Annotated in this window: 94 protein-coding genes, 1 tRNA gene and 5 pseudogenes (1 of these 100 running past the window's edge); 37 read left to right on the forward strand and 63 right to left on the reverse strand. The window is 70.5% G+C overall.

The genetic code is table 11. The features are described 5' to 3' along the window. Positions 1-63: 63 nt before the first annotated feature. Together ACFVGW_RS03640 and ACFVGW_RS03645 are read right to left on the reverse strand one after the other, a co-directional pair. Positions 64-2283, reverse strand: coding sequence for a SpoIIE family protein phosphatase (locus ACFVGW_RS03640; protein ID WP_385850606.1), 2220 nt, complete (start codon positions 2281-2283; stop codon positions 64-66). A gap of 198 nt (positions 2284-2481) precedes the next feature. Then, positions 2482-2685, reverse strand: a pseudogene (locus ACFVGW_RS03645) (DUF3140 domain-containing protein); the annotation flags it as partial. A 254-nt stretch (positions 2686-2939) separates the two neighbouring features. Here ACFVGW_RS03645 and ACFVGW_RS03650 point away from each other — a divergent pair. The 4 genes from ACFVGW_RS03650 to ACFVGW_RS03665 are packed head-to-tail and all read left to right on the forward strand — an operon-like array spanning position 2940 to position 7642. Continuing rightward, positions 2940-4082 (forward strand): polyprenyl synthetase family protein, encoded by a 1143-nt coding sequence (locus ACFVGW_RS03650; protein WP_385850607.1) that lies wholly within the window; start codon positions 2940-2942, stop codon positions 4080-4082. After that, positions 4079-5650, forward strand: coding sequence for a phytoene desaturase family protein (crtI, locus tag ACFVGW_RS03655; protein ID WP_385850608.1), 1572 nt, complete (start codon positions 4079-4081; stop codon positions 5648-5650). Before ACFVGW_RS03650 ends, crtI begins: the two co-directional genes overlap by 4 nt. Further along, entirely contained in the window at positions 5637-6635 is a 999-nt protein-coding gene (locus ACFVGW_RS03660) for a phytoene/squalene synthase family protein (protein WP_385850609.1), read from the forward strand. The genes crtI and ACFVGW_RS03660 overlap by 14 nt, the downstream gene beginning before the upstream one ends. Continuing rightward, positions 6632-7642, forward strand: a complete 1011-nt coding sequence (locus tag ACFVGW_RS03665; RefSeq protein ID WP_385850610.1) for a DUF5914 domain-containing protein — start codon at positions 6632-6634, stop codon at positions 7640-7642. Before ACFVGW_RS03660 ends, ACFVGW_RS03665 begins: the two co-directional genes overlap by 4 nt. 60 nt (positions 7643-7702) lie before the next feature. Here ACFVGW_RS03665 and ACFVGW_RS03670 read toward each other — a convergent pair whose 3' ends face one another. The 7 genes from ACFVGW_RS03670 to ACFVGW_RS03700 form a co-directional block, all read right to left on the reverse strand. Further along, positions 7703-9214 carry an FAD-dependent oxidoreductase gene (locus tag ACFVGW_RS03670; RefSeq protein ID WP_385851002.1) on the reverse strand — a complete coding sequence of 504 codons (1512 nt, stop codon included), beginning with the start codon at positions 9212-9214 and terminating at the stop codon, positions 7703-7705. 56 nt (positions 9215-9270) lie between these two features. Next, complete coding sequence (locus ACFVGW_RS03675) at positions 9271-10002, reverse strand: class I SAM-dependent methyltransferase (RefSeq protein WP_385850611.1); 732 nt, start codon at positions 10000-10002, stop codon at positions 9271-9273. Then, positions 10002-11213 (reverse strand): FAD-dependent oxidoreductase, encoded by a 1212-nt coding sequence (locus ACFVGW_RS03680; protein ID WP_385850612.1) that lies wholly within the window; start codon positions 11211-11213, stop codon positions 10002-10004. The genes ACFVGW_RS03675 and ACFVGW_RS03680 overlap by 1 nt, the downstream gene beginning before the upstream one ends. Further along, complete coding sequence (locus ACFVGW_RS03685; RefSeq protein ID WP_385850613.1) at positions 11210-11920, reverse strand: SDR family NAD(P)-dependent oxidoreductase; 711 nt, start codon at positions 11918-11920, stop codon at positions 11210-11212. The genes ACFVGW_RS03680 and ACFVGW_RS03685 overlap by 4 nt, the downstream gene beginning before the upstream one ends. A gap of 957 nt (positions 11921-12877) precedes the next feature. Then, entirely contained in the window at positions 12878-13261 is a 384-nt protein-coding gene (locus tag ACFVGW_RS03690) for a DUF6479 family protein (RefSeq protein ID WP_385850614.1), read from the reverse strand. Between the two features lie 432 nt (positions 13262-13693). Further along, positions 13694-13855, reverse strand: a complete 162-nt coding sequence (locus ACFVGW_RS03695; protein WP_385850615.1) for a hypothetical protein — start codon at positions 13853-13855, stop codon at positions 13694-13696. 438 nt (positions 13856-14293) lie between these two features. Further along, on the reverse strand, positions 14294-14785 hold the full coding sequence (locus ACFVGW_RS03700; RefSeq protein ID WP_385850616.1) for a hypothetical protein: 492 nt from the start codon (positions 14783-14785) through the stop codon (positions 14294-14296). Positions 14786-15007: 222 nt separating this feature from the next. Here ACFVGW_RS03700 and ACFVGW_RS03705 point away from each other — a divergent pair, with 222 nt between their 5' ends. Beyond that, a complete protein-coding gene (locus ACFVGW_RS03705) occupies positions 15008-15253 on the forward strand; it encodes a hypothetical protein (protein WP_385850617.1) in 246 nt (81 codons plus the stop codon). 119 nt (positions 15254-15372) lie between these two features. On the opposite strand, the gene ACFVGW_RS03710 is transcribed toward ACFVGW_RS03705, so the two are convergent. Continuing rightward, entirely contained in the window at positions 15373-15708 is a 336-nt protein-coding gene (locus ACFVGW_RS03710; RefSeq protein ID WP_385850618.1) for a hypothetical protein, read from the reverse strand. A 266-nt stretch (positions 15709-15974) separates the two neighbouring features. On the opposite strand from ACFVGW_RS03710, the gene ACFVGW_RS03715 reads away from it, so the two are divergent. After that, complete coding sequence (locus ACFVGW_RS03715; protein ID WP_385850619.1) at positions 15975-16355, forward strand: hypothetical protein; 381 nt, start codon at positions 15975-15977, stop codon at positions 16353-16355. Between the two features lie 279 nt (positions 16356-16634). Here the strand turns inward: ACFVGW_RS03715 and ACFVGW_RS03720 are convergent, their stop codons facing one another. Further along, positions 16635-16808, reverse strand: a complete 174-nt coding sequence (locus ACFVGW_RS03720; RefSeq protein ID WP_385850620.1) for a hypothetical protein — start codon at positions 16806-16808, stop codon at positions 16635-16637. A gap of 435 nt (positions 16809-17243) precedes the next feature. On the opposite strand from ACFVGW_RS03720, the gene ACFVGW_RS03725 reads away from it, so the two are divergent. Further along, positions 17244-19118 (forward strand): protein kinase, encoded by a 1875-nt coding sequence (locus ACFVGW_RS03725; protein ID WP_385850621.1) that lies wholly within the window; start codon positions 17244-17246, stop codon positions 19116-19118. Between the two features lie 446 nt (positions 19119-19564). Here ACFVGW_RS03725 and tpg (ACFVGW_RS03730) read toward each other — a convergent pair. Next, a pseudogene (tpg, locus tag ACFVGW_RS03730) lies at positions 19565-19788 on the reverse strand (telomere-protecting terminal protein Tpg); the annotation flags it as partial. A 1159-nt stretch (positions 19789-20947) separates the two neighbouring features. Here tpg (ACFVGW_RS03730) and ACFVGW_RS03735 point away from each other — a divergent pair. Both ACFVGW_RS03735 and ACFVGW_RS03740 read left to right on the forward strand, forming a co-directional pair. Next, on the forward strand, positions 20948-21157 hold the full coding sequence (locus ACFVGW_RS03735; RefSeq protein WP_385850622.1) for a hypothetical protein: 210 nt from the start codon (positions 20948-20950) through the stop codon (positions 21155-21157). Positions 21158-21393: 236 nt separating this feature from the next. Next, a complete protein-coding gene (locus ACFVGW_RS03740) occupies positions 21394-21756 on the forward strand; it encodes a hypothetical protein (RefSeq protein WP_385850623.1) in 363 nt (120 codons plus the stop codon). 29 nt (positions 21757-21785) lie between these two features. Here ACFVGW_RS03740 and ACFVGW_RS03745 read toward each other — a convergent pair whose 3' ends face one another. Both ACFVGW_RS03745 and ACFVGW_RS03750 read right to left on the reverse strand, forming a co-directional pair. Then, positions 21786-22289 carry an N-acetyltransferase gene (locus ACFVGW_RS03745; RefSeq protein WP_385850624.1) on the reverse strand — a complete coding sequence of 168 codons (504 nt, stop codon included), beginning with the start codon at positions 22287-22289 and terminating at the stop codon, positions 21786-21788. Between the two features lie 855 nt (positions 22290-23144). Next, positions 23145-24410, reverse strand: coding sequence for a PP2C family protein-serine/threonine phosphatase (locus ACFVGW_RS03750; protein WP_385850625.1), 1266 nt, complete (start codon positions 24408-24410; stop codon positions 23145-23147). 661 nt (positions 24411-25071) lie between these two features. Here ACFVGW_RS03750 and ACFVGW_RS03755 point away from each other — a divergent pair. Next, on the forward strand, positions 25072-26664 hold the full coding sequence (locus ACFVGW_RS03755; protein ID WP_385850626.1) for a hypothetical protein: 1593 nt from the start codon (positions 25072-25074) through the stop codon (positions 26662-26664). Between the two features lie 601 nt (positions 26665-27265). Here the strand turns inward: ACFVGW_RS03755 and ACFVGW_RS03760 are convergent. From ACFVGW_RS03760 to ACFVGW_RS03800, 9 genes and pseudogenes are all read right to left on the reverse strand, one after another. Further along, a complete protein-coding gene (locus ACFVGW_RS03760; RefSeq protein ID WP_383312562.1) occupies positions 27266-27703 on the reverse strand; it encodes a peptidoglycan-binding protein in 438 nt (145 codons plus the stop codon). 887 nt (positions 27704-28590) lie between these two features. After that, positions 28591-28713: a hypothetical protein gene (locus ACFVGW_RS03765; RefSeq protein ID WP_385850627.1), complete on the reverse strand. Its 123-nt coding sequence runs from the start codon at positions 28711-28713 to the stop codon at positions 28591-28593. A gap of 219 nt (positions 28714-28932) precedes the next feature. Continuing rightward, complete coding sequence (locus ACFVGW_RS03770; protein ID WP_385850628.1) at positions 28933-29121, reverse strand: hypothetical protein; 189 nt, start codon at positions 29119-29121, stop codon at positions 28933-28935. Positions 29122-29410: 289 nt separating this feature from the next. Beyond that, on the reverse strand, positions 29411-30178 hold the full coding sequence (locus ACFVGW_RS03775) for a transposase (RefSeq protein ID WP_385850629.1): 768 nt from the start codon (positions 30176-30178) through the stop codon (positions 29411-29413). Positions 30179-30231: 53 nt separating this feature from the next. After that, complete coding sequence (locus ACFVGW_RS03780) at positions 30232-30591, reverse strand: hypothetical protein (RefSeq protein ID WP_385850630.1); 360 nt, start codon at positions 30589-30591, stop codon at positions 30232-30234. 450 nt (positions 30592-31041) lie between these two features. Next, positions 31042-31347 (reverse strand): hypothetical protein, encoded by a 306-nt coding sequence (locus tag ACFVGW_RS03785; protein WP_385850631.1) that lies wholly within the window; start codon positions 31345-31347, stop codon positions 31042-31044. 9 nt (positions 31348-31356) lie between these two features. Then, positions 31357-31602, reverse strand: a complete 246-nt coding sequence (locus tag ACFVGW_RS03790) for a hypothetical protein (RefSeq protein WP_385850632.1) — start codon at positions 31600-31602, stop codon at positions 31357-31359. Between the two features lie 63 nt (positions 31603-31665). Beyond that, positions 31666-32458, reverse strand: a pseudogene (locus ACFVGW_RS03795) (SDR family oxidoreductase). 157 nt (positions 32459-32615) lie between these two features. Beyond that, on the reverse strand, positions 32616-34715 hold the full coding sequence (locus ACFVGW_RS03800; RefSeq protein ID WP_385850633.1) for a SpoIIE family protein phosphatase: 2100 nt from the start codon (positions 34713-34715) through the stop codon (positions 32616-32618). 889 nt (positions 34716-35604) lie between these two features. On the opposite strand from ACFVGW_RS03800, the gene ACFVGW_RS03805 reads away from it, so the two are divergent. Then, positions 35605-36795, forward strand: a complete 1191-nt coding sequence (locus ACFVGW_RS03805) for a PP2C family protein-serine/threonine phosphatase (protein ID WP_385850634.1) — start codon at positions 35605-35607, stop codon at positions 36793-36795. A gap of 232 nt (positions 36796-37027) precedes the next feature. Beyond that, complete coding sequence (locus ACFVGW_RS03810) at positions 37028-37612, forward strand: hypothetical protein (protein ID WP_385850635.1); 585 nt, start codon at positions 37028-37030, stop codon at positions 37610-37612. Between the two features lie 226 nt (positions 37613-37838). Here the strand turns inward: ACFVGW_RS03810 and ACFVGW_RS03815 are convergent. Continuing rightward, positions 37839-38124 (reverse strand): annotated as a pseudogene (locus ACFVGW_RS03815) (DUF2267 domain-containing protein). Between the two features lie 268 nt (positions 38125-38392). Beyond that, the gene (locus tag ACFVGW_RS03820) at positions 38393-39586 is read right to left on the reverse strand and encodes an RNA methyltransferase (RefSeq protein WP_385850636.1); all 1194 of its coding nucleotides are present in this window, start codon (positions 39584-39586) and stop codon (positions 38393-38395) included. Between the two features lie 713 nt (positions 39587-40299). Here ACFVGW_RS03820 and ACFVGW_RS03825 point away from each other — a divergent pair. Continuing rightward, positions 40300-41328, forward strand: a complete 1029-nt coding sequence (locus tag ACFVGW_RS03825) for a hypothetical protein (protein WP_385850637.1) — start codon at positions 40300-40302, stop codon at positions 41326-41328. A gap of 299 nt (positions 41329-41627) precedes the next feature. Here the strand turns inward: ACFVGW_RS03825 and ACFVGW_RS03830 are convergent, their stop codons facing one another. Then, the gene (locus tag ACFVGW_RS03830; protein ID WP_385850638.1) at positions 41628-42176 is read right to left on the reverse strand and encodes a hypothetical protein; all 549 of its coding nucleotides are present in this window, start codon (positions 42174-42176) and stop codon (positions 41628-41630) included. A gap of 356 nt (positions 42177-42532) precedes the next feature. Between ACFVGW_RS03830 and ACFVGW_RS03835 the strand changes: the two genes are divergently transcribed. Further along, the gene (locus tag ACFVGW_RS03835; protein WP_385850639.1) at positions 42533-42781 is read left to right on the forward strand and encodes a UBP-type zinc finger domain-containing protein; all 249 of its coding nucleotides are present in this window, start codon (positions 42533-42535) and stop codon (positions 42779-42781) included. Positions 42782-42917: 136 nt separating this feature from the next. Here ACFVGW_RS03835 and ACFVGW_RS03840 read toward each other — a convergent pair whose 3' ends face one another. The 3 genes from ACFVGW_RS03840 to ACFVGW_RS03850 form a co-directional block, all read right to left on the reverse strand. Then, positions 42918-44978, reverse strand: coding sequence for a hypothetical protein (locus tag ACFVGW_RS03840; RefSeq protein ID WP_385850640.1), 2061 nt, complete (start codon positions 44976-44978; stop codon positions 42918-42920). A 247-nt stretch (positions 44979-45225) separates the two neighbouring features. Further along, positions 45226-45897 carry an adenosylcobinamide amidohydrolase gene (locus ACFVGW_RS03845; RefSeq protein WP_385850641.1) on the reverse strand — a complete coding sequence of 224 codons (672 nt, stop codon included), beginning with the start codon at positions 45895-45897 and terminating at the stop codon, positions 45226-45228. Positions 45898-46028: 131 nt separating this feature from the next. Beyond that, positions 46029-46859, reverse strand: a complete 831-nt coding sequence (locus ACFVGW_RS03850) for a glycoside hydrolase domain-containing protein (protein WP_385850642.1) — start codon at positions 46857-46859, stop codon at positions 46029-46031. Between the two features lie 219 nt (positions 46860-47078). Between ACFVGW_RS03850 and ACFVGW_RS03855 the strand changes: the two genes are divergently transcribed. Together ACFVGW_RS03855 and ACFVGW_RS03860 are read left to right on the forward strand one after the other, a co-directional pair. After that, positions 47079-47660, forward strand: a complete 582-nt coding sequence (locus ACFVGW_RS03855) for a hypothetical protein (RefSeq protein WP_385850643.1) — start codon at positions 47079-47081, stop codon at positions 47658-47660. 181 nt (positions 47661-47841) lie between these two features. Continuing rightward, positions 47842-48273, forward strand: a complete 432-nt coding sequence (locus ACFVGW_RS03860) for an SRPBCC family protein (protein ID WP_385850644.1) — start codon at positions 47842-47844, stop codon at positions 48271-48273. A gap of 96 nt (positions 48274-48369) precedes the next feature. On the opposite strand, the gene ACFVGW_RS03865 is transcribed toward ACFVGW_RS03860, so the two are convergent. The 3 genes from ACFVGW_RS03865 to ACFVGW_RS03875 all read right to left on the reverse strand — a co-directional run bounded on the left by ACFVGW_RS03865 (position 48370) and on the right by ACFVGW_RS03875 (position 51472). Next, positions 48370-48837, reverse strand: a complete 468-nt coding sequence (locus tag ACFVGW_RS03865) for a DUF427 domain-containing protein (RefSeq protein WP_385850645.1) — start codon at positions 48835-48837, stop codon at positions 48370-48372. 285 nt (positions 48838-49122) lie between these two features. Then, positions 49123-49947 (reverse strand): class I SAM-dependent methyltransferase, encoded by an 825-nt coding sequence (locus ACFVGW_RS03870; RefSeq protein ID WP_385850646.1) that lies wholly within the window; start codon positions 49945-49947, stop codon positions 49123-49125. A 376-nt stretch (positions 49948-50323) separates the two neighbouring features. Continuing rightward, positions 50324-51472 (reverse strand): serine hydrolase domain-containing protein, encoded by a 1149-nt coding sequence (locus ACFVGW_RS03875; RefSeq protein WP_385851003.1) that lies wholly within the window; start codon positions 51470-51472, stop codon positions 50324-50326. A gap of 627 nt (positions 51473-52099) precedes the next feature. On the opposite strand from ACFVGW_RS03875, the pseudogene ACFVGW_RS03880 reads away from it, so the two are divergent. After that, positions 52100-52978, forward strand: a pseudogene (locus ACFVGW_RS03880) (IS5 family transposase). A gap of 33 nt (positions 52979-53011) precedes the next feature. Here ACFVGW_RS03880 and ACFVGW_RS03885 read toward each other — a convergent pair. Both ACFVGW_RS03885 and ACFVGW_RS03890 read right to left on the reverse strand, forming a co-directional pair. Beyond that, entirely contained in the window at positions 53012-53737 is a 726-nt protein-coding gene (locus ACFVGW_RS03885) for a hypothetical protein (RefSeq protein ID WP_385850647.1), read from the reverse strand. A 66-nt stretch (positions 53738-53803) separates the two neighbouring features. Continuing rightward, positions 53804-54973 (reverse strand): competence protein CoiA family protein, encoded by a 1170-nt coding sequence (locus tag ACFVGW_RS03890; protein ID WP_385850648.1) that lies wholly within the window; start codon positions 54971-54973, stop codon positions 53804-53806. A 98-nt stretch (positions 54974-55071) separates the two neighbouring features. On the opposite strand from ACFVGW_RS03890, the gene ACFVGW_RS03895 reads away from it, so the two are divergent. Continuing rightward, positions 55072-55149, forward strand: a tRNA-Trp gene (locus tag ACFVGW_RS03895). 141 nt (positions 55150-55290) lie between these two features. Here ACFVGW_RS03895 and ACFVGW_RS03900 read toward each other — a convergent pair. After that, positions 55291-56628, reverse strand: a complete 1338-nt coding sequence (locus ACFVGW_RS03900; RefSeq protein ID WP_385850649.1) for an MFS transporter — start codon at positions 56626-56628, stop codon at positions 55291-55293. A gap of 243 nt (positions 56629-56871) precedes the next feature. Between ACFVGW_RS03900 and ACFVGW_RS03905 the strand changes: the two genes are divergently transcribed. Beyond that, positions 56872-57420: a GNAT family N-acetyltransferase gene (locus ACFVGW_RS03905; RefSeq protein WP_385850650.1), complete on the forward strand. Its 549-nt coding sequence runs from the start codon at positions 56872-56874 to the stop codon at positions 57418-57420. Between the two features lie 52 nt (positions 57421-57472). After that, positions 57473-58423: a hypothetical protein gene (locus tag ACFVGW_RS03910; protein WP_385850651.1), complete on the forward strand. Its 951-nt coding sequence runs from the start codon at positions 57473-57475 to the stop codon at positions 58421-58423. A gap of 132 nt (positions 58424-58555) precedes the next feature. Here ACFVGW_RS03910 and tpg (ACFVGW_RS03915) read toward each other — a convergent pair whose 3' ends face one another. Both tpg (ACFVGW_RS03915) and tap read right to left on the reverse strand, forming a co-directional pair. After that, the gene (gene tpg / locus ACFVGW_RS03915; RefSeq protein WP_383220893.1) at positions 58556-59116 is read right to left on the reverse strand and encodes a telomere-protecting terminal protein Tpg; all 561 of its coding nucleotides are present in this window, start codon (positions 59114-59116) and stop codon (positions 58556-58558) included. Between the two features lie 9 nt (positions 59117-59125). Further along, positions 59126-61381 (reverse strand): telomere-associated protein Tap, encoded by a 2256-nt coding sequence (gene tap / locus ACFVGW_RS03920; RefSeq protein WP_385850652.1) that lies wholly within the window; start codon positions 61379-61381, stop codon positions 59126-59128. Positions 61382-61516: 135 nt separating this feature from the next. Between tap and ACFVGW_RS03925 the strand changes: the two genes are divergently transcribed. Continuing rightward, entirely contained in the window at positions 61517-61651 is a 135-nt protein-coding gene (locus ACFVGW_RS03925; protein WP_385851020.1) for a hypothetical protein, read from the forward strand. A gap of 33 nt (positions 61652-61684) precedes the next feature. Here ACFVGW_RS03925 and ACFVGW_RS03930 read toward each other — a convergent pair whose 3' ends face one another. Further along, positions 61685-62863 (reverse strand): low temperature requirement protein A, encoded by a 1179-nt coding sequence (locus ACFVGW_RS03930; RefSeq protein WP_385850653.1) that lies wholly within the window; start codon positions 62861-62863, stop codon positions 61685-61687. A gap of 223 nt (positions 62864-63086) precedes the next feature. On the opposite strand from ACFVGW_RS03930, the gene ACFVGW_RS03935 reads away from it, so the two are divergent. Further along, positions 63087-64391: a phytase gene (locus ACFVGW_RS03935; protein WP_385851004.1), complete on the forward strand. Its 1305-nt coding sequence runs from the start codon at positions 63087-63089 to the stop codon at positions 64389-64391. 315 nt (positions 64392-64706) lie between these two features. Beyond that, on the forward strand, positions 64707-64853 hold the full coding sequence (locus ACFVGW_RS03940) for a hypothetical protein (RefSeq protein ID WP_352192608.1): 147 nt from the start codon (positions 64707-64709) through the stop codon (positions 64851-64853). Positions 64854-64880: 27 nt separating this feature from the next. Here the strand turns inward: ACFVGW_RS03940 and ACFVGW_RS03945 are convergent, their stop codons facing one another. Continuing rightward, a complete protein-coding gene (locus tag ACFVGW_RS03945) occupies positions 64881-65873 on the reverse strand; it encodes a helix-turn-helix domain-containing protein (protein ID WP_385850654.1) in 993 nt (330 codons plus the stop codon). A gap of 137 nt (positions 65874-66010) precedes the next feature. Further along, positions 66011-69739: a S8 family serine peptidase gene (locus ACFVGW_RS03950; RefSeq protein WP_385850655.1), complete on the reverse strand. Its 3729-nt coding sequence runs from the start codon at positions 69737-69739 to the stop codon at positions 66011-66013. 376 nt (positions 69740-70115) lie between these two features. Here ACFVGW_RS03950 and ACFVGW_RS03955 point away from each other — a divergent pair, with 376 nt between their 5' ends. Further along, entirely contained in the window at positions 70116-71138 is a 1023-nt protein-coding gene (locus ACFVGW_RS03955; RefSeq protein ID WP_385850656.1) for a hypothetical protein, read from the forward strand. Between the two features lie 105 nt (positions 71139-71243). Here the strand turns inward: ACFVGW_RS03955 and ACFVGW_RS03960 are convergent, their stop codons facing one another. The 6 genes from ACFVGW_RS03960 to lysA form a co-directional block, all read right to left on the reverse strand. Continuing rightward, entirely contained in the window at positions 71244-72719 is a 1476-nt protein-coding gene (locus ACFVGW_RS03960; RefSeq protein ID WP_385850657.1) for a cytochrome P450, read from the reverse strand. Then, a complete protein-coding gene (locus tag ACFVGW_RS03965) occupies positions 72716-73339 on the reverse strand; it encodes an ATP/GTP-binding protein (protein WP_385850658.1) in 624 nt (207 codons plus the stop codon). The genes ACFVGW_RS03960 and ACFVGW_RS03965 overlap by 4 nt, the downstream gene beginning before the upstream one ends. Beyond that, a complete protein-coding gene (locus ACFVGW_RS03970) occupies positions 73320-73676 on the reverse strand; it encodes a DUF742 domain-containing protein (protein WP_385850659.1) in 357 nt (118 codons plus the stop codon). Before ACFVGW_RS03970 ends, ACFVGW_RS03965 begins: the two co-directional genes overlap by 20 nt. Further along, positions 73673-74080: a roadblock/LC7 domain-containing protein gene (locus tag ACFVGW_RS03975; RefSeq protein ID WP_352192601.1), complete on the reverse strand. Its 408-nt coding sequence runs from the start codon at positions 74078-74080 to the stop codon at positions 73673-73675. Before ACFVGW_RS03975 ends, ACFVGW_RS03970 begins: the two co-directional genes overlap by 4 nt. A gap of 1 nt (position 74081) precedes the next feature. Beyond that, entirely contained in the window at positions 74082-75566 is a 1485-nt protein-coding gene (locus ACFVGW_RS03980) for a sensor histidine kinase (protein WP_385850660.1), read from the reverse strand. Positions 75567-75958: 392 nt separating this feature from the next. After that, positions 75959-77290 (reverse strand): diaminopimelate decarboxylase, encoded by a 1332-nt coding sequence (lysA, locus tag ACFVGW_RS03985; protein ID WP_385850661.1) that lies wholly within the window; start codon positions 77288-77290, stop codon positions 75959-75961. Positions 77291-77393: 103 nt separating this feature from the next. Here lysA and ACFVGW_RS03990 point away from each other — a divergent pair, with 103 nt between their 5' ends. Further along, positions 77394-79046 (forward strand): PucR family transcriptional regulator, encoded by a 1653-nt coding sequence (locus ACFVGW_RS03990; RefSeq protein ID WP_385850662.1) that lies wholly within the window; start codon positions 77394-77396, stop codon positions 79044-79046. On the opposite strand, the gene ACFVGW_RS03995 is transcribed toward ACFVGW_RS03990, so the two are convergent. From ACFVGW_RS03995 to ACFVGW_RS04010, 4 genes are all read right to left on the reverse strand, one after another. Further along, the gene (locus tag ACFVGW_RS03995) at positions 79009-80499 is read right to left on the reverse strand and encodes an APC family permease (protein ID WP_385850663.1); all 1491 of its coding nucleotides are present in this window, start codon (positions 80497-80499) and stop codon (positions 79009-79011) included. The two genes, ACFVGW_RS03990 and ACFVGW_RS03995, sit on opposite strands and share 38 nt — an antisense overlap. A gap of 235 nt (positions 80500-80734) precedes the next feature. Continuing rightward, positions 80735-81901 carry an esterase-like activity of phytase family protein gene (locus tag ACFVGW_RS04000; protein WP_385850664.1) on the reverse strand — a complete coding sequence of 389 codons (1167 nt, stop codon included), beginning with the start codon at positions 81899-81901 and terminating at the stop codon, positions 80735-80737. 105 nt (positions 81902-82006) lie between these two features. Continuing rightward, positions 82007-82666 (reverse strand): HdeD family acid-resistance protein, encoded by a 660-nt coding sequence (locus tag ACFVGW_RS04005; RefSeq protein WP_385850665.1) that lies wholly within the window; start codon positions 82664-82666, stop codon positions 82007-82009. A 133-nt stretch (positions 82667-82799) separates the two neighbouring features. After that, positions 82800-83174: a PRC-barrel domain containing protein gene (locus tag ACFVGW_RS04010; protein ID WP_385850666.1), complete on the reverse strand. Its 375-nt coding sequence runs from the start codon at positions 83172-83174 to the stop codon at positions 82800-82802. A gap of 187 nt (positions 83175-83361) precedes the next feature. Between ACFVGW_RS04010 and ACFVGW_RS04015 the strand changes: the two genes are divergently transcribed. Beyond that, positions 83362-84186 carry a phosphatase PAP2 family protein gene (locus ACFVGW_RS04015; protein WP_385850667.1) on the forward strand — a complete coding sequence of 275 codons (825 nt, stop codon included), beginning with the start codon at positions 83362-83364 and terminating at the stop codon, positions 84184-84186. Positions 84187-84273: 87 nt separating this feature from the next. Next, entirely contained in the window at positions 84274-84696 is a 423-nt protein-coding gene (locus tag ACFVGW_RS04020; protein WP_383220864.1) for an ATP-binding protein, read from the forward strand. 31 nt (positions 84697-84727) lie between these two features. Here the strand turns inward: ACFVGW_RS04020 and ACFVGW_RS04025 are convergent, their stop codons facing one another. After that, positions 84728-87127, reverse strand: coding sequence for a bifunctional serine/threonine-protein kinase/ABC transporter substrate-binding protein (locus ACFVGW_RS04025; protein ID WP_385850668.1), 2400 nt, complete (start codon positions 87125-87127; stop codon positions 84728-84730). Between the two features lie 176 nt (positions 87128-87303). Here ACFVGW_RS04025 and ACFVGW_RS04030 point away from each other — a divergent pair, with 176 nt between their 5' ends. After that, a complete protein-coding gene (locus ACFVGW_RS04030; protein WP_385850669.1) occupies positions 87304-88812 on the forward strand; it encodes a DUF4246 domain-containing protein in 1509 nt (502 codons plus the stop codon). An 88-nt stretch (positions 88813-88900) separates the two neighbouring features. On the opposite strand, the gene ACFVGW_RS04035 is transcribed toward ACFVGW_RS04030, so the two are convergent. From ACFVGW_RS04035 to ACFVGW_RS04045, 3 genes are all read right to left on the reverse strand, one after another. After that, a complete protein-coding gene (locus ACFVGW_RS04035) occupies positions 88901-90466 on the reverse strand; it encodes a M12 family metallo-peptidase (protein ID WP_385850670.1) in 1566 nt (521 codons plus the stop codon). A gap of 337 nt (positions 90467-90803) precedes the next feature. Continuing rightward, positions 90804-91247: an ATP-binding protein gene (locus ACFVGW_RS04040; protein WP_385850671.1), complete on the reverse strand. Its 444-nt coding sequence runs from the start codon at positions 91245-91247 to the stop codon at positions 90804-90806. 138 nt (positions 91248-91385) lie between these two features. Further along, complete coding sequence (locus ACFVGW_RS04045) at positions 91386-92549, reverse strand: PP2C family protein-serine/threonine phosphatase (RefSeq protein ID WP_385850672.1); 1164 nt, start codon at positions 92547-92549, stop codon at positions 91386-91388. A 107-nt stretch (positions 92550-92656) separates the two neighbouring features. Between ACFVGW_RS04045 and ACFVGW_RS04050 the strand changes: the two genes are divergently transcribed. Next, positions 92657-93169, forward strand: a complete 513-nt coding sequence (locus tag ACFVGW_RS04050; RefSeq protein WP_352192660.1) for a MarR family transcriptional regulator — start codon at positions 92657-92659, stop codon at positions 93167-93169. A gap of 231 nt (positions 93170-93400) precedes the next feature. Here the strand turns inward: ACFVGW_RS04050 and ACFVGW_RS04055 are convergent, their stop codons facing one another. The 4 genes from ACFVGW_RS04055 to ACFVGW_RS04070 form a co-directional block, all read right to left on the reverse strand. Beyond that, complete coding sequence (locus tag ACFVGW_RS04055; RefSeq protein WP_385850673.1) at positions 93401-94600, reverse strand: PP2C family protein-serine/threonine phosphatase; 1200 nt, start codon at positions 94598-94600, stop codon at positions 93401-93403. 67 nt (positions 94601-94667) lie between these two features. Further along, positions 94668-95036, reverse strand: coding sequence for an STAS domain-containing protein (locus tag ACFVGW_RS04060; RefSeq protein WP_385850674.1), 369 nt, complete (start codon positions 95034-95036; stop codon positions 94668-94670). Positions 95037-95094: 58 nt separating this feature from the next. Continuing rightward, a complete protein-coding gene (locus tag ACFVGW_RS04065; RefSeq protein ID WP_385850675.1) occupies positions 95095-97563 on the reverse strand; it encodes a GAF domain-containing SpoIIE family protein phosphatase in 2469 nt (822 codons plus the stop codon). Positions 97564-97698: 135 nt separating this feature from the next. Next, complete coding sequence (locus ACFVGW_RS04070; protein ID WP_385850676.1) at positions 97699-101736, reverse strand: HAMP domain-containing protein; 4038 nt, start codon at positions 101734-101736, stop codon at positions 97699-97701. Positions 101737-102010: 274 nt separating this feature from the next. On the opposite strand from ACFVGW_RS04070, the gene ACFVGW_RS04075 reads away from it, so the two are divergent. The 7 genes from ACFVGW_RS04075 to ACFVGW_RS04105 all read left to right on the forward strand — a co-directional run bounded on the left by ACFVGW_RS04075 (position 102011) and on the right by ACFVGW_RS04105 (position 108078). Beyond that, on the forward strand, positions 102011-102238 hold the full coding sequence (locus tag ACFVGW_RS04075; protein ID WP_383292135.1) for a DUF5133 domain-containing protein: 228 nt from the start codon (positions 102011-102013) through the stop codon (positions 102236-102238). Positions 102239-102336: 98 nt separating this feature from the next. After that, positions 102337-102498 carry a putative leader peptide gene (locus ACFVGW_RS04080; RefSeq protein ID WP_385850677.1) on the forward strand — a complete coding sequence of 54 codons (162 nt, stop codon included), beginning with the start codon at positions 102337-102339 and terminating at the stop codon, positions 102496-102498. 283 nt (positions 102499-102781) lie between these two features. After that, positions 102782-103846, forward strand: coding sequence for an ABC transporter substrate-binding protein (locus ACFVGW_RS04085; protein ID WP_385850678.1), 1065 nt, complete (start codon positions 102782-102784; stop codon positions 103844-103846). Positions 103847-103850: 4 nt separating this feature from the next. Beyond that, entirely contained in the window at positions 103851-104702 is an 852-nt protein-coding gene (locus ACFVGW_RS04090; protein WP_385850679.1) for an ABC transporter ATP-binding protein, read from the forward strand. Then, positions 104699-105640: an ABC transporter permease subunit gene (locus ACFVGW_RS04095; protein WP_385850680.1), complete on the forward strand. Its 942-nt coding sequence runs from the start codon at positions 104699-104701 to the stop codon at positions 105638-105640. Before ACFVGW_RS04090 ends, ACFVGW_RS04095 begins: the two co-directional genes overlap by 4 nt. Before the next feature lie 62 nt (positions 105641-105702). Further along, on the forward strand, positions 105703-107067 hold the full coding sequence (locus tag ACFVGW_RS04100; protein ID WP_385850681.1) for an LLM class flavin-dependent oxidoreductase: 1365 nt from the start codon (positions 105703-105705) through the stop codon (positions 107065-107067). Positions 107068-107178: 111 nt separating this feature from the next. Further along, complete coding sequence (locus ACFVGW_RS04105; protein ID WP_383566101.1) at positions 107179-108078, forward strand: TauD/TfdA dioxygenase family protein; 900 nt, start codon at positions 107179-107181, stop codon at positions 108076-108078. A gap of 148 nt (positions 108079-108226) precedes the next feature. Here ACFVGW_RS04105 and ACFVGW_RS04110 read toward each other — a convergent pair whose 3' ends face one another. Together ACFVGW_RS04110 and ACFVGW_RS04115 are read right to left on the reverse strand one after the other, a co-directional pair. Then, positions 108227-109411: an alcohol dehydrogenase catalytic domain-containing protein gene (locus ACFVGW_RS04110; RefSeq protein WP_385850682.1), complete on the reverse strand. Its 1185-nt coding sequence runs from the start codon at positions 109409-109411 to the stop codon at positions 108227-108229. 100 nt (positions 109412-109511) lie between these two features. Then, positions 109512-109667, reverse strand: coding sequence for a DUF6131 family protein (locus tag ACFVGW_RS04115; RefSeq protein ID WP_385850683.1), 156 nt, complete (start codon positions 109665-109667; stop codon positions 109512-109514). Positions 109668-109983: 316 nt separating this feature from the next. On the opposite strand from ACFVGW_RS04115, the gene ACFVGW_RS04120 reads away from it, so the two are divergent. Further along, positions 109984-111189: an AI-2E family transporter gene (locus ACFVGW_RS04120; protein ID WP_385850684.1), complete on the forward strand. Its 1206-nt coding sequence runs from the start codon at positions 109984-109986 to the stop codon at positions 111187-111189. An 18-nt stretch (positions 111190-111207) separates the two neighbouring features. On the opposite strand, the gene ACFVGW_RS04125 is transcribed toward ACFVGW_RS04120, so the two are convergent. The 3 genes from ACFVGW_RS04125 to ACFVGW_RS04135 all read right to left on the reverse strand — a co-directional run. Then, positions 111208-112539, reverse strand: coding sequence for a geranylgeranyl reductase family protein (locus ACFVGW_RS04125; RefSeq protein ID WP_385850685.1), 1332 nt, complete (start codon positions 112537-112539; stop codon positions 111208-111210). A 117-nt stretch (positions 112540-112656) separates the two neighbouring features. Then, on the reverse strand, positions 112657-114426 hold the full coding sequence (locus ACFVGW_RS04130) for a methyltransferase (protein ID WP_385850686.1): 1770 nt from the start codon (positions 114424-114426) through the stop codon (positions 112657-112659). Between the two features lie 175 nt (positions 114427-114601). Further along, positions 114602-115343, reverse strand: the 3' portion of a protein-coding gene (locus ACFVGW_RS04135) for a 4-hydroxybenzoate 3-monooxygenase (RefSeq protein WP_385850687.1). 473 nt of this gene lie beyond the right edge of the window; 742 of the gene's 1215 nt are visible here — the last part of the coding sequence; its start codon lies off the right edge, out of view; its stop codon occupies positions 114602-114604.

Raw genomic sequence — 115343 nt, forward strand, 5'->3', positions numbered from 1 at the left:
GACAGTCAAGGGCACCCCTCGAAGTCAGCCGCTTGGGTGGCGAGCTGTCGTCCGGGAGAGGGATCACTCGCGGGGCTCGTCACGCGTGCCGCCGCTCTGCTGCGCGAAGCGCAGCAGGAGCAGGGCGATGTCGTCGCTACGGGGTGCTCCGCCGCGGGCCTGGCCGATGAGGTCGTCTGCCAGTCTGCTCACCGGGTCGTGCTCCTGAGCCGCGGTGATGCGGGCGGCGACGGCCGCGATGCCGTCCTCCAGGTCCTCACCGGGAACCTCGATCAGGCCGTCGGTGTACAGGGCGAGCAGGGTACCCGGCTCGAACGGGATCTCCACGGACGTGTACGAGGCGTCCGGGTCGATGCCGAGGAGCAGTCCCGGCGGCAGGTGCAGCATCTTCGCTCGGCCGCCGGCGTGGCGCAGTAGCGGGGGTGGGTGGCCGGCCGTGGCGAGGTGGGCGGTCCGGGCCGCGAGGTCGATGTGGGCGTAGACGCAGCTGGTGAACAGTCCCGGTTCGAGGTCGGTCAGAAGCCTGTTGGTGCGTGCGAGGACCTCCGCCGGATGTGCTCCGGCGGAGGCGTGGACGGCTGTGCGGACCTGGCCCATGAGGGCTGCGGCGTTCACGTTGTGGCCCTGGACGTCGCCGACGGCGGCTGCGACGGTGGTGTCGTCGATCCGGATGAGGTCGTAGAAGTCGCCGCCGATGTCGAGCCCGTGCGCGGCCGGCAGGTAGCTGGCGGCGACTTCGAGGTGCGGGACGCCGGGCAGAACGCGCGGGAGCAGGCCGGTCTGCAGACTGTGGGCGAGATGGTGGGTGGAGTCGTAGAGGCGGGCGCGGTCCAATGCTTGGGCGATGAGCCCGGCAAGGGAGGTCAGGATCGCCCGTTCGCCGGGGACGAACGGGCGGGGACGGGCGTAGGCCAGGATGAGAGTGCCGATGGGCCGGCCGGACGCGATGAGGGGCAGGAAGGCCCACGCCGCCATGCCGTCCCCGATCACGACGGCCGGGAAGGCGGCCGCGAGCTCGTCGGCGTCCGCGAAGAACAGCGGCTCGCCCGTGCGCAGGCCGTGGGTGCTGGCCGTGTGGATGTTGAGCGGGATGCCGTCGTAGCGGGCCATGAGCTCGGCCGTGTAGCCACGGAAGCCGACGATGTGCAGGCGCTGCTCCTCGGCCACCAGGAGTGCCAGGGCCTGGGCGCCGAGCGCGGGGACGAGGAGGTCGGCGGCCTGGTCGACGACGTCGCGGGCGTGGACGGCCTCCGTGAGGGCGGCAGCCAGGTGCATGAGCTGGTAGAGGGCGGTGGCCCGGCTGGGTGAGGGCTCTGCGGGGACGGCCGCCGGTGCAGCGGGTGGACGGGCCGACTCGTCGAGGGTGACCGGGGTGATGCGGACGCTGATCCCGGTGTCGTCCGGGTGGAGGTCGAAGCGCAGGTTGCGGCCGCTGGGGGGCGCGGCAGTGAAACTACGCGGCAGCCGGCTGATCGCTGCGGCCCGGTAGTGGTCCTCGATCACGGGGGTGTCCATCCAGGGCAGCGCTTCCCAGGGCATGGCTCCGCGGAGCCGGGAGACGGGTGCCCCCAGCATCTCGGCCGCCTCAGGGGTGATGAAGGTGATCGTGCCGTTCAGATCGAGTGCGCAGTTGCCTCCGGGCAGCCGGCGGATGAAGGCCATGGCGGCGGCCGCCTCGGCCGGCCCGGGCGTGGGCGGGGGAAGCGGCCGCAGCATGACCGGGTACGTCGGCGGACGGACGGGGTGTCCGGCGTCCGCGGCCCGGCGCAGGTGATTCGCGAGAAAGCCGCAGGCCGAATCCACTGCGTCGCGTTCCAGGTCGGTCAAATAGGGCGCATGGGAGCCGGGCCACAGGAGGACGAGACCGGCCCCGGTGGACTCCGCCCCCTCGGGCACCGGGTCGGGGACGAGCGGGGCGGCGGCGAGGGCGAAGTCGTACGGCAGGACGAGGCCGAGGCGCGGGTAGTGCCGGGCCGTCTCCTCCTGGCCGCCCAGCCAGACGAACCGCCCGTCGCGGACCGCGTCGGCCACCGGGATGGAATCGTCCATGACGACCCGGGACCAGGGCAGCGCGAACTCACGGGCCAGGCCGATGGTCATCGCAAGATGGAGGACGCGCCCGGCGGGGTCGGGCAAATAGAGCATGCCCGTGGTCGCCCCTGCGTCCGCGCAGATCCGGACCAGGGTCTCCCCGAGTGCCCTCTGGCCGGCCCCTTCGTCCTCGGCAGGTCCGGCCGGCTCGGGCTGCTCGGCCCCCGGGCCACGCCCTGGAAGATTTCCCACCCATCTATGGTCCCCCCACACCCCCGCCGGTGCGTCGGCACCGGGCCGCCGCGGCGAGCCCACGCCGCTGACCGAGGGGTGGGCCGCGCGACCCGTGGCCGACCTCGCCCAGCCGTCGGGCCCGCGCCTTCTTCATGCAGGTGAGAAGTCCTCCGATGGGCTTGGGGGGACGCGCAGCCTGTGCGTCGGTCTGCGCGGTCATAGCGGGTCGTGTCCCCAGTTCTTCAGCAAGTAGCGCCATGGGGTATCCGTGATGTCGCCGCTGGGGCGCTGCCCGAGATGCCGATGGATGTAGCCGGTGACTTTGCGCACGTGGGCGATGTCGTCGTCGGTGAGGTCAGCCTTCTTGGAGCGCAGCGGTTCGACGATGCGTCGTCCCGAGGCATGTCCCACGGAAGGTCCTCAGCTCGGCCCGGCCCTGTGCCGTGTGCATCGTGATGTCCCGGCGCTCCTGGACCCGGCGGATCCGCAGGGATACGGCAGGTTGCTCCGGGCGCGCGCGAGCCGGCAGACCGCCGTGCGCTCCTCGTCGATGGGCCACCGGAGTGAGTACGCCCCTGGACCGGCCTGTGCCGGGCAGAGATCAGCGCATCCGCATGAAGGTCTTCGACGGAAGCACGGATGTGCAGTTAGCCGGGAGTGAGAAGAGGTCGGGCATGCTTGGACTGCCGCCGACATGGGCCGAGACGGCCGAACGCCATACCGATGCTCCAACCGTGCTCGACGCTGAAGACGCGGCGGCCACCGTCCTCCACAGAGTCCTGAACGCGCGATTGCACCAGTCCCGCGCGGTTGATCCGGTCTTCGCGCGCGACATGGCCGACCGTGTGGCGGCTCTGGTCGCCCGTGGTGGAAAGCGGCTGCGCACCGCGTTCGCCTGCTGTGGCTGGCTCGCCGCGGGCGGCTCGGGCGACGACACGGCGGTCCTCCGCGTGGGAGCCGCCCTCGAACTGCTCCAGGCGTGCGCCCTCGTCCATGACGATGTGATGGACGGATCCCTGCGCCGCAGGGGCGCCCCCGCGATGCATGTCGACATGGCCCGCAGGCACTGGGCCGCCGGTATGCACGGCTCCGCCGAGTCCTTCGGGACCTCTGCCGCCGTGCTTGCCGGTGACCTGGCCCTGGTGTGGGCGGATGATCTGCTGGCGGACACGGCGCTCGGTACGCCGCAGGGCGCACGGCTGGTCGAGGAGTGGCGGGCGGTGCGCACCGAGATGGTGGCCGGTCAGTACCGCGACCTGCGCGCTCAGGCGGCCCGTTCGTCCGGGGTCGAGGAGGCGCTTGCCATCGCGACCCTGAAGAGTGCCCTGTACACGGTGGCCCGTCCGCTCGCGCTGGGCGGGACGCTGGCGGGAGCCGACGAAGACGTGCTGGACGCCTTGCGGGCTGCCGGTCGGTGCGCCGGGCTGGCGTTCCAGCTCCGTGACGACCTCCTCGGCGCCTTCGGTGACCCCGTTCTGACCGGCAAGCCTGCAGGTGACGATCTTCGTTCGCGCAAGCTCACCTACCTCCTGGCGGTCGCGCTCGAACTTGCCGAGTCCGGCGGGGATTCACGGGCCGCGGCAGCCCTCGCTCCGGGCGCCGAAACGAGGTCGGAACGGGCCGTGGAACGTATGCGCACCGCCCTGGAGAGGACGGGGGCCCGGGCAGTGGTGGAGGCGAAGATCGGCGAGCTGGCGGGTGTGAGTCTCCTGCACTTCGAGCGCACCGGCGCCCGCCCCAGCGTGCGGGACGAGTTCGCCGCGCTGGTCGCTCGGGCATCGGGTGTGGTGCCGCGGTGCGCGGAGGAGGTCGCGTGAGAACGGTGTCGGGGCCGACCGATCATGTCGTCGTGGTGGGCGCCGGTCTGTCGGGGCTGGCCTGCGCCCTGCACCTGCTGGGCGCGGGCCGCCGGGTCACCGTCGTGGAACGCGGGTCCGGTCCGGGGGGTCGGGCAGGCCGTCTGGACCTGGGCGGATACCAGTTGGACACGGGTCCGACGGTGCTGACGATGCCGCATCTGGCCGACGAGGCGTTCGCAGCAGTCGGTGACAGCCTCTACCGTCACGTCGAACTGGTGGCCCTCCATCCGGCATACCGGGCGTGCTTCGCCGACGGTTCCTCGCTCGACGTGCACACCGACGGCGAAGCGATGGAGGCGGAGGTACGACGGTTCGCCGGACCGGCGGAGGCGGCCGGCTACCGCGAACTGCGGACATGGCTGGAGCGCCTGTACCAGGCGCAGATGCGCCGCTTCATCGACACCAACTTCGACAGTCCCTTCCAGCTGCTCAGCCCGGACCTGGCACGTCTGGCGTCGCTCGGCGGGTTCGGCCGACTGGACGGCCGGATCTGCCGCTTCCTCTCCGACGACCGTCTGCGTCGGGTCTTCTCCTTCCAGTCGCTGTACGCCGGTGTCGCCCCTGCTCATGCCCTCGCGGCCTACGCCGTGATCGCCTACATGGACACCGTCGCAGGCGTCTGGTTCCCCAAGGGAGGGATGCACGCGATTCCGCGCGCAATGGCCGATGCTGCCGCGAAGGCTGGCGCCGAGCTGCGCTGGACGTCCGAAGTGGGCTCTCTGGAGCGCTCGGCACACCGCGTGCGTGCCGTTCGCCTCACGACGGGCGAACGGATCCCGTGCGACGCGGTGGTGCTCACGTGTGAACTCCCCTCCGCCTACCGGCTGCTGGGGCGTACACCCTGGCGCCCGTCAAGGACTCGGTACTCACCCTCCGCGGTGGTCCTGCACGCCGGGACGGACCGCACATGGCCCCATCTCTCCCACCACACCCTCTCCTTCGGTGCCGCGTGGGAACGCACCTTCGACGAACTGACCCGGTCGGGACGGTTGATGAGCGATCCGTCCCTGCTGATCACCCGCCCGACCTCGCACGATGCCGCCCTCGCACCGCCCGGCCGCCATCTGCATTACGTCCTGGCCCCGTGCCCGAACACCACGGTCGGCCCGTCGGCCGCCGCGTGGCGGGACCTCGGCCCGCTCTACCGCGACCGCCTGGTCGGCGAACTGGAGCGCCGGGGCCTGGACGGGTTCGCGGACAGCGTCCAGGAGGAGCTGCTGGTGACCCCGTTCGACTGGACGGCACAGGGGCACGCGGCGGGCAGTCCCTTCTCGGTCTCCCACACCTTCGTCCAGACCGGACCGTTTCGGCCGCGGAACCTCGTGCGCGGCGTGGAGAACGTGGTGCTGGCCGGTTGCGGAACCACTCCGGGCGTCGGCGTGCCCACCGTACTCATCAGCGGCAAGCTCGCCGCCGCGCGCGTGACAGGCGGTGCCGGCCGTCGGTACGTGACCGTGCGTCCGCCTCCGGCTTCGCCGCCGGTACTCGCCACCCCGACACAGGCAGGTGCTGATGACCCGTCGTGAACTCGAGGCGGCGGGGATCACCGATCCCGCGCTGCGCGCCGCATACGCCAGGTGCCGGCGGCTCAACGCCCGTCACGGCAGGACCTATTTTCTTGCCACCCGGCTGCTGCCGCTGGAACGCCGCTCGGCTGTTCATGCGCTGTACGGCTTCGCCCGCTGGGCCGACGACATCGTCGACGATCTCGACCGGTTCCAGGCACCCGCTGAGCGCGACCGTCTGCTCAGCCGTCTGGAGCACGACTTGGAGCAGGGGCTGCGGACGGGCCAGGGAGACGAACCCGTGGTGCGGGCCGTTGCCGACACCGCCCACCGGTACGACATCGAGCACGCGCTCTTCGCCGACTTCCTGTCGTCGATGCGTGCCGACCTGAGCGTCACCGAGTACCCCACCTATGCCGCGCTGCACGACTATGTGCACGGTTCGGCCGCGGTGATCGGTCTGCAGATGTTGCCGGTACTGGGCACGGTCGTGCCCCGCGAGGAAGCGGCACCGCACGCGGCGGCTCTCGGTGTGGCGTTCCAGCTCACCAACTTCCTGCGGGACGTGGGTGAGGACCTCGACCGCGGGCGCATCTACCTGCCCGGCGATCTGCTCTCCGCCCATGGCGTGGACAGGCCCCTCCTGGAGTGGAGCCGTCGCACCGGGCGCGGCGACCCGCGGATCCGCAGGGCCCTCGTCGCCGCGGAAGCGATGACGAGGGACGAGTACCGGGCGGCGGAACCGGGCATCGCCATGCTCGACCCGCGCGTACGTCCCTGTATCCGCACGGCGTTCACCCTCTACGGCGGCATTCTCGACGCGATCGCGGCGCAGGACTACACCGTGCTGCATCGTCGTGCGGTGGTGTCCCATGGGCGTCGTGCGGCGACTGCGGCGACCGGTGCGCTGCACGTGGTACGCGCCCGATGGCAGGGGCGCTTCGCCGGAGACCCGCGGGCCGCGGCGGCCCCGGCTGCCGTCGAGCGGAAAGGGGCGGTGCGGTGAGCGGGCGAAGGGGCGGGGCACGTTGGACGCCTCCGCTGCGGCGTCGGCGTGGTGGCCCGGCCTGGGCGACGCAGGAACCGACCTGGCGGCAGGCTCGGCCGGCGCTCATCACGGACGCGCTCAAGCGTGCGTCCGCCCGTCCGTCCGGCAACTGGTTCGTGGTCGGTGCCTCGCGGGAGATGGCCGCCGCAGGACGCCCGTACGGCAGGACGGTCGGTGGCGTGGAGGTGGTGCTCTGGCGCTCGGACGCGGGCGCCCTGCACGCGGGTCAGGGAGTGTGTCCGCATCTGGGTGCTCCTCTGCGCGACAGCCGGGTGGTGTGCGGCACGCTGGTCTGCCACTGGCACGGCCTGCCTCTGAACGGTTCGCCGTTCGCGGGCTGGCAGCCGTTTCCCGTCCACGACGACGGCGTTCTTGTGTGGGTACGGATGGACGAGGTGGGGGGCGAGGAGCCCGCTGAGCGCCCGGTCGTGCCGGTGCGGCCCGCTACGGGCCGCGGGGTGGACGCGGTGTTCACCGTGGTCGGGCGGTGCGAGCCGCAGGATGTGGTGGCCAACCGGCTCGATCCGTGGCACGGGTCCTGGTTCCATCCGTATTCGTTCGTGGACCTGGCGGTGGTGCGTGAGCCGCAGGACGACGAGGACGACGCGTTCGTCGTCGATGTCTCCTTCCGGGTGGCGGGGCGTCTGGTGGTTCCGGTGCGGGCCGAGTTCACCGCGCCGGAACCGCGCACGGTCGTCATGCGGATCACCGACGGTGAGGGAGCTTCGTCCGTCGTGGAGACGCACGCGACGCCGCTGACCGGTCCCGACGTCGACGGGCCCCGGACCGCCGTCGTCGAGGCGGTCGTCGCGACGTCGGACCGGCAGGGCTTCGCGCTGGCCCGGAGCGCCGCCCCGGTGCTGCGCCCGCTCATGCGCCGTGCCGCGGCACGTCTGTGGCGCGACGATCTGGCCTATGCCGAGCGCCGCTGGCAGCTGCGCAGCACGGGGAGATTCCCCGGTTGACGGAAGTCCGTCGGCGGACTTTCTGCCGCTGGCGGGCTTCGGGCGTCGATGGGCCGTCGCTCAGCCGGCCCGTCGGCGTCCCGCGACCGCCGCGAGTGCTCTGAGCACAGGTGAACGGCCCGTCCGGGGAACCGTCCACAGGGTCTGGCCCTTCACTCCCCACTCGGCGAGGAGTGCGTTCGCCGCCAGGAAGCCGGTGGTGGCGGCCCGTTCCATGAGGGCGACGGGGAGGTCGCAGCGGATCGCGTCCCCGGCCAGCGTCAGCCACGGGTAGGGGGTCCGTACAGTGGGACGCAGACGGTGTGTGCCGACGAGGAACAGCGGGCAGTCCGAGCGCCATTCGTGCCGGGCGTCGACGACGCGTGCGTCGCGGGTCTCCGGATACACCTGGTGCATCTGGTCGACGAGCATGCGCTGAGCCTTCTCCGGCTCTGCGGCGTCGTCCGCGGCGTAGGCGTGCAGCTCCACCACCGAGCCCCTGTTCCGCGTGGCCCAGCGGGCGGCCTCGCCCTCGTACCTTTCCAGGATGCTGATGTTGTCCAGTCCCGCGAAGCCGCTGGTCCCCAAAAAGGGCGGTCGGTCCGCGTGGACCGGCCGGTCCAGCCAGAGCCGGGAGACGAGGAACGGGGGCGCTGTGCGCAGTCCGGCGATGCCGTCGCGCCAGGCGGAGGTGCCCAGGCCCGGTGATGCGGAGACGACGTGCCGCAGTCCCTCCGTGTCGAGGGCGAGGACAACGGCGTCGTGGTGGTCGGTTCCGGTGTCGGTGCGCACGTCCGCTCCGACGTCGTCGCGACGCGCGAGGACGTCGTGGACGGGGACACCGGTCCGGACGTTCACGCCGAGGCACTGCAGGTAGTCGCCGAGCGGTTCCCAGAGCGCCTGGGGAAAGGGCTCGCTCGGCACGTCGAAGAGCAGGCCCTCCGCCGATCCGAGGAAGTAGATGTGGAACATGAGCAGAAGTTCGGCCGCGGACAGTTCGCGGGGGTCGGCGAAGAAGCTCCGCGTGAACACCTCGAACGCGAGATGGTTCGCGGCTTCCGGGAAGCGCACGGTCCGCAGGAAGTCCGTGGCGGTGATCTCGTCGAAGCGCTCGTACACCTCGGGAACCCGGACGTCGAGGAGCGGCAACGCCGCCCGGGCGTCCATCGCAGCGAGGTCCCGCCAGCCGAAGGTCGGACTCAGGGCGACGAATCCGAGTGCGCTGAACGGTGGCGTCCTGGGAACGCGCGCGAAACTGTCGGTCAGGCCGCCGCTGTGCCGCAGGGGGTAGTCGGACAGCGGGGTGAGGCGTGCCAGGGAAGGATCGGTACGGCGCAGCAGGCCTCGCAGGTTGTAGTACTGGCGGAAGAAGGCGTGGAACCCGCGCGTCATCGTCGCCCGGGAGCCGTCAGCCAGTCTCGTGCTGTATCCGGAGAGCCGGCCGCCCAGTGAGCCGTCCTTCTCGTAGAGCGTCACGCGCGCACCGCGTTCGGCGAGCAGCGTCGCCGCGGCGAGGCCTGCGATTCCGCCGCCCACCACGGCGACGGACGGCTCGTCGCCTTTCGGGAACCTCGCTCTGCCGGGTACGGGCATGAGAATGTCGGCCTTGCGGTCACGCCCCCGCCGCGCGGCTCCGGGCACGGCGCCGGTCACCGGTCGCGCTCCTCGGCCGTCGTCGATCCGTTACGGGCGAGGAAGGTGTGCACGATGCCCGTCTGCCATCCGGCGACGGGGGCGACACGCACTCCGGTGAAGCCGGCACCTGTCAGACGTCCGGCGAACGCGGGGGCGGTGTCGAAGGCGAGGACGCTGCGCCGGAGGTGGCCGTACAGGGCACGGTCGCCGGTGAGCGTGCCCGCCGGGATGATGATCCCCCGGCAGACGGCCGTCCACAGAGCCCGGTGCACCGGCGAGCCGCTGAGGCTGTACTCGTGGACCGCGAGACGTCCCCCGGGCCGCAGCAAGGTCCGGACGGTCTTGAGCACCGCGTCCGGGTCCGTGACATTGCGGAAGAGGTACGCGGCGAACACCGCGTCGAAGGGGCCTTCGGCTTCCGCGGCGACGTCCTCGGCGGTCAGGTGGAGGAAGCGCACGCGGGCGGACCAGGGCTTGGCCAGCGCGCGGCGCAGCATGCCCGCCGATGCGTCCACGGCGGTGACCCGGGCCTGGGGTGCCGCGTCGAGGAGGGCCCGGGTGGAGGCACCGGTTCCGCAGCCGAGATCGAGGATGTGCAGCCCCGCTCCTTCTCGGGGCAGGCGGAGCCGGCGCGCCGAGCGCAGCAGGTCGGCCCGGTATCCGGGGTTGAGGGCCGTCAGACGGTCGTACGTACGGGACGCGTGGTCGAAGGCGCGTGAGAGGTCGTCGTCGCGCAGCAGTGTCATCAGGGGGTGTCTCCAGTCCGTGGGGCGGTGCGGGCACGGCGGGGAAGGAGGGGCACTTCGAGCGCGGTACGGAGCATCGGACCGACCGGTGTGCGCAGTCCGATGCCCCATTCCTCGCGGACCGATGTCGCGCCGTCCAGGAAGCGCAGCAGCCGGGGCGTCGGCGTACGGCGGAAGAGATCGGTGAAGAAGGCGGGGCCGTCGATCCGTCCGGTGTCCAGGGCCCGCAACAGCACGGCGTCCATGGCGAGCGCTCGTCTCCCGTGCGGCGGGGGCAGCGTGTCGCGGCCGTCGCGCAGCGCGGTGGCGATGGCCCTGCTCTGACGCTGGACGGCTGCGAAGGTGTAGCCGGTCGACGGGCGGGTCGCACCGCCCGCCGTCCCGATCCGGTACACGGCTCGACCGATCCGCCCGGGGAAGCGGGCGTCGGTCATGGGGATGACCCCCTGTTCCGCCGTCCCGACGGTGAACGCCCGCAGGCCCAGGATCTCGCGGGTGTAGTGGCCGAGCGCGGCCTCGTACGCCGCGGTGGTCAACGGCGCGCCGGAGAATTCGGTGTACTCCACGAGTGCCCGGTCGGCGGCCAGGGGCAGGACGTAGCCGAAGGCGAGCCCGTGACTCGGCTGCGGCACACGGAAGTCCATCAGGGTGGCGACCGTGGGGTCGAACTGTTCGGTGGCGGTACGGCCGAACCAGCCACGGAAGTGCTGCAGCAACTGCGTCCGGGCAGGCGGCAGGGACGGCAGCGGCCGCGAATCGAAGACCCGGCGAGCGCGCAGTGTCAGGAGGCGGCCTCCGGGCAGCGCGCACCGGACCTCCGCACCCCCGGGCACGTCGCGCACCTCGCCTGCCGTCGCACGCAGTACGCGCCCGGCGGGCGAACGCTCCAGGCAGGAGTGGACCATGCGCTCGAACGGCGTGGAGCGCACCATGCGGTAGGTGAACGGGGTCGGGTCGACGGTCACGTCCCGGCCGTCGGGTCCGTGCACGCGCAGCCGTGACCAGGAGGCGCTGACGGCGTCGACGAGGTCGGTGTCGTCCTGGCTCCAGTAGCACCACGTTCGTTCGGCCGGGCGGAGCGGGCCGTCCGGCTGCTCGACGAGAGTCACGGATCCGGCACCCTTCCGAGCCAGGTGGTACGCCAGGCTGAGTCCGGCCGCGCCGCCGCCCAGGACGGCCACCTCGCAGGTGTCCGTGGAGGCAGGTGTCACCGGGCCCGCCGCTCGATGACGGGCATCCCGGCCGGGTCCGTGCGCAGGAGTTCGGCGTCGGCCGCCAGCGCGTCCGCGACGGCGGTGGCCACCTGTCGCGGGTCGCCGCCCGGGGGCAGCGGCGGGGCGCTACCGGCCACGGGACGGTCCGCGAATCCGGTGTGCAGGTGGCCGGGCCGGATCTCGAGCACCCCGACGCCGGCCGTCCGCGCTTCACGGCGCACGGCGTCGAGCCAGGCGCGCAATGCGGCCTTGGAAGCGCTGTAGTCGGCCATCCCCTTCTGCGGACGCTCCGCCACAACACCGGTGACCGCGGCGATCGCCGAGCCGGGTTCCAGGACGTCGAGGGCGGCACGGAGCAACGCGGCGGGGGCCAGGTGGTTGACGGCCATGAGGTGCTCCGCGACCTCGTCGCCGACCTCCCCGGCCGTGCCGAATGCCACCGTTCCGAAGGCTACGACCACGGCGTCCAGTCCGCCGAGCGCGGCCGACACCTGCTCCACCGCCTTGGCGCACGACCCGGGGTCGTAGGCGTCGAACCGGGCAGTCGGGACGCCTGGGTAGGCGTGTGCGGCAGCGGCCAGCCGACTCGGATCGCGTCCGGCGAGGGCCGCCCGAGCACCGCGGCCGACGATCTCCGCGGTGATGGCCCCGCCCAGGACGCCGGTGGCACCGGCCACCAGGACGCGTGCGCCGCTCAGCTCCACACTTGGCTCCAAAGGTACGGGTCGGCGAGTCACGTACGGTCGATGAGCTCTTCGGGCGGGAGGCCTCCCACGGATGCGGCTGCGCGAAACCGACGTACAGTCAGAGCTTTGCCCGGCGCCGGCGCACCCGGCACCGATCGGGTCGCCGGTGATCCCCGCATACGTATCCGCGTGGACCGAAACGAGTGGTACAGCTCAGGCGATCGCCGCGTCCGTCGCGACGACGATTGCCGCGCTCTGCTGCTTCGGCGGCGCCGCCCAGGACCACTCCGTCGTCGGTGACCTCGGCGACGGGCGTGTACGGCCGCTACACGCTGTCGGACGTGGCCTCGGCTATCCGGCCTGTACAGGTGCGATGCCCTCGACGGGCAGGCGCAGAGCCCCATGGGCCATGCTCCGCCAGACGAAGTGGAAGAAGGCTGCGGGCGTCTCCGGTTGGGTCTTCCCGAACGACTCCGGACAAGAACGGACCAAGGACGTGTTGGTCCCGGCGCCTGACACCCCGGTAGGGCACAGGGCCTGTGCCATGACCGTCGGATCCAGCGGACCACGCCCCCGGGTCGAGGCCAGGCGCCACGACCGAACACCCGGGACGACGTTGCGGGCGCGCCGATGAAGCACGACCGACCACTGTTTTCGGGGGACCAGGATCGGTGGCCCTGTCGAGGGTGAACAGTTCCCCGGCGGGGTCTTCGCGTGTTAGTCGGCGACTGAACCGCCTCTGGCTTGGTGTGGAATCTCTTCGCCACACGTTACGACCACGCGGCTGCGGTCACCCTCGGCACGCCACAGAACTGGCTCTGACGATCCGGTTAGGGACGCGGCCGCCTGGACACCCAGCGCACCAGCAGCTCGGATCGATTGCCCGCGCTCACCGCTGGCGACGGTGCGGCGTTCAGTGATGTCGTGAGCGATCCCGTCTCCCATCGGTGGTGCGACACCCGCTGATGCCGCTGCTCAGTCACCGTGGCCCGGCCCGCCACTCCCGAAGCCGCCACTGGAGATGCCGCGCCACTTACGCCTCTCCTCGCTCGGCGGTTCTGGGTCGGTCTCGCCCGAGCTATTGAGGTTGTAGGGCATCAGTCGATGCTCACCGTCGTTCAGCGGAACCTCCGAGGCTTTTCGGTATTCGCTCACCTCGCCGGGAAGCTGATCCGACGCTGGTCGGTGCGGCTGCGATTCAGGGTCCGGCGGCGGGAGTTCCCTGTTCTTGATCCGGATCCCAAGCATGAAGGCACCGATCAAGACCGCAACAACAACCAGCCCGCCCAGTACTTGGGCCAGCCCTGACTGCCAGACGCCGGCCGCAATGACCTGCTCTCCCAGAAGATGCGGATGCATGGGAATACCTCACTCGTGTTCGCCGGTTCCCCGGAGGCCGATTCGAGATGCCACTACGTCATCCACTCTTTCCCTCGTGCACCAACGGCGGATGCACCCCTCGCGCTGGACGGGAATCCCGGAGAGTCGCAGCCGTTGGGTCAGCACGAGAAGGCAGCATGCGCGACATTGGGGCTCGCCTCTGCGCAACCGTGACGAGCATCGTACGAAGCCAGCAGCCGCGTGTCCTCGGGAGGGTCGAGCCGGTCCAGCGCGCTGCGCTCCACCCAGTGGGACGTGTGCTCGGACGTACGGTGCACAGCGAACGGACGGTCGACGACACCGACGACGATGTGGTCCAGGTGCACATGCCGCCGATCGCAGCGGCTGTCCGCTGCCGCGGGCATCGACACCACATGCCACACCGACGGCGCCGCCGAGTGCGGGCACCCCTCACAGTTGCAGAAGATGGTCTGCGTCCTGCGGAGCCAGTGCGCCCCGCTGACCGAGGAACGCGACCACGCTCGCCTTGAAGCCCGCGGCCCTCACGAGCTTCAGGCCGCTCTGGAGCAGCCAGAGAGGTACCAGGAGCAGGCGGAAGGCCAGTTGCGGCACGCACGCAAGGTCACCGAACGGGCCTTCGAACTGCGTCTGGCCGCCGAGGCGAAGGTTGCACGAATACAGGCCGACGCATGTCGGAGCACGGACGCCGCCCGGGGCACGGGGAGTCTGCTGCCGCAGCTGGCAGGTGTCGGGCTGGACCTCGCCGTGCCGCGACCTCGACGGCGACCCGGGCCGCTGCCTCCTCTGGAGCGAATCGGCGAGGTGCTCCAGGCGCCCAGCCTCCACACTCTTGCGGCCGGCATCGACCGAGACCGCGACGCTGTCATCGCCGGAATGACCCTGCCATGGAACTCCGGGAGTCGTCGAAGGCCACGTCAACCGGATCAAGATGCTCAAGCGTCAGGTGTTCGGCCGCGCCAGCTTCGGTCTCCTGCGCAAGCGCGTCCTGCTCGCGTGACGAAGCCATGCGGCCTTCCACGGCCGAAACGGCTATACCGGCTCCTCAAAAAAGTCGATCCCAGCGGGCCTGCGATCAAGAAACGGTCCGAGACGCTTCTCCATGGCAGCGAACCACCCGTCGAGGTCCGTATCGGTATCGTAAAAGAACCAGGAGTCGAAACTTCCCAAAGCATCCAGGTCCAGTGCTGGCGTGTAGCGGAGTTCGCAGCGAACTTGCACGTAGTGGTCGTGCTCACTGTCGTCACTGACGTTGAGCTGCCTAGTGAGGTCCACAGTGAACATCGGCCGCCCGCTGGAGACGTACGTGCCGTATTGGAAGAGCAAGCCGTCAGAGTCGGCTTGGGGCGCTGTGCGAAAGCGCCTCCGCCCGAAACGCATGAAGGCGAGCCATGCACCCCGAGTCGTCCCCTCGGCCGTCGTCAACTGCTCGGCGGCCAGCTCGGCACGCAGACAGTCGAGAGCGTCCTTCGGCTGCGACCTGTTAGGCATGCCGGCTCCCCTCGTTTTGTTGATCAGCACCATATCTTGGCGTGATCGGATCGAATCCAGCCCTGGTCACCGAGGCGTATGCCTCGGTGACTCGCGACGCTCGGTCACTGCTGCACGGAAGCTGTGCCAGAGCCCGTTCTCGTGAACAGAGCCACGGCGCACGTAACCAGCCGCCGCGGCAGGCGAAGTGAACTCGTCTGAACAACCGCGCTCACCTGCCTGGTCGTCTACGCCACCGCCGCGGCGACCGGGCTCGTGCTGAGCACGACCTACGCCGCCGACCCCGTCCAGCCCCTGTGGGAGCCTTTGACCGTCATCCTCTTCAGCGCCGCTGTAGCGTTCGGGACGCGGACCATTCTTCACCGCCTGCACGACCCCTGGGTTCCCGGTCTGGTGCTCCTCGGACGGCTTCTCATCCTGCTCACCGGTTACGCGCTGCCCCTGCTGACCGACCACGACTACGGCGGCCGTGCCATCGCCGACGCCATCGGATTCGTGTAGAGGCTTGAGCGGCCCGGTGGTACTGCTCCAGCCGGGCACCGGGCCCCATACTTCAGCCGCAGTTGCGCTGTCGGTGCCCGGGCGAGTGCGGTCGCCCTTGGCAGCAGTGCCGAGGTGTGTTAGTCGAGTCCCAGCTCCGCCTTGGCAGACAAATAGAGTCTGTCGAGCTTGCAGAGCAGTCCGTTCCGTGTGTTCCTCGGCAGGAAGCCAGGCCGCCGCCCGCGCTGTTCAGCGGTGAATCCGTCTATCTTCTGCATCGCGAGCTTGTAGGTATGGGTCAGTTCGACCAGAATCGCTGCGCGGGCCGCGGCATCCAACGGCATGCCGTCGCCGTGCTGCTCCACGATGCTCTCGAACTGCCTTTTGGCGTCTGCAAGGTTCATCGCGTTGAGACCTCCAAAGCTGTCGAAGGTGACAAAGGGGAGCACCGGAGCGATGGCAGTGTAGAGGTGCATCCGCGACTATGCGGGGGCTTGGCCGCGGCGGTAGTGGCTGAGGCGGGCTCGGTGCCGGTGTCGGCGGCGCCAGTGTGACCACTGCACCTCATCGACCGTGACGTCCCCGCCTATCCAGCTCAACGAGCACCTCGACCACCGGGCCGGTCCAGCTGTGCCGGTCCGGTCGGCCGTGGCACCCGACCGGCTCCGGACCGCCTCGCCCAGTCCTCCCCGTCCCCGGACCTGTTGGCGTGGACACGCAGGGAAGGCGTCATGATGGGGCCATGACGAACGAGGTGGACAGCGGGACGGCGAACGAGTCAGTGGTGTGTCCCCGGTGCGGAGCGACAGGAACCGTGGCGGTCGCCGACGCGACCGAGACCAGCGGGTGCATGCACTTCGCCGAGGGAACCGTGATCGCACTCATGGCCGGGGCTGCGGGCAAGTACTACGCCGACGACCGGGGCTGGCCCTGGCTCGCGGCGGTCGGGGCCGTCGTCGCGGTGCTCCTCTTCGTCGGCACGATCGCCGTCGTCCGAAGCGAGAACCGGGACGCGCGCAGGGCACGGGCCGCCGTGGACCGAGCCGCCGCGGCGGGCACCGTCGCCAGCCACTACTGCCCCACCTGCGGGGAAGCGTCCTCCCCGGCGATGCCGGGGGCGTAGTGGCAGGACCGCTGACCGAAGTTCAACCTCGTAGGCAGACTTGAGGACGACGTGGTACTGAACGTTTGCCTTTTGGTCACCACGGACGTCGCTGCGTCGCAGCCTCGAGTACGGCAGCGCGCCTGTGTGGAGTTGGGGCGGCCCGGTGGTACTCCCCCCAAGCTTTGGGCACCGGGCCTGACCCGCACACTCCATACCGGCACGGGGTTCCGCGAGGGTAGCGGTCCGGGTCACCCGTAGGGGGCAGCTGCCCAGGCACCTCCGGTACTGCCCGCGGCGTCACAGCGCGACCACGACCGCGAGGGCGCCGGCAAACGCGGCGGCAAAGGCGGCCATGACCATGAGTGGGGTCGCCAACTGCGGGTGCCGGTATGCGAGGTAGCCGAATGCGGTCAGGGTGAGCAGGACGACCGCCACGGTGAGCAGAACGACCAGGAGCAAGAGCGCGGACATGGGTCCCCCGGGGGTTGGTTGTGCCGGTCGGGCACACGGAATTGGGCAAAGCGGTGGCCCCTGCGCCACGGCCGGTGCGAGGGTCGAAGAAGACGCTGGCGCGTCTCGTCGCTCCGGACTGTGCTGGAGGCGGAGTTTGGCCGGTGAAGCCCGATCACGATGGGCAGACGAAAGACCCTATTCAAGGATTTGACCTGCGTCTTTGGTGCGAGGACTGGGCTTCATGCCAGCGAGGATCGTGCCGCCGGCGAGTACGGCTAGGACGACGATGAGGTCCTGGTCCGCCTTGCTGAGCATCTGAAGTCTCTCCGTTCACGAGCGGTACGACATCTGTGACGATGTGCACCACGTTCGCGAACAGCGGGTTGTTGCGTCAGGTTCAACGTGTGGCCGAACAGGCGGCAACACTCACCGCACAAGAGGGGAGAACATCGGGTGCCCGGAAGTCTTGAGCCACGAGGAGACCGTCGCACGCCTGAAGAGGCTGCTCTGGCTGAGCAGCTGACCGCGCTGTTCGACAGCCTCGACATCTCCTACCGTCGATATGCAGCTGGCCGCCCGTATGACCACTCCACCGTCTATCGCTACCTCCGAGGAGAGCGTCCACCTACCTGGGGTTTCATCCACGATCTCCTGTACGCCGTCGCTGAGGCACAGGGGTCTGTGCCGACCGCAGAAGCGATTGGGCTCTTTCGCAAGCTGCACAACGATGTGCTGAGGGCCGGGGGCAACCCGCGGCACAAAGTGTTGTTCCTCGAGCAACAGCTCGCAGAGGCTCACAGAAGAGCCCGTCAGGCAGCGGTGAGAGAGCAGCACCTGACTCAAGCCGTGGAGGAGCACCAGAATCGCATCCGGAGCCTGGAGCTAGGCCACCGTGAGCTCGAAGCCGCTACGGCCGCAACTGCTGCCGAGACCGAGGATGAGCGGGCTCAGCTCTACGCCGAGATTGAGGATCTGAAAGTCAAACTGGTACGGGCTCGCAAGCTGCATCAGCAAGCAGAAGAGCGCTGCGCTCAGTTGGAGCGCCAGCTTGCCGAGTCCGAAGCAGAGGCCCAGCGCGCGTCGCTCGCTCTGTCACCTCGTCCTGACGAGACAGAGGAGGAGCGGAGGAACGCGGCTGAGGAGGCTGCCAGGATCGTCCAGGCTGCCAAAGAGGAAGCTCAGGAGCATCGCGCCAAGGCGCAGGAGGAGTTGCACGAGCTGCAACAAAGGAAGCGTGACCTGGACGAAGAGCTGTCCCGGAATCTGCCGCGTCCTGGTGCACCGCTGCCTCCGCGGCTGCTGATGCCGGCCCAGACCGGCTTCTCCTCTGCGTCAGTCGGTAGTGGGCCGGACGAGAACTTGGAAAACTGGGCCGGCATCGTGGTCGCCGGCAGGTACCGCTTGGAGCGTGAACTCGGGCGCGGTGGGATGGGACGTGTGTGGGAGGCGCTGGATACGGAGACAGACCGCACGGTCGCCCTGAAAGGACTGCGGGAAGTTGCAGACCCCGTGGAGCGGGAGGAGTGGCTGCGGCGGGCACGGCGCGAAGCGCAGGCGCTCAGCCTCGTCAGGCACCAACACGTGGTCGGGTTCCAGAATGTGGTCGAGGAGAGCGGCCAGGTGTGGGTCGTCATGGAGCTGTTCGCGCCTCGCACGCTGGGCGATGTGCTGCGTGAGCACGGACCGCTGACTGTGATGGCGGCGACGGACATCGGGATCCAGATTCTCCAGGCTCTGAGGGCGGTACACGAGGCTGGCGTCGTTCACCGCGACGTGAAGCCGGACAACATCTTGTTTCACGCAGACGGAAGCGCACGATTGATGGACTTCGGGATCGCCACCTACACGAGAGCTCCCCGAGTCACTCAGGTTGGCACGGTCATCGGCGCGCTGGAGTATCTGGCACCGGAACTCGTCCTCACCGATCCAGAGGAACGCAGGTCGGCCTCGCCGGCCTCCGACCTTTGGTCCCTCGGAGTAGCGCTGTACGAGATGGTGGAGGGAAGACGCCCCTTTGAGGGCGTGACCGACTTCGAGATCCTTCAGGCCGTGCGCGAATCTCAGATTCCGCCTATGCGGTTCGCCGGCCGACTCGGGCGCCCAATCACCCTTCTTCTCCGCAAGGATCCGGATCGCCGTCCGACAACCAACCAGGCGGAGAGCCTGCTGGAGTTTTCTCGGCGCGACGGTACTCCGCCGCATGGTTACAACCTGGACGAGCTTGATCGAAATCCGAAGGAGGGTTCGCCTCGGTCGCAGCAGAGAGAGACTCCTGGTTCTACCGGACTCCGTGACTGGCTATCACGGTTGGGACGCCGCTCAAGTTAGGAGTGCAGGCTCAGACCTCGTGCGGCGGGCGGTCGGCGGCGGCCAGCGTGTTGAGCACTGGGACCAGAGCGGCAGCGTGGAGACGACGGTGCCTTTCTGCATTTGCAGACATCAGGGCGCGCGATGACGGGCAGGCCCGCATTCACTGACCTCAGTCAGTTGGTCACCGAGGCCGCTGACAGTGCGGGGGATCGCGGTGGCCGGGTTCGCGATCCGTTCGGCAACATCTGGTGGGTGGTGAGCCGGGTCGAGGATGTCGAACCTGACCGGGCCTGCGAGCGCGTATTCGAGCCGAAGTGTGCCGCGGCGATGCGCATGGCTGAGGAGACGCTGAACGCCGCAATGAGCGGTCGGGACTCGGGTGGCAAGCGCCCCGCCGCGCCTGACCCTTTGAGCCTTTCCGGGACTTCTTCCAGGGATCCGGCATGGCCGCCGCCCTGGACCTAGACGTCTTTGAGTGCGTCGGCGGCGACCGCTTGGAGCTCGCGTTCGCGGGCGCCTCGCTCGCGGGCGGTGAACAGCCGTTCGGCGTAATGCGGGGGCAGGGCCACGGTCAGATGGCGGATGCGGCTTTCGTCGGTGGTGCCGATCGGGCGGTATGGCCGAGACGGGCGCGGGTGTCGATGGCGATGCCGCCCGTAGTGGCGGCGGCCTTGGGGGCGCGTGCCCGTGCGCGGCCGACGGTGGCCGCGTCCACGCCGTCCTTCGGGAGGGCCGGCACGAGGTGGCGGTGCAGGACGTCCTGAGCTCCGTCGACGTACTCGGAGCAGTACCGGGGCTGGGACATCGCCGCGCACTCGGCCCAGCCTTCGATTCCGTCGGAGGTGACGACGCGGACCAGCAGGGCGTCTCGGCTGATCTCGACGCCACAGGAGGTGCGGAAGGGGGCGACGAGCGGCAATACGATGCGGTGCAGTTCGACGCCGGAGATCTTGGTCTTCATGTGCGGGTGGCTCCTGGTGGGTTGTTCAGACGGCGGTGCCGAGGAGGACGTAACTGCGGCGGTCGTGGAAGCCGACGACGCGTGCTCCGTCGGCGAGCAGGCCGCCGAGCACCTGCCGTACGGCCAACCGGCCAGTCGCGGGCGGTGACGGGGTCCGTGCGGCTCGACAGGACCCTGGCAGGGCTGATCGGGCAGGAGAGCAACGATCCGGCGGAGGCCCTCCGGCTGTGGACCGAGCAGTTGGGCCCACCCTGATCGCCGTCGACAGGCCCCACTTCGTGGCCTTCGTCGCCGCCGCCTCTACCCAGGCCGCCGTGCTCTTCGAGAGGCTCGTCTCTTGCTCGTCAATCCGGGGCGTCTTCTGGCTACTCGTCTCCGGCCCGATAGCCGCCGCGAACCAGGTCCTGCTCCTGTTTGGCGGACCTCTCCGGGATGCCGGCCGAAGCCGGCGGCTGCTTCGTCTCGGGTGGCTCCCGCAACAGAGGCAGCCGGCCACCTGGGCGCGCGGCTCGTCCCCGAGCAGCAGGCGCTGCTGACAAGCTCGGCGTACCGCCCCGCCGAGCGGCCCGCCCCGGCGTCGACGGCTTCTGCGCCCGGGTCCCGGCGAATCGTGCCGTTGGCAGAATTTCGAATGAGGAAGCTGGTGACGTAGGAGAGGGCGTTGTTCCACAGGTACTCGCGGGCGATGTATCCGCTGTCGGTGGGGATGTTGTCGCCGCGGGGCAGGGCGGAGGAGCGAGCGGTGCTCATCGCAGCCGCCGAGAGGTGCGAGCGCAGGGCATGTTCGGTGAATGCCTGGTCAGGATCAGGCCGACAGTGAACGGGGCTTGACAGAGGCCGTCCGATGCCGTGTTCTCACAACAGGGGCGACGACGGTGGGGGAACGATGGCGACAGCGTCAGACGACCGGCCCGGTGCCGAGCCCGTGGGCGGCGGGAGCCAGCAGCACAGCGCTCCGAAGCCACCCGACAAGGACAACCACGCCATTCGGAGAGACGTCATCCACGTGCTCATCGTGATCCTCGTCATCCTCATGCTGGGCGCCGTTCTCGCGACAGCCGGCGAGGGCTGCAGCAGTAACTGCGTCGGCCCCTGATACGGGCCGCCGGAAGCCGTGGATCCATGCGTTCGTCCGCTCGACCATCCACGAGGCGTTCCTGAAGCTCGCCTGCTGTGTGATCACCCACAGGCGAGTCCAGGCATTGTGTTGGCTCCTCTGGGAATCTGCTGTCTTTCAAGGTGCGAAGGCCAGGTTTCCGCTGGTCAAGTGTGAAGTTGCCTCCGCTGCCATAGAGATGACACGTCGTGTTCTCTCTCTAGTGGAGGTGCCAGATGCCGTCGGTGACCGAGTCGATCGAGGAGCGGGAGGTCGCTGCCCGGCAGCGGGTGGAGCTGGTGCGAAACGAGCTGGACCGGCTTGTGGCCGAGCTGAAGGCGGCGGAGGCCGCGCGGGATCGCCTGGTGATCGCGAAGGAAACGGTGAGTGAGGTGCTGTCCGAGGCCGGCGAACCCAAGGGCGTGCGAGTTTCCCGTGGCCGGCCGGTTGAGCCGGAACCGCCGGTGGTCCGGGCGGCCCGGCTCGGTGGAGATCGAACAGGTGCGGTCCAAGGCGAAGCGTCTGGCCGCGCCAGGCTGGCTCGTCGAGGACACCCCGGCTTCTTCAGCGTCGCTGTTTCGCAAGGCGGCGGCTCATGACCATGGTCATCGACCACAGCACCGGCTACTTACGCGTCGGAGTGCTCCGGCAGGGTGAGCCAGTCCGACCAGGAGATCTCTCGGCCGAGGAAGCGCGGCTGCTCGAACGGCCAGTCGGCGGCGATCCACTGCGGCACCAGCTCATCGAGGGCCTGCTCGACCTTGCTGCCCACCAGCTCGTCCACCACCCACCAGGAGATCTCGCCGTCCGCGCCGGCCTTCTCCGGCGGGTCGATGTAGACGCAGCCGAGCAGGGCTGTCTCCGCCGCGTCGAACAGCGCGTAGTTGAAGGACTGGTGGGCGGCGATCTCCTTCTCGTGCCGCAACAGGTCGGCCTGGTCGGCCTCGTAGGTCATGGTGGCCGCAGGCCAGCCCCAGGCTGGGCCGAAGATGGTCCACAGCCGCTCGCGCGAACCCATCACCGCGGGATAGTCGAGCGGGGTGTCCGTCTCCCGGATCGGCCGCAGGTGATGACCACTGCTTGGCAGCGGTACCAGGACGGGATGGACGAAGTTGTCGGGGAGCCAGCTCATAGCGCCCGACCGTAGCAGCGCGCGGTCCTCAGCTCCTTTGGATTTCGCCCGTATACCGCCAGGACCGGCTCTCATGCCGGGCAGTGCCCGCGATCACCCGATCGAGACTCCCGTTCGATCGACAGACTCCATGAGCGGTATGGCAATGGCTTCTGAGTAAACCCAGGCCTGGCCAGAGGCAGGGAGACGCTGGAGGGTTGGGAGCGAATCGGTCGGCAGTGGGAGTGGGCGGCTCATCCCGGCCGGGGCCGTCGACCGCCCCAGACTCCCGGCCAGCCGGCTTGAACTCAATCTGTTCGACGTCGGTGAGATGGACTTCTTCCATGGAGCCGACGCAGCGTCTGCCGTCCTGAAAGTAGACGTCCTTGAGTGCGTCGGCGACCGCTTGGAGCTCGCGTTCGCCGGCGCCTCGCTCGCGGGCGGTGAACAGGCGGGCGGCGAGGTCCGGCCGCGGCTTCTTGATCTGCGCAGCTGCGCGCCCACGGGTTTCGGTACGGGACGGGTGCACGCCCCTTCCAGCGCCCTGTCGAGACTGCCGCTGACGGTCATGTCCGGATCTCCGGTGAGGTCAAGGTGCGCCCGGTTCAATGCCGGGGCGCAGTGCCTTGCCGATCTCGTCCTGGGTGAGGGTCGGTTCACCTCCGCTCTTGTGGAGGTGAACCGTTGATCTAGTCCGTTGCATCGCCGAGGGCGGGGGCCTCTCCGCGCGAGCGGGGGTGAGCCGAGCACAGGGTACGTCCCCGGCCTTGCGCCGGACGCGGGCCTCTGCCTCGCGCTCCTCGGCGTCCGCGATCCTCTTCAGGACGGTGCGCTGTGGCCGCGGATGCGGATGCGGGTGCGGGTGCGGGTGCGGGGTCATAGCCGCATGACGATGAGGGCGGTGTCGTCGGTGAGGCCTGCTGGGGGGATCAGGTCTGTCAGCAGGGCGTCGGCGAGGGTGTCAGGGTCGGTGGCGCGGTGTCGGGCGACCGAGTCGGCGAGGCGGGCGAGGCCGGTGTCGATGTCCTCGTGCCGGCGTTCGACGAGCCCGTCGGTGTAAAGGACGAGAAAGCAGCCGTCGGTGAACGTGGTCTGGGCCTGGGGGCGGGGGACGTGTTCGGGGCGGGCACCGAGGGGCGGATCGGTGGCCTGGTCGAGGAAGGCGACCGTACCGTCGGGGCGGCACAGGGCCGGCGGGGGGTGGCCGGCGCTGCTGTAGGTGAGGGTGCGGGGGTTCCAGTCGATGAAGACGGATGCGGCGGTGGTGGATTCGGCGCCGTCGACGGAACGGGCGTACAGACCGAGGACCTCCAGTGCCTGGGCGGGGCCGGCGGCGACGCGGGAGGCTGCGGACAGTGCGCTGCGGAGCTGGCCCATGACGCCGGCGGCGCGTAGGCCGTGGCCGACGACGTCACCGACTGCGACGGCGGTACGGCCGCTGCCGGGCAGGTCGACGAGGTCGTACCAGTCGCCGCACACGTTCAGGGCCCCCATGGCGGGCCGGTAGCGCACCGCTGCACGGTGGTGGCCAAGGGGGCGGAGGGCGGGCAGCATCGCCTCCTGCAGGTGGAGGGCGACCTCGCGCTCGCGGGCGTGGGCCTTGCGCAGGCGTTCGTTGACCTCCTGCAGTTCCCGGGCGCGGGTGTAGAGCTCGGCTTCCAGGACCCGTGCGCGATCGCTGCCGGTCCGGCCGCCGCGGGCGCGGATGAGTTCGGTGACTTCTTCGACCCGGTGCAGCAGCAGGGCCACGCTGCCGTCGGGGGCGAGCACGGGGACGTTGACCGGGCTCCAGTACCGCTCCTGCCACACTCCGGGCCGTTCGGGGTCTTCCACGTCGTAGCGCTGCAGGGCCATCGTGTCGCGCTCCCCGGTGGCCGCCACCCGGCGCAGTGAGGCGTACAGGTTGCGCATGCCGGTGGCGGCGGGATCGCCGGGATTGTCGGGGAAGACATCGAACAGGAAACGCCCGATGAGCTGGCTCCGGATACGCCCGGACAGCGAAAGATACGCCTCGTTGACGTCCGCGTACACCAGGTCCGGCGTCAGCAGCGCCGCACCGGCGGGAAGGGCCTGGAAGACCGCCTGGTAGTCGATGCCGGGTACGTTCACGCTGCCGCCTGCCTGCGGGCTCTCGTCGGTCATGGGCGTCCCCACCATGGCACGCGCGCGGGCAACAGTCCTGTCGTGGTGCGCCGTATGGACCGTCCGGCCCCGACCCGGAAAGGTCGACATGAAGCGGGCAGCAGTACTGCCAGTGGCGGAGCTCGGCAGCATGCAGCTGATTTGCGATCTCTCGGGTTTTCGCCTCCTGGGAGGGGTGGGGAGGGCGTTAGGTGGCTGTGCAGGGGGCGATGCCCTCGCCGGAGGCGTGCATGGAGGCGGCGGTGACCTGGCAGGCGTACAGGCTGTTGCGGTAGGGCAGGGGCTGCAGGCGGATCAGGATGTGCAGGAGCCTGGCGGCGCGGCAGGCCGGATCGGGGCGGCCGTGGTGGGGCGCGGGATGCGGGTTCTGTGGCGGGCTACGACGGCGATGGCAACGGCGGCAGAGTAGTCGGCGCTCGTGACGTCTTCGGGGTCGGCCGTGCCGTTCGCCAGACATGGACGAGTTCATCGAGCGTATGCCGCGGCTCGGCAAGGTGACCCTGTTCGCTCCGTACGCCGCCAGCGGGCTCGGCACGGACCACTGGCCGTCAGAACAGCGCGTCGGCCCGTTCTCGTACGCGGATGAGTCGAGCGACTCGAGAGGGCTCAGGAACGCCCGGGCGGACCTGGCAGACTGTGCGCCGCCTGAGGGGAGATCGTCGTGCCTGAAGAACTGACCGTACGCCGCATACTCGGGGACCAGCCGTTCGCCGAGATCGGTCGGCCGGAGTGGGTGGTGACCGCCACACGTCACGGCTGCGTCATCGCGGCCGGCGACCTCGGCCACGTCCCGTGGCACGGCAAGGGTCACTGGCTCGGCCACCGGATCGGCGTGTACGAAGCCGACACCCTCCGGCCGCGCCACGTCGTCGCCTCGCGCTACTCCATATGTGCCGTCGAGCCTCACCCGGAGCTGCCGATCGTCGCCGTGGGCACCGGCCGCTACGACGGTTCGTGGGACTTCGAGGGGCAGCTGCTCCTGGTGCACCTCGAGACCGGGCTCGTGACGGACCTGCTGAGCAAGAGCCGCCAAGTGCGGCACCTGCGCTGGCTGGAGGACGGCAGGCTCGCAATGCTGCTCTCCCCCGAGGACAAGGACGGCGGTTTCCGCACAGGCTTCGAGCTGGCCGTCGCGGCGGACGACTGGCTGTCCGCCCCGGCCGGTCTGGTCGACCCCGACCGAGTTCGACAGCCGATGGTCGAAAGCGGGCTCCTCTACGACCCCCATGTGGAGGACGCCCTGGCCCGCCTGACGGAGGGCCGGTGGCGGAGGCGGGCGGAAGTACGGGACCTCACGGTGCTGGCCGACGGCAGGGTGCTGGCTACCGGTCGGCACACGGACCTCGAATGCTGGGATCCGTCCGGCGCGCTGACCTGGGCTCTACCAGCCGGCGGGGAGGGAAGCGTCCAGGTCGAAGCAGCCCCTGACGACGAGTCGGCGTGGGTGACGTACCGGGGCTTCCGCCGCGACGGCGGGACGGGGCGGCTGGTCGACCGGGCGACCAGCGTTTGCCGGATTTCGACGGCGGAGGGCGGTGTGGTGGACTGCGTGGACATGCCATCGGCCCCCGCATGGAGCGCCACGGGCGAGGGCTGGCTGGCCCTGCGCCCGCTGGGGCGCGACGCAGAGGCCGCGCTACTGCTCGACCCCGCACACCAGGAGGCGGCACAAGTCCGGCTTGCGCCCGCTCGCTCCAACTCCCCGGCGTCGCTACGCGTCAGACACAGCGCCCGCATGCTGTACGTGGACGGTCCCGGCCCGGACGGCGACGCTCCGTGGATCCATGCGATCGAGCCGCCAAGCGCCGACGGTCCCGCTACCGTACGCGCCCTCTTCCCCCTGCACTGGGACCCGACGTCCGCGCTCCAGCCCTGGTTCGGCCCCGCCGTCGAGCTGGGAGACACCCTCGTCCAAGCAGGCCGGTCGTACGAACGGGGGCCCACCTACGCAGAAGCCCGCAAGGGCACGTACGTCGTGAACCGTCGGCTCCCGGACGGCACGGCACGCTGGGTGTACGAGACCGACCAGCCGATCGCCGGTCTCGACGGCGACGAGCGCAAGGTGTACGTCGTCTACCTCACCGGCGAGGTGGAGACGCTCGACACGGCGACGGGCGAGGTGCGGGACCGGCACACCCTGCACGCGCACGGCCACCCCGTCACGCCGGTGTCCGTCGCGTTCCGGGCGGACCAACGGCGACTGGTCGTGGGGACGGCGGACGGGAGGATCCTGGACTGCACGGTCCCGAGGTGACCGGGCCGTGACCCGCAGCCGCCCGCCGCACTGCTGAAGTGCTCGGCCAGAAGCAACCCGCCGATGAGCGCCCACCGCCGGAGCGGAGCAGCCGCAGGACGGCACACTCGAAGGCGCCGCCCGTGGTACGTCGCCGGTCACGCCGGAGCTGGCCGTCCCATGGTTCGACGAGGTCCGTGTGCCGCCGGAAGACCTTCGCCTTCGTCGGTAGGAGACGCGGCTGCGCGTACGGGAGGAGCAGCAGCGCAGCGGGTCGGCGGCGGCTCCCTGGGTTGGCCGGGTCTGGGCTCGGGTGGCCCTCTGGCACACCACCCGCAGTGCCTGGTGTCGCGCCGCTTTGGTGTTGTGCCTGCCTCCACGCCGTACACGCGCTCGCCCATTTGCCGTGGACGGCGGACTCGCGGCGTGGCAGGTCAAGCGGTGGCGCTCAGGCGTCGTCGGAAGCGAGCACCCCTCCCGGTGGAGGACCGGGTCACAGCGACAGGCTGCAGTGGCCGCGTCGCCCGGACGCGTATCCGAGCGACGTGACCACATCGGAGCAGACATGCCGGGCACACTTCACTGAGCCGTCAGCCTGTCCTGCGGCTGCGTCAGTTCCCGGTCATCCGCAGAGGCTGTCGTCGGAGTAGGAGAGGTAGGCGATGCTGCTGCTGCCGGCGACGTACCACCGGCCCGCGCTGTTCCTGTACATGCTGCCGAGATCGCTGTTGGTGCCGTTGTAGCGGATCTCGGACCCGTTCCAGAAGAGATTGTTGTCGGCCCTACCGAAGGTCTGCGGCCCAACCTCTCCGTCCGCCTTGAGTCCGCGATCGCTCTGCCACTCGATCGTTGCGGCTCTGGTGTTCGGGCCGAAGTCACAGTCGAGGCCGGACTGAGGCAGGTATCCGTCAGCGATCAGGACTCCCTGCCACAGCCCGACCACGCTGTTGTGTCTGTTCTTGGTGGTGGAGAGTGGGCCCTCGTCTCCCCAGTCATCCGTCACCGTCCCGGAGCCGTACACGCTTCCCTGTGCCACGCTCGCGTGCGCTGGTGACTGCACGCCCACTGCTACCACAAGTACCGCAGCAGCGACCGCACTTCTCCATGCCCAGCCATGGACAGAACGATTCAACGGAACCCCCAGCCAATCGTCTTGGACTAGACCGCGGGTACGGTCGCACGCCCGTCAGCGCGTGTACAAGACATCCGGCATCTGACCGGAGTTCCGTCAGCATCTGGGAGCGGACGCCTGCGGATCCGTCTGCATCCAGCCGGCTGGACGTCATGCGCTGATTGACTGTGCGTCGTGACCGAGAGGATCGAGATACCGGATGCGGAGCGCGACTCGGGGGCATCGGGTGATCATCGAGGCGGTGGCATGAGTATCCGGTGCAACAGGGCGTGGCGGGATCAGCCCGATCGGTTGGGCGAGGGACGGCGCCTGGCAACGAATCAGGACCAAGCTCCAGGCCCAGGCCGAGGCAGCCGGAGGCATCGACTGTCGGGTGAGCGTGAACCACACCATCGTACGCGCTCACAAGCACGCCGTCGGCGCCTTCAAAGAGTGGCTCCAGCGGGAGAACCGGACGACCACGTCGTCGGGCGGTCCCGTGACGGGTCTGAGGACGAGAATCCATCTGGCGGCCGATGCCGGTGCTGTCCGCTCCCACTGCTGGTCGCAGCCAGACACCGTCAAGACTGCCTCGCAACTTTTGCTCGGTGAGGAAGTGACACGGATGGCGAGCACCCGCTGCCACCAGGCCTCTCGGGTGTCCGGGTCGGTCTGTCGGACCGGTGCGTCAGCAGGCACAGTGAGCACTGGCGCCTGGTCTTCGCCGCCCCGGATCGGCCACCCATCCGACGTTGGAGGACGGCTCGCGGTCCAGTTGCACCCCGGAGCAGACCCGGAAGCGGCTGAAAGACATCGTGGGGATCCCCTTTCCCCAGCTATGAGGAGCAGGCACTGAAGGAGCTCGCCAGCCGCCGCGGCGTCCTGCAGCGCTGGGGGCTGATCGGCGACCAGGCACGCGCGACCTTGGTGGCCTCGACCACCTCTGCGGTGCTGAACATCCTCGTCTCGTTCGTGGACGACAACCTGCTCCCCGAGCTGCGGGAGCCCGAACGCAGCGCGGCCGAGCCGCAGATGGAATTCGTGCGCGACGGGCTCCACTACAGCCCACGAGTACGACGGCGTACAGCCCGGCGTGGTGCAGGCCATGACGTAGGAGAGCCCTGTCAACGCGGCGCGGTCAGGAACGGGGGCGTGGCCGCGCTCCTCACTCTCACCGTTCAATGCCAGCCGGTATATCCGCCCGGGTTCGCAGGCCCTGTGTCCGCGCCCATGAGACCGACCAGGAAGAGAACCACCACGATCAGCGCAAGCACCACCAGCCAGAAATGGTCCGCGAATCCTGAGGAACTCGGGCCTCGCGGACGATCGTCGCCCCGACCCTCAGCGGCGCTGTCCTCGTCGGCCACCCCGCACCCCCTCCGTCCGTATCCATGGCACTGCGCCACAGGGTCGGCGTCAAGCCTCCCGGCGCCCGGGTTCTTCGAGGCAGCGGAGATCGACATCGGCGATGGGACCGATCAAGCAGTCACGTTCCTGTGGCAACGATGCAAGGTCGCCGGTCAGGGGACGGCTGCGGTGGACAGCGCTGCGTGATGCCTCGCCTCACACTCTCAGCCCCCAGCACGACTAAGGGTTGTCCCGTAAATGATCTTTAGGTCACCTCGGCCGTGCTTGGCCCCAGTGTGGCCCGCTCGTTCATCCGGCGAGGGCGAGGTTATGCATCCGGGCGATGCCGCGCATGGCGTGGTGGACTCCGTCGCCTTTGAGACGGCAGCCGCGGAGGATCTTCCATGTCTTCATGCGGGCGAAGACGTGCTCGACGCGGGCGCGGACCTGCTTGTGGGACTTGTTGTGCGCTTCCTTCCAGTCCGCCAGGTCTTCGCCCTTGCATCGGCGATGGGGCATGACGAGTCCCGTGCCGGGACAGCCGCCGTCGGCGATCGTGAGTGTCCTGCCGACGGCGGCCTTGGCGCCGGATTCCTCCCACGCCTTGCAGTCGTTGCGGTTCCCGGGCAGCGGCCGGCCGACCACGGCGACGAGCCTGGTGTCGGCGTCGATGACGACCTGGTGGTTGGTGGAGTATCGGTAGTTCTTCGACGGCTCGGCGATGGTGTGGTCGCGGGTGGGCACCAAGGTGCCGTCCACGATGAGCACGGTGTCCTTGGAGAACCGCTTGCGGGGCTGGAGCGCTAGCATCGGCCCGAGATGGCCAATCACACGGTCCGCCGCCGACTTCGACACCCCGAACAGTGGCGCCAGCTGGCGCATCGTCAAGTTTGTTCGCCAGTAAGCCGTGACCAGCAGCGCCCGGTCTTCCAGGGACAGGCCCCACGGTCGGCCCTTGCGGGCCGCGTCCGCGCCCTCGCGCCGCAGTACGGTCACCAGCTTCCCGAAGGCACGCGGGCTCAACCCGGTGAAGGGGGCTATCCAGGACGGCTCCGACGCCGTGATCACACCAGCCACGTCGGGATCATCGCGCCGGGCCAACGTGCTCCCGTTAGCAAGCTCTCCCCGCCTCAGTGGAACTCGTGGACCACCTGGATCTCGCCGACAATGTGGGCGTTGAAGTCGTCAAGCTCCTCGGCCGGAACCCAGAGCTCGAGGATCGTCCGCCCGCCCGCCTGCTGGATGGGATACCAGCTCAAGAACTCCGACTCGACCTCAAAACGAGTGACGAAGCCGGCTCCATCGTGCTTCACGTTCCAGTCCCGCGCGATCCTGATCGCGTAGTCCTCGTTGAGGACCGGGTAGAAGATCGGCTGCTCGGGCAGCCGGGGCGGCCACGCGCGCCAGTTCAGCTCCCGAACCAGATCCAGCTCCTTGGGGCCGGTGGGGCGCCACAGGGTCGTCGTTGCTTGCTGGCTGGTCATGTGCATCGCTCTCTGAACGTAGGCCGCTGGTACGGCGGGTCGGGAGACCGGACGATACCGGCACCGCGAACTCGGCAGCTACGCAGTTTCCGCACCTGGCCAGCTCAGTGACCAGCAGTTACGGGACAGCCCTTAGCTGGGAAAGCAGGGTGCGAGGCTCGCCGTCTGCCGCGGAGGCGGACGGCACGTGTGGACCGGATAGCCCAACACCGGAGCATGGGCTGATCGTTGGTCACGGTGTGACGAGTTCCAGGGCTGCCGGACGCAGGCAGTCATTACCTGGCACTCCTAGCGAAGGAACTGCCTCGTGAGCTGCCGCACCACGCGGAAGGCGGCTACGACGGGGCGGGGCCCGGGTGTCGGTCCGATGTCGAGGACGGCCACAGCCGTCCCGCTCACCTACGCAGTCGGTTCCGGCAGAGAGACATTCCGCTCTGGCCGGCCCATGCAGGTCGTTCAGCGTTCCTCGTCCGGGTAACCCCACTCGATGACGCCCTTCGCCGCCGGGGCGGCCTCGGTCACGGCGAACGCGAACGAGCTCTCGAACTCCGGCTGCCAGTGGCCGAAGCGGGTGATGCTGAGCGGGAACTGCGTCTCGCCCGACACGTAGTGGACACCGTTGTCGCAGGCCGTGCCGTAGCTGATCTGGTTCTCGATGCCCTCGTCCCGCAGCAGCTCACCAATCGATTCGGCGACCGCCTCGGCCTGTGCCGCATCTGTGAGCTGTGAGACGGTGAAGTGGATGTTGATGTTGACTGACATGTCCGCAGGCTACCGGCCGCCGAGGTCGGAGGGTGATTCGAACGGTGCGTGATCGGGCTCCGGGTTCCACACGAGTTGTGGGCGCAGCGGCACGACGAGGGCCTGGGCGCCGCCCGCACCCGCGGCGCCCGGCTCGGCCGACCGCCGGCCCTCGACGGTCACCGAGCCCACCCCACGCAGCTGTTCGGCCCGGGCGGCGTCGGCCGGGCCCTGTGGCAGGTCGCGGGCGTCGGCCGTCGTGTGGAAGGCACGCACCCGGTACGGGGACGCCCTGCCATTCCAGGAGGAAGGCGATGCGACGCGGGGCTTCGTCCGGGGTCACGGCAGGGGGTTTCCGCCGGGGGCGTTGACGCTCTCGCCGGTGATGAAGGAGGCCTGGTCGGAGGCGAGGAAGACGTACGACGGTGCCATCCCCGCCGGCTGCGCGGGCCGCCCGAGCGGGACTGCTCCCCGAACTCCGTCGGGTCGGGCATCGTCGCCTGGATCAGCGGGGTCCAGTCCGGGCCGGGCGCCACCGCGTTGACCCGGATACCCCGCTCGGCGAGCATCTGGGCGAGGCCGTGGGTGAAGGAGATGACCGCGGACTTGGTCATGGCGTAGTCGAGGCGGTGCGGGCTGGGCCGGCAGCCCTGAACGGAGGTGGTGTTGATCACCGCTCCGACGCGCGGCACGCAAGCCGGCACGGCCTTGGTGAGCCAGAACATCCCGTACAGGTTGGTCTTCATCACCCGGGTCGAACTGCTCGGTGGTGATCCCCTCGATGCCGTCCGGCTGGGCCATCTGGTAGGCCACGTTGTTGACGAGCAGGTCGACGCCGCCCAGCTCGGACACCGTACGAGCGACGAGAGCGCTGCACTCGTCCTCGTGCCGGATGTCGCAGACGAGGCCAGCGCCGTGTGCGGCCAGCCTCGCGGACAAGGCGGCAGGTCGCCTCGGCCTCCTCCGCTTCCTCGGGCAGACGGGGGAAGTCGACATCGGCGCCTTCACGTGCGAAGGCCAAGCAGACGGCCCGGCCGATCCCGGAGTCCCCTCCGAAGACCAGCGCCCTGCGACCGTGCAGCAGACCGTGGCCCGTGTGGTCGGCCTCGCCGTGGTCGGGGCGGGGATCCATCGCCTCCGTCGAGCCGGGCTGGTCCTGGCCCTGATCCGGGAAAAGGGGCCAGGGGATGCAGCCCCACCGGATCGATGAGGCGGCCGGGGCTCCTGCGAGGCATCACGGTCTCCCTGCGGCTGGGGCGGGGAGCGGTCTCGCGGCGGGTCCTCGGCCGTCATTCCTCCGCGGCTTCCCCGCGGTCCGAGGCAGGAGCCGTCGGGACGACGCGCTCGGCCCACAGCGTCTTGCCGCGTCCCGCAGGCCTCACACCCCATCGCTGCGTGAGCTGAGCGGTGATGAACAGGCCCCGTCCGTTCTCGTCCGTGTCCAGGGCGCGACGCAGGTGGGGACTGGCGCTGCTGCCGTCGGTGACCTCGCACACGAGGGCGCTGTCGCCGTCGCGGATGAGGCGCAGCTGGATCGGGCCCTTCGCATAACGGACGGAGTTGGTGACCAGTTCGCTGACCACGAGTGCGGTGTCGTCGATGACGTCCTGGGCCAGTCCCCATTCCGCCAGTTGGTTCACGACTCGCTTGCGGGCCTGCCCCGCGCTCTCCGGGGTGTTGGGGAAGGCCCAGGCTTTCGTCTGGGAGTCGTCCAGCGTCCGGGTGCGGGCCAGCAACAGGTAGGCGTCTCGTGCAGGCCGGCGTGGCGCGAGGGCGTCGGCACACGCGTCGCACACGGCCTGAAGAGAAGGTCGCGGTTCGGCGAACCGGTCGCTCAGCAGGCTCTGCACCGTTGTCCCGGGAGCGGACCCGGTCAGCAGGGCGGTGTTGTAGACCAGCAGCGTGGTGCCCTCGGGCAGCGCGCGTTCGGTGAGCGCGTAGTGCGCGAGGCCTTGGCCCAGGGGTGGACCTGCCGCGACATCGAGCATTTCGACCTCACCACCCGGATGCACCAGGAACGGTGCGGGGTGTCCCGCGCTCGCCGCGGAGCACAAGCGGGTCACCGGGTCGTAGACCATGCAGAGGCAGGTGGCGGACGGTCCGTCGCCGGCCTCGGATCCGGTCGCGTCCGCGAGGATGGTGGGGCGGCTGGCGAGGTCGTGGAGGCGGTGGAGGATTTCGTCCGGCGGCAGGTCCAGGTCGGACAGCGCTTCGACGGCAGCGCGAACCTCGCTGATCGCCCCTGGACGCGAAGTCCCCGAAGTCGTGTCCCCGGCAACGAGAGCGACCCGGGACCCGGAGAGGGGGATGACATCGAACCAGCCACCACCCGTGCCTGCCGGGAGGTGGGTGCGAGCGAGTTCGACCGCCGCGTCCACGGAAGGCGGCGTATGGGCGAAGCCGCCCGACAGCACGCGGGCGACCGAGCGCTCGCGGCTGTAGAGACGGGCGTTGTCCAGGCACTGGCCGGCGTGCGTGGTGAGCTGCTGCGCGAGCCTCAGGTCCTGGTGGTCGAACGGGGTCGGGTCACGCCACCGGTAGAAGCAGGCCAGTCCGAGCGCCAGACCCCGCGCCCGTATCGGGACCAACATCATCGAATGCGTGCCCGCCCTCATGATCCGGGCGTCCCGTCGACGTTCCGTATCGACCCAGGGGGCGTTCGGGCTCAGGCGTCGGATCAGCTTGGGGGCCAAGGTGTCGAGGACCGTGCGGTGGGGGGTTCCGAGCGGGTACACGTCGACCTCACCGACGCCGGGAACGCCCTGCTGGTCGGGGCCGGCGACCGACCGGAACCCGGTGCGCCGGACCGTCTGGTCGCGGTCGAGAGCATCCGCGGAAGGAGCTCTGCCGCGCAGGACCTCGTCGTAGACGTCGACGGTCACGGTGTCGGCCAACGCCGGGGAGGCGACCTCGCAGAACTCGGCCGCCGTACGGAACACGTCGAGCGTGGTACCGATCCGTGCGGCCGCCTCGTTCAGCAGCTGCATCTCTGCTTCCGCCCGCACACGGGACGTGATGTCCGTCACCGCGGCGGCCAGCCCCAGTACGGTCCCGTCGGCCCGCTGCAGACGGAACACGGACGCCGAGGCGACGGCTTCGACCGGAGGGTCACGCCGGTCACGGACGCGGATGCTCACATCGAGCTCAGGCGTGCCGGTTTCCAGTACCCGGTGAGCCACCCGTTCCAGGGTCTCCGGATCGGAGACGTCGAAGAACCGGAGGATCTCGGGCAGCGTACGGCCGAGCAGCCCGTCCACCGACACCTGCCGCATCAAGCGAGCGGCCGTGTTCGCCCGCATCAGCCGCAGCTCCTTGTCGTAGACGTGGAGGCCCACGGGCGACTGGAAGAACAGCGCGTCCAGTACGGCGGCCCCCATGCCTTCGGGCACGGCCCAGCTGTCCGAACGATCCTCACCGACCACTGCAGACGTCCATTCGACGAAACGGTGAACCCCGCAGTTTTCATGCAACGCCTCCCCTGCCGACCCTGCCACTGCAGTGACAAGGTCGGGTGATGCGCCGGCCCGTGCCTCGCCGAAGGTCGGAGAAGCACAGGGAGCAGCGCATACGGGAGGCGCGAGCACGGCTGAGGACGTGCCCCGGAGTCCTGGAGATCGGTCCGCTGCGGGAGTCCGTGGGGAGGCGAGACACCGCCGTTCGCTTCCGTCGATAGGCCACCGGAGTGAGCGCGTCCCCGGACCGGCCTGTGCCAGGCAGAGATCAGCGCATCCGTACGGACGGCTTCGTCGGAAGCCACGATGTGCAGACAGCCGTGAGTGATGAGGGGGCGCACATGCTTGCACTGACGTCGGCGCCGGTCACGACGGCTGAAATCGACGCCGATCCTCCCGTGGCCACGTCAGACGCCCCAGAGGCCGCGGCTTCCGTCCTCGAGAGGCCTGGGGGCGCGACTACGCCATTCTCGTGCGGTCGACCCCCTCTTCGCCCGCGACGTGGCCGACAGCGTGGCGGCGCTGGTCGCCCGCGGCGGGAAGCGCCGCCGCACCGCGATGGCGTCCTGTGGCTGGCGGGCCGCGGGCGGCTCGGGGTCCCCCAGAATGCGGTTCGCGCGGCGGACGCCCACGCCCCCGGGCCGCCTGCGGTCGGCTACGGCTACGGCGACGACGGTGCGGCTGGGCGTGCGTCGTAAGGCCTGGTCAGCGGGCCGAAGGTTTAGGCTGGAGGTACAGCCTTACTGGCTTCTCGTGCGTCAGCCGTGTGGCAGCTTCGCCCCACAGGCGGACGCGATCGTCCCCTTCAGGGCGGAGTGTGCCGGTCATGACGAAAGCCGACGGCTCCTCCGTCGTGGAGCGGCTTCTGCAAGCCAGCCAACTGGCTGCCTTCGACGAATTGCCGACCCTTGTGCGTGCGCACGCGCGAGCCGCCGGGCTGGTCGATGCCCGCATCTACGTGGCCGACGTTCGCGAGGACGTGCTGCGCGAGGTCACCGGTGCAGACCTGGCGGCGGTCGACGACGGGGAGGAGTTGCGGATCGACACCACGCTGGCCGGGCGGGCCTTCCAGAACATCCATACCCAGCACCACACCACCGACGGACGTCGTAGGCATTGGCTGCCGCTGCTGGACGGGACGGAACGGCTGGGGGTGCTCGCCTGCACCGCGGAGAGCGACGCAGACGAAGACACGCTGGCCGGGATTCAAGGTCTCGCGTCCGCGGTGGGGCTTCTGATGGCCTCGAAGCGAGGCCACAGCGACACGTACGCGCGGTTGATCCGCACGCAGCTGATGACGGTGTCCGCCGAGATGCAATGGGCGTTGATGCCTCCGCGCACCATGGCCAACGGGGCGGTGACCATCGCGGCCGTGATGGAACCGGCGTACGAGACCGCGGGCGATGCCTACGACTACGCCCTGGCGGGTCAGGTGGCCCATCTGGCCGTGTTCGACGCGATGGGCCACGACACCACCGCAGGGCTGACGGCCAATCTCGCCATGGCCACGTGTCGCAACCGGCGACGGCAGGTGGCCGATCTGAACGAGGTACGTGACGCCATCGAGTCCACACTCATCGAGCAGTTCGCACGGGACAACTACGTCACCGCCATTCTGGCCGACCTCGACCTGCGCACCGGCCGGCTGAACTGGCTCAACTGCGGCCACCCGCCTCCTCTGCTCATCCGTGAGGGCCGGTGGGTCACGGCCCTGGACGGCCACCCCACCCACCCACTGGGTACTGATCTCGGGCTGCCCGCCACCGTTCACCGCGAACAGCTCCAGCCGGGAGACCGGTTGCTGCTCTACACCGACGGGATCACCGAGGCGCGGGACCGCCATGGCCGGGAGTTCGGCGTCGAGCGATTCGTCGATTTCATCAACCGCCGCCAAAGCGACGGCCTCCCCGTACCGGAAACTCTGCGCCGTCTGATCCGTGAGGTCCTCAGCCACAACGAGGGCCGTCTCCAGGACGACGCGACCGTGCTCCTGTGCGAGTGGCACAGTCAGCCCTGAGTCTTGGCCTCAGCCTGGAGTCTCGGCCTTCGGAAGTGCCTGGCCGCAGAAAGCCCGGACGAGGTCGAGCTGCCGGAGAGCGACCTGTTGTCCGGCCCCACGCCTCTGAGCTGGGCGGGCGGGGAGGGGGCTGCTCGGAGCAGTCGCGATGGCGCCGCCCCGCGACGCGGGTCACCGTGTTCGGAGCGGCAGCAGCACGGCCGTCGCTCCACGCCATGCCCGAGGAGGGCCCATGTCCGCACGCCACGCCGTCCTGCGGAGTCTGCACGACATCGGGCTGGCCGCCTGGTTCGGAGGTTCCCTCATGGGCGCGGTCGGCCTCAACGGCGCAGCCAGGGCACAGAGCGGCGGCGACTGGGGTTTCGGTGCGCGGATCGCGAGTAGCGGCTGGTCGAAGTGGGCGCCGGTCGGCACCGCCGCGATCGGGATCCACCTGGTGGGGACCAGCGGGCTGCTCGCCGCGAGTGCGGCTCGGGTCGTCACCCAGCGGGGTGTCGCCGCCTCCACGGTCGCCAAGACCGCACTGACCGGCGCCGCAATGGCGGCGACGGCCTACACGCGCGTGCTCGGCAAGAGGATCGAGTACGTCTCCTCGGAGACCACGGCAGACCAGGAGACGGCTGAGCGACGCCCCGGGGAGACGAAGAAGGCCGAGCATCACCTCGCGGTCTTGCAGTGGGTTGTCCCGGCCCTGACGGGTGGCCTGCTGATCCTCAACGCGCTCGATGGCGAACAGCGACGCCCCACACAGCAGCTGTACGCCATGTGGAAGCGCTACCGCCGGATCGCCCCCTACCTGCCCCACCCAGGCCACTGACCGCTCCCCCACTGCCCCTGCGGGACGAGAAGGGCTGGCCCGGAGGGACAGCTCGGCGGCCACCAGCCCGACGCCCAGGCACACGGCTACGGCCCCGTACCCCGTACAGCCGCCACTGCAACCCGAGCGGCAGCCGTAGGTCGGCCACGCGCGGTGGATCCCGACGTGTCCGACGTGGGAAGTGAGTTCTGGTCCGCTGTCGGGTGCGCGGTCGAGTCGGGCGAGGCTATGCCGCCGGGGCCAGTTCGGCGCGGCCGAACAGCAGCACGTGGCCGGAGGGGAGTTGGCGCAGGATGCGCGTGAGTACGCGCGCTGCGTCGGAGGGGAGCCGGGCAGCGGGTTCGACACGTTCGCCGCCCGTCAGACGCCGGCCGAGCCCCGACAGGACCAGGTGGACGGCTTCCTCGGCCCGTTCGCGGGTGGGGAAGGCACTTCTGCCGGACCTTCTCCAGCAACTCCTCGTACCTCATCACGGGCGGCTGAGGCAGGGGCGTACTCGGGTCGGAGACCACTTGGGGGCCGCATTTCTGACGCTCGCAGGGAGTGGTGCCGGCAGGCGTGCCGCCAGCTGGACTCGTACGAGCAGTCCCGCGACGACCGAACCATCTTCCGTTCGCCCAGCGCCGGCCGCATGCCGCCTAGCGCATGTCGCGTCGCCCAACGAGCAAGGCGCCGAGCCGATGCATCCGTTTCGATCAGCGCAAGGAGCCCGTCGACCTGCCCTTGGAGACAACGGCCGCGGGGCAGCGGGTCACCTGAATGCGATCCGACCACGCACCTTTAGATGCGGTCCAGACCGACGACGCGGGTGACCGCGTCCTGGACCGTCACGGTGTTGGGGTGGCCCTGTTGCGGGACCGCCGGCGCGGCCGCGGGGTCCGGCTGGAGGACCACAATGCGTTGCCCCCCGCGTGCGTGTGCGGTGATGCGCTCCCGCTCACGCTCGGAAGCGACGAACAGCACCAGCGGCGCGAGCTGCTCACGGAGCGGGGCGACCCGGCCGGCTACCGGGCAGATGACCGCGTAGGGAACGCCCTTGACGTACACCGGTAGACCCATGGCGAACTCGGGCGTGCCCTCCCTCGAAACCCGGGGGTAGCCGCCGGTCTCCTGGTACACGAACGCGACGGCGGGCTTCTTGAGAGCGGCCTGACGCTTCAGCAGGGCATTGATGGCGTCCTGGTGCCGATGTCGTGCCCGCTCCGCCTCCCGGTTCACCCGTTCCAGTTCTTCTGCCTTCAGCAGATACTCGTCCTCTTCCCGGATGTACTGCGGGGCCGTCCAGACCACGCGTCGGGCTTCCAGAGGGTAAGAGGTCGGCCGCTGCCGGTCGTGGGGGCTGATACGACAGCTGAACACCCATTGGAGGAAATCGGTCAGTGGGACTTGCGGCCCCGCCTCCCACCAGCCCGCCACGAACTTGGCGAGCCCCTCCGCGACGACCTGGTCGCCTTTGTCCCCCGCGACCAGTCGGACGGACGGCACCAGACCGAGCCAAGGCGGCCTCGGTCTGTCGCTGAACCACACCGACGTCACCTCGTCCGCCAGCATCCTCTCCGTACGGCCTTCGAGGTCCGCGGCGGTGATGGGTGACAGTTGCGCCTCCAGCGCCACACGCCAAGCCCCGCCAGGATCGCTCGCCATCACGTCCGCCCGCCATGCGCCCCCTGGGCCGCGCACCTCCATCTCCGTGTGCGCACCCGCAGCGCGCGCAGCGGCCGCCAACTCCAGTTTGAGCAAGTGGTGCGCCATCGACTCACCGGCCGCCGCACAGTTCGGGGCCCCAGGAGCGTGGGCAAAGAACCTCAGCCCGGTCGCCGAGACCTTCGCCCGTAGTGGGTGCCGACACTCATCGCACACCAGCGGCGCCACCGGCCGCACTCGCCAAATGTCCTCCCACGCCCGCCCGCAGCCGAGATCCGGCAGGTGCGCGAAGACCGTCCCCCATTGCTCATGTACCGCACGGAACCCCACGGCTGCCCCCTCCTTTGTCGGTCTGGACAGAAGTGTGCAACAAGGGTTTGCCATCGCAGCCACCGATTGCTCGCACAGCGCTACCCGCGTATCCCTCAAGCCAGCTCAGATGCTGTGGAGCGCGGGCGGGAAGGTCGTCGAACGAGTCGCTGGCGAGGGCGCCTGCGGCGCATGTGAGGCGCAGGCACGTGAGCACTGATCTTGTGAAGGATCAGCTGCACAACAATCGGCGAGAGATCCGCGGGGACGACCGAGTGATACACGTCACGCGATGACCGGCCGCAAGCGCCCCCGGGAACACTCAGACACGACACTGTCGATGCTTTCGCCATCGACTCCTGGCAACGTGCCCTTGTATGCAACCGCCCCGATCCCGGTCACAGTGGGGCCCGCGCGACTGCAGGTGGCAGGTGCCGTCCGGGGCGCTGCCGGGCTCCACGACACGGCGTACGACGAGGCCTGGCCCAGCGGCGAGAGGTATCGCCAGGAAGCATGTTCCCCCCGCCCCGGTGGACCGGTGGACTTCGTCGCTCGGGCCGCGGACCATACTGGTCGTCGAGCCCCCCGATCACCCACTGGACGGTTCCATGGCCAAGAGCACCTCTCCATCGACCACTGCCCCTGACACGGTATGGCTCGGACGGGGGCGTCACGTCGGGCCCGACGCCGAGCGTGACGTACGACGCAACCTGCTCGCTCTCAAGGCGGCCAGAGTGATCGACGACTTCGTCGACCTCGACCCCGTCGAGGCGGCCCGCTCGACCGATATGTTCCCCCGGGACGAGTCCGCCGACCCCGGGCCCTCGGCCCGTCGCGTGTTCGAAGCACGCTGGCGCGTGCCCGGCAACGTCACCGTGCGCGCTCAGCTGACCACCTATGAGCCCGAGTCCCGCCGCGTCGAGAAGGAGAGCGAGGTCGCCTGGGTGCTGGCCGCCGAGGCGGAAGGGGCGTGGCAAGCGAGCTGGCCGTCACCCGCTACCGTGTTCTGGCCCGACAGCGAGCAGGTCGCCTGGGATCACGACAAGGTGGCGGGCGGGCGTCTGCGGACGGTCAACTACCTGCCCAAGGACGACGGCGAGCTGCGGCGCGTGCTGCGGGACTACACCCGGCAGAGCTGGTTCATCCATGTCGTGGTGCACGAGGCGATGACGCCGGACGCGCTGGGGCGGCGGCCGGTCACGGCGTTCCTGCCACCGAGCCTCAAACACAGGGTGATCGAGCACCGGGCCACGCCTGAGCAGGCCCTGATCGCAGACTTCGCGACGAAGCGCGAGCTGGGCGTGGGGCTGCCGCGCGGCGGGGCCGTCGTCCTGCCCTCCACACCGCCGACCCCGGGCTACGACGCGGAACGCTTCACCGTGGGTGACGTCTTCCTGGACGGCACCGAGCCGACCGAACTCCTGCAGAAGATCGTGGAGTTCGCGTCACTGCCACGACCGCTGCCGGACGGCGCCGAACAAGCCCTGACACGACTGCGCCAAGGCTGGCACCTGCTCACCCCGGATGAGGAACTCGTCCACGCACGGGCCATGGTCACGCGATACGCCGAAGCGCTCAAAGCCATGACGGCATCCTGCGACCTGTATCGCGAGGCCGCCGAGTCGGCGCACGCCGCGCTCGCCGAAGCCACCAGCGGCAACAACGCACCCAGGACACCCGCGCCGGCTACGGCCGAGCAGGACACTTCACCGCTGAAGTCCCTCACGAAGTCACTCGGCCTCTTCCGCAGGCCTGACCGTTAGACACCCGAACAGCCGACGACCTGGGCCATGGGTAATTCTGGCTGATCACTGACGGCCCGGTCCACATCCATGGGGGCTGCACCGGCTCGTGCGGGCGGCCGGGTTCACTGGCATCGACGACACGGAGGCGTTGGCGGAGAGCTGGCAGGTCACGGACTTCGCCGACGCCGGACGGCAGCAGCTGGGGGCATGCACCTGGGCTGTACGCGAAGCGGCCCCCCTTCCGTCAGAGCGTGGACGCAACGAGGGCGAACGCTGCCGCGGCAGCATCGCTGGCGGCTGACGGAGTCGCAGATGTCTCACATGTACTGGAAGTACCGGTCGTGCCAGTACGCGTTTCCTATCTCCTCCTCATCGTCGCCGTCCTCGGCCACTTCGCCCGCGGCCGCGAGCGCTCTCACCAGCTCCTCGTCTCGGTGCGCCTCCAGGACCGACGGTCCGTCGTACGGTTCGCGAAGCAGCTCGGCCGGTACGAAGGTGCACCCCGCCGCCGTACAGATGCCGTCGAGCCACGTCACCAACTCCTCGGTCAGGCCCGCTTCGCCGCTGGGTACCCGCTCACCGGCCACCAGATGGGCGGTGACGAAGTGTCTGCCGAAGTTGCTCATCGCGACCGACATGGACTGGGCAAGGCCCGTCGCGTCCACTGGGACATGGATGACACCGTAGAAACTGGCGTCCTGAGCCAGGCCCATGGAGCACGAGTGTCCGAAGCGTTCTGTGAGGGAGCTTGCAAGCCGGGCGAAGCAGTCCCGCGAAGCGTCCAGGTCGAAATCCGCGGGGCGTTCCAGGTGGCGAGGGTCGTCGTGCTCCAGGAGGAGCGCGCGGATCTGGTCCATCGGGAGCATGTCGCGCCTTTCCGTCATTTCTCGTGCGGGGAAGGATGGTGTGTCCGGGGTCCCCGGGGCCCCCTATGGGCATGCCACTCGGCATCATGTTCTTGCTGCGCCGGCGATCAATCGCAGTGATGAATACACGTGGAGCCCGACGCCGACAATCATCCGACCGGCTCCGCCCTGCGAAACGAAGCGCGTCAAGACCCAGGGCTCGGCGCACCGGGCGCATCCATTGCCGTCCGTAGTTCGGAAGACAGAGCCGAGGGCGGAGTCGAAGGCGGGAGCGTGCCGTGGAAGCTGAGGGGTTGTGGACGGTGGCACCCGATGCCGGGCGGCCTGAGGGCCGTACCTGCGCGCATCTCCTCGCGGTGAAACGACCGTCCGAGCACCCGGGCGACGCGTGCGAGGACTGCCGTGCCCTCGGCTGGAGCTGGGTGAGGCTGCGCTGGTGCACGACGTGCGGACACATCGGGTGCTGCGACAGTTCGCGGGGCCGGCACGCCTACAGCCATCATGCGGCAACGGGGCATCCGGTCGTCCTCTCGCTCGATCCGGACGAGAAGTGGGGCTGGTGCTACGTCGACGAGCTCTTCCTGGTCGAGGCGCCCCAGACCTAGGGCGTCGCCCGTGGAGCGCGGCCAGGGGCGGAGTCGCCGTCGGTCGCCGGGGCACACGGGCGCGACACGGCCCCGGTCCACGCATCACGGCCCTCAGCACCGCCGGCCCCATCAGGTGCGCCGCGCAAGTCCGCGATCATCGCCGTCCCTGGGAAGCCTCCGAGCCTGTGTCGGCCTGCTCACCCCAGCCGTGGAGTCGAGTGCTGTCAGGCAGCCTTCCCATGAGTCGGATGGGGCCGTCGTCTTCCGCGCGCACGGCCAAGGCCGGGCCGCGTGCCGTTGCGGAGACGGCACCGCGGACCGTGAGCGCGGAGAGGTGCCGGCTGCCCGCGGCCAGGTAGTAGCGCGCGCCGGAGGGTGCCGTCCAGTACGTACCGGAAAGCATGTGCTGCCCGAACCTGCTGCACGCCGCCGTGTCCGCCGGCTCCGGACGGGGGCTCCGCACCGGCAGGGCGTCGCCTGCCCGCACTTCCAGGGCAACCGTCACGCGGGCGCTTCCCTCCCAGCTCTCCGCCCGTAGGCACGTCCAGTCTGCGGGACCGCCGCGTTCGGGGAGGCTCTGGCGGGCGAACTCCCACCGGTTGACCGCGCGGACGCCGCTGTCGCGCAGGGCGGGGAGCGTGCAGGCGGAGCGGGCCCAGGCGTCGAGGCCCGCCGGGGAGGTCGCCTCTCGGGGCTGGCGCGCCGGGGCCCCGGTGCCCGGTCCGGGGGTCCAGGTCAGGTGGGCCGGGGCCAGCCCTCCGAGGTCCGCCAGGAGGAAGGCGTGGTCCTCGACGATGCGCGTCGAGGACCGCAGCTCCACCACAGGTACCCGACCGCAGTCGCCCGGCACTGCAGGTACGGAGATGGTGGCGCCGTCCGCGGTCACCGTCAGCGGGCGGGCCGGCAGATCGGGGTGCCGGAGGTCTCGTACGGAACCCTGGTCGATCCAGGGAGCAAGCAGGAATCGGGCGGTTCCTGCCTTCCTGCTCACGACGAGGGCCGCGCCGGTGGTGACGTCGGTGTCGTCGGCTCGGGCGAGTTCGAGGACCGCCGGTCCCCGGCCGACGAGTGGTTCGGTGTACCGGGCGACCCGTTGCTCGTCGTACAGGAGAACGACGGCGGATCCGTCGACCGTTCCGGCGTAGAGGAGCCGCGGAGGTGCGACGGGCGGAGCCGTCGGCGTGCCCGCCACGCCGGTCACTCGCGTACCGGAGCGGTCACCGCCGGTGGACCAGGCGCCGAGGGCGCGGGCCAGGAGGTGCGTGTCGTCCGTCCTCGTGCCTCGGGCGGGCCACGTGGTCAGGTCGACGCGGGCGGTGTCGGCCCAGCGCTGCGCGGGTGCACGTACGAGCTGCTGTGGGTCGGTCGCTCGGCTGGAGACCGCGGAGGGACCTTGGGCGAGGTTCGGGGCGTCGGTGGCCGGGGCCGCGCGCAGGACCAGTACCCCGCTCGCGGTGACGGCGAGCACGGCGGCGAGCGCTGCCAGGCGCGTCCGCTGTCGACGCCGCAACAGGTCCGTGGGGCGAATCTGTACGGTGCAAGGGTCGAACTGGGCCCCTTGCAGGAGCGATTCAGCATCCCTGCCCACGGCGTCGCGGAGGCGTTCGGCCTCCTTGAGGGCCTCCGCCGGCTCCCGTACGCGCGCGGCGGCGAGCAGCCTGGCGGCGGATCCCGTGTCACGTTCTTCGAGGACGAGGAGGGCGAAGGCGGCCCTCACCTCAGGGGAGACTCCCCCGAGTGCGCGATCGAGCGCGGCCTCCCCGTCACCCCCGGCGCCAGGAAACAGCCGGAGTCCCAGCACCGAGGGCAACAGGGGCCGCACCGAGAACGGGCGAGTTCGCGTGGCAGCCCGCAGAGCCGCGGCCACCACCCGATCCTGCAGCCACTCCAGCACCTGACTCGAGGAGCCGCCTTGGGCGGGGACCCTTGGTCCGGGTCGCGAACGCCGGGCTCCGGCAAGGGATTTCTGTACGAGGGCATGTGCGACGAGTACGCGGTTGTGGCGGCCGAGCCCGGGCGGAAGGACCAGGTGGGCGAGCCGGAGCAGCCGGGGATATTGCTCGACGAGCACGGCCTCGGCGTCGTCGCGACGCGGGCGAGCGGGGCCGCCACCGCCGCCGATTCCGCCCCGTCGGAGGAGGCGGGGGTGAGACCAGGGACGAGGGCGGGCACGGTCGCGGGATATCGCGGTGCCGTGGAAACGGTCGTGTCGCATGACAGGCCAACGACTCGGCGCCCGGCCCGGTCACCTCAGACGGGTGACCGGTCGTGCCCCCGCCAGGGTGGGCGGCGGGGGCGCGGGCTCGTCTGACGGGGCCGCCTTCCTCGGCCCGGCCCCCTGCCGATGGCGCAGTGCGGTGACGCCGGGGTGACGGACCGGGCCCCGTACAGTCCGGCGCATGCGGTGGTCCCGTCGGCGCCGGCGCGGGACTACACCGGCGACGTCGGGCACCGTGCCCGGCTCACATGGCGGCGTGGACTGCTTGATGGACGGCGCGGGCCAGGCGTGCACCCCACAGCGAGCGGGGCCCGGCGAAGGCGTGAACCTCCTCGCCCGGGCTCGGGACGCGGGCGGCGATGCACACGGCATCGGTGGGTGTGCCGGAACAGTCGTAGCCGGCGTCCAGGAGCGCCTGAACCTTCGCTTCAGTGGCGGTGGCGACTGCGTTGACCAGTGCCGCGTCACTCAGGGCTACCGGCAGCGCCGCGATGATGTTGATGGTTCCCGGCGCCGCAGGGTGCACCGTGCCTTCCGCAGGCGAGGCCGCCCAGCCGCGGACCGTGACGCCTGCGGTGGCAACGGCTTGCGCGCCGCCGTCTGCGGCCTGGCCATGTGCCGTGACGTCCGCGGCCGTCAGCAACCCCACTCCCGCGCCACCGGCACCCGCCGCCGCGGCCAGGTCGGCGAGGTGCCGGTCCGGGTCGGTGCGCTGGTAGCCGTGGGAAACTTGGGCGTTGAGCACCCATGCACGTTCTCCGAGACCGCCACCGAGCACCGCGCTGCTGATCATGCGCCAACCGGGCCCCGCCCGCCACAGCAGAGCGTGCAGCCGCTCACCACCTTCCATACGGCCCAGCTGCTGCATGGACAGCAACGGGGTGGCGGTGTCGGGCGGCGGGAGCACGGCGGTCACCGGAGGGTCACTCCTTAGGGGGAAGAACGGCCGGCCGATCGTAGACGGAGCCCAGTTCTCGCTGCGGGCGGCATCACCCTGCCCCGGCGGGGTGCCGAGGCGGGAGCGGCAGGGCGGTTGTGGACCGTTGGTCAGCCGATGATGGCGACCGGGGCATCCCAGGCGTTGCGGTCGACGGTGATGGTGTGGCCGCCGCGGCTTTCCCTGCTGTTGGCCTTGTACTGGTGGGCGCGGCTGTGGTTGGTGTACAGCTTCGGATCCCAGGGCCAGTCCTGTGTGGTCGTCTCTCGGCCGTTCCACAGGGCGTACCAGAGGTTGCCGGGCAGATCCGTGCGGTCCTTGGCCGTGGCGATCGCCTTGGCGCTCGAGGTGCTGAAGCCGTAGAGGCCCGCGCGGTAGGTCTTGGCACGCAGCGTCTTGGTGCAGGACCTTACGTAGGTCAAGGTGGCGTCGTTGCACGCCTTGTCGGCGATGTCGTACGACTCCATATTGAGGTAGATGGGACTCCCGGGGCGGATGCCGAGGGCCGAGGCCTTGGCGATCGCGTCGTTGGCGTTGCTCACACCCATCGAGTGCGCGGTGGCCGCGGTGAACCGCTCTTTGTTCCGGCTCTTCTGGCACGGCGGCTGGGCACCGACGTAGAGGGGGATGACCCGCCAGCCGAGCGAGTCGACCGACTTGACCCAGGACTTCGTGAGGTTGGGCTGGGCGCAGCCTCGGTTCTTTCCTCCGACGTAGACGGCGACGCCGCCGTAGTAGCCGTCCTTCTTCCACGCCTTCATGGCGTTGTAGGAGGGCGCTGTGCAGGCGTCGAAAGCACGGCCGGTGTAGGTCTTCTGCGTCGGCCACGCCGGCGCCGCCATCGAAGTCTGTGCCGCGATCCCCGCCCCCGCTGCAACGACGACACCGGTTGCCGCCCAAGCGACGTATCGGCCCTTTCTCGACAGCCGGTGCTTGGCCATCCCCCACCCCCATCGGATCCAGCTCCGGCAGTCCGAAGCTTGATCACCCTAACCGGCGGAAGTGGAGCACCTGCGACCCGCCCGGAGGCTGGTCCGCAGGCTGGGTCCGGAGGCTGGGTGGTGAGGCCAGTGGCCCTGTGACTCTGTGGTTTGCCGATCACGACAGTCGTTGCGGAGAAATTCCGCGAGGGTTCTCGGGGGTCGTGCCAGGGTGAGGGCGTGGGAAAGAGCGAGATGGCAGACGTGTTCGCGTCCGGGCGTCGCCGCGGGAGTCTCTACGCGTATCGGGTGCGCGGGCTCGGCCGCAGTGGGGTGGTTCTGTGGGTCGGCGGCAGGGGCGACGAACCCGATCAGGTGGTGTCGTTGCCAGAAGCTGATCGCTGTCGGGTGCCGGTGTTCACCACCGTTCGGCAGGCACGGGTGTATGCGATCCGACGGGGGCGCGGACTGGCCGCTTCCGGGGCCGACACCCTGGAGCTCACCCGAGTTCAGCATTGGCTGGAGGCCCCGGAGCGCCGGCGCGTCCCCTCGGGTGCCGTGCTGGAGGCGTGGAACTTCTTCGAGGATCTGGCCCGAGGACTCGACGAGGTCCGTCAGCTGCCCCAGCAGGACGCGGTGCATGACAGTGCGTACGAGAAGCTGTTCGGGGACGAGTACGCCGCGTGGACACCTGCGGAGAAGCGGGCGGTACTGGAACTGATGAGGGTGGGGGTGGAGCTGTGGAACTCCTGCCCGGTGAGCGTCAAGCCCTGCTCGAGCATCGTCTCCGACAGCGGGCGGGGCGCCTCCGGGGATTCGTGACGTGCGGGTCGGTTGGCTCGCTCAGGTGCTACATGCGGCTTTGACCGGGAATCGGTCCATGACGCGGCCGTCCGAGCGGTTCACGGCTGCGGCCGACAAGTCATCACTGCGAGCGGGCAGGTATTCACCCGCCCCAGAAGAGCGGCCGCGTCTCGCGGGCGCACCGTAAGGAGTCCACGCCATGTCCCAGGTCAAGGAATCCATCGAGGTCGACGTCCCCGTTCGTACTGCCTACAACCAGTGGACACAGTTCGAGACGTTCCCTCAGTTCATGGACGGCGTGGAGAGCGTCGAGAAGGTGGACGACATCCTCACCCACTGGGTGACCAGGATCGGCGGGGTGGACCGGGAGTTCGATGCCGAGATCACCGAGCAGATCCCTGACGAGCGGGTCTCCTGGGTCACGGTCGGAGGCGAGAGCGACCAGTCGGGCGTCGTCACCTTCCACCCCATCGATCCCACCCACACCGAGGTCACCCTGCGCATGGACTTCGACCCCGACGGACTGGCGGAAAACGTCGCCGACAAACTCGGCTTCATCGACCGCAAGATCGCCGGCGACCTCAAGCGATTCAAGACCTTCGTCGAGGAGCGCGGCGGCACCGAGACCTGAGTCGTCGCGTCGGGCCGGCTCACGCACCGTCCGAGGCTGGTCGCGTACGGGATCTGGTGAGGCAGGCTGCCCAAGGTCGAACACCCGGTGGAGGTCTCACCAGCTCCGTGTGCCGGGCCCGCCCTTGAACGGCCCGTCGATCTCGGGGGTGATCCATCCACCGTAGAAGTCACCCGGCTGGCACGCGACAGCTTCTCCGTCGACCGTGCAGAGAGCCTTGCCCGGGTAGAACGCGAGATGCCCCCCGATAGCCGTGTACGCGTCCCTCGGTCTCTCGTAGCTCCAAGCAGCCCGGCGTACCAGCGTCGTGCCGACCGCGATGTCCCAGTGGGTCGCCGTGCCCTTCCACTCGCATACCGTCATGTCCGGTGACGTGCGCAAGTACTCCATGCGCACGTCACCGCGGGGGAAGTAGAAGGCCGGAGGATGGCTGGTCTCCAGGAGGCGCAGCCCCTCGTTCGTGGATGCGACGACCACGGAACCCACCACCACGGCCAGGTGGCGACTGTCCGTCTCGACCCGTGGCGGACGCGGATAGTCCCAGACCGACTCCCGACCAGGCATGGCGGACACCCCGTTCCTCCCATACGTCCTACCAGGACTTCGCAGCGGCCCCGTGGGGCGGATGCACTGGGATGCAGCGGGGCTCTGCTCGGTACGACGGAAGCCGGGTGGCGTTCCGGCAGCGCGTACTGCAGCGGTTCGTCTGCCGAGCGCGTGGTGCAGATCGCACCCTGCAGTCGGTGCATCGCGCCGGCGGCCGATGACTGCCGTGTGCACCGGCGCCGCTCGCGCGCTCCCGCGCTCGGCCTGGCAGCTCGACTTCCTCCTAGGAGTCCCTACGCGTGCCTACGCGTCCGCCCGCTTGGCTGTGACCAGCAGGTACTCCCAGTCCATGGCGCCGTCGGCGAGGTGCTGCGAGGCCAGTTCGGCGAGGGCTTCGTCGAGGGCGGCCACCCGTTCCGGGTCCTCGGAGATGAAGCGGTACGTGGCGATGGTCGGTCCGTAGCAGGCCTTGAAGAAGTCCCGGAACTCCTCCGGTCGCGCGAACCGGTCGACTCGCAGCGGCTGCCGGCGGGCTTCCATGTCCGTCACCCGGTCCCCCAGCAGGGAGCGGACGTGGTCCGGGTCACCCCACAGAGGCGGCGGCTGGGCGCCGGGCGGGGGTGGTGGAGCGTACGGGCGCATCGTGGCGAACATCTGCCCGATGAACCCCTCCGGGGTCCAGTTGATCAGGCCGATGGTGCCGCCCGGGCGGCAGACCCGGACCAGTTCGTCGGCCGTCTCCTGGTGGTGCGGGGCGAACATCACGCCGACGCAGGACATGACCGTGCCGAACTCGCCGTCCGCGAAGGGCAGGGCCTCGGCGTCCGCCTCCTGCCAGTCGAGGCGCGCACCGCGCTCCCCCGCGAGGTTGCGCCCGATCTCCAGGAGCTCCGGGGTGAGGTCGGAGGCGACGACGTCGGCACCGAGAAGGGCGGCGGGGATGGCCGCGTTCCCGGAGCCGGCCGCGACGTCGAGGACACGGTCACCCTGCCGGATGCCACACTCCCGTACCAGCACGTCCCCGAGCTCGGAAATGACCTGCGTCGCCACGGCGGGGTAGTCGCCCAGGGCCCACATCGCCCGGTGTTTGGCCTTCAGGTTCTGGGGGGCGGCATGCTCGTTGCTCATGTCCCTCATCCCTACCCTGCGGAGGCCGGCGGGGGCGGGGCCAAGAGGGTGACGCGCCGAGGCGTCCCCTGCGGGCAGACTGAGGCGATGCGGGTGGAGAGTGTCCTCGGGTTCAGGCGGTCCGGCTCGCCGTGACTGTCGGTGCGGTCGCTGCCGCACCGGTCCTGTTCGTGGTCGGTGGCCCGTGGTCGGTGGTCGTGGTTGGTGGCCCGTTGCGGCGACGTCTGTTGCGTCGCCACGGCCGCGAGGACTGGGACCTTTTGTCTATTTCGTCGCCACGAACGTGGTTGTCCGGACGCTGTGCCTGCCGTCGGAGTACGTACTCCGACGGCTCCGTCCTGGCCGAGCCTGACCTTGTTTCGGGACGAGCACGGCGTCAGCGTCGCAGCAGGGCGCAGACGAAGTCCTCCTGGACGGCGCGGACCTTGGCCAGAAGCTCCGGCTTCATGCTCTTGCTGGTCTGGGTGTTGATCGAGAACGTGAGGGAGCGCCTGCCGTCCGCGGTACCGGCCGCGAACTGGGTGTAGCCGGGGAAGTTGCCCGTGTGGCCGTACACCGTGCCGCAGCGCGTCGTGTAGCGGAAGATCGCCAGTCCGCCGGCGTTGACTCCGGGGCCGGCGGGCTCCGAGGCTGCGCCGGGGATGAAGGTCCGCTGCTGGTGCCTGGTCTCCTTCGACAGGAAGCCGTGTCCGCCGGCCCAGGCACGGATGAAGGCGTTGAGGTCCTTCGGCGTCGAGACGATTCCGCCGGAGGCCCAGACTCCCGAAGCGCTGAGGACCTCGCTGATGTCCTCCGGCGGGGCAGGCGGTGTCACGTCGTAGCCGTGCAGATACGGCCTGGGCAGGCGGTAGCCCTGGGGCAGGCTGGTCTGCCGCAGGGCGAGTGGCCGGTACACGAGCCGGTCGAGCAGCCGCTCGTAGCGCTGCCCCGTGACCGCCTCGGCCATCAGCGCCACGGCGATGTTGTCCGAGTTCGAGTACTCGTACCGCGATCCCGGCGGGAACACCAGGTCGTCGCCCGCGACGAAGTCGAGCAGCCGGCGGGAGTCGAAGTGATGCCGGGGGTCTTCCTGCAGGATCTCGAGGAACGCCGGCGCCGTCGAGAAGTCGGGCAGGCCGCTGGTGTGGTTGAGCAGCTGGCGGAGCGTCACCTGATGCCATCCGGTGGGCAGGGACGGCAGGTGCTTGCCGATCGTGTCGTTGAGATTCAGCTTGCCCCGGTCCACCAGGCGCAGGGCGACCGCTCCGCTGAAGGCCTTGGCGACGCTCGCGATCCGCATGTGGTCGGTGGTACGGGGCGGGCGGCCCGTCGTCGTGTCGGCGACGCCCGCACGGTAGACCGCCTTACGGTCGCCCTGCCGCATCAGCACGATCACTCCGGGCGGCCCTCCGGCCGTACGGACGAGATCGTTCAGCTGCTGCTGCAGCGCCCCGTCCGGGGACTGCGGCGTGGCCGTGGCCTGTGCGGGCTGGACGAGGGCGGCGAGTACCGCGGACGCGGCCAGGCCTACGACGGACAGCCGCATGCGTGCGCGCGAACGGGAACGGACTTCAGAGCGTGCCGACACGTGGGCTCCTTCGCGGGACGCCGGGCGGGGGCCCTGGTTCTGAGGGCCCGCGCCCGGTTCAGAGGGTCCGCCCCAGCATCGGACGCACCGTCGGGATGCGCCCGCCCCGTGCTCCATGCGGGCTAGTCGCCGCGTCCGCCGGAGGCCTCCGAGGGCTTCTTCGAGGACGAAGCCGCCGCACAGGCGGCGCGCCGGGCAATCGAGGAGCGTGCCGCGGCGATGGGACGGAACGAGTCCCCGCATCCGGCGCCCCTCCCACACCTTCTACGACGTCATCCGGCACGCCGAGGGGTGTTGCGAAGTCCCGGCGCCTTACCGGTCGGCCTTGTCGCAGGAACCGCACGCTGGAAGTCACCTCCGGTACGCGTCCCTCGTCTCCGCCCAGGAACTGTGCGGCAGCCTGGTTGAGCGGATCGGTCGCCCACCACGCGGGCCCAACGATCAGTCGCCGGACGCATCCCCGCGCCATCGTGGTGATCCCCATCCGGATTCACGCGCCGCGCCCGTCCCGCCCCGCCCCGAACCCCGCTAGGCCGTGTCCGAGGGGTCGCGTGACAGGCTGACTGGTGAATCGTTCCGTTCGTTGTGGGGCGGGGTGATCTGACAGATGCGGAGTGGGCCCGGCTGAAGCCGCACCTGCCGAGGAGCGCAGGCCGAGGCGGGCGGTGGAAGAGCCACCGGGTGGTGATCAACGGCATTCTCTTCCGGCAACGGACCGGCATCCCGTGGCGGGACCTGCCCATGCGATTCGGCAAATGGAAGACGTTGCATGACAGGCACCGCAGGTGGTCGGCGGACGGCACCTGGGACAGGATCTTGCAGGCCGTCCAAGCCGACGCCGATAGCGAGGGCCGTCTCGACTGGACGATGGCGGGGGTGGACTCGCCGGTCTGCCGGGCGCATCAGCACGCGGCCGGTGCACGCAAGCAGCCTCCGTGTGTCCCCGGGAGGCGAAGTCGGCCCGCTCATAATCGGGACGACGAAGGGCTGGGCCGTTCCCGAGGAGGGCTGACCACGAAGATTCATCTGGTGGGTGTAGGCGGGCGGCGTCCGCTGGCCGTGCTGATCACACCGGGGCAGGCAGGCGATGGACCGCAGATGATCCCGGTACTGGAGCGCGTCCGCGTGCCTCGCTGGGCCAGCGGGCGCCCTTGCACTCGGCCGGAGCATCTCAGCGGCGACAAGGCGTATAGCTCCCGCCACAACCGCCGCTATCTGCGACGCCCACAGATCTGGCACACCATCCCCGAGCACCGCGACCAGCAAGCCCACCGGCAAAACGCGGTAGCAAGGGCGGGCGACCCACCGGAATCGACCGGACCCGGTATGCCCGCAGGAACGAGGTCGAGCGCACGACAACGCCCTCAAGGGCTTCCGTGCCATGGCCACTCGATTCGACAAACGGCTTACGTCGTCCACGGCACGGTGACCGTCACCGCGATCCGGCTCTGGCTCCGCACTTGAGCCCCTTCTCGCCTGCTTCCTCTCCGCCCTGGCCTACCGCAGGACGGGTCGGTTGGCGGATGTGTACTCGGCCGCGATGTCGAACACGCTGGCACAACGTGGGCATTCAGCCTTGCCGAAGAGGTAGGCGATTCCGTCAGCGAGTGCCTCGCGCCCGTCGCGGACGGCAGTCTCGTACATCCACCGGCCGGTACCGGAGAGCGCCTCGGAGGGCGCCGGCCGTAGGTCACGGCGGTCCACGTCGCCCAGGTTCCAGTCCCGGATCGCTGAATAGCGCCCGTGGTCCCCGACGGCGATCGTGACTTCCACGGCGCAGTGGGGGCACGCCAGGTGGTAGAAGTCGTCCGTGAAGTCCCCCAGGACGGCACTCCAGTGGTACTCCTCCATGGCCGCGAGCGAATCGAGGAAGGCCGGGAGGTAGTCGACCGGCCGCGATTGCAGGTGCCGGTCCAGCAACTCGCGGAACCCGGAGATCTCGTCGGCGCAGTTCGCCAGCAGATCATCGCAGCCATGATGTCCTGCCGCGCACCGCAGAATCGTTCCCGCCAGTCCACGCGCCCGCGCGCTCCTAGAGGCAAGGCACATCAGGCGCGGCAAGGCGGCAAAGCTGGCGGGGAAGACGAGGTCGTGTTCGAGAACCAGCCGGTATCCCAGTTCCTTCCATGCTTCGGCATCGTCCTCGAGCTCCACCTGTTCCAGGAGCACGGGGACTCGATCGACATCCCCGTAGCAGTCGTGCATCTGCGTCCAGTTCACCACCTGGGCATTAAAGCGCCTCATGACGGCCTGATCGGGCGTCCCTGTTCTTGACTCATCGGACAGGCCCTAGTACACGCCGCCCGGACGGACCCACCAGCACTCGAACGACCCCGCGTCCGGGGCCGCGACGAACACCTTCGTGTCACAGAAGGCCAGCTCGGCCATCCGGTTCAGCGCCGGCACGTCGTCGACGACGATCGGTGTCGTCTCCGCCCACACTCCGAGGCGAGCGGGCAGGGCCACCGCGACGACGCGAAGCCCTGCGCCCGCCTTCGCGTACAGCGGCCTGCCGTCTCCGTAGACGGCAGTCGGCGCCCCGAAGAACGTGTCATCACCGAGGGCGCCTTGCACGATCGTCTCGAAGGTCTGCCACCATGCCGACCCGATCCCCGTCCGGGCCCAGAACTGCTTGTACGCCACCGCCCGCGCCTTCCGGGCGGATTCCTCCTGGTTCCACCGGACCTCATCCGCATGCTGTTCCGCGTGCCGGCGCGTTGCCTCTTCCTCCGCTGCAGCCGCATAGCGCGGTGCCGTCCAGAACCGGCCCCGGTAGACGTCGCCGCCAGGGGCGAAGGCGCCCTGCACGTACCGTTCCTCGTGGGGTGCGACGCGCCCTTCGAGGATCCACCCCACCGCGTCGTCCAGGGATATGTCCGCGACCGCGCTCCAGGAGTCCTCGGTCGTGTACCGGGCGATCACGCCACGCACCGACCGCCGCCCTTCAGCCGCCTTGGTGACGTGCAGCGAAGGGACAGCGGTCATCCACGGCCGGGGGCGCTCCCGGTCGTCGAACCAGCAGACCTCCACCTCGTCCGCGGCGTACCGCTCCGTACGTTCCAGGACGTCGTCCTCGGTGATCGGCGACAGTTGGGCCTCCAACGCGAACCGGCGTCCGCCCGGGGAGACGGCCAGCACGTCCGCCCGCCAGGCGCCGTGAGGCGCGGCAGCCTCGAGGACGGCGTCCCAGCCGGCCGCGCGGGCCGCGGTGGCAAGGTCGGACTTCAACAGCAGGTGCTCCACACTCTCCCCCGCGAGCGGGCAGTCGGGCGTCCGTCGGCGGTGGGCGAAGTGCGGGAGGCCCAGCACCGAGCGCCGGGCAACCATCTGCCCTTCGCACGCCGGGCAGTGCAAGGGAGCCCGGGCCCGATGGATCGCCTCCCAGCTCACCCCACAGCCCAGATCGGGCTGGGTGGCGTCCAGCCGGCCGTGCTCGGCGTGCTGGGCGGTGAACGGCATTGCCGGAGGCTTCCCCGGCCCGGCCGGCTCCACGCCGTCCGGCGGCGTGAAAACAGGTGGCGTGCGCCACAGCCACGGTGCCAAGCTCCTCTCGACGAAGGGGCGTAGCTCAGCCAGGCCAGAGCAGCGGACTCCAAACCCGCGCGCCGCAGGTTCACATCCTGCCGCCCCTGCCATATACCTCGATCGCGATGGTCCCGCCGTGGCTCCCGACGTGCACGGGCGCCGGGTTGCCGACGGTACGGAGGCGTCTCTGCCCCGGAATCCGGAACTCTGCAGGCGGGCCTGCCGGTTCGCGAGGCGGCGCGGCGCACGGATCACGTCTGGGCGGGCGTTGTTCGCGTCGTCAGGGCCGCGGCGAAGAGAGGGAGTGCGCAGGCGGACAGGAGCAGCCATCCGGTGCGGGAGGCTTCGGCCAGTCCTGCCGGGGCGACCCCCGCGACCAGGCCACCTGCGAGCGCGATGCCGACCGCCGAGCCGACCTGGCGCGCGGTGGACGTGATCGCCCCGGCCACGCCGGCCTGGGAGCGTGGCAGGCCGCTCACGGCGGTGTTGGTCAGGGGTGCGTTGGCGAAGCCGAAGCCGACGCCGATGAGGAGAAAGGCCGTCAGGAGAAGCGGCAGGTCCGTGTTCTGGTCCAGGTTCACCAGGCACAGACCGCCGGCCGCGGTGAAGCCGCCTGCGACGAGCAGCGGAATCCGGGGCCCCCAGCGCCCCACCAGGATGCCGGACCAGGGGGCGCACAGGGTGGCGCCGAGCGCCATGGGCAGGGTCGCGACGCCCGATGCGAGCGGTGTCCATCCGCGGGCCTGCTGGAGGTAGAGCGTCGTGAGCAGGAGGCTGATGCTCAGCGCGACGAACACGGACACGGCGCCCAGTACGGCGGCGGTGAAGGCCGGTCGTCGGAACAGCCCGAGATCCATCAGCGGCTCGGGCGTGCGGCGCTCGACTCTGACGAAGGCCACTGCGACGAGGACGATCAGGACGTCACACGTCAGTGCGGCGGGCGATGCCCAGCCGATGCGAGGGCCTTCGATGAGCAGGCCGACGCCGAGGAACAGGGCCGCGGTCAGGAGGAGTTGGCCGGGCAGGTCGAGCCGCCGGGCACGCTCGGCGCGGGATTCCGGTACGAAGACGGCGACGAGGACGAGGGCTGCGACGACGACCGGGACGTTGATCCAGAACACCGACCGCCAGCCGAACGAGGCGATGAGCGCCCCGCCGGTGACAGGACCCGCCGCCATGCTGAGCCCGAAGACCGCTGCCCATACCCCGATCGCCCGCGCGCGCTCACGGGCGTCCGGCATCGCGTTCACGACGATCGCCAGTGCCACGGGGCTCAGCATCGAGGCGCCGATTCCCTGGACGGCACGGGCTGCGACGAGTACCCCGAGCGACGGTGCGAAGGCACACGCGAGGGACGCCAGGCCGAAGACGGCGAGGCCGGACCGGAAGACCCGGCGTCGGCCGAAGCGGTCGGCCAGTGCGCCGGACACCATGAGGAGGCTGGCGAGGACGAGCGTGTAGGCGTCAACGGTCCATTGCAGAGCATGGGTTCCGACGCCCAGACCGCGTCCGATGTCCGGTAGCCCGACGTTGACGATCGTCGTGTCGACCCCGACCAGGAACATGCTCAGCGCGCACACGGCGAGCACCGTCCAACGCCTCCTCACGCTCAGCGCGGGTGGCACGGTGGCCGGGGCTGTGGTTGTGGCTGTGGTTGTGGTTGTCGCCACGGGTATCCCCCTCCTGCTCCGGTCCGTCTGCCGGCCGAAGTCGTCTGCCGCCCAGGCTGGGACGCGCGGGCGTCGATCGGCGAGAAAATTTGCTGAGAACGCGAATTCGGGGTTCCCGGGGAGCAACACGCTCTGGCTGCGAGCATCTGGCAGGATCGGCGGGTGGCCCGGCATGCGGTGACTTTGAGCAGAATCGAGCTCGCAGACTGGCGAGCTGTCCATTCCTGGGCTTCCCTCAGCCAGACCTGCCGCTTCCAGACCTGGGGACCGAACACGGAAGAGCAGACGCGCGTGTTCGTGGCGACGGCGGTCGAGGCCTGGGCTCGCTCGCCTCAGCATCGGTTCGCCTATGCAGCGCGCCTCGGGAGCGAAGTGGTCGGCATGGGTGAACTCCACATCCGGAGCCGCGGACATGGTCAGGGAGAGATCACCTATGCCGTACATCCTCGGGTCTGGGGCCAGGGCGTTGGGACGGCGATCGGGCAGGAACTGCTTGCCGGAGGGTTCCGAGAACTCGGCCTCCACCGCATCTATGCGACGTGTGACCCGCGGAACCTGGGGTCGGCACGGGTGCTCGGCAAGCTCGGCATGACGTGGGAGGGACGTCATCGTCACACCACGCTGATCCGGGACGGTTGGCGGGACTCTGAGATGTTCAGCATCCTCGAAGAGGAGTGGCGCGAGAAGAACGGCCCGGACTGCGTCGCTTGAGCCACCCAAAAATCCGTGCCGGCTGCCGCGCCCGCGGACGTAGCCTCGGGGAGTGCTCCAATTCGTCCTGGCCGTATCGGTGTTGACCGTGGCCATCGCCGTGTACGGCGCCATCGGCCTGCAGTGGAGGCGTCGGCGCCGGATCCGGCGCGACATCCTCGCGACCGTCACCGCGCTGCGGCTCGAGCCGTACCACGCCGCCGCGATGGTGTCCCGGGCAACGGAGGCGGCCGCCGCCGAGCTGCTGCTCGGCGGGTACCTCGACATCGACGGAGAAGGGGCAGCGCTCCTGACCGAGGCGGGGCGCGACCCCGGCCGGGTGCCCGACCATACGCTTCATACGCTCCCCGCCGCCCTGCTGGAGGCCGTACGTCGGCACGATCCCGAGCCGGTGTCGATCGGATGGATCGACTGGTGCGACGAGGAGTACCAGTCGCGGCGCATCGCGTACCGGAACGAGCAGGACGCCCTGCTGCCCGAGATCCCGCGCATGCCGGACGGTGAGGGGCGGCCGGTGCTGGCCTGTTGCGCCTGCACGGGAGTCGTCACGCTCGTCACTTTCTGGCTGCTGGCGGGCGTGCTGCTGGTGATGGCGCACCCGCACGGAGTCCTGGAATGGGCCGCCGCGGCGGTCGCCGCCGCCGGCCTGGCGGCGCTCTGGTACGCCGACGATGCCCACAAGGCCGTCCGCGACCGCACGGCATTGCAGGACCCTCTGGGCGACCGGGCCCGTGCCGCGTCGCATCCCGCCCTCGTGGCGCTGGACGAGCAGCAGCGGTCGCACGTCCTGCGGAGCATCGCCGACCACAGCAGGTGGCGGGGCACCGACCCGCAGCCCCAGGAGAGCGGTGACGACGACGCGGACTGGATGGACGACGACTGGTGGGTGGACGCGTACCACTACCGGGCTTCCGACCACGAGGACGATGGTGAAGGCGGGGCCGGGCCTGAAGGCGAGATCGACGGCGAGTCTCCTTCACGCGGGAAGCCGTGGACCGCTTGAGGGGTGAGAGGCCGATGCCAGGCCTGGGTTCGTCTGTACGTCACAACTTCCAGAGGGTCCGTGGCGGACCGCTCTGTGGGTGCGAGCCGCTGCCGTCGGGTCGGCGTGGGCCGGCTGCTCTGTAAGCGTGCCCTACAGCTCGAATTCGAGGTGCTGGACATCGAGCATGCGGACCTCCTCGAGGGAGCCGGCACGGCGGCCGCCGTCCTGGAAGTAGACCTCCTTGAGGGCTTCGGCCGCGATCTCCCGGAGCTGGTCCTCGGTGGCGCCCTGCTCCTGTGCGTCGAAGAGACGAGCGGCGTGGTGGGGCGGCAGTGCGACGGTCAGGTGGCGGATCCGGTCCTGGTCAGTGGAGCCGATCGGCGCGGTGTAGCCGAGGCGGGCGCGTGTGTCGATGACGATCCCGTCGGTCGTCGCCGCCTTCTTCCGCGCCTTGGCGCGGATCTGCGGCTGCCACCGCTTCTTCACCTCGCTGTCCATCGTGGCGGCGAGGTGGGCGCGGGGTCGCTTGATCTGGTCCTTCACGTAGCGCTCGACCGTGCGCTGGGTGATGCCGAGCAGCTCGGACACGGCCTTCGTGCTGCCCTTGAACTGCTTCACCAGGTACCGCATCTGCGCACCGGCGCTCTTGGGCGCCGGGCGGGTGAACGTCTTCTGCACGGCGGCGTCCAGGCCGTCCCCGAACAGGCTCATCGCCCTCTCCTACTCTCCGCTGTCGACGTCGGTGACGGAGCCGTCCTTGATGTAGCGGGCGAGGTTGAGCTCCGGGGCGTCGAACCGCTCACGGACCTCTTCGCCCCACAGGACGTCCTGGGTTCCCTCGTGCTTGACCAGACCGGGGTTGATGCCGAGCTTGAAGCCGCCCGGCAGCGCCTTGCCCTCCCGGTACGGCAGGAAGTCCAGCGGCGAGGGCCCGTCGGCCGCGTAGACGACGCAGTCGGAAAGGACCGCGACCGGGTACTGCCCGGTGAACGACGCGTGCTTGACGATCTTCCGGTGCAGGTTGATCCGGGTGCGGGAGATGACCGCCGCGCGGATGTCCGGCCGCCAGGTGGGGCGGGAGAGGGCGCGCCACGGCTCGCCCGGCCGCCAGCCCTCCCCGCGCGGGCGTTCACGCAGCTTCCCGAGACCGCCCTTCACCGTCGCCTTGATCGCAGAGGCGACGACGGCAAGCTCGGGGTCACGGCTCCTGTACTCGTCCATCGCCGCGAGGAAGTCCTGCGGCGGCAGATCGGCGTCGACGCCGAGGTCGGCCATCGTCGCGAGGTAGGCGTCACGCAGGTGGGTGTACCAGCGGTCCAGGTAGCGGCCGTTGTCGTACCGGACCCACGCTTCCCGTGGACGCACCTCGTAGCCGAGCTCGACCGCGTACGCGACGGTCGGCGTGGCGTACCAGGCCGGACCTTCGGGGCGCTCGCCCTTCGGCGTGAAGGGGCTCGGCAGCAGGCTGCCGTCCAGATCTGCCCAGTCCTTGCCCACCTTCACCCGGGACAGGTCGACGTGCGACAGGTCCACGAGCCAGCTCCCCGGGAGTTTCGGGTCGAACGTCGGGGCCTTGACGTGCGACGGGGCTCCGAGGCCGAGGTTCAGGCCGTTGGCGCCCGCGGCGAAGGCCATGTTCACGTCGATGCCGACCAGGTGGCGGCGCAGGCATTCGGCGTCGGTGAGGGGGCGGGCCCAGTCGTACGCCTCCTCGAACAGCTTCTCCGCCGGGCCGCGGACATGGAATCGCGGCAGGTCCTTCAGCAGCGGGTGGCCGTCCGGGGCCTCGCACGGCGCGCAGTCCACCGGGTCCTTCCCCAGCGATCCGGGGTTGTGCTCGGAGTGCCGCTTGCCGTCGGCGTCCTGTTCGGAGGCGCGGGTCGGTGGGTGGAGTGCGGTCATCAGCTCCAGGCCGGTGACGGCGGTGGAACCGCGGGGCGTCATCACCCTGGCCGCGTACACGCCCAGGAGCCGGGCGAGTTCCGCCGGGGGCAGTTGCCCGGCCTCGCCCCAATGCCGGGTGTCCAGCGCGTTCCACGAGGGGATGCACAACTGGACGCAGGCACGCTCCGAGCCGACGGCCGGGCGGTAGATCCGCGCCCATGACCCGAACCCACGCTTGGTCAGCTTCCACTCCGCGCGGACCAGCTGCTTGATGACCTTGTGGTCTTCCGGCAGACGTCCGGCATGCCGCTCCTCGTCGGTGAGGGTGGCCGGCAGGCCGTAGCGCTCGAGCGCGGCCTCGGTGAGCACGAGCAGCGGGTCGGCCGGTTTGCCGGGGCCGGAGAGCTTCGGCTGCCCGAGTCTGGCCTCGACGAGGGTCCAGTCCATCAGGGAGGAGAGGCTCTTCGCGGGCACGTCCAGGACCAGGCCGCCGGGGCAGTACGCCAGCACCTGCCCGGACTCGTCGACGTCGACGACCGCGAGCGGGCCGTGGGTGAACCGGGGGTCGGTGCCGGGCACCGGGGCTGCCACCTGCGCCGCCGTATGATCGCCGGAACGGCGTGACGGCGAGGCGCTCCTGGCGGTTCGTGCCGGACGCGGCACGGTTTGCTCGGCCGGTCCGGTCACAGTGGCCGGTCGAGCCACAGCCGCCGGAGCGACCGGGACCTGGCCTGCGGACTCGACCGCTCCCTGCGCCGAGGTCGCCGGGCCGGTGAGGGCCGCGTCCGGCTCCGCGCCTTCCGGCTCGGCCGTGTCGGGCTCGGGCGGCGTGGAGTTGTTGTCGAGCGGGAACTGAGCGGACCAGCCGTCCAGAAGTCGCTGATAGGCCTGGCGGCGTGGGGGGCGGGGTTCGGCGCGGCCGGCCTCCCAGTTCTTCACGGTCTGCGCCGTGGTCTGCAGCACCTGTGCGAGCCGGGCCTGGGTGATACCGGCGGCTTCGCGCAGCCGAGCCCGCTCGGCGGGCCCGGGCAGCTCGGGCTCTCCGGCGAGCAGCGCGTCCACGGCTGCGAACAGCTCATCCTCTGTCGGCATCCTTCACCTCCAGTGCGAACGTTAGCGCAGCCGGCTCACAGATTCGCACTCCAGTTGTTCGTCAGATTTATCCTCCGATTATCGACACCGGGTCGGGAGTGGTCAGAGGAATCCCAGTCTCGAGGACGGTCCTGCGTGTACGGCGGACCGGGCGGTACGCTGCTGCGCGAGTCGGGCTACGGCCGGTGGGCCGACCGCGTGGAGCGGGAGATCCTGGGCCGCAACGTCATCCCGAGCGCCGACCGCGCCGCCGAGGGTGAGGCTCCCTGACCGGATCGCTCGCTGACCGGTCGCCATTGGGCCCTACGCGAAGCGCTTCTCGTACAGCCAGTTCCAGCGGGTCACCAGGACGAGCGCCCACACCAGACTCGCGGGCGACCATCGTTCGGCGAAGGCGGCGAGGAGCAGGGGTACCGCGATCATGGGCAGGCCCACCGCCACCACCCAGCGCGCGCCTCGTCCTGACAGTGCTCCGGCCACCAGACCGACGCCCAGGAACACGGCGACTGCCCCGCACATCAGCCACCGCATGCCGATCGGCAGCCGTCCCTCCACGTGCTCCACCGCAGCGCCCAGGGCGGCGGCCAGGGACGCGAGGGCGCCGGTCGCCACGCAGTGCATCGGCAGGGAGAAACGCGGAGCCAGCACCCCGAAGCCGAGGAGGGGAACGCCGCTGGAGCGGCGCACCGCCAGGGCCCACAGCGCCAGCAGCAGAGCGAAGGACCCCACGGACAGGCTGCCCAGATCGGCGTTCCACTCGGCGCCCGAGGCCGCCTCGACACCCTGCGCGATGCCTTCGCCGAGCACGATCAGGGTGAACAGGCCCAGCCGCTCGTCCAGATGACGTGGGTCGAAGCGGGCGGCCCGGAGGAGCTCTCCGTCCCTCCCATGACTCCGGTCCCCCGCCTCCTGCTGCTTCCGGAGCCGCGCCATGAGCCGGTTGCCCGACATGGCGAACGTCAGGGTCAGATCGATGGCGAGCCCGCCGGCCCACAGCCAGTACCGCACGGGATCCTCGGCCCACACGGAGACGATCCACGGTGTGACACCCGCCGAGAGCTGCGCCATCGGCCAGTCCGCCGGGACCTCGCCGCGCCCCTGCCACACCCGTGAGGCGAGCAGACGGACGAAGACATAGGCGAGGGCGAAGGCGTCCCCGTGGTCCGAGCGGACCTCGGGCACAGCCGCGGCCATCACCGCGAGTCCGAACATGCCGATGAGAACGGTGCGGGTGTGGACCTTGTCGGCCGCCACGTTCCCGTACGTCGTGAAACACATCCACGCCGTCCAGAACGCGAGGAACAGCACGCAGTACAGGGCGAGGTCGGCGTGGTCGGGTGCGCCGTGCAGCAGATGGGCCAACTGGGCGACACCGGCGACGGCGATGAGGTCGAAGAACAACTCCAGCCATGAGGCGTGCCGTTCGGACTCACCGTCGGAGTCCGGGCCCGGGTCGGACGCTGCGGCGTGCTGAGCGGTCATGACGGTGAGTATCGGACGAATCCCTCATGAGCCCCGGACGGTCAGGCGGCGCGCCGCGCCGTTGTGGCCTCCTGGCGTACGGTCGCCTACGGCGCTCGTTCACTGCATGTACATGTAAGTGTCGCGCTACGGGTGGTCCAGGGGCCGCTGCGACGACACACGGAGGCATCACGCTCTGGCAGTCAACCACCCCCCTGCAGAGGAGACTTGTGTGTCTCGCTCGATGATCGTCGGATCGGCTGTGCTGGCCGTGTCCATCTCCCTCACCGCAGCGGCACTGGCCGCGCCGGTCCAAGGCGAGGGTCGACTCCACGTCTCCGCCGGTTCACTGCCGGCCGTCAGCCCCCGCGCGGAGACACCGGTGCTGCACGACGACGACGAAGGCGGCAACGCCGACGCGGACGACCCCGCCATCTGGCGTAACGCCGCGGCCCCCGGCCGCAGCCTCGTCGTCGCCACCGCCAAGGAGGGCGGTCTGCGCGTCTACGACCTCGACGCGCGGCTGGTGCAGTCGATCGCCGCGCCCCCCGCCGCCGGTGAGGACGACGCCCCTGGCCGGTTCAACAACGTGGATCTCGTCCACGGCCTGAGGCTCTCCTCGGGAAGGGCCGATCTGGCCGTCACCAGCGACCGCGGTCACGACCGGCTGCGTTTCTACCGCATCGACCGCGACCGCACCGGCGGTCCGCTGACCGACGTCACCGACCCGGCCGCACCGTCCGTGTTCTCCCGGGACCAGGCCGAGGTCAACGACCAGCGAACCGCCTACGGGCTGGCGACCTGGACGGACCCGGCGACCAAGAAGTCCTACGCCCTGGTCAGTCGCCGCGAGCGCACCGGTATCGCCCTCCTGGAACTCCTGCCGACCGCGAACGGCAAGGTCACGTACCGGAAGATCCGCAGCATCGACCTGCCCTCCTCTTTCCGGCTGCCCGACGGCACCTCGTGGTCCCCGTGCGGCGAGCCCGGTGAGCTGCCGCAGGTCGAGGGCATGGTCGTCGACCCCGAGAACGGCACGCTGTATGCCGGCCAGGAGGACGTCGGCATCTGGCGCCTGCGTGCCGACCTCACCGGCACCCCGAAGCTGATCGACAAGGTCCGCGAGTACGGCGTTCCCGGCACCTACGACGAAGCGAGCGAGGAGTGCACGCCGGGCACCGACCCCGGCTTCGGCGGCACGAAGATCTCCGCGGACGTCGAGGGCCTGACGCTGCTCACCGAGCCGGACGGCGACGGCTACCTCCTGGCCTCCAGCCAGGGCGACGACACCTTCGCCGCCTACGACCGGGAGCTGGAGGACGCCAACGAGTACGAGGGCGGCTTCCGGGTCGCGGCCGCGAGCGGTACGCCCGATGGATCCGAGGAGTGCGACGGCGCCGCGGTCCTGAACGCCCCGCTCGGGTCCGCGTACCCGAACGGCCTGCTTGTCGTCCAGGACGGACACGACGCCCCTGGTGACGGCGATCGCCCGTCGACCAACTTCAAGTTCGTCGACCTCGGCAAGGTGATGAAGACCCTCGACGACTGACCCGCCCGCCCGGAGGCCCCGCACGGCTTCGCGTCCCCGACCGAGGGGCCTCGCCGGTGTGATGTACGGGCCTCCCACGGAACCGGCGAATGAGCGAGCGGGCGTCGTCTGCGGGAAGGGGCTGTACTCGCAGGCGACGACCACTCGCTCTCCTCGCGCCTGCCCACACTTTCCCCGCGCACACCCGAGTGGCCTTGCTCAGGGGTTGGGCCGTCGTCGACCGCGCAGCCGTCCGACGCGGCACGGGCGTCGGCACGGGCGTCGGCTCGGAATCGTGGGGTAGGCGGAGCGTACGAACCGACCCGAGGAGACGCCATGTCCGGATTCATCACGCGCATCAAGCACTTCACCCGCACCCCCCAGGGCCGGCGGGCCATCGCTTCGGTCCGGCGCGCCGCCGCCGACCCGCGCAAGCGCGCCCAGGCCCGTACGCTCCTCGGTCGTCTGCGCGGACGTCGGTGACCGGCGCAGGCCTGGGCGCGGTGCCCGTCACAAGGGCTGTGTCCAGCCGTTCCGTACGGCGTGGGCGCCGAGTTGCATCCGGGTCCGGACTCCGGCCAGGTCCATGAGGTGACGCAGGCGACGGTGCAGCGTGCGGGGTGAGAGGCCGAGCCGGGTCGCGGCCGTCAGGTCCGTCAGGCCGGCCAGGAGCAGGGCGAGTATCTTGCGGTCGAGGTCGGTGGGGCCTGTCTCGCCGGCCTCGACGATGCGGTCGGTCTCTCCGCCGGTGTCCGAGAGGTCGAGCGGGTGGGCGTTGTTCCACACCGTCTCGAAGAGCGCGTCCAGGGCGTCCAGCAGGCCGCTGCGGTGCAGCAGCGCGGCGCCGGGTTCGCCGGCCGGCGTGACGGCGAGCGGGACGAGTCCGAGGTCGGCGTCGGCCAGGACGAGCTTCATCGGCAGCCGGTCGGCGACCCGCAGTTCCACGCCGTTGCGCAGTGAGTCGATCGCATCGTCGATGATGCCCGGCTCTGCCAGCACGGCTCGGTCCAGTACCGCCCGGAAGTGCACTCCGCGGTCGATGGCCACGGGTTCGGCCGTGTTCTCGTCGGGCGGCAGGGCGACGAACGGAGCGGTGATGAAGCTTCGCACCTGCGTACGGGCCGCCTGCTGCACCTGGAGGAAGCGGTGGCGGATGGCGTCGGCGCCCGTGATGACCTCGATCAGATCGCTGATGCTGGTTCCGGTCATCGCCGCCCGGTGTTCCTCGGCGAGGGTCACCAGCGCCCGCTCGGCCGTGCGCAGACCGTCCCGGCGCTGGCTGATGAGCGCGCCCAGCGCCATGGCCGGCGGCGCGGCGGTGTACCGCTCGTCCGCCGATCTGGTCACAAGGCCCCACCCGACCAGGCGCGACAAGGCCTTGTCCGTGTGGGCCTGCGACAGGTCCACCGGGTCGGCCAGCTGCGTAGCCGTGGAGTCCGGCCGTCCGAGCAGCGCCCGGTAGACGACTTCGTCATCGGGTTCCAGGCCCAGAACATCCAGCATCGGCGACCGACTCTCTTCCACTTGCCGCAGCGGGGAGAGTATGGGCCACGACGGCGGACCCTGAACAGTCCCTGGTGGGAGCGGGTGCGCGGAGGAGGGCCCCGGGAAGTCGCCTCCCCGGGGCCCCACGATGTGTTTCATCGCAGGCCGTACGCCCGGATGATCTCGTTCTTGACGCCGAAGCCGCTGTCCGTCCCGGCGCTCGCGCGGAGCGAGACGAAGCCGCCGGGCTTCCGGGCCGTCCTGAACGAACCCGTCCAGGAGCGGCCGGCGCCCTTGGCCAGGGTCACCTTCTGCCAGGTGGCGCCGTCGTCGTACGAGACCTCCAGCGTCACGCCGGTGACGGTGCCGGGAACGTCGCCGAGGTCCGTCGACACCGGCGTGAGCACGATCCGCTGGGTCGCGTTGCTCCTGATGTCGCCGTGCAGGTCCGACTCCAGCGCGTAGTCCAGGTTCAGTACGGAGAACGGCTCGAACGAGTCCGAGTCGACGGTGTCGGACATGAAGGTCCACTCGGTGTGGGTGCGCGTCGACAGCCGGAAGAGGTCACCGGGCCGCTCCACGTCGAGGACGGCGCGGTAGGGCAGGTTGCCCGCCGGTACCTCCTGCCACTGCATGTCTCCACCGACCGGGTTGTCGTGGATCATGGTGTCGCCCTGGAAGACCCGCAGGCGGGACGGTGTCTCGCCCCAGGGGAGAAAGCCGCCGAGGCGCATGGTGTCGCTGGCGGAGGCCCACGCCTGCACGTTCCAGGTCATGTGGTTCTGCCGGCGGGAGTTGTACACGCCGAAGGACTCGCTCTGAGCGGGCCGGGTGGCCGGGGCGAACCAGTCCAGGCGCGTGGTGCTGCCCTTCGGATACGTGTTGTCGCCCGAGACCATCACCCACGGCAGCGTGCCGTCGGTCCCCTGTGCGTGGGATTCCCGCCAGACCTGGCCGGGGGTGACCCACTCGGTGCGGGTGCCCGGGTGCCACTCGGGTTCGGGGAAGTTGAACGACGGGCTGAGGGTGAAGTCGGCCCGGTAGCCCTCGGACTGCCTGCCGCCGGCCGCCGCGTAGTAGCGGGCGTCGATCCGGGCGAGGTCGCTCTTGGCCGGCTTGTAGACCAGTGCCCGGTCCGGCACCTGGCCGGGGTAGTCCCGGGTCAGGTCGTAGACGAACGGCGTGTACTCGGTCTGCCTGACGGTCAGCTTGAGGGTGCCGGACCTGGTCATCGAGACGAGGGCCTTGCCGGCGTCGCGGTGCACGGTGGCGACCGGGATGGGCGACTCGCCCACGTACTCCATCAGGGCGCCGACTCCGTCGTTGACCACGATCAGCGCCTTGGCTCCGGCCGCGACCGCCGCCGCCGTGCGTTCCTGCGGCGAGACCTCGTCGCTGCGGTCGACGACGACGACCTTGCCCTTGGCCTTGACCTTCGCGAAGGCGGCCGGTGAGCCGTTGCCCGCGTGGACGGCGTCCAGCCGGTCGGTGGCGGTGTCCAGGGCGCTGCCCGCCTGTACCCGCGTCTCGAACTCGAGCCGTCCGCCCGGCGTGCCGAGGCTCAGCTGCGGCTCGCCCTTGCGCCAGCGGGTGATCAGGATGAACTCGCCGTGCCGCATCGGTTCCGTGGGCGCGACGTAGACGTCGTCGTAGGTCGGCGGCAGGACGTAGGCGCTGCGGAAGTCCATGTACGGGTCGAAGCCCTGGTAGTGGATGTTGAAGTCGACCTTGCGCTGACGGTCCTCGGTGCGCTGCGGGGCTTCGGTCCGGAGCAGGTGTGCCCTGCTCGCGTCCAGCACCACCTTCGCGGATCCGTCCTTCAGCACGGTCTCGGGGTCGACGAGCACGGCCAGCCCTGAGCGGTCGGCCTTCTCGCCGCCCACGTCGAGGTATCCGGCGACCGAGTAGAGCCCGGGAGCCATGCGCATGGTCGTCGAGCCTTCGACGTAGAGCGACCACGGCCAGGCGTCCCCTGCCAGGTTGACGGTGACCCAGCCGGCGGCGGGCTTGCCGTCCCTGCCGACCAGCTCGATGTCCAGGTCGTAGCGCTCGTCCTCCTTCAGCAGCGCCAGGGAGGTGCGGGTGACCGGCTGTCCGGTGGCCGCGTCGGTGGCCGTCACATAGCCGGTGCTGCGGCCGGCCGGGGCGGTCCGCGGATCGCCGGTCACCGGGACGGCGGCGGTGCCGCCCGCCGGGACCCTCACCGTCCTGGCTCCCAGCGTGAACGGTCCGTCGGGCGCCGTGAGGTTCAGCGTGACGTCGGCGGAGCCGGTGTTGGTGAAGGTCAGGTCCTTCGTGACGGCGACGTCGCCCGGCTCGTGCGGCCAGGTGTAGTTGCCGAAGAAGAGCGATCCGGTGCCGCGGACCGTGGTGCGCACGGCGGCGGCCACGTCGAGACGGCCCGTCCCGACTTCGTACGGCGAGTATCCGGAGTCCAGGCCCTTGGCGGTGCTCATCAGGTGTTCCTTGAGCTGCGCGCCCGTCCAGTCGGGGTGCCGCTGGGCGAGGATCGCCGCGGCGCCGGCCACGTGCGGTGTGGCCATCGAGGTGCCGCTGATGGTGCGGTAGAGGCCTTCGCCGCCGTCGGCCATCTCCTGTGATCGGGCGGCCGTGATGTCGACGCCGGGCGCCGCGATGTCCGGCTTCATGCCGCCCGAGTGGGCCAGCGGGCCGGTGCTGGAGAAGGACGCGAGCCGGTCCTGCTTGTCCGTGGCTGCCACGGTGAGTGCCGAGGCGGCCGCGCCCGGGGCCGAGATGGTCTCCGGGCCGGCGTTGCCTGCGGCTATGACGAACAGGGTGCCGTACCGGGCGGACAGGGCGTCGACGGTCTGCGACATGGGGTCGCTGCCGTCCGTCGGGTACGAGTCGCCGAGGCTCATGTTGACGACGTCCGCGCCGGATTCGGCGGCCCACTGCATGCCGGCCATGACCCAGGAGTCCTGGCCGTGGCCTTCCTTGCCTCCGAGTACCTTGCCGACGAACAGGTCGGCTCCGGGGGCGACACCCTTGTTGTCCCCCGCGGAGGCGGCGCCCGAGCCGACGATGGTGCCCGCCACGTGCGTGCCGTGTCCGTTGACGTCGGTGACGGCCTCGCCCGGCACGAAGCTCGCCGTACCGTCGATCAGGCCCGCGAAGTCGGGGTGGTCGACGTCGATGCCGGTGTCGAGCACCGCGACCTTGGCGCCCTTGCCGGTGTAGCCGGCCGCCCAGGCCTCGGGGGCGCCGATCAGCGGCACGCTCTCCTTCAGGTCGGCCTTCACACGGCCGTCGAGCCACAGCTTCTCGACTCCCGCGCCCAGTGTCGTACCGCCCTGCGGCGCGACGCTGCTCCAGAAGGTGCGGGCCTGCCGCTTCTCGGTGCTGAAGGCGGCTGCGCCGATGCCTTTGAGCGTGCGGGTCAGCCTGCTGCCCCGGGGGGCGGTGGGCTCGGCGGCCGACCGGGACCCCTGCCCGGTGTACGTCGCGATCAGCGGTACCGTCGCAGACGTCGCGTCGTCGTACCCCATCTCGATCAGATCGGTGACGTTGAACAGCCGTCGGTCCAGCCGGTCCGTGCCGAGCAGCGGCACGGCCTCGTCCGGGACGACGAACAAGTCGCCCTTGACCTCCTGGAGTTTCACCCCGCCGACGGCGCTGTCCGGCCTGTCGACGTCGGCCGTCTGCCGCCCGTCGGCCGCGGTGGTGACCGTGACGACGTCGCCGGTGACCAGGGTGACCTTGTGGGTCGCCGAGGGCTTGGCCGAGACGGCGGGCCTGCTCGGAGCGGCTTGTGCGGGCGCTTGCAGGACCGCAAGCCCTGACGCCAGAAGAGGCACCGCGGTGGCCGCGGCGATCAGCCGCCGGCGCTTGCGCAGCACGACGTACGCATGAGAGAGGGAGTACATGCCATGGGTCTATCGACCGGTGAACGCCGTCGTGAAGGCCTCGTGGGGGCAAGTCCTCGCCATGGCAGAGACTTGTCAGCCACGGCACACGATTCCGGCCGGGTGGGCGTGGTGCGCCCCGCGCCTCGCCACGTGGCCCGAACGCTGCTCAACGGCCGGAAACGGACGGGGGATTGCCGGTCGTCCGAGGCGGGCAGGTTTAGAGAGCCGCGGGACGGGCAGCGTCCGTCCTCGCGACAGTGGCGATTGACGGCAGCACATGCAGCACATGCGGGAGCACGCACGACGCACAGGGTGGGCCGCCTTCCTGCAGGCGGGCAGTTCGCGTGGTGGTCCGCACTCCGTTGCGGGCCGAGGAGAGAAGGAGGTCGGTCCCATGACCGTGCGTACCGTCGAACTCCCCCAGCTCTGGATGCCCTACCCGCTGCGGGTGAACCCCTGCCTGCCGGCCCTGCGCCAGGAGAGCGAGTCCTGGGCACGCGAGATGGGCATGCTGGGCGGCGGTGAGGGTCCGTCGGTCCGCGGCTCGATATGGACCGGATCCGCGTTCCACGCCATGACCGTCGACCAGCTGACCGCCTGGACCCTGCCCGACGCGTCGCTCGCCGACCTCCGGCTCAACCACCGGTTCAACATCTGGGCTCTGGCCTGGGACGACTATTTCGCTGCCGCCTTCAAGCAGACCGGCGATCTCGCCGGCGCGCAGGCTTTCACCGCCCGGCTGCACGGCTTCCTGCGACCGGAGCCGGGGTCACGGATACCGGAGCCGACGAATGCCGTGGAAAGGGGAATCGCCGACCTGCAGCAGAGCCTTTTCCCGCCGAGGCTGGCGCACTGGCGACACGAGTTCAACCGGGCACTGGCGAAATACATCGATGCGGGAGTGGAGGAACTGGCCAACAGCCGCAGCGGCCGCATTCCCCATTTGATCGATTACGCCCCGTTCCGGCGGGAGAGCTTCGCCGCTCATACCGCCCTCTATTCGGTGGAGTTGGCCACCGGAGGACGAATACCCGAGCGGATTCGCCACCACCGGACCGTGCGCGCTCTGCTCGACGCCTTCATGGACTTCATGGGGCTGGCGAACGACGTCGCCTCGTTCGAAAGGGAGGTCCATGAGGAACACGACGTCAACAACCTCGTGCTCGTCGTCGGCACGTCCCTGGCCATCAGCCTCCACGACGCCGTACCCGCTGCCCTGAATCTGGTGAACGCCCGCCTGCGGGACTTCGAGCACCTCAGGCAGCAGGCTCTGCCTCAGCTCGTCCGGCGGTCCGGGCTGCAGCCCGCCGAGCGGGCCGAGTTGGAGACGTGGCTCCAGGGAGCGTGCAGTTTTCTGTCCGGCCTCCATGCCTGGTACACCGGAGCCCCCCGTTACACCTCCGCGGACCACACATGACGGGGGTGCCGGCGGCGGACCGGCGCCAAGGGGCACCGACCGACACGCGTCGGCACCCCTCGCCATGACACCCCCGGCGCCCGTAGGCCAGCCGTACGGGCCGGCCTACCGCCTGCGCAGAAGGCGTCGTCCCACGCGCGTCCACCACGAGGCACGAGGTTCGCTCCGCGGCTCCGGCACGGAGCCGGTCACGCCGGGCACGCCGGTCACGCCCGTCACCGCACTCGGTGGCCCCGGCTCCCTTCCACTGCTCTGGGTGGGCGGGGCCGGAAGCGGCGCCGGGACGTCGGGCGCCTGGGGCGGGCGGGCGGCGAACGTCACGGGCAGTGCCGTCAGATGCCGGGCCCAGGTGGAGGAGCGCCAGGTGAGGCTCTCCTCCGGGACGGCCAGGGCGATGTCCGGGAGGCGGGTGAGCAGGATGTCGATTCCGGCGTCGGCGATGATACGGCCGATGTCCTGGCCGGGGCACTCGTGGTTGCCGGCGCTGAAGGACAGGTGCGCGCGATTGTGGTGCACGGGGGCCGAGGGGTCCGAGCGGATCGCCTTGTCGACGTTTCCGGCGGCAAGCCCGAGCAGGAGCATGTCTCCCGCCTTGATCTGCTGCCCGCCGACGACGGTGTCGCCGTTGGCCCATCGGCCGGGGCACACCATCAGCGGCGGCTCGTCCCAGAGGACCTGTTCGACGGCCTCGGGCAGGGTCATCTGACCACCGGCCAGCGAACCGCGGAACCGGGGGTCGGTGACGACCATGCGCAGGACGTTGGACATGAGGTTGGCGGTCGTCTCGTAGCCGGCGAGCAGGATGAGGCGTAGGTGGTGCTGGACCTCCTCGTCCGTGAGGCCGGCGGGGTGGGCCATCAGCGCCGAGGCGATGTCGTGCCCGGGGCGGGAACGCTTGGCGACGACGAGCTGTTCGAGGCACTCCAGCACGTAGGCGTTGCTGGCGAGCGAGGTCTCGGTCGCCTTGAAGAGGTCACGGGCCGCGTGTACGAGCTTGGGGCCGGCCTCGTCGGACATGCCGAGCAGGTGGGTGAGGGTGAGCATCGGCAGGTGCTCGGTGAACTGGCCCACCAGTTCCACCTCGCCGCTCTCGCAGAACGTGTCGATCAGCTGGTGGGCGAAGCGGATGATGTGGCGGCGGACGCCCCGGTGGTCGAACTGGCTGAGGCCGGCCGTCACCGCTCCGCGCAGACGCTGGTGTTCCTCGCCGTCCGCGCAGACGCAGTCGGGGCGCCAGCCGATCATCGGCACGAGCGGGGACGTGGCGGGATCGATCTCCCCGCTCTCCCAGCCGTGCCAGACGCGGGGGTCACGCGAGAACTGAGTGGGGCGGGTGGCCACTTCACGGTTCTCGGAGTAGCCGAGGACCAGCCAGGCGCGCACGTCGCCGTCGAGCAGAACGGGCGCCACCGGTCCGTGAACGGACCGCAACTCCTCGTACAGGCCCATGGGGTCCGTCTCGGCGGCGGCTCCGTAGAGCCGGGTCACCCCGTCTCTTCCCGAGGCGGTGTGGGCCGGGCAGCCGGGGGGCGGGGTGGCCCCGGACTTCTCGGTGGCCTCTTCGGCAGGTGGCACGGTCATGCGTTCTCCTGGTCGGCGGCGAGGGTGAACAGGTAGACCATCAGCGAGAGCAGGGCGTCGCGGCAGGACGCCCGGTCCCGTGCGTCACAGGTGACGATGGGGACGGATTCGCCGAGGGCGAGGGCGGTGCGCAGATCGGGCAGGGGGTACTGCGGAGCCTCCGGGAAGGTGTTGACGGCCACGACGAACGGGACCCGGCGGTCTTCGAGGCGGGTGATGACCTCGAAACAGACCTCGATCCGGCGGGTGTCGACGAGGACGACGGCGCCGAGCGCGCCTTCGAAGATCCCGTTCCACAGGAACCAGAAGCGCTCCTGTCCGGGGGTGCCGAACAGGTAGAGGATCAGCTCCTGGTTGATGCTGATCCGTCCGAAGTCCATCGCGACGGTCGTGGTCTTCTTGCCCTCGGCGCCGGGGTTGTTGTCGATTCCGACGCCTGCCTGCGTCATGGTCTCTTCGGTGGTCAGCGGCGGGATCTCGCTCACCGACCCGACCATGGTCGTCTTGCCGACTCCGAAGCCGCCGACGATCACGACCTTGACTCCCCTGGCGCCGTGAGGCAGCAGCACGTCGGTGCCGCGCGGGCCGGCGTCGGTCGTGTCATAGCTTGCGTAGTCCATGGATCACCGCCTCCAGCAGGCCTCGTTCGGGGAATGCCGCCACGGGCACGGGTGCGATGGCCTCGACCCGCTCTTCGTCGACGAGCCGGGACAGCAGCACGGTGACGACGCTGAAGGGAAGACGGAGGTACGCCGACACCTCGGCCACGGAGAGCGGGTACGTGCACAGGGTGAGAATGGCCGCCTGCTCGGGCTGCATCGCGGCTTCGGGCTCGGACCTCGCCGCGATGAGGGTGACCAGGTTGAACTTCTTGGCCGAGGACACCTGGCCACCGGTGATGACATAGAGCGGAACGGGAGTGCCTTCATCCCAAGGCCCCTGGTTCTCTGATGTCACATCGCCTGCCCGATGTCCTCACGAGGAGGGCTGGTCATGTGCTGGCCGATGCGGACCACCAGTGTCCGCATCCGGTCGCCCAGCAGTCCGGCGTCCACCTCGTGGTCGGCGAGTACCGCGAGATAGGCACCGGGACCGGCCGCCATCAGGGAGAAGTACCCGCCGTCGGCCTCGATGCCGACCATCCGGGTCGAGTTGTCCCCGTGCGGGAACATCTGCGCGATGGCCTTCGCCAGGCTCTGGATGCCCGAGCAGGCTGCGGCGATGGCGTCGGCGGTGTCGGGCGCCGTGTTCGCCTGCCCGATGCACAGGCCGTCCGACGACAGGACCACCACGTGTCGCACGTACGGGACGCCGCCCACGAGCTCCTTGAGCATCCAGTCCATGTTGGGCAGTGGCTGCATGTTACTCGACCTCATCTGACGGCTCGTTGTGTGGAGGGGAAGGTTCGGCGGCCGATCGCTTCTCGCCGTTGAACGCCTCCCACATCAGGCCCGGCTCACGGGATGAGCCGGAGGTGCCCCCTGGGGCGGCCGGAGCGACGGGGGGCGTGGGAGACGCCAGTACGACCGGCTTCGGGACGGGGGACTCCCGTCGCCGCTGCGGAAGCCCGTTGGCGGTCTTCCTGGCCTCGCCGGAATCCCTGACGGTCTCGCGCGCCGGCGCCCGCCGGGGGAGGATCATGCCGCCCGTACGGTTCCGCACCGGCTCCGGGGCCTTCACGACGGGCTGGGGCACGGTGGTGATCAGACGCCGGGGAACCAGGACGACGGCCCGGACGCCTCCGTAGGCGGAGGTGCGCAGGTGGACCTCGCAGCCGTGCTCGCGGGCCAGCCGGCTGACGACGGGCAGGCCGAGCTGCGTCACCTCGCCGAGGCCGGCCAGGTTGATGCCCGACTGCGCCTGTGCCATGACGCGTTCGACGTGCTGCCGGACCTCTTCCGTGAGTCCGACCCCGCGGTCCTCGATCTCGATCGCGATGCCGGAGGGCACCTCGCTCGCGGTCACCTCCACCGGGGTGTGCGGCGGCGAGAACGTCGTGGCGTTGTCGAGCAGTTCGGCGAGCAGGTGGATCAGCGGCTCGGCTCCCGGGCCGACCACGGCCACCTCGGCCACCGCCTGCAGCTTGACGCGGGGGTAGTCCACGATGCGTGACATGGCGCCCCGCAGGACGTCGTAGAGCGGGATCGCCTTGGACCACTGACGCCCGGGCCTGGCGTCGCCCAGGACCGCGATGCTGGCCGCCAGGCGGCCGATCAGCGCGTTGCGGTGGTCGATGTCCTGCAGGCCGCGGGAGACGACGACATCCGTGCCGTGGATGATCTGCATGGAGTGGAGGTCCTTGGCGAGCTGGTGCACGATCGCCTGAACCCGGCGCGCGACCGCCACAAGGGCCCGCTGGGAGGCGTCCCGTGTGTACTCCTCGGCCTCCACGGCTTCCAGGAGCGTCTGCAGAGCGCCTTTCAGCGCTTCGGTGAACTCGCCGTCGAGGTGTTCGCCGAAGTCGACGGCCTGCAGGACCTCCGAGGCCGGATCGCCCTTCTGCAGGCGGGCGACGGCCGCGGGGAGGAGCTGCTCCGCCATCCACACGGTGGTGGCGCGCTGATCGGCCAGCCGCCCGATCAGCGCGGCCACCCGCTCCGCGTGGGCCTCGTCCGCCTCGGCCCTCGCCCGCGCGTGGCGGGCCGCCTCCGCCGCGAGCAGCCGGTGCGACGTCCCGGCCGAGGTGATGACCGTCAGGACGACCGCGACAAGGCCGCACCAGGCAACCGGTGTCCGTATCTGAGCAGGGGAGACGACCCACGCTATGACGGAGGCCGCGGCGAGAACTCCGGGAGGGAGGAGCCATACCCGGGCAACTCTTTCGGTTGACCGGGGTCTGGAAATCACACCTGCACGAACCATCAGGGGGTCCCTATACGGTCTGAGATGAGCGGACTGAGGCAAATGCGGTGCGCTGAAAGGAACAACGGGCTACCGTCGGACATGTGTGCGTGTTCCGACGAGGCCCCTACGGGTCGCTTCGACAAAGCGCCGATGGCCGCTTTCCCTGCGCGGCCACATTCCGCACGCACGACAGCGTCCATGACTCGCTGTGAGCGCAGCGCAACACATCGGGGAGCATAGTCAGTTCGGGTTCGTCGTGTGACATTGCCGAAAGGACAGCCTCCACCGGTCACCTTCCACCCATAAAGCAGCCAATCACCGAGCCTAAGAAGCAATGAACTGATCAGATTCAGTCGCCGGCTCGCCGTGAGCCCGGCGGACACCGCCCTTCGCAGTCAGGTGCGGGGCTGGAGGAAGGGCAGGGCGCGCGGGTGTACGGCGCCGGTGTCGCGGCGCAACAGGTCGGCGTACGTCTCCCGGCGGACCGCCTCCCGCGCCCGGCCGTCACGGCAGAAGACGACCGGGAGTCTGCGCGCACCGTTGTAGTTGTTGGCCAGCGAGTAGCAGTAGGCGCCTGTCGCGGGGACGGCGACGACATCGCCGGCGCGCGGGGATCGCAGGGGGACGTCGCGGATGAGGGTGTCGCCCGACTCGCAGTGCCGGCCGACCAGGTCGCAGCCCTCTCCCCCGCCGACCCTGTTCACCACGGTGGCCTCGAACCGCTGGCCGTACAACATCGGTTCGAGGTTGTCGGCCATGCCCCCGTCCACCGCGACCAGCGGGCGTTCGCCCGGCTTGACCGTGACCACGCGGTACAGGGTCAGGGCCGTCGGTGCCACCAGTGACCGGCCCGGTTCCACGATCAGCCGGGCGTCGCGGGGCAGGTGTTCCCGCGCGGCGTCGGTGAGGGTCCTGACGTACTCGTCGATGGTCGGGGGCCGGTCGCCATAGGTGTAGCGCACGCCCAGGCCGCCGCCGAGGTCGTACACGCTGTGGCTGCCGAGCCCGGGGAGTGCGGCGAGGGCCTCGACGGCGCGCCGGAACGGGTCGGTGTCCATGAGCTGGGATCCGACGTGCACGTGCAGTCCGTCCAGGCGCAGCCGGGGACTACGGCGGACGCGGTCGGCGGCCTCTCTCGCCTGGCTGCCCGTCAGACCGAACTTGGAGCCCCGGTGTCCGGTCATCATCGCGGCGTGCGTGTCGGCGTCGACCTCGGGGACGACACGCAGGAGCACGGCCTGCCGTCCTGTTGTGACCAGGTTCTCCAGGCGTTCCAGGTCGTGGAGGTTGTCGATCACGACGGTGCCCACCCCGGCGGCGACCGCCATGGCGAGCTCTCCGTCGGTCTTGGCGTTTCCGTGCATGACGATGTGTGCGGGGTCGGCTCCGGCGGCGAGCGCCGTGACGAGTTCGCCTCCTCCCGCGATGTCGACGCCCAGGCCTTCCTCCACCAGGGTGCGGACCACCTCGGTGCAGGGGAAGGACTTGGACGCGAAGACGGCTTGGCTGTTCGGCCAATACCGGTCCAGGGCCTCGCGGTAGGCGCGGGCCCGGCCGCGCAGGGCCGCTTCGTCCACCACGAGCGCCGGTGTGCCGAACCGGTCGGCGAGTTCCGTGAGGCTGCACCCGCCGACCACGAGCTGGTCGTGTTCGTCCAGGTGAGAGCCGTCGGGGAAGAGTTCGACGAGGGGGTGGGCAGGGGTGGCCGCAGGTCGGTCGATCAGCATGGAACGCGCTTCCGTTCGGTTCGGCGGGTGTTCTCCTGTGGCTATCCTGGCGGGGCTCCACCGGAAGTACCGCTGCCGATCGGCCGACGAAACGAGACCAGCATTGTCCGATCTCACAACCTCCTCGGACGGTGCCGCCACCCTGGGCGGCATGCTGGACGGCGCCGGGCCCGCGGGCATCCGGCTGCTCACGGCCCCCGCCGGTCTGGGTGCTCCCGTGCGGGGGACGGTCATCTACGACGCCGGGGACCGGATCGCCGAGTCGCCCGGCGGGCTTCTGCTCCTGGTCGGAGTCGATCCGTCGGATCCCCGCGCGCCGGCGCTGCCGGGCCAGGCGGCGGGCCGCGGCTGCACCGCCCTCGTCGTCAAACGCCGGGGGCAGGACATGGCGCCGCTCGTCGGCGAGGCCGAGCGGCACGGTGTGGCGGTGCTGGCCGCCGAGGACGATCTGCCCTGGCGGAACATCGACGCCGTGCTGAGCTGCGCGATCACCGGCGCCGGCGCGTCGGCCGTGCTCGGGGCCGTGCCCGTTGCCGGCGAGTTGTACGCGCTCACCGACCATCTCGCGTCGGTGGTGGGCGGCGCGGCCGTGGTGGAGGACCTGGCCCGGCGTGTCATCGCGTACTCGAGCGTCCCGGGAGCCCGCATCGACGCGCCTCGCGAACGCGGCATCCTCCTGCGCCGGATCGAGGACCTTCCGGGGCGACCCGATCAGCCGCGGCAGTACCAGCGGGTGCTCGCCTCGCAGACGGTCGTCCGGTTCCCGGCCATCGAGGAGGAACTGCCGCGTGCCGCCGTCGCGGTGCGGGCGGGAACGCTCCCGCTGGGCACCCTGTGGGTGATCGAACCGGAGGGCGGCATCTCCCCCGAGGGCATGACGGCGCTCGCGGAGACCGCGCGGCTCGTCGCCCCCCACCTGCTGCGGCTGCTGAACCTGCCGGAGGCCGAACGGCGGCTGCGCCGCGAGACCTTCCTGGCGTTGCTGGACTCGGGTTCGGCGCCGGAGGAGGCCTGCGCGCTCCTCGGAATACGCACCGGAGTGCCCTTCCGGTTGCTGGCGTTCGCCGCGCCCGGGACGGCGACGGCCACGGAGACGTTTCCGGTCCTGAGCGCGGCTCTGGCCACCGTCCTGGAGCACGCGGAGTCGGAGCTGACCAGGCATGCGGCCGCGCACCGGCCGGACGTCACCGTCGCGGCGACGGGCGGGGTGGTCTTCGTCCTGGTGCCGTACTCGGCGGAGGCAGGGGACGGCAGCCGGTTCGCCGACACCGCGCTCGCCGCCGTACGGCGGGCGGTCTCCCCCGGGATGCGGGCCGCGCTGAGCCGCTCGTGCCGGAACGCGGGCGCCTCGGCCTCCCTGCGCCGGGAGGCCGAGGCGATTCTGCGGGCCACGGCGGACGCTCCGGTCCCGGCGGGCGTGACGGCGGTCGCCGACGTCCGCCACCGGATCCTGCTCGACCGGATCGGGGACGAGCTGGAACGGGACCCGTGGCTCCGGCTGTCCGGCGTCGACGAGCTGGTCGCCCACGACGCCGGACAGGGCACCGGTTACGGGGCCTCGGTCATGGCCTGGCTGGACGAACTGGGCGACATCGCCACGGCCGCGGGCCGGCTGCGGGTGCACCCGAACACGCTTCGGCACCGCCTGCGGCGTGCGCGGGAGCTGTTCGGCCTCGACCTCGACGATCCCGATGTCCGGCTGGCCGTCTGGCTGGAGCTCAGGAGATCGGCCCGGCCGGGGCATCGGACGCCGTGACCTCGGACGCCGGGGGTACGGGCTCCGCGTCCGTTCGCTCCAGCTGGGAGTGGCGCCGGCCGAACCCGAGGTAGAGCCCGGCAGCCAGCAGCAGCCACGCGCCGAACAGACCCCAGGTCAGCCCGGGCAACAGCCATGCCAGGTACAGGCAGGACACGGCGGTCAGGACCGGGACGAGCGGATGCAGCGGCAGCCGGAAGGGGCGCGGCGCGTCCGGATTCGTACGCCGCAGGACGACGACGGCCGCGGCGACGGCGACGAACGCCATCAGGGTTCCGAGACTGGTCAGATCGGCCAGCTGCTGGAGCGGCACGAAGGCGGCGAGCAGTCCCACGCCCGCTCCGACGATCCACGTGTTACGGGCGGGGGTGTGCCGCTTGCGGTCGACACGGGAGAAGACCCCGGGAACGAGCCCGTCGCGGGCCATCGAGAAGAGGATGCGGGTCTGCCCGTAGAGCGTCACCAGCACCACGCTGAAGATCGACACCACCGCTCCCGCGGAGAGCACCAGCGCGGGCCATCCGGCGCCCGTGACATCCCGGAGGATCGCGGCGAGCACGGCCTCTCCGGCGTCCGCCTGTTCGCCGAACCGCGCCGAGTCCTGCGCGCCGACACCGGCCAGCGCGACCGCCGCGTACAGGACGGTGACCGCAACCAGCGTGAGCAGGATCGCCAGCGGGACGGTACGGCGGGGGTCGCGGACCTCTTCTCCGGCGGTGGAGACCGTGTCGAAGCCGATGAACGAGAAGAAGACCCCGGACGCGGCGAGCGTCACCCCGGCCACGCCGTGCGGGGCGAAGTCGGCGAACCGGTCGCCGTCGAAGGCCGTCAGGGCGACGGCGACGAAGAGGACCAGGACCCCGATCTTGACGCAGACCATCACCGCGTTGGCGATGGCCGACTCCCGCGTGCCGCGGACCAGCAGCAGCGAGCAGAGCAGCACCACGGCCAGCGCCGGCAGGTTGACCGCGCCGCCGGCGCCGGGCGGCTGGCTGATCACATCGGGGAGCGTGAACCCGAACAGTGCGTCGGTGACCTCGTTGAGGTACTGGCCCCAGCTCACGGCGACGGTGGCGACGGCCACTCCGTACTCCAGGATCAGGCACCAGGCGACCAGATACGCGGCCCCCTCCCCCAGCGAGGCGTACGCGTAGGAGTAGGTACTGCCCGAGACCGGCACCGCGCCCGCGAGCTCGGCGTAGCACAGGGCCCCCAGGCCGGCGACGACAGCCGCGAGCGCGAACGCGAGCACGACGGCGGGCCCCGCCTTGGGCACGTTCGACGCGAGGACGAAGAAGATGCCGGTTCCCACGACCGAACTGATGCCGAGCAGGGTCAGCTGCCCGAGCCCCATGGTGCGCTTGAGCCCGTCCTGCGCGCTCCCTCCGTCGGCCTCGCGCACCAGCTGGTCGAGTGGTTTGCGGCGCATGACCGCTCTCGTGAACGTCGGCATCGTCCGTGCTCCTCAGGGATCCGTCCGCCCGGGGCACCCGGGCGCTGCTGGGATCCTGTAGGGCGACGACGACCGGGCCAACGGACCGGCCGCCTGTGCTCGACGGACGACGTTGTCCGATCGGCCATAGACACGGCAGCGCCGGTGATCGGCCGCCATCGGCGACGCGCCCCGGCCGACGTGGCCGGCCGGGGCGTGGGCTGTCAGCCGTTCTCGCCGACTGCTCGTCCGGTGCTCAGCGGACGGCGAGGGCGACGATCTGGGTGACCGCGTCCTCGGCGAAGTTGTCGTCGCTGACCAGGATCAGCGTCCGTTCGCCGGACGGAAGGCGCGGTCCCCATGTCATGCCTTCGGTGTTGTCGACCGTGGAGAGGCCCAGGGTGTCGAAGTCGGCGACGAGCTTCTTGCGCATCGGTACGACGGCCTGTCCGGCCAGGGATTCCCTCGCCTGCACATCGGTGGCCCCACGCGTGGTCGCGTCGTAGAGGCGAACCTTGTACCCCGCGCCGGCGACCCAGGTGCGTTCCAGGACGAGGTAGCGGTCGGGGTTGTCGGGGAAGGCGAGGAGGGACGGGACGCCGGTGTCCGGGCCCCAGGGACTGGTCGGGTCGGACTCGGCGAAGATCTTCTCGATCGGGTACGCGTACTGCCCGAGCACCCGGCCGTCGCGGGTCTGCTTCGTGACCCGCACGAGCGCGCCGCGCTGCAGGTCGGGCACCGGCCCGTCCTGGAGCAGCGGACCCTCGATCGCGCTGGTCACCACCCTGCCGTGGGGCCCGAAGGTGATCGCCTCGATCGCCTGGTTCCGGCGCGGCCCGCGCTCTTCCGTGGTGACCTCGTAGTTCGGCGGCAGGGGAAGGCGGCCGAGGTGGGCGCCGGTGGGCGCGGCGAACTGGATGGACGGCTGGATCACCGGTGCGCCGGCCGCCGTGGGCCGGTCGCCCTCCTGCGCCCACCAGTAGGTGCAGGTGCGCGGGTCGACCCGGATCTCCTCCGGATCGACGGCCTTGCCGTCCGCGAGGGCCGGTGACGGGTAGACCGAGCCGTCCGGCTGGAGGAAGGGGCGGGTACCGGTGAATTCGACGGAGTGCACGCCGTCGGCGTCCACGTCCAGCGTGGCGGTGTAGAAGCGGGCGGGCTGGAGGTTCGAGCGGTCGTCACTGATGAACACGTACTCGCCGGTGCACCGGTTGCGGTCGATGCCGGAGAGCCCGCCGACCGTGGTGTCCAGGAAGTCGAGCTTGTGCGGAACGATCTTCTCGCCGAGCAGGCGAGCGCGCGCAGCGTGCTCCGACTTCCTTTCGGCGTCCGAAGGTTGGGCCGCCAGGGCGACCGCGGGAGACAGCGAAGCGGTCAGCAGCAGGGCCGCCGCGAACACACGGCGCGTCAGGGAAGATCTCATGCCGATGATCTTGGCCCGACCCGCCTGCGCGCCGCAGTCACCCAACCGGGTATTGCTGCGGAGTCTTCGGCGACTCCACGATCACCGAGCGTTCAGCGGCGCCCGTCAGGCCGTCGGGCCGGCGGCGTTCTCCGTCGTGCCCGTCATGCCCGCCCTGCGCAGGGCCGAGCGCCAGGCCAGGGCCACCGCCGCCTCGGCAAGGCCGAGCAGGACGAGCCACAGGCCGAGCAGCCGGGTCAGGACCTGGGCGGACTCCGTGGGCAGGGCGAGCACCACGATGCCCGCGGCGATGCCGAGGGCCGCGACGCCCATGACGACCCCGCGGTGCGGCATGAACTTGCTGGCGACGGCCGTGTAGAGGGTGAGAATGCCGGACACCAGCCAGACACCGCCGACGATCAGGGAGAGTGCGGCGATCGTCTGCAGCGGGTTGCGCAGGCACAGCACCCCGCCCAGGACGAACAGCACGGAGATGAGCAGCCCCGGGAGTCGCTCGCCCTGTTCCTTCTGGGCGAACACGCTGACGAACCGGAAGCCGCCGATGACCAGCAGGTACAGCCCGATGAGCACGGCCAGGACGTGCAGGGTCACGTCCGGCCAGACCAGCGCGATGACGCCCGGCACGAGCGTGACGATCGCCGCGCCCAGGATCCAGGTCCACGAACGGCCGAGGCGCGCCAGCTGGTCGGCGGGGTCGGCCGGGGCCGCCCCGGCGGCAGTGGGTCCGGGTCCCGTGGGCTGTGTCGGGCCTTGGGGAGTGGTCATGGCTCCTCCTCGTCAGCACGTGACCGAGCGGTGCGTCCCGCGGGCCGCGGTGTCTCTGCTACCAGCATGCGCCCGGGGTGCTCCGTCGGCCTCACGTGCTGCCGGTGAAGCCCGTCGTCACGGACGTCGACCGTCAGACGGGGCCCTGTCCGCCACCGAACCACCCGCCCGTCCGGTAGTACACGGCGATCTCCTCCCGGTACTGCGGGTCCGCGAGATGCTTGTCGGTGTGGAACTCGGGCGCCCCCCTGACCTGGTCCTTGGTCAGGCCGAGGTGCACCGTGTGGTTCTCCAGGTCGAAGCGGGCCACCGTGTTCGCGGGGAGCAACACCTCCTTGCCGAAGATCCACACGCCGGTGTCGACGACGACATACGCGTCACCGACCTCGTGGGAGTGCTTGTCCACCTTCCCGATGTGCCCATCGGTGGCCTCGACGCTCCAGCCGGTCAGGTCCGTGCCCACCAGATGGCTGAACGCCTGCCCGTAGCTCCACACGTTCTCCGCCATGCCCATCACCACTCCGCTCCGAGACGTCCGGTCGAAACACACGCCTGCCCCCCGACCGCGGACCCACACCCGCGGGGCATACGGGGTCGTACACCGCGCGAGCGGCATCGGAGGGACAGACCGACGCGGTGGGGCCGGGGACGGTCCGGGGGCGCATGAGCCGCCCTGGGCAGGTAATACGGCGTCAATGACGAACCCACATGAGGCGGGAGAACGTTCCACCGACACCCGGCGGCATCGTCTCGGACGGCTCGTGACCGGCCGCGGCGGGGCGGACGTCCGGTTCGGCCTGCGGTTGGTGACGGGCGCGGCTCTCACCGCCTTGGCGTCCGTCCCGTTCTCCCTCGCACTGGTGCTGATGGAGTCGCGCTGGGCCCCGCTGCTCCATCTCGACCAGGAGGTGGCCGAGCGGCTGCACCGTTCCGCGCTCGGCAGTCCGGCCCGGGTGCGGGTGCTCGAGTTCCTCACGCACGTCGCGTGGGGGCCGCTGACCATGCGCCTTCTGGTGGCCGTCGTGGTGGTGTGGCTCCTCCGGCGGAGGGCCTTCCGGCTCGCCGCCTGGGCGGCCGTCACCGCGACGGCAGGCGGGCTGACGGGACTGCTGGTCAAACACGTGGTCGAGCGTGCCCGGCCGCACCTGCCGGATCCTGTCGCCCAGGCGTCCGGCTTCTCCTTCCCCTCCGGGCACGCCATGACGGCCACCACCTCCTGCGCCGTACTGCTGCTGGTCCTGCTCCCCCTGGTCCCGCGGGCCTGGCGGCCGGTGCCGTGGGTCCTGGCGGTCGTCGCGGTGCTCGGTGTGGGCTACACGCGGGTCGCGCTGGGGGTGCACTGGGTGAGCGACGTGGTCGGGGGCTGGTTCCTGGGACTGGCGGTGGTGACCGCGACCGTGCTCGCCTTCGAGGCGTGGCGCGGGGACATCGGCCGCTCCCGCACGACGCCCGCCGAGGGGCTGGAACCCGAGGTCGCGACGGACACCCCGGAGCCGGCCGACCGCCCCGGCTCCCGATGAGACGGGTGGCGTCGTGGGCGGGCGGTTGCGTCCTCGCTCTCAGGGAAGGCGAGACGAGCGTGGACGACAGCCGAGGAGGGACGGACGATGGCACAGGAGCCGTCATTGAGAGCGGTCGGGTGGGCCCGTTCCCTGCCGATCAGCAGAGGTGTGAAGACCGCGAGGGACTGGACGCACGACCATCTGGCGGCCGTCGGCTGGACGCGTACGGCGCCGGATCTGGTGGACTCGGTCGTGCTGGCCGTGTCCGAACTGGTCACCAACGCCCATGTGCACGCCCGCAGCGACGCTCAGCTCATCCTGACGTGGGACGAGAAGTGCCTGCACGTGACGGTGCACGACTCCTCCCCCGAGTTGCCGCACCAGCGTGAGGCGAGCGACGCGGCCCTCGGGGGAAGGGGCATGTTCCTGATCGACGCCCTCGCCGACGAGTGGCAGGCCCGTCCCTGTCCTCACGGCAAGGACGTCACCGCCTGCTTCCAGCCGCCCCCGTCCACCGGCCGGACGTAGGCGTGGCAGCGCCGCGCTCACTCACCCGGGTTCAGGGGGTGGCGGTGCCGCTTGTCACGGGCTTCCAGCCACCGCCGTTCACCGCGTACACCGTCAGCGCGCGGTTGACCGTGTCGCCGTGCTGGTCGAAGGCGACGCGGCCGGTGACGCCGTCGAAGGCGAGCCCGGCGACGGCCCGCGGGAGCTTCGCCCGGGCATGGTCGGGGAGGGTGCCGCCGTTGGCCGTCACGACGTCCTTCACCGCCTCGATGAGGGCCCAGGTCGCGTCGTAGGCGTACGGGCCGTACCAGCCGGCCGGCTCCGGGTAGGCCGCCTTCTCGTACCGGGTGAGGAAGTCCCGACCCGCCCGCGACTCCTCGGCGGGCAGACCGATGTTGGTCGCCAGGTCGCCCTCGGCCTGCGGATTCGACGTCAGGTACTGCGTGTCGAAGATGCCGTCGCCGCCCATCAGGGGAACGTCCACCCCGGCCTGCTGGAGCTGCTGGGAGAGCGGCGCCGCGGTGTCGTAGTAGCCGCCGAAGTAGACGGCGTCGGCGCCCGAGGACCGCACCCTGACGGAGAGGCCCCCGAAGGCGCGTTCCGCGGGATCGACCTGTTCGGTGCCGACGACGGTCCCGCCGAGCCGGGTGAACTCGGCCGTGAGGCCGGAGGTGAGGGCCGTGCCGTGGGCGCTCGCGTCGTCGATCACGTACAGCTTGGTCTTCTTCGCCTCATGCAGGTACCGGGCGGCGAAGGGCCCTTGGTCGACGTCCGTGGCGATGGTGCGGAAGTACGTGGAGTGGGGGCGGGCCCTGGTGCCGGCCGCCCAGTCGGGGCCCAGGGTCAGGGCGGGGTCGGTGTTGCCCGGCGACACGTTGACCACGTCCGCCCGGGCGAGCGGTGGCACCAGGGTCCGGGCGACCGCGGAGTTGAGGGGGCCGACCACCCCCAGCAGCTTCTCGTCGGACACGAACCGGGCGCCGTTGAGCGCGCCTTCGGCGGGGTCGGCTCCGTCGTCCAAGGCCTTGATCTCGAACTTCACACCGGGGACGTGCCCGGACTCGTTCGCGGTTCTCACCGCCAGGTCGGCGGAGTTCTTGATGCCGGCACCCATCGGGGACAGCCCGCCGCTCAGTGGTGCGTCCACCCCGATCACCACCGTGACGGAGGGTCCCGCGCCGCTGCCGGCCGCCCCACCGCGGGGCTCGTCGTCGTCCCGGCCGAGAGTCCAGGTCAGGACGGAGCCGGTGGCCAGCACGGCCAGCGCCGTGCCGAGAACCGCGGAGCGCCGGGTGAGGCCACGTCGCTGGGCGGACGCGACGCGCTCACCGTGCTGCTGCCCGCCGGTCGCGCCGAGCGTGACCGCGTCCTCCGGCGGGGGTACGGGCGCAGGCGGGGCCGTCGGCCGGTCCGGCACGTTGCCTCGCGCGGTCCCGGCGGCGGCCTCGGAGTCGAGGACCGTGGGGGTGGGGATCGAGGGCGTCGGCGACGGTGCCTGCTGCGGCATCGTCGGAGCCGAGGCGTGCTCCGCGGCCGCGTCCGACGGCTCATCGGGTGCCGGTGCCGGTGTGGGTGTGGGGGTCGGTTCGGGAGCGGGGGCCGGTGCGGGAGTGTCGTGACCGGGCTCAGAGGTCCGCAGTACCGACGCGAGCATCTCGGCCGCCTCCGCCGCGCTCAGCCGCTCCGCCGGGTCCTTGGTCAGGAGCGCGTCGAGCACCGGGGTGAGCGGGCCGGCGTGGACCGGTGGCCGGTGCGGACTGGTGAACACGGCTACGGCGAGGGCGTGGAGCCCTTCGGCGTCGAACGGCGGGCGACCCTCGACGGCGTGGTAGAGCGTGGCGCCGAGCGCCCAGAGATCGTTGGCCGGGGTCGGACGCTTGCCCTCCAGCTGCTCCGGCGGCATGTAGTGCGGCGTTCCGATGACGATCCCGCTGTGACTCAGCCTGGTCGTGGCGTCCGCGAGGTGAGCGATGCCGAAGTCGGTCAGAACGACGCGGTCCTTGGCCAGCAGCACGTTGTCCGGCTTGATGTCGCGGTGGACGATCCTCGCCTCGTGCGCCTCGGAGAGCGCGTCGAGCATGACGGCGCCGATCTCGGCCACCCGCCGTACCGGGAGACGGCCCCGCTCGCCGATGGCGGCGGCCAGGGACTGCCCTCGGACCAACTCCATGATGATGACGGGGGCGCCGTTGTGCTCCACCACGTCATGGATGGTGATGACACCGGGGTGGCTGAGAGTGACCGCCGCGCGGGCCTCGCTCGTGAAACGGCGGAGCAGCGCGGCGCGGGAACCGTCGTCCATGCCCGGCGGGAAGAGGATCTCCTTGACGGCGACCTCTCGCCCGAAGAGCTGCTGGTCCAGGCCACGCCAGACCCGGCCCATACCGCCCTGGCCGATGCGCTCGACCAATTGGTACCGGCCGGCGATGAGTTCGGGATTCTGCTCGGTCACGCGCACACTCTAGGTCCTGCCGAGACGGCCAGGTGGCGGAAAGGCGTGCTTGATCACGCTCATGTGCCGGGACGCGAAGCGTCCCGTATCGACCACGGCCATCGGCCACGGCCGTGGTGTCAGTCCGCTGACGTATTCTTCCGGCCACCGCACACCGACTCGGAGGACCGAGAGAATTGACTGGCCTGTCCGCTTTCCCGCTGCCCTTTCACGCTTCGCGCTCCATGGCGTTCGCGAAACCCCGAACGCTGCGGGAACTTCAGATGATGGAGTGCAGCGCGCACATTCGGGCGAAGGCGGGGTGGTTCGAGAAGATGAACGACGCCGACATCGTCGCCCGGTGGACGCAGGAGGCCGTGGCCCAGGGCCTCACCGAAGCGCAGGTTCGCTACGTGCTCGACGAACTCGTGCATTACGCCGCGCTGCGGGACGGACGTACCGGCGTCGAGGTGTCCGCCGTCGACGGGGTGTGGCAGTCGGACACGCTGGTGGACGAGAAGCTCAGGACCCGGCTGCGCGAGGCGGTGGAGGTGCTGGAACAGGTCCCCGAAGAGGAACGGGACTGGCACCCCGGGTCCGACGGCCAGGTACTGGATCTGGTGCATCCTTCGCTGTTCTGCCTGGTACGAGAGGCGAGTGGCGCGCCCGAGCGGGCTTGGCACAACCCGACGGACCGGTACTCGAAGCACGAGTTCTCGGAGAAGTTCCAGTGGCTGCCGACCGACGTCGAGGTCGGCGACGACGGCGAGGTCGCCTTCCGTTCGTACGTCAACAACGTCCACCCCGAGCATCACCGCGAACTGGGCTCGGTCCTGCCGGACTTGTTCGCGCGCATGCGCCCGCTGCTGGAGAACGTGCTCACCGATCTGCGCCACCCGCGTCCCCTGCGGATCGAGGCCGATCCCTACGGGTGGTACGACTCGCAGCCGGAGTATCCGAGCAGGTCCGCCTACAGTGACGACGCGACGTTCACAGAGGCCCGTTACGCATGGCAGGAGGCCCACGACGAGTGGTGGGAGAACCGCCGCCCGGTCGTCCCTGACGCCCCGGACTTCACCCCGCCCGAGATGCCCGACGCAGCCGGCCGAGTCGACCTGCGCGGCCGCGGCCTGCAGGTCATCGTCAAGCTCGCCACCATTCATCTCACCCCGGAGAAGCCCGAGTACGCCGGTGGTTCCTGGCACGTCGAGGGGATGCTGAACGAGCGGATCGTCTCGACCGGCATCTACTACTGGGACAGCGAGAACATCACCGAAAGCCGGCTGAGTTTCCGGGCGGCGCTCGACGACCCGGAGTACGAGCAGAGCGACGACGACGGGATGCGTGAGGTGTACGGCCTGGAGAACGAGGACGCACTGAACCAGGTACTGGGATCGGCATCGACCCCGGCGGGTCGCTGCCTGGCGTTCCCGAACGTCCTGCAGCACCGCGTCGGCTCGTTCCGCCTCGCGGATCCCGCCCGCCCGGGGCATCGCAAGATTCTCGCGTTCTTCCTCGTCGACCCGTCGGAAAGGATCGTCTCGACCTCCGATGTGGCGCCGCAGCAGCCCTGGTCCGGAACCTCGACCATGACGCTCGAAGAGGCGAAGGCCTACCGCGAACAGCTCATGCAGGAACGCAAGTTCTTCGTCGACGAGCACAACGAGCAACTGTACGAGCGGGAATTCTCCCTCTGCGAGCACTGAACCCGGATCACGACAGGCATCCCTCCCACGAGAAGGAGAGGGATGCCTGGGTGTGCGCAGCGGTGCTGCTTGCTTCGCCCCGCGGTGTCTACGGCTGCGCGATCGGGGTGAACAGGGCGTTGATGGTCCGGTTGGCGTTCATGGTGAGCTGGTAGCTCGGGTTGTTGCCGTCCTGCTCGATGCCGTCGACCCCCCAGGCGTCGAACTGGAAGCCGGGGTTGGGGACGGCGGTCACGGTGACCTGCGTACCGGGGGTGTAGGGACCGAACTGGCTGACCCGGACCTCACCGGCACCCTGCGGGTCGTGCGTCACGGTGAGGGAGACCCGGTTGGTGACCGTGGAGGCGCGGTAGGCGGCCACGGCGTCGACGTTCAGGCGCGCGGCCTCGGCGTTGTTGTTGTTGGCGTTGCCCAGGGCCTGGTTGTTCCAGGTCCGCTCGGTGTTGGAGTACGCGTTGACCACCGTGCACGCCTGGGGGCAGGACTGGGAGTAGGCCATGAGCGTGCGGTGCTGCCCGTTGGGCGTGACCCAGCCGTAGTTGAACGTGCCCGCGGGGGTGGTTCCGTTCTGCCGCGCGATCGTCGCGCGGTCGTGCTTCAGGCTGAAGTTGTGGCCGATCTCGTGCGCGAGGTTCTCCCAGGCCGTCACCGATCCGAGGCTGGTGACCGAGAACGCGGCGGTGTCGGTCGTCGCGGACGCCGCAGGATCGGGCAGGCTCGCCGCCCCGGAGCTGTCCTCGAACGGGACGGCGGCGATCAGCGCCACGAGGTCGGCCCCGAAGGTCTGGCGCTGCGCGGCCGCCGTGGCACCGAGAACCGGGTTCGCGGGGTTGCTGATCATGGACAGCAGCGTGTTCACGTTCTCGCGGGGGACGTTGGTGGCCGCGGTCTGGTACGTGTTCACGACGTGCACACTGGCCGGCACGTTGCTGAAGGCGAGCGCCCTGTTGAGCTGGTTCACGCCGTAGGTGATGCTCGACAGGACCGCCTGGACACTGCCGACGGTGGCGACGGTGGCCGGGGTGTATCCGACGACGATGTCGATGGCGGCCGGGTCGTTGAGCGTGGCCGCGCGCAGACCCGGCTTGGGCGGGTGCTGCGGGTGGTGCGGGTGGTGCGGGTGGTTCGGCTTCTTCCCGGGGACGGTGACCGTGTCGACGCCCTGCCCGCTGGGCGGCAGCGCGAGGGAGTCGATCTGCTTCAGCTCGTACCAGCCGGGGCGCTTGCCCAGCGGCTGGTACTCGAACTGGCGGAAGTTCTCCCTGATGACGCCGGAGAGGGTGACCGGTCCCTTCCTGCAGGCCCCGATGACGGAGACGGAGATGGAGCGCTCCGGGTTCTTCGGGTCATGGCCGCTCCAGAAGACCGTGCCGTTCGCCTGCCGCTGCGTGAAGTCGGCCACGGCGGTGAAGCCCTTCTCATGGCCGAACAGCGGGAAGGTGCGCTGCTCGGGTGCGCCCTCCTTCGGCTTGCCGCACAGCGAACTGAACGCCTTGGCGTCCGCGCGCTGCTCGGCGGCGCGCACCACCCAGGGCTCGTGCTCACCCCCGCCCCCGCCGGACGCGGCGGAGGCGGGTGCGGTCAGGGCGAGTGGCAGGGTGGCGGCGAAGGCGGTCGCCGCCGCGCAGGCGGCGACCAGGAAACGTCGAGACATGGGGGCGTGAGCCTCTCAGTGGGGGGTTTCCGCCATCCATTCCGTGGCAGGTGGCACTCCACTCCCGCCCGTCCGTCCCGCACGGCCGACCGGGTCGAGGTTCACCCGATTACACGGGCCGGACGAGCAGCCTGCGTCCGGTTCGGGAACGCTGGGCACCGGTGGTGCACCGTGCCGGGAGGATCCCCTCGTACGGAAGCGAGCGGCCCCCGCCTCATGGCGGGAGCTGCTCTCCTTGTCGCACCGCACGTGAGTCCGCTCGCCTGTCCCGACACCAGGTCGGCAGCCTTCGTGAAATCGCCGCCGGCCAGCGGGACTTCGGGCCCGTCGGACGGTCTCAGGCGAGGCGGAGGCGCGCCGTGACTCGTTTGCCCGAGGGGAGCGGCTCCACGCTCACGCTCTCGCAGACGGCGACCAGGATCTCGACCCCGTGCTGGCCGATGCGGCCGGGGTCGTGGCCCCGGGGGACGGGGGAGGCCTCCGCGCGGTCGAACACCGAGATCTCCAGGGTGTCCTCGAAGAGTTCGAGCAGGAGCCGGCAGGGGCCCGGGGCGTGGCGTACCGCGTTGGTCACCATCTCGCTGACCACCAGCCGTGCCAGATCGACACACCGGCGGGGCACCGGGACGTGCTCCGTCGCCGTCGGGCCAGCGAGGAAGTCGGCGGTGAAGTCGCGGGCGGAGCCGATCATGCCGTCCTCGGCCTCCGCGCCCTCGTAGTCGACACTCCCGGACCGCACGGGCCTCCGGGTCGCACGTTCCGCGGCGATCGCGTCCGTCATCCGCCTGTCCTCCCCCTCACACGGCTGCGTACCGTGCTTCACTCTCGTAACTCGCCCTTCCCTGCTGTGCGCTTTCCATTCGTCCATGGGCCGAGAATGCAGAGAATACGGACAGGGCAGCCCTCTCGGGGAGGGGTGTCAGGATGTCCGAGCGCCCTCGCCGTGCCAGTCCAGGCAGACCACGAGGACGTCGTCCGGCGTGGTGCCGAGTGCTTCGCGCAGCGCCCGCACGACGGCCTGGGGCGCGTCACGGCCGGGGATGTGCCGGGTACGGTCGATCACCCGGCCCACCGAGCGGTCCAGGGCCTCGTCGTTTCCGTCGGGTGCGGCCTCGCTCCGGTCCCACGCGAGGAAGACGAGCCGGTCACCGGGGAGGACGCGCAGGCGCTGGGGGGTGTAGACGGTGTCCTCGAACATCCCCAGGGGCAGCTGGCGGTCCAGGTCGATCCGCTCGGTCACGTTTCCACGCAGCCGCCACACGGTCGGCGAGCCCGCGTCGACCACCCGCACCTCGCCGGTGGCCCGCGCGAAGCTCAGCAGGAGGGCGGAGAGGGAGGTCTCCCCCCGGTGCTGCCCGTACAGCGCCTGGTCGGTGAGGCTCGCCTGGCCGACCAGGTCGAGTCCCGCACGGCGGGCGTTGCGGATCGCGTTCAGGGCGAGGCTGCTCACCAGAGCGGACTGCGTGCCGGGACCGGTGCCGTTGGCCACGACCAGCGTCAGCTCCTCCTCCGTCACGCACCAGTCCAGGACGTGCCCGCCCGAGGTGTAGGAGGGCTCCCAGTAGGCGTTGAGGTCGAACTCGGCAGCCGTACATGTCCGTCCGGGGAGAACTCCCCACTGCATCTCCGCGAGGACGCTCAGGGGGCGCGCCCTGCGGGTTCGGCGGTACAGATCGGTGTGCCGGTCGGCGACGCGCAGCGCGTGTCCCAGGATCTCGGCGACGTGGACGAGATCCTCGGTGGACCGCGCTGTGACCCGGTCCGTGGGAAGGACGACCACAAGGACGCCACACCGGTCGCCCCGAACCGTCACAGGAAGGAACACGGTCGCCGTGGGTCCGTCACCACCGGAAAGATATGGTTGCTGGGTGGAGAAGGCACGACCCGCGGGCCCTGACCCCACGGTCACGTGCTGCACCCCGGCCGGAGCCTGCACCGGTTCGACGGGGCGCAGTGACGTCAGCCCGTAGTCGACGAGCAGCAGGTCGACGGAGAGTGCCCCGACGTGCTGTGCCAGATCGACCCGGAGGGAGTCCAGAAGGCGGTGTGGCGGCGCTCCGCGCAGCGCGCGTTCCGTTGTCACGCGTCGATCCACCGAATCCGTACCGCCTTCTGGAGAGATGTGGAGATGACTGGCGTGTCGCACGGCCGACGTCCCCGGCCCCGGACGTCTGAGGAGTGTCGGTAGCGATGGACACGAACCCCGCCCCGTCCCGACGGGAACCGGAGGAGACGACGCAGGCCGCCCGCGAGCTCATCGAGCTTCTCGAGGTGCTGTGGGAGCGCGGCCGGGACATGGTGTCGTCGACACCGGTGTCGGCGACTCAGCTCCGCGTGCTCTACAGCCTCGATCGCGAGGAGGGCATCAGCCTGCGCACCCTGGGTGAACTGCTCGGCTCCGCGCCGCCTTCGGTGAGCCGCATGTGCGATCGCCTGGAGGCACTGGGATTCGTGCAGCGACTGCCCAGTCCGGTCAGCCGCCGGCAGCTCGAACTGCACCTGACCGCGCACGGGAAGGCGTACCTGCGGGACCTTCGGGTCCAGCGCGAGGAAGCCCTGCTGGCCGTCATCTCCGCCATGTCCCCGACGAGCCGCAAGGCGTTGCTGCGCGGGCTGACCGGGTTCCAGGACGCGCTGGGCGAGGCTTCCGCCCCGCCCGCGTCCCGCCCTGGTGCACCGCTGAAGAACGTCCGTACCGCCTGACGTCTGCGCGCCGTGCGCTCCGGCCGGCCGCGTGCCCCATGTCCCACTGGTCACCCTCTGGTACGACGTGTCTATCCCGGGCACGAGCCAGGTGTTGCCTCAAGGATACAGTTGCCACACGGCAACTATGAACACAGGGTCACGCCCGGACGGGACACCGGGGCACGGGCATGGGGCACGGGGACGCGCGCACGGGGACGCGGGCGCTGCCGGGCGTGCCGGAGCGGCCGGTCAGGAGCCGGCGGTCTTCGACGGTACGGAGTCCTGTCCTCCCTCTCGTCCGTTCCAGTCGAGGCAGACGACGAGAGCGTCGTCCTCCAGCGGGGTGCCGCCGTGGTACGCGGCGAGCTCCCGCAGGACCGCCCCCGGGACCTGGGTGGGCGGCAGCAGCCTCGTCGCTGTGAGCGCGCGGGCCAGCGCCCGGTGCCCGTAGCTCTCCCCCTCGGGAGATGCCGCGTCGTACACCCCGTCGCTGCCGAAGAGGAGCCGGTCCCCCGGGCGCACCGTGAAGCGCTGGGGGACGTAGACGGACTCCTCGAACATGCCCAGGGGCAGCTGCGCGTCGAAGGAGATGGGCTCGACGGAGCGGTCCCGAAGGCGCCACAGGCGCGGCGAGCCCGCGTCCAGGGCCTCCACCTCGCCCGTGGCGAGGTCGAAGCGCAGCAGGAGTACGGAGACGAAGGCACTGCCGCGGTACTGCGCGTACACGGCCTGGTCCGCCAGGGCCGCCTGGTCCGCGAGTCCGAGGCCGGCCCGGCGGGCGTTGCGGAGGGCGTTGATGGCGAGGTTCGTCAGCAGCGCGGCCTCGATGCCCTCCCCCATCCCGTTGGTGACCGTCAGGGTCAGATGGTCGCTGGAAGCCGACCAGTCGTAGTTGTCCCCGAAGATCGCGTAGGCGGGTTCCAGATGCGCGCCGAGGGCGAACTCGGGCCGGGCGCACGAGCGGCCCGGCAGGAGCTGCCACTGCATCTCGGCCGCGAGCGTCAGCCGCGCGGCCCGCCGTGCCAGGACGTACAGGTCCGTGTCGCGCTCCGCCACGAGGATCTCGTGGCCCAGCGCCTCGCAGATGTGCCCCAGCTCGGGCAGCAGGAGCGCGAGGTCGCTCGTCGTCGGCAGGACCACGGTGAGGACGCCCATGCGGTCGCCCCTGACCGTGACCGGGAGGTGTGCCTCCACGGAGTCGGCCACGCGGATGACGTACGGCTCCTGGGCACCGAAGGCGCGTCCCTGCGGGCTGTCGTGGATCAGGACCGCCGGTGTCGCGTCGGGCACGCCTCCGACGAGCTGGAGCGAGCGCAGCCCGTAGTCCGCCAGCCGGAGTTCCACCCGCCGTGCGCCGCAGTGCTCCCGCAGGCCCTCCTCCACGACGCTCACCAGCAGGTCGGGGGCGGCCCGGCGCAGCGCCTGCTCGACGGCGGTGATCTCTTCCACGTGCTTCCGTTTCTCCTTCGTGCCCGAGGCGCGGTCCCGTCCGTGGACGGGACCGCGGGCCGTTCTTCTAGGCTCTGTGACCGGCCGCGATCAGGGCCTCGGCCACGTCGGCGTGGAGCGGGGTGGTCATGGTGAGACCGGTGATCTCCAGGATGCGCCGCACAGCGGGCACGGGCGCGGCGAGATGCAGGTCGCCCCCGGCTTCCCGGGCCTCCCTGGCCGCCCTGATCAGGACGTTCAGTCCGGACGAATCCATGAAGCTCAGCGGGGCGAGGTCGAGGACGAGGTGGTGCCGGCCGTGCAGGAACTGGTTGGCCATGTGGTGGTGGAGCAGCGTAGCGGTGTCCAGGTCGAGTTCGCCTCCGACGGTCAGCACCGCGGTGCCGGCGTCGACGGTCTCCACCTCGACGTCCAGGTTCACTTCTCGTTCGGTCATGTTCCCTGCTTTCCACGGGTGGGGGAATGGTCGGTCGTGGCGTGCGGTGGGCATGTGGTCACATCACCCGTACGCCGATCAGGCACGTGTCGTCGTCGGTGTCGGACTTGCTGTGCGTCAGCAGAAGGTCGAGCCGCCGTTCGAGGGTGTCGGCCGGGGCCTGCGCCGTGGTCAGCAGCTGGGTGACGGAGTCGTGCACGGATGTGTCCCGCCGCTCGACGAGACCGTCGGTGTACATCAGCACCGTGTCGTCCGCTTCGAGCTGGATCTCCGCCTCCTCGTACGCGGCGTCGGCGACGGCCCCGAGCAGCATCCCGCCGAGCATGGGCAGGGCGGCGGCCTCCGGGCCCCGTACGAGCACCGGCGGCAGGTGCCCCGCCCTGGCCCAGCGCAGCGTGCGGGTCTCGGGGTCGAAGATGCCGCAGACGGCCGTGGCCGTGACCTGCGCGGTGAGGTGGTGCGCCACGCTGTTCAGCCAGGACAGCAGCTGGGCGGGGCCGGCGCCGGTCACGGCGAGGCCGCGCATGGCGTTGCGCAGGACCACCATGCCGGTCGCGGCGCCTATGCCGTGGCCGGCGATGTCCCCGACGCAGAGCAGGATCTTCTTCGACGGCAGCACGACGGCGTCGTACCAGTCGCCGCCGACCAGGGACTCGGTCTCGGCGGGCCGGTAGCGCACGGCGACGTCGAGGCCGGGGGCGGCGAGGGGAGCCTTGGTCGGCGGCATGATGGCGTGCTGCAGCTGAAGGGTCAGGCGGTTGCGTTCCGCCGCTTCCTGCTCCGTGACGGCGAGCCGGTCACGGGTGGCGGCCAGGGCGACCTCCGTCCAGTGCTGCGCGGAGATGTCCTGGAAGGCGCCCCGGACGGCGAGGAGCCGCTGCTCGTGGTCGAGGGCAGGTTCGGCGATCACCCGGATGTGACGGGTCACTCCGTCCCGGCGCAGCATGCGGAAGGCCGTCGAGCTCGGCCGCCGCTGGTGCAGCACCGCACGCAGGAACCGGCCGATGGCGACGGCGTCGTCGGGGTGGGCGTGCGCGGTGAGGTCGCGCACGGAGACGGGCGCCTCGCCGGCGTCCTGGCCGAAGAGGTCGAAGAGCTGTCCGCTCCAGGTGATCTCCCCGGTGAGGACGTCCTCCTCGAAGCCGCCGATGCGGCCGAGTCGCTGGGCGTTCTGCAGCAGGCTGGCGAGCCGGGCGGACTCGTCCTCGATGCGCCAGACCAGCAGGACGCTGTCACCGTGCCGGCTGATGCTGATGTCGGCGGCGGTCGCGAGCGGCACCTGGTCCACGAGGGCGGTGAGCCGTGTCCGGCGGGCGCGGAACGGCTCGCCGGTGGCGTAGACCCGCTCGATCCGTTCGAAGAGTTCACTCTCGCCGGCCGCCGTGGGGTACGCCTCGAGGAGCAGGGCTCCGTCCACGGCGCCCCGTGACCGGCCGGCGGGATCCTGGAAGTGGGCGTTGGCGTGGCGGACGCGGAAGTCCCTCAGCCGTCCGTCGGCGTCCAGATCCGGGGTCAGGACCAGGACGGGGTCGTAGAGCCCGTCGGCTAGTTCGATCAGTTCGGAGACCGCGTCGGGCTGGGCGGCGCGTGCCCCCACCGGCTGCCCGGGGGACGTCTCGAGCGTGTGGGCGCACAGTTCGGCCAGGGCCTCGATCTGGCGCTCCACGGCCTGGGGCTGGGGCTCCAGCGGCCGGGGCCAGCAGATCTCCAGGACCCCGTGGATGCGGCCGCCGGTGCCGGCCGGTACGGCGACCCGGCCGCCGTCGGGGTGGCGTGTGTGGCCGATCGAGGGGATGCCGGTGGCTCCGAGCGAGGAGTACCAGACCGTTCGACGGCCGGTGAGCGCCTGCCGGGCCGCGGTGGCCACCCCCGGCGGTACATAGCGCCAGCGGGCGGGCTCGTCCGCGCCGAAGCCCGCGTGACCGCGGAGCGTGAGGGAGGAGTCGGCGCCGGTGGTCCAGATGGCGACGGCGCTGGCGCCCAGGGGTACGAGGGCGTGCGCCAGGAGGGACTCGGCGAAGGCCTGGCTGTCCCCCGCGTTGAGCGCGGCGCTCTCGGCCGTACGCAGGCGCACGGCGACCGACGCGCCGGGCTCGGCGCCCGTCCCCGGCTCGGCCGTGGTCCGTCGGACGAAGTCCTCGGCGACCTCGGAGACCCGGTCGCGGGCGGCCTGGTTGACGATGTCCGCGGCCAGCTCGAGCTGCGAGATCCCGGCCTGGTCGGCCAGCGCGGCGAGTTGCTGCGCCGCCCGTGCCAGGCCGCACCCGAGCCGCTCGACGACGACTCCCTTGGCGACCTCGATCAGGGCACGCCCCTCGGCGGCGGCGTGCGCGGCGCGCACCTCCGCGCGGAGTCGTTCCACCGTCGCGGCGAGCCTGCCGACCGCCGTGCGGTCCTCGGCCAGGCGTCGCTCCGCCGCCGGCGGGGCGGACGCCGTGGCGACTGCGGCAGGCTCGGCCGGCGTCGGAGCGCCGTCCCCCTGGGGACCCACGGCGGGGTGTTCGCCGTGGTGGTGGGGAGCACTCAAGACGGTGACTCTCCTCGGGTACGGCGGCGCTGGGCCGCGGGACGAATCAGGGGCGGGCGGAGGCTCCGCCGGACGGCGCTCGACGGGATCCGCCGGGTCGCGCCGTACGGGCGGCCCGGCGGGGGAACCGTGGCGCTATCCGTCGTGGAGCCACCGGTGGATGCAGGCGACGAGGTCGTCGGCGTCGACCGGCTTGGTCACGTAGTCGCTGGCGCCCGAGGCCAGACTCTTCTCGCGGTCCCCCGGCATGGCCTTGGCGGTGACCGCGATGACGGGCAGATCGGCGTGGGCCGGCATCTGCCTGATCCGGGAGGTGGCCGTGTAACCGTCCATCTCCGGCATCATGACGTCCATCAGGACCAGGTCGATGTCGGGGTGCGCGGCCAGCGCCTCGATTCCCTCACGCCCGTTCTCGGCGTGCAGCACGTTGACGCCGTGCAGCTCCAGGATGCCGCTGAGCGCGTAGAGGTTGCGGGCGTCGTCGTCGACCACGAGCACCGTACGGCCGTGCAGGGTGGAGTCGATGGTGTGGGGAACCGGCGGCCGGTGCTCGCCGCGCACCAGGGGAACGACCTCACCCGGCTGGTCCGCGGACAGGTGCAGGGCGATCCGCTCGCGCAGCTCGTCGAGGCTGGAGATCAGCTCCAGCGGTCGTCGGCCCGCCAGCTCCTGAAGAGCCCGCTCGTGTGCGTCGGTGAGCCTGCGGTTGTTGTGGGCGAGGACGGGGACGGTGCGCAGGGCCGCGTCCCCGTCCATGGCGTCCAGGAACCGCAGCGCCTCGCCGTCGGCCATGTCGACCTCGATCACCACGCAGTGGAACGGCTGGGTGGCGAGGGCTGCCGCGGCTTCCGCCGGCCCCACGGCCGCGATGACCTCCAGGTCCTCCCGGTCGGCGCGGCCACGGCCGGAGGTCAGCTCCGCGACGGCGTTCTCGGCGACGAGCGAGAGCAGCCCGCGCGGGCGCTCCTCGATCACGAGCAGGCGCCGGGGCTGCTGCCGTGCGTGCCGGGCCTGCGGGGCGCCCGGCAGGGCAGGACGGTCGGTGGGGACGGCGTCGCCGGAGGTCGTGGGCTCCGGGCCGCCGTCGGTGCCGGCGGCCTGGACGTGGGCGGACTGCTCCTTGAAGTCGGCCCGGGCGACCGGCAGATAGAGGGTGAAGGTGCTGCCCTCACCGGGCTCGCTGGCCGCGGTGAGGCCGCCGCCGAGCAGGTAGGCGATCTCCCGGCTGATGGACAGGCCGAGGCCGGTGCCGCCGTACTTCCGGTTGGTGGTGCCGTCCGCCTGCCGGAAGGCACCGAAGATGGCCTCCAGGTGCTGGGACTCGATCCCGATGCCGGTGTCCCTGACCCGGAAGGCGACCACGGGGCCCCCGCGGTGGACCGTCGCGGGCAGCTCGTCGTCCGACGCGGGTTCGATGCACAGCTCGACGCCGCCGCGTTCGGTGAACTTGACGGCGTTCGAGAGGAGATTGCGCAGCACCTGCCGCAGCCGGGTGTCGTCGGTGACCAGGTCCACGGGCACGCCGGCCGCGGTGGAGACGGTGAAGGTGAGGCTCTTCTGGGTGGTGAGCGGGCGGAACGTCGCCTCGACGTAGTCGAGAAGCCGGCGCAGCTGTACCCGTTCCGGGTTGAGGTCCATCTTCCCGGCCTCCACCTTGGAGAGGTCGAGGATGTCGTTGATCAGCTGGAGCAGATCGGATCCGGCCGAGTGGATGATGCCCGCGTACTCGACCTGCTTGGCCGTGAGGTTGCGGGTCGGGTTCTGGGCGAGCAACTGGGCGAGGATCAGCAGGCTGTTGAGCGGGGTGCGCAGTTCGTGGCTCATGTTGGCCAGGAACTCGGACTTGTACTTGGAGGCGAGGGAGAGCTGCTGGGCCCGGTCCTCGAGTTCCTGCCGCGCCTGCTCGATCTCCAGGTTCTTGGCCTCGATGTCGCTGTTCTGCGAGGCGAGCAGGGCTGCCTTCTCCTCCAGTTCCGCGTTGGACCGCTGCAACTCGTCCTGCTGTACCTGCAGTTGCTCGGAACGGGCCCGCAGTTCGTCGGCCAGCCGCTGGGACTCGTCCAGCAGCTCGTCGGTCCGGGCGTTGGCGACGATGGTGCTGACGTTGACGCCCACCGTCTCCATGAGCTGCTCCAGGAAGTCCCGGTGCACGGAGGTGAAGGTCGAGAAGGACGCCAGCTCGATGACGCCGAGCACCTGGTCCTCGACCACGATCGGCAGCACGATCAGGCTGGCCCGTGCCGTGCTGCCGAGCCCCGAGGAGATGTACATGTAGTCGCCGGGTACGTTCTCGGCGGCGATGATCCGGCGGCTGCCGGCGGCCTGACCGACGAGGGACTCGCCGAGCCGGAACCGGTCACGGCCGGCGTTCCCCGCGGGAAGCCCGTAGGACCCGACGAGCCCCAGCTCGACGCCGTCCGCGCCGTCCTCCGCCAGGTAGAACGCGCCGTACTGGGCGGAGACCAGCGGGGTCAGCTCGTCCATGACGAGCTCGGCGACGACGGCCAGGTCGCGGTGGCCCTGCATGAGTTCGGAGATCCGGGCGAGGCTGGACTTGAGCCAGTCCTGCTCCTGGTTGGCCCGTGTCGTCTCGCGCAGCGAGCCGACCATCGCGTTGATGTTGTCCTTGAGTTCGGCCACCTCGCCCGAGGCGTCGACGGTGATGGAGCGGGTCAGATCGCCCTCGGCGACCGCGCTCGCGACCTCGGCGATGGCGCGGACCTGGCGGGTCAGGTTCCCGGCGAGCTCGTTGACGTTCTCGGTCAGGCGCTTCCAGGTGCCGGAGACGCCCTCGACCTCGGCCTGACCGCCGAGGCGGCCCTCGCTGCCGACCTCCCTGGCCACGCGGGTCACCTCGGCGGCGAACGAGGAGAGCTGGTCCACCATCGTGTTGATGGTGGTCTTCAGTTCCAGGATCTCGCCGCGCGCGTCGACGTCGATCTTCTTCGAGAGGTCGCCGTTGGCGACGGCGGTGGTGACCTGGGCGATGTTGCGGACCTGGCCGGTCAGGTTGTTCGCCATCGAGTTGACGTTGTCGGTGAGGTCCTTCCACGTGCCGGCCACGTTGGGCACCCGTGCCTGTCCGCCGAGCCGGCCCTCGGTGCCGACCTCACGGGCGACTCGCGTCACCTCGTCGGCGAAGGCCGAAAGCGTGTCCACCATCGTGTTGATGGTGTCCGCGAGCGCGGCGACCTCTCCCTTCGCCTCCACGGTGATCCGGCGGGAGAGATCGCCCCGGGCCACGGCGGTGGCGACCTGGGCGATCGAGCGCACCTGGCCGGTGAGGTTGGACGCCATCACGTTGACGTTGCCGGTGAGGTCCTCCCAGGTACCCGAGGCGCCCCGTACGGTGGCCTGGCCGCCCAGGTTGCCCTCCGTGCCGACCTCCCGGGCGACCCTGCTCACCTCGTCGGCGAACGCCGAGAGCTGGTCGACCATCGTGTTGATGGTGTTCTTCAGCTCCCGGATCTCGCCACGGGCGTCCACGTCGACCTTCTGGGAGAGGTCGCCCTCGGCCACGGCGGTGGCGACGTGCGCGATGGAGCGCACCTGCGCGGTGAGGTTGCCGGCCATGGAGTTGACGGAGTCGGTGAGATCGCGCCATGTGCCGGAGACGCCCTTCACGTCCGCCTGACCGCCGAGGATGCCCTCCGTACCGACGTCACGGGCCATGCGCGTGACCTCGTCCGCGAAGGAGGAGAGCTGGTCGACCATCGTGTTGATGGTGTTCTTGAGCTCCAGGATCTCGCCACGGGCGTCCACGTCGATCTTCTGCGAGAGGTCGCCCTTGGCGACGGCGGTGGCGACGTGGGCGATGTCACGGACCTGAGTGGTCAGGTTTCCGGCCATCGCGTTCACCGACTCGGTCAGGTCCGCCCAGGTTCCGGAGACCCCGGGCACCTTGGCCTGGCCGCCGAGGGTCCCTTCCGTACCCACTTCCCGGGCGACACGGGTCACCTCGGAGGTGAAGAGGGAGAGCTGGTCGACCATGCCGTTGAACACACTGGAGATCTCGCCCATGAGCCCCTCGGCCGTGCCGGGCAGCCGGGTGCCGAAGTCTCCGTCACGCACGGCGGTGAGGCCGTCCAGGAGCCGGCGCAGCTCGGATTCCCCCACCGCCGCCGGCCCCGGCCGCGGCACGGCGGAGGGGCCCTCGATCGTCGTCTCAGACATGCCTCATCCTCGTTCGCTCGCCGGGTACCCGCAGGGACCACACCTGGTCACGGGCGTCGGTCGGACCGCACCCCCTCCCGTACGGCCCCGACCTCGACCGTTGCCGTACGGCAATTAAGACGACCCTACTCCCCCGTGATCGTCACAAGGAGAGCGGTGGGGAAGCAAGCGGCTTGAACGAGCCGGAACCGAGTGCCGGCATAGAACGGGGGACCAGGGGTACCCGCCGCTGCGAACCGGGCGGTCGCGCCCTGACGACGAGGGGAGATCCACTGTGCTGATGGCCCATCCCGCGGTGCTGAGCAACCTGATCGAGCAGTACGAGACGCTGAGGGTGCTGCACGCGGAGAACGGCGGCGCCGAGGTACGGCGGCGCCTCGACGACGTCGCGTACACGCTCTGCGTCTCCACCGGCACACGTGATGTGGACGCGGCCCTGATCGCCGCCCGGTACCGCCTGCCCGGCGCGCGCCCCGAGGACGACTCGGTCCTGATGGCCTGAATCAGCACGACCGCCGCGAGGCGGCCCCGCAGGGCACGCGTGAAGGAGTGCTTCCGGGCCTCGTATCGGGCCGGTTGTGAACGCCGTGCTTCGCGCGTATGTCACTCCATTCAGCATGCGAGACGCAACCGGACGCGACGTTGACGCGTCCGGTTTTCGCTGCAAGTCTCTTGGCCGTGAGCACTTTCGAGAACTTCTCCGCGCGGCTCCACGTCGATCTCCGACGTCAAGCCAGCGCCATCTGTGCCGTCGGTCGATAGACCCCCGGCAGGCCTTTCTCCTGCTCCTCACTCCACCGTGGACTGCCGTTCCGCGCGTCCACGGTAGATGACCGGATTCCCCGCGAGGAATTCTCCGGCCGTTTTTCCTTTCCCGCCGGTTCGGCGGTCGTCCTTCCTCCGTCCGGAATTCCGGCGCGTCCTTTCGTGAAACGCGCCTGCTCCGGGCCGGACAACGGTCTCGACGCGCCCTCTCTCAGCATGCGCGGAAGAAGTCGGCAGAAGCACGATCCAGCCGCTCCATCGAATGTGAACAGGACTGTCCATGACCACCATGACATCGACCCGACGACGGTTCATCACGCTGCTCGGTCTCTCCGCGGTCGCGGTGAGCTGCGGCACGACCGCGGGGACCGCCGGAAAGGACCGGACCCGGACGCTGCGGTACCAGGGCTGGGCGGGACAGGTCACCTTGCCGGAGCTGGCCGAGGACCTCGGCTACCTGGGGGATGTCAGGCTGGAGTGGGTCGGCAACACGATCAGCGGACCTCAGGACATCCAGTCCGCCGCCACCGGACAGACGGACTTCGGCGGCGCGTTCAACGGCGCGGTCGTCAAACTGGCTGCGAACAAGGCCCCCATCAAGGCTGTCATCAGCTATTACGGCGCCGACCAGCACGCCTACAACGGGTATTACGTCCTTGAGGACAGCCCGATCCGCTCCGCCCGCGATCTGGCCGGCCAGAAGGTCGGGATGAACACCCTCGGAGCCCATGCGGAGGCCATGCTCGACATCTATCTCCAGCGTGGCGGGCTTTCCAAGGCGGAGATCGGCAAGGTCGAGCCGTTGGTCGTGCCGCCCGTCAACACCGAGCAGTCGCTGCGCCAGAAACAGATCGGGGTGGCCGTACTCGGCGGCATTCTGCGGGACAAGGCCCTCGCGACAGGTGGAATCCGGCCGCTCTTCACGGACTTCGACCTGCTCGGCGCCTTCAGTGCCGGCACGTACGTGATGACGGACCGCTTCCTCGAGCAGAACCCCGGGACGGCCCGGACCTTCGTCACCGCCGTGGGGCGGGCCATCGAGTGGTCGCGCTCCACTCCGCGCGACGAGGTGGTCGCCCGGATGACGGACATCGTGAAGAAGCGCGGACGCAACGAGGACGCCACCCCCCTCAAGTACTGGCGTTCCTGGGGTGTCGCCGAGACGGCCGGCCGGATCACCGGCAAGGAACTGCAGCTCTGGATCGACTGGCTGACCGAGCGCGGTGACATCCGGAAGGGCCAGGTCAGGGTGGACGACCTCTACACCAACACGTTCAACAAGGCCGGCGAGGTCGGCACGGCGCCCACCTCACCGGCACCCTCCGCCTCGCAGAGCGGGAGCTGATCCGATGCCGGCATCCACCACACCCAAGATCGTGTTCGAGGACGTACGGAAGGTCTTCACGGTCAAGGAGTCCGCCACGAGGGGCGGTTCGGGGACACGCGGGTCCACGGAGTTCACCGCCGTCGACGGCATCGACCTGGAGATGGCGGCAGGCGAGTTCGTCGCCCTGGTCGGCCCCAGCGGCTGCGGCAAGTCGACGCTCCTCGACATGCTCGGCGGCCTCACCCGCCCCACCGGCGGAAGGATCCTGCTGGACGGGACACCGGTCACCGGTCCCGGCCTGAACCGCGGCATCGTCTTCCAGCAGTACGCGCTGCTGCCCTGGCGCACGGCGCAGGGGAACGTCGAGTTCGGCCTGGAGGCCACCGGAGTACCACGCCGCGAACGGGCCGCGCGAGCACGGGAGTTCCTGGATCTGGTCGGTCTGTCCGGGTTCGAGCACCGGCACCCGCACGAGCTGTCGGGCGGGATGCGGCAGCGCGTGGCGATCGCCCGCAGCCTGGCCTACGACCCGGACGTGCTCCTCATGGACGAGCCGTTCGGCGCGCTGGACGCCCAGACCCGTGAGTCGCTGCAGGACGAACTGCTCCGCATCTGGCAGCGGACGGGCAAGACCGTCGTCTTCATCACGCACAGCATCGACGAAGCCGTCTACCTGGGGCAGCGCGTCGCCGTCATGACGTCCAGGCCGGGCCGCATCAAGCAGGTCGTACCGGTCGCGCTCGGCTCCCGTGCCGACACCGACGACATCCGTTCCGCTCCCGAGTTCGCACGCCACCGTCACGAGATCTGGTCGCTGCTGCACGACGAGGTCGCCAGGGCCCAGCAGTTGGAGAAGCAGGAGGCATCCGCATGAGCCTGACGACCGGCACCACCACCGAGAAGGCTCCCCCGCCGCCCCCGGCGAGCCTCGACGAAGGCGCCCCCACCACCGCCCCGGCCCTCTCCTCCTCCGTCACGCGCTCGGCGCCCGCGCCGCCGCCCCGGATCCCTTCCCGGGCTGTCCCTGTCCGCCGGGTGCTCCGGCGGACGGCGTCCCTCCTGGCGACCGGGGCCACCAGGTCCGCGGCCATCGTGGCCCTGCTGTTGCTGTGGGAGACCGCCCCGCGGCTCGGGCTGGTCGACCGGACCTTCCTGCCGCCGTTCAGCGAGGTGCTCGTCGCCTGGTGGGAGCTGGCGGCCGACGGCCGGCTCGCCGACAACACCTACGCCAGCCTGGTGCGTTCGTTCAGCGGATTCGGTCTGGCCGTGGCCGTCGCCGTACCCCTCGGGCTGCTGATCGGCTGGTACCGGCCGGTCGCCGATCTGCTCGGTCCGCTGCTCGAAGTGTTCCGCAACACCGCCGCGCTGGCCCTGCTGCCGGTCTTCGTGCTGCTGCTGGGCATCGGGGAGACCTCGAAGATCTCCATCGTGGTGTACGCGTGCACCTGGCCGATCCTGCTCAACACGATCAGCGCGGTCCGCACGGTCGACCCCACGCTGCTGAAGCTCGCGAAATCGATGGACCTGTCCGCACCCCGGCTCTTCCAGAAGGTCATCCTGCCGTCCGCCGTGCCCGTGATGTTCACCGGCATCCGGCTCGCCGGAGCGGGGTCGATCCTGGTGCTGGTCGCCGCCGAGATGATCGGGGCCAAGGCGGGGCTCGGCTATCTGATCAACGCCTCGCAGTACAACTTCGCGATCCCGCAGATGTACGCGGGAATCATCACGATCTCCGCCATCGGCGTGACGTTCAACCAGCTCCTGGTCGTCCTGGAGCGCCGGCTCAGCTCCTGGCGCGTGTCCGCCGCCTGATCCGGACCGGCCCGCCCTCCTCGCAGCACCCGATCATCTCTCCGCCCCGATCCGAGGAACCCATGACCGCGACCAGCCCCCGCACCCTCCATCTCAACGCCTTCCTGATGAACGCCGGCCACCACGACGCCGCCTGGCGCCACCCCCGTACCCAGCCCGAACGGGTCACCGATCTGCGCTACTTCCAGCAGCTCGCCCGGACCGCCGAGCGCGGGCTGCTCGACTCGGTCTTCCTCGCCGACGGCCTCGCCCTGTGGGGGAACGCCCGGTACAACGCGCTCGGCGGTTTCGAACCGCTCACCCTGCTGTCGGCGCTGGCGGCGGTCACCGAGCACGTCGGGCTGATCGCCACCGTCTCCACCACCTTCAACGAGCCGTTCCACACCGCCCGCAAGTTCGCCTCCCTGGACCACATCAGCGGCGGCCGGGCCGGCTGGAACATCGTCACCTCCGGCACCGTGAACGAGGCCCGCAACTTCGGCCAGGAGGAGCACCTGGAGCACCGGCTCCGCTACGAGCGGGCCCGGGAGTTCGTCGAGGTCGCCACCAAGCTGTGGGACAGCTGGGAGGACGACGCGATCCTGCTCGACCGCGAGCGGGGCATCTACGCGGACACGGACCGGGTGCGGACGATCGACCACCGCGGGGAGTACTTCGGGGTACAGGGTCCGCTGAACGTCCCCCGCAGTCCTCAGGGCCACCCGCTGCTGGTGCAGGCCGGTTCGTCGGAGGACGGCAAGGAGTTCGCCGCGCAGTACGCCGAGGCCGTCTTCACCGCCCAGCAGACGCTCGCCGACGGCCAGGCGTTCTACAAGGACCTCAAGTCCCGGCTCGCGCGCCACGGCCGAGGCGAGGACCGACTCCTGGTGCTCCCGGGCATCGCGCCCGTCATCGGCTCGACCGAGGCCGAGGCACGTGCGCTGGAGCAGGAGCTCACGGAGCTGCAGATCCCCGAGTACGGGCTCGCCCAGCTGTCCGGCATGCTCGGCACCGACCTGACGGGGGTGCCGCTGGACGGGCCGCTGCCCGAACTGCCCGAGGAGCGGGACATCAACGGCAACAAGAGCCGTTTCACGCTCGTCGCCGACATCGCGCGCCGCGACGGCCTGACCGTGCGCCAGCTCATCGCACGCCTCGGAGCCGGACGCGGCCACCGCGTCTTCGCCGGTACTCCGGAGCAGATCGCCGACGAGCTCCAGGAGTGGTTCACCCAGGGCGCCGCCGACGGCTTCAACATCATGCCGCCCCTTCTGCCGAGCGGGCTGGAGGACTTCGTCGACCAGGTCGTCCCGATCCTGCAGCGCCGCGGCCTGTTCCGTACCGAGTACAGCGGCCGCACGCTGCGCGAGCACTACGGGCTCGCGCGCCCGGCCAACCAGAGCGCCGCGGTGGCCGCGACGGCGGCGGCAGCGGGGCGGCCCGCATGACGCGGCCGCACGCCCGGCGCGCTTCGAGCAGCCGGCCGCCCCTCGGGGCACCGGGAACGCCAGGCCGCCCACCGACCCTCACCTTCTGACCGCTTCGAAAGGACCACTTCCATGACCACCAGCACCGGCTTCGACGTCCGCAGGATCGGAGGCCGTATCGGCGCGGAGATCCTCGGCGTGGACCTCGGCGCCGACCTCGCCCCCGCCGTCGTCACCGAGATCAACTCCGCGCTCCTGGAACACAAGGCGCTCGTCTTCCGTGATCAGCGGCTCGACGAGGCGGGCCAGCTCCGCTTCGCCTCGCTCTTCGGCGAGCTCACCACCGCGCACCCGACCGTGCCGTCCGTCGACGGCCGGCCCCAGATCCTGCCCGTCGACGGCGACGAGGGCATCCGCGCCAACCACTGGCACACGGACGTCACCTTCGTCCGGACGCCGCCGAAGGCGTCCACGCTGCGCAGCATCGTGGTCCCGCCCTACGGCGGCAACACCCTCATCGCGAACACGGGCGCCGCCTACGCGGATCTGCCCGGGCCGCTGCGGGAGCTCGCCGACAAGCTGTGGGCGGTGCACACCAACGACTACGACTACGCCGCCCCGAAGAGCGAGAAGGCGGCCGAGCACCGCAGGCAGTTCGTCTCCCGGCGGTACCGCACCGCCCACCCGGTCGTCCGGGTCCACCCCGAGACCGGGGAACGAGGGCTGTTCATCGGCGGCTTCGCCCAGAGCATCGTCGGCCTCGGCCCCTCCGACTCCCGCGACCTGCTGCGCCTCTTCCAGTCGTACGTCACCCGTCCGGAGAACATCGTGCGCGTGGCCTGGCAGCCGGGCGACCTCGTCCTGTTCGACAACCGGATCACCCAGCACTACGCCCCCGACGACTACGGCGACCTGCCGCGCCTGCTGCACCGCGTGACCGTCGCGGGCGACGTCCCGGCCGGGGTCGACGGAACGCGCAGCGAGGTGATCGAGGGCGACGACGCCGCCCACTACACCCCAGCGGCGGCCTGAGCCCCCCGGCCGCCGGGCAGGCGTCCTGCCCGGCGGCCCGTCGGGCGTCCGACCCGGGCCGGCCGGCCCACCGCACTGCGGAGAGGCGATGCCGATCGGGGGGGCGCGCCCTGCCGGAATCGCCATCCCAAAACCCGCTGCCTCCCTCTTACGGCCGGAGAAGGGCCTTGATCATCCCGTCTTCCTTCGCCTGGAACATGGCGTAGGCGCGCGGCGCCTCTTCGAGGGGCAGGACGTGCGTGGCGAAGCCTTCCACTCCCAGCGGATCGCTGTCGTCGAGCAGCGGCAGGATGTCGTCCACCCAGGCCCGGACGTTGGCCTGACCCATGCGCAGCTGGATCTGCTTGTCGAACAGGGTCAGCAGGGGCATGGGGTCCGCCACACCTCCGTAGACGCCGGAGACGGAGACCGTGCCGCCGCGCCGCACCAGGTCGATCGCCATGTGCAGAGCGGGCAGGCGGTCGACGCCGGCGTGTTCCATGAGGGGACGGGCGAGGGCGTCGGGCAACAGCGCCGTGACTCGTTGTGCGGCCGCGGCCAGGGGCGCTCCGTGGGCTTCCATGCCCACCGCGTCGATGACCGAGTCCGTCCCCCGGCCGTCCGTCAGGTTCCGCACCTCGGTGACGAGCCGTTTGCCGTGCCCGGTGAGGTCGAGCGTGCGCACGCCGGCTTCTCTCGCGCGCTGCAGACGGGCGGGGACGCGGTCGACACCGAGGACGAGCCGGGCGCCGCGGTGCAGGGCGATGCGGGCGGACATCAGGCCGATCGGCCCGAGCCCGAGCACCGTGACGGACCCGCCCGGGGGGATGTCGGCGTACTCGACGGCCTGCCAGGCCGTCGGCAGTACGTCGGAGAGATACACGAACCGCTCGTCGGGCGGGCCCTTCGGCACCTTGACGGGCAGCGTGTCGCCGAAGGGCACGCGGAGGTACTCGGCCTGACCGCCCGGAACCTGTCCGTACAGCTTCGTGTAGCCGAACAGCGACGCGCCCTTGTCGTACTCACGCACCTGGGTCGTCTCGCACTGGGAGTGAAGACCCTGGTCGCACATGAAGCACTGTCCGCACGACACGTTGAACGGGACGACGACCCGGTCCCCGGTCGAGAGCGTGGACACCTCCGGTCCGACCGCCTCCACCAGACCCATCGCCTCGTGCCCGAGGATGTCGCCGGGCTCCAGGTAGGCACCCAGGACGTTGTACAGGTGCAGGTCGGAGCCGCAGATACCGGTCGAGGTCACCTTGACGACGACATCCGACGGATCCTTGATCGCGGGATCGGCCACCGACTCCACGCGGACGTCCCGCGTACCTTGCCACGTCAGTGCGCGCATGAGCTGTGTCCTCCTTACGCACCGGGCACCGCGAGGGCATGGGGGGACGCCGCTCGGTCCGCAGGCACGTTCGCCCGCGCGGTGCTCCCGGTCGCCACGTCTACCAGTAGTGACGTCGGCCGCCCACCGCGTGGCCCACGGCTCCGAGGACCCACAGGACGGCGCCGATGAGGACCAGGATCATCCCGATGGTCCACAGAAGGGATATACCGGCGACGAGTCCGATGACGAGCAGGATGAGTCCGACAACGATCATGGCTTACCTCAGTCTCTGGAGGGGCCGGACTCCCGGTGAGTCGGCCGACGCCCGCGGGTGACAGGGCAGATGTCCCGTCACCCACGAACGGCGCCTACCCCCATCCGGCGGCCGTATGGGTTCCCGGCGGCGGTTTCCCGGCTTCGTCCCGGGCCGGGGAGGCCGCCGAGCCGGTCCTCGCGCCGCACTCCCGGGGTGCCGGACGGCCGCACACGCGCCAGCCTGGGGGGAACCTCGTCCGACTTGGGAAGCGACTTGGAGGGTCTCCTCGGTGGACCGACGTCGACTGCCCCGCCTGCGCCGGTGGCCCGGGCGTGTGAAGGAGAGTGCCGCGGCGCTCCGCGAGCGTCGGGCGCGGCTCCAGGCCGAACGGGACGCGGAGGACCACCGGGCCTGGGAGGAGTCGCTTCCCCCGGAAGCGCGTCACGAGGGCGATCCCCCGGCGCGGGGTCCGGCGGCGTCGGTGCCGTGGCCGGTACGGGTGGCCGCGGAGGCCGGCTGGCGGTTCCTGGTGCTCGCCGCCACCCTCTGGGTGCTCATGCGGGTCATCGGGGCGGTACGGCTGGTCGTGCTCGCCTTCGTCGTCGCGCTCCTGGTCACCGCTCTGCTCCAGCCGACGGTGGCCCGGCTGCACCGAGCCGGCCTCGCCCGGGGGCCCGCCACGGCGCTGACGGCGACCTGCGGTTTCGTGCTCCTCGGACTGGTCGGATGGTTCGTCGTCTGGCAGGTGCTGGACAACGTCGACGACCTCTCCGACCGCGTCCGGGAGGGCATCGACGAACTCAAGCAGTGGCTGATCAACAGCCCGCTCCACGTCACGGAGCAACAGATCAACGACATCGCCGACACCTTGAGCGACAGCATCGGCACCAGCACGAGTGAAATCGCCTCCACCGGCCTCCAGGGCGTGACCGTGCTCGTGGAGGTGATCACCGGCCTGCTGCTCGCCATGTTCGCCACCCTCTTCCTGCTGTACGACGGCAAGCGCATCTGGAGGTGGACCCTCAAGCTGGTCCCCGCCGGAGCCCGCCCCGGCGTCGCGGGCGCGGGTCCGCGCGCCTGGCGGACACTGACCGCGTACGTGCGCGGCACGATGATCGTCGCCATGATCGACGCGGTCTTCATCGGCCTGGGCATCTACTTCCTCGGCGTACCGCTGGCCGTCCCCATCGGCGTGGTGATCTTCCTGTCGTCCTTCGTGCCCCTCGTCGGTGCCGTCGTCTCCGGGGCGCTCGCGGTCGTCGTCGCGCTCGTGACGGAGGGGGTGTTCACCGCGCTGATGGCCCTGATGGTCGTCCTCGTGGTGCAGCAGATCGAGGGACACGTGCTGCAGCCGTTCATCCTCGGCCGCGCCGTCCGGGTCCATCCGCTGGCCGTCGTCCTGGCCGTCGCCACGGGCGGCACCGTCGCGGGAATCGGCGGAGCCGTCGTGGCGGTACCGCTCGTCGCCGTCGGCAACACCGTCGTCGGGTACCTCCGCGCCCACCCCGCCGGAGGCGAGGCGGAGGCGGTGGAGAGGTGAGCGTTCCCGTGACGCGGTCTACCGTCGGGGCGTGGGAACGAGGCGCAGCAGCCCGTGGAGCACGGCGTCGATCGTGTCCTGTGCGGGCTCGTCGGTCACGTGGGTGAGCAGCCGGGCCAGAGCGCGCAGCAGGTGGGGCGAGGCCATCACCCTGGGGTGCAGGACCGGCCGGAAGCCGTAGCGGGAGAAGACCAGATCACCGGCGACGTTGCCCAGCCGGTAGTAGCGCGCCCAGCGGCGCTGGATCTCGACCGGGTACTGGTGCAGCGCGTGTTCCCGGCGTGGCCCGGCCGGCCGGGCGAGCGCCAGGGCGATGATGTCCGCCGCCACCTCGGCGGCCTCCATCGCCTGGGCGATGCCCTCGCCGCTCCACGGACTGACCATGCCGGCGCTGTCGCCCACGAGCAGCACGCCACGCCCGTACTGCGGACGCCGGTTCAGCCCCATGGGCAGCGGCGCGCTCCGCAGGGGCGAGTCGGCGTTCTCCTCGCGCACCCCCCACTCCTCGGGCAGGCGGGGCAGCCAGTGTTCCAGGGCCGCCCGCAGGTCCACCGGTCTGCGCCGCCGTTGCTGCGGCAGGGCGCCGAGGCCCACGTTGACGCGCCCGTCCCCCATCGGGAACACCCATCCGTACCCGGGCAGGTCCCGTCCGGTGCGGGGACAGCGCAGGTCGGCCCAGAGTTCCAGATAGGGGTCGTGCGTACGGGCCTCGCTGCGGTAGTACCGGCGGGCGGCCGCCGCGACGGGTCGCTTGCCGTCCCGTTCGAAGCCCAGGCCCAGAGCCGTGCGCGCCGAGGCTCCGTCGGCCGCGACCACCAGCGGGGCCCGGTAGCGGACCGGTTCCTGGCCGGCTCCGCGCGTGGCGGAGACGCCGATGACGTGTCCTGCCCGGTCGGTCAGAGGGCCCGTCACCTTCACGTGGGTGCGAAGGCGCGCCCCGGTGGCGCTCGCGTGAGAAGCGAGCAGGTCGTCGAAGTCGTGCCGGCTGCGGGTGAGTCCGAAGTCGGGAAGCGCCCCCAGGCGCGGCCAGTCCAGCTCGGCTTCGAGGCCTCCGCAGACCCAGCGCATCCCCTTGTTGCGCATCCAGCCCGGTGCGTCGATGTCGATGCCCATCCGTACCAACTGGTAGACGCTGCGCGGTGTCAGCCCGTCGCCGCACACCTTCTCCCGGGGGAAACCGCTCTTCTCCAGGAGCAGCACGTCCACACCGGCTCGCGCGAGGTGCACCGCGGCGGCGGAACCGGCCGGTCCCGCCCCCACCACGATGACCTGTGCCTCCTCGTCGCCGGCGCCGTCGGGGCCACTGCCGGCGTCGCGGCCGCTGCCGGCCTCGTCACTATTGGTGATCACCCCACCACTATGCCCCCGGCCGGGGCTTGCGGAACGTGTGGCACGGCCGAACCGGCTGCCGGTTCCCAGCCCGCCGGCGCCTGGAGGAGCCGCTCCCCTCCAGGCACCGGCGACGCCTCAGGGCCTGCGGGCGTGGAGGACGTGGGCGCCCAGGGCAAGCGGGGTGTGGCCCGTGAGTTCGAGACCGTGCTCCTCGAGCAGCCGGCCGTAGTGGTCGGCCGTGCGCTCGCGGCCTCCGGTGTTGCACATCATGTGGAGGTCCCACGCGGTGGCGAGCGAGGGCTCGGCGCCGGCGGGCAGCAGGCGTTCGACGACGAGGAGGTCCGCCTGCCGGGGCATGGCCTCGGCGCAGTGACCCAGAATGCTCCGGCACCGGTCGTCGTCCCAGTCGTGCAGGACACGGGAGAGGATGTAGACGTCGCCGCCCGGGGGTACGTCCGCGAAGTCGCCCGCCCGGTAGTCGCACCGCCCTCCGACACCGATGGCGTCCAGGTAGGTCCGCGCCGCCGCGAGGACCTGAGGGCGTTCGAGGAGGACTCCCCGCAGGGTGGGGTGAGCGGTCAGGATGCGGCCCAGCAGCTCTCCGGTGCCGCCCGCGACGTCGACCACGGTACGGGGGCGGCCGGAGGCGGTGGCGGCGGTGAGGACCGGGTGCGCGGGGAGAGGATCGAACATGGCCGCGCTCGACGCCATCGACTGGTCGAAGAGGGCGGCGAGTTCGGGGTCGCGGGCGAAGTGGTCGAAGTGGTTCTCGCCGTAGAGGTGCTCGAAGCCGGGTTCTCCGCTGCGCACGGTGTGGGTCAGATGGGCGAAGGACTGGTAGAAGGGGCCGCCGTACATCAGTGCCAGGGGCCGCATCGAGCCCGGCGCCTCCGGGTCCAGGAGCGCGCCGACGTCGGTGAGCCGGTATCCGTCCGGGCCTTCGGCGACCACGCCCAGCATGGCGAGGTACCGCAGCAGGGTCATCGTGCTCTGCGGGTGGGCCCCGACGGCCCGGGCGAGCTGTGAACCGTCCACCCCGGTGTGGCGGTTCATGGCCTCGGGCAGCCCCAGCCGCGCGCACGCCGCCAGGGCCTGGGTGGTCCAGGCACCGGTCAGCAGCCACAAGAGCTTTTCCGACGGCTGCGGTTCACCGGTCCCGCGCGGGTGCACCGCAGGGGCGAGGGGCCGGGCGAGGTGCTCGGCCAGTACGTCACGGTGGTCTCCGCTCGCGTACAGCTCGACGCGCCGGTAGGCGGTCTTCGTGTCGGCGGGGGCCGTGAAGTAGAACACGGTGCCGTCCTCGTGCGGGTTGTAGCCCCCTCCGTCGGCGGCCGCACCGTGCCGCTCGAAGCTCGCCAACAGCCCGCGCAGCACCAGCGGGTCCGGGCGGGCGACGTCGAACGCGAGGTGCGCCTCATGGTCCCGGCGGCGCTCCTCGGCAGCGATCACGGACAGGCCGGAGCCCGGTGGCACCGTCAGCGCGAACACCTCGACCGCGCGTGGCTCTTCGGCGGGACCGCGGACCACGGGACGGAGAATCCTTACGTCAAGATCGGCCGGATCCCGGCGATGGCGTGCGGCGAGCCGCTCGCGCACCACGACACTGGGCTGCGCCTGCGCGTCGGCGGGCAGCCCGCACGCCGCGAGGTCGGCGCGCAGCGCGTGCTCGTCGGGCGGGAACACGAGCACCGCCGCGTGCGCGAACCGGCACCGGTCCGTCAGCGCGCGCAGTTCGGGACCGTCGAGGCCGGGCAGCACGCGTGACAGCAGGACCGACGTGTCCTGTTCACGGACGAATCCGGCTGTCGCGCCGAGCCGCTCCGCGTCGCCTCCGGCGTGCGCCGGCAGCGAGGGCGTCGGGATCGCGGGCACCGCGTTCGCGGGCGTCGCGTTCGCGGGGGGCATGGTCGCGGGGGGCATGTTCGCGGGCATGGTGAAGGGATGTTCGGGATGCATTCCCTGTCCGTGTGTGAAGGAGGAAGCCCGGGCCCGGCCACCGGAGCCCGCCGTGCACGCGCACGGCAGACCCAGGGCCTGGCCCGGAACGGGACGAAGAGAGGAGAAGAAAGGAGGAAGTCGGTCAGATGCCGACGTAGTTCTCGGCGAACCAGTCCTGCTGGGTGCGCGAGGTGCGCAGCGAGTCGATCCGGGAGCGGCGCAGACGCTCCTGGAAGAGGGAGCCGTCCTCGGAACCCTGGGCGCTGCCGTGCAGAAGGCGGATCATCCAGTGCGAGAACTCCTGTGCCCGCCAGATGTGGGCAAGGCAGCGCGCCGAGTAGGAGGCGAGCGGCTCGGGGTCGCCGTGGGTGAGGTGGTCGGTCAGGGCCCGGGCCAGGATCTCCGCCTCCAGCACCGCGAGGTTGGCGCCCTTGGCGGCGGACGGGCTGATCAGTGCGGCGGCATCGCCCACGAGGAAGAGCGAGCCGTGGCGCAGCGGTTCGAGCACGTCGGACTCCAGGTCGACGACGGCGCGCTGGACGACCCGGCCGCGCAGCAGGGGTCCGTACTCGGTGGCCCGCATGCGCAGCGCGAGCTCGTCCCAGATACGGTCCTCGCTCCAGTCCTCCGCCCGGGTCCCGCGGTCGCACTGCAGGTAGTAGCGGGTGATCTCGGCGGAGCGGGCCATGTGTCCGGCGAAGCCACGCGGGTGGACGGCATAGCCCACGGCGTCGAGGCTCGGCGGTGCCTCGGCGAGCAGGCCCAGCCAGGACACCCCGTGGTCGCGGTGGTGGCGCCGGACCGCGCCGGGAGGAAGCGAGCGCCGCCCCGCCCCGTGGCGGCCGTCGCAGGCGGCGACGTACCGTGCCCGCCACCGTCCGGGC

Origin of the sequence: Streptomyces sp. NPDC127129 (assembly GCF_042671585.1) — a bacterium.
Classification (GTDB): Bacteria; Actinomycetota; Actinomycetes; order Streptomycetales; family Streptomycetaceae; genus Streptomyces.

Excerpts from the sequence above, each read along its gene's own strand:
- ACFVGW_RS04105 (WP_383566101.1), top strand. The coding sequence starts at position 107,179 with ATGACCACCAGCACCGGCTTCGACGTCCGCAGGATCGGAGGCCGTATC.
- ACFVGW_RS03700 (WP_385850616.1), bottom strand. The coding sequence starts at position 14,785 with ATGGTGCTGATCAACAAAACGAGGGGAGCCGGCATGCCTAACAGGTCG.
- ACFVGW_RS03860 (WP_385850644.1), top strand. The coding sequence starts at position 47,842 with ATGTCCCAGGTCAAGGAATCCATCGAGGTCGACGTCCCCGTTCGTACT.
- ACFVGW_RS03850 (WP_385850642.1), bottom strand. The coding sequence starts at position 46,859 with ATGGCCAAGCACCGGCTGTCGAGAAAGGGCCGATACGTCGCTTGGGCG.
- lysA (WP_385850661.1), bottom strand. The coding sequence starts at position 77,290 with ATGCTGATCGACCGACCTGCGGCCACCCCTGCCCACCCCCTCGTCGAA.
- ACFVGW_RS03715 (WP_385850619.1), top strand. The coding sequence starts at position 15,975 with ATGACGAACGAGGTGGACAGCGGGACGGCGAACGAGTCAGTGGTGTGT.
- ACFVGW_RS03750 (WP_385850625.1), bottom strand. The coding sequence starts at position 24,410 with ATGACCGACGAGAGCCCGCAGGCAGGCGGCAGCGTGAACGTACCCGGC.
- tpg (WP_383220893.1), bottom strand. The coding sequence starts at position 59,116 with ATGAGCCTGTTCGGGGACGGCCTGGACGCCGCCGTGCAGAAGACGTTC.
- ACFVGW_RS04050 (WP_352192660.1), top strand. The coding sequence starts at position 92,657 with ATGGACACGAACCCCGCCCCGTCCCGACGGGAACCGGAGGAGACGACG.
- ACFVGW_RS04035 (WP_385850670.1), bottom strand. The coding sequence starts at position 90,466 with ATGTCTCGACGTTTCCTGGTCGCCGCCTGCGCGGCGGCGACCGCCTTC.
- ACFVGW_RS03735 (WP_385850622.1), top strand. The coding sequence starts at position 20,948 with ATGGCGACAGCGTCAGACGACCGGCCCGGTGCCGAGCCCGTGGGCGGC.
- ACFVGW_RS04115 (WP_385850683.1), bottom strand. The coding sequence starts at position 109,667 with ATGATCGTTGTCGGACTCATCCTGCTCGTCATCGGACTCGTCGCCGGT.
- ACFVGW_RS03950 (WP_385850655.1), bottom strand. The coding sequence starts at position 69,739 with ATGTACTCCCTCTCTCATGCGTACGTCGTGCTGCGCAAGCGCCGGCGG.
- ACFVGW_RS03830 (WP_385850638.1), bottom strand. The coding sequence starts at position 42,176 with ATGCTCCCGATGGACCAGATCCGCGCGCTCCTCCTGGAGCACGACGAC.
- ACFVGW_RS04085 (WP_385850678.1), top strand. The coding sequence starts at position 102,782 with ATGACCACCATGACATCGACCCGACGACGGTTCATCACGCTGCTCGGT.
- ACFVGW_RS04090 (WP_385850679.1), top strand. The coding sequence starts at position 103,851 with ATGCCGGCATCCACCACACCCAAGATCGTGTTCGAGGACGTACGGAAG.
- ACFVGW_RS04130 (WP_385850686.1), bottom strand. The coding sequence starts at position 114,426 with ATGCCCCCCGCGAACGCGACGCCCGCGAACGCGGTGCCCGCGATCCCG.
- ACFVGW_RS04040 (WP_385850671.1), bottom strand. The coding sequence starts at position 91,247 with ATGACGGACGCGATCGCCGCGGAACGTGCGACCCGGAGGCCCGTGCGG.
- ACFVGW_RS03785 (WP_385850631.1), bottom strand. The coding sequence starts at position 31,347 with ATGTCAGTCAACATCAACATCCACTTCACCGTCTCACAGCTCACAGAT.
- ACFVGW_RS04100 (WP_385850681.1), top strand. The coding sequence starts at position 105,703 with ATGACCGCGACCAGCCCCCGCACCCTCCATCTCAACGCCTTCCTGATG.
- ACFVGW_RS03840 (WP_385850640.1), bottom strand. The coding sequence starts at position 44,978 with ATGCGACACGACCGTTTCCACGGCACCGCGATATCCCGCGACCGTGCC.
- ACFVGW_RS04095 (WP_385850680.1), top strand. The coding sequence starts at position 104,699 with ATGAGCCTGACGACCGGCACCACCACCGAGAAGGCTCCCCCGCCGCCC.
- ACFVGW_RS03675 (WP_385850611.1), bottom strand. The coding sequence starts at position 10,002 with ATGACACTGCTGCGCGACGACGACCTCTCACGCGCCTTCGACCACGCG.
- ACFVGW_RS03865 (WP_385850645.1), bottom strand. The coding sequence starts at position 48,837 with ATGCCTGGTCGGGAGTCGGTCTGGGACTATCCGCGTCCGCCACGGGTC.
- ACFVGW_RS04110 (WP_385850682.1), bottom strand. The coding sequence starts at position 109,411 with ATGCGCGCACTGACGTGGCAAGGTACGCGGGACGTCCGCGTGGAGTCG.
- ACFVGW_RS03945 (WP_385850654.1), bottom strand. The coding sequence starts at position 65,873 with ATGCTGGATGTTCTGGGCCTGGAACCCGATGACGAAGTCGTCTACCGG.
- ACFVGW_RS04005 (WP_385850665.1), bottom strand. The coding sequence starts at position 82,666 with ATGACCACTCCCCAAGGCCCGACACAGCCCACGGGACCCGGACCCACT.
- ACFVGW_RS03660 (WP_385850609.1), top strand. The coding sequence starts at position 5,637 with ATGACCCGTCGTGAACTCGAGGCGGCGGGGATCACCGATCCCGCGCTG.
- ACFVGW_RS04010 (WP_385850666.1), bottom strand. The coding sequence starts at position 83,174 with ATGGCGGAGAACGTGTGGAGCTACGGGCAGGCGTTCAGCCATCTGGTG.
- ACFVGW_RS03960 (WP_385850657.1), bottom strand. The coding sequence starts at position 72,719 with ATGACCGTGCCACCTGCCGAAGAGGCCACCGAGAAGTCCGGGGCCACC.
- ACFVGW_RS04020 (WP_383220864.1), top strand. The coding sequence starts at position 84,274 with ATGGCACAGGAGCCGTCATTGAGAGCGGTCGGGTGGGCCCGTTCCCTG.
- ACFVGW_RS04080 (WP_385850677.1), top strand. The coding sequence starts at position 102,337 with ATGTCACTCCATTCAGCATGCGAGACGCAACCGGACGCGACGTTGACG.
- ACFVGW_RS03965 (WP_385850658.1), bottom strand. The coding sequence starts at position 73,339 with ATGGACTACGCAAGCTATGACACGACCGACGCCGGCCCGCGCGGCACC.
- ACFVGW_RS03740 (WP_385850623.1), top strand. The coding sequence starts at position 21,394 with ATGCCGTCGGTGACCGAGTCGATCGAGGAGCGGGAGGTCGCTGCCCGG.
- ACFVGW_RS03940 (WP_352192608.1), top strand. The coding sequence starts at position 64,707 with ATGTCCGGATTCATCACGCGCATCAAGCACTTCACCCGCACCCCCCAG.
- ACFVGW_RS03930 (WP_385850653.1), bottom strand. The coding sequence starts at position 62,863 with ATGACCGCTCAGCACGCCGCAGCGTCCGACCCGGGCCCGGACTCCGAC.
- ACFVGW_RS03650 (WP_385850607.1), top strand. The coding sequence starts at position 2,940 with ATGCTTGGACTGCCGCCGACATGGGCCGAGACGGCCGAACGCCATACC.
- ACFVGW_RS04060 (WP_385850674.1), bottom strand. The coding sequence starts at position 95,036 with ATGACCGAACGAGAAGTGAACCTGGACGTCGAGGTGGAGACCGTCGAC.
- ACFVGW_RS04015 (WP_385850667.1), top strand. The coding sequence starts at position 83,362 with ATGACGAACCCACATGAGGCGGGAGAACGTTCCACCGACACCCGGCGG.
- ACFVGW_RS03975 (WP_352192601.1), bottom strand. The coding sequence starts at position 74,080 with ATGCAGCCACTGCCCAACATGGACTGGATGCTCAAGGAGCTCGTGGGC.
- ACFVGW_RS03670 (WP_385851002.1), bottom strand. The coding sequence starts at position 9,214 with ATGCCCGTACCCGGCAGAGCGAGGTTCCCGAAAGGCGACGAGCCGTCC.
- ACFVGW_RS03690 (WP_385850614.1), bottom strand. The coding sequence starts at position 13,261 with ATGCATCCGCATCTTCTGGGAGAGCAGGTCATTGCGGCCGGCGTCTGG.
- ACFVGW_RS04070 (WP_385850676.1), bottom strand. The coding sequence starts at position 101,736 with ATGTCTGAGACGACGATCGAGGGCCCCTCCGCCGTGCCGCGGCCGGGG.
- ACFVGW_RS03780 (WP_385850630.1), bottom strand. The coding sequence starts at position 30,591 with ATGCACATGACCAGCCAGCAAGCAACGACGACCCTGTGGCGCCCCACC.
- ACFVGW_RS03805 (WP_385850634.1), top strand. The coding sequence starts at position 35,605 with ATGACGAAAGCCGACGGCTCCTCCGTCGTGGAGCGGCTTCTGCAAGCC.
- ACFVGW_RS03745 (WP_385850624.1), bottom strand. The coding sequence starts at position 22,289 with ATGAGCTGGCTCCCCGACAACTTCGTCCATCCCGTCCTGGTACCGCTG.
- tap (WP_385850652.1), bottom strand. The coding sequence starts at position 61,381 with ATGCCGACAGAGGATGAGCTGTTCGCAGCCGTGGACGCGCTGCTCGCC.
- ACFVGW_RS03875 (WP_385851003.1), bottom strand. The coding sequence starts at position 51,472 with ATGCGGCTGTCCGTCGTAGGCCTGGCCGCGTCCGCGGTACTCGCCGCC.
- ACFVGW_RS03935 (WP_385851004.1), top strand. The coding sequence starts at position 63,087 with ATGATCGTCGGATCGGCTGTGCTGGCCGTGTCCATCTCCCTCACCGCA.
- ACFVGW_RS03710 (WP_385850618.1), bottom strand. The coding sequence starts at position 15,708 with ATGCACCTCTACACTGCCATCGCTCCGGTGCTCCCCTTTGTCACCTTC.
- ACFVGW_RS04000 (WP_385850664.1), bottom strand. The coding sequence starts at position 81,901 with ATGAGATCTTCCCTGACGCGCCGTGTGTTCGCGGCGGCCCTGCTGCTG.
- ACFVGW_RS03995 (WP_385850663.1), bottom strand. The coding sequence starts at position 80,499 with ATGCCGACGTTCACGAGAGCGGTCATGCGCCGCAAACCACTCGACCAG.
- ACFVGW_RS03720 (WP_385850620.1), bottom strand. The coding sequence starts at position 16,808 with ATGTCCGCGCTCTTGCTCCTGGTCGTTCTGCTCACCGTGGCGGTCGTC.
- ACFVGW_RS03870 (WP_385850646.1), bottom strand. The coding sequence starts at position 49,947 with ATGAGCAACGAGCATGCCGCCCCCCAGAACCTGAAGGCCAAACACCGG.
- ACFVGW_RS03890 (WP_385850648.1), bottom strand. The coding sequence starts at position 54,973 with ATGCCGTTCACCGCCCAGCACGCCGAGCACGGCCGGCTGGACGCCACC.
- ACFVGW_RS03765 (WP_385850627.1), bottom strand. The coding sequence starts at position 28,713 with ATGTTCAGCACCGCAGAGGTGGTCGAGGCCACCAAGGTCGCGCGTGCC.
- ACFVGW_RS03955 (WP_385850656.1), top strand. The coding sequence starts at position 70,116 with ATGACCGTGCGTACCGTCGAACTCCCCCAGCTCTGGATGCCCTACCCG.
- ACFVGW_RS03810 (WP_385850635.1), top strand. The coding sequence starts at position 37,028 with ATGTCCGCACGCCACGCCGTCCTGCGGAGTCTGCACGACATCGGGCTG.